This window comes from Streptomyces sp. NPDC051310, assembly GCF_044455245.1.
In the GTDB taxonomy this organism is placed as follows: Bacteria; Actinomycetota; Actinomycetes; order Streptomycetales; family Streptomycetaceae; genus Streptomyces.
The window spans coordinates 166,606-281,511 of record NZ_JBITEO010000008.1 but is presented as its reverse complement, the minus strand read 5'-3'; the positions used below and the strand labels follow the sequence as shown (position 1 = coordinate 281,511).

At 72.7% G+C, this 114,906-nt stretch carries 95 protein-coding genes, 2 pseudogenes and 1 riboswitch (1 of these 98 only partly in view); of the genes and pseudogenes, 42 read left to right on the top strand and 55 right to left on the bottom strand.

The window, feature by feature from the left end; all coding sequences use genetic code 11:
- Positions 1-1,729 carry the 5' portion of an ATP-binding protein gene (locus tag ACIA79_RS14860; RefSeq protein WP_399428628.1) on the bottom strand. Its footprint begins 182 nt before the window's first position, so the window shows 1,729 of its 1,911 coding nt (coding positions 1-1,729); the start codon lies at positions 1,727-1,729; its stop codon lies off the left edge, out of view.
- Between the two features lie 273 nt (positions 1,730-2,002).
- Positions 2,003-2,590 carry a TetR/AcrR family transcriptional regulator gene (locus ACIA79_RS14855; RefSeq protein ID WP_399428627.1) on the bottom strand — a complete coding sequence of 196 codons (588 nt, stop codon included), beginning with the start codon at positions 2,588-2,590 and terminating at the stop codon, positions 2,003-2,005.
- Positions 2,591-2,658: 68 nt separating this feature from the next.
- Between ACIA79_RS14855 and ACIA79_RS14850 the strand changes: the two genes are divergently transcribed.
- Entirely contained in the window at positions 2,659-3,144 is a 486-nt protein-coding gene (locus ACIA79_RS14850; RefSeq protein WP_399428647.1) for an SRPBCC family protein, read from the top strand.
- A gap of 246 nt (positions 3,145-3,390) precedes the next feature.
- On the opposite strand, the pseudogene ACIA79_RS14845 reads toward ACIA79_RS14850, so the two are convergent.
- From ACIA79_RS14845 to ACIA79_RS14825, 5 genes and pseudogenes are all read right to left on the bottom strand, one after another.
- Positions 3,391-3,594: pseudogene (locus ACIA79_RS14845) on the bottom strand (hypothetical protein); the annotation flags it as partial.
- Positions 3,595-3,616: 22 nt separating this feature from the next.
- Positions 3,617-5,092 (bottom strand): non-reducing end alpha-L-arabinofuranosidase family hydrolase, encoded by a 1,476-nt coding sequence (locus ACIA79_RS14840; RefSeq protein ID WP_399428626.1) that lies wholly within the window; start codon positions 5,090-5,092, stop codon positions 3,617-3,619.
- 863 nt (positions 5,093-5,955) lie between these two features.
- Complete coding sequence (locus ACIA79_RS14835) at positions 5,956-6,744, bottom strand: carbohydrate ABC transporter permease (protein WP_399428625.1); 789 nt, start codon at positions 6,742-6,744, stop codon at positions 5,956-5,958.
- Positions 6,745-6,782: 38 nt separating this feature from the next.
- Positions 6,783-7,772, bottom strand: coding sequence for a carbohydrate ABC transporter permease (locus ACIA79_RS14830; RefSeq protein ID WP_399428624.1), 990 nt, complete (start codon positions 7,770-7,772; stop codon positions 6,783-6,785).
- Positions 7,765-9,057 (bottom strand): extracellular solute-binding protein, encoded by a 1,293-nt coding sequence (locus tag ACIA79_RS14825; protein ID WP_399428623.1) that lies wholly within the window; start codon positions 9,055-9,057, stop codon positions 7,765-7,767. The genes ACIA79_RS14830 and ACIA79_RS14825 overlap by 8 nt, the downstream gene beginning before the upstream one ends.
- A gap of 233 nt (positions 9,058-9,290) precedes the next feature.
- Here ACIA79_RS14825 and ACIA79_RS14820 point away from each other — a divergent pair, with 233 nt between their 5' ends.
- The 6 genes and pseudogenes from ACIA79_RS14820 to ACIA79_RS14795 all read left to right on the top strand — a co-directional run bounded on the left by ACIA79_RS14820 (position 9,291) and on the right by ACIA79_RS14795 (position 18,689).
- Entirely contained in the window at positions 9,291-10,304 is a 1,014-nt protein-coding gene (locus ACIA79_RS14820) for a LacI family DNA-binding transcriptional regulator (RefSeq protein WP_399428622.1), read from the top strand.
- 9 nt (positions 10,305-10,313) lie between these two features.
- A complete protein-coding gene (locus tag ACIA79_RS14815; RefSeq protein ID WP_399428621.1) occupies positions 10,314-12,533 on the top strand; it encodes a glycoside hydrolase family 3 N-terminal domain-containing protein in 2,220 nt (739 codons plus the stop codon).
- Complete coding sequence (locus ACIA79_RS14810; protein WP_399428620.1) at positions 12,530-13,978, top strand: family 43 glycosylhydrolase; 1,449 nt, start codon at positions 12,530-12,532, stop codon at positions 13,976-13,978. The genes ACIA79_RS14815 and ACIA79_RS14810 overlap by 4 nt, the downstream gene beginning before the upstream one ends.
- A gap of 322 nt (positions 13,979-14,300) precedes the next feature.
- Positions 14,301-15,737, top strand: a complete 1,437-nt coding sequence (locus tag ACIA79_RS14805; RefSeq protein ID WP_399428619.1) for an endo-1,4-beta-xylanase — start codon at positions 14,301-14,303, stop codon at positions 15,735-15,737.
- A gap of 256 nt (positions 15,738-15,993) precedes the next feature.
- Positions 15,994-16,264, top strand: a pseudogene (locus ACIA79_RS14800) (endoglucanase); the annotation flags it as partial.
- A 268-nt stretch (positions 16,265-16,532) separates the two neighbouring features.
- Positions 16,533-18,689 carry a glycoside hydrolase family 9 protein gene (locus tag ACIA79_RS14795; protein ID WP_399428618.1) on the top strand — a complete coding sequence of 719 codons (2,157 nt, stop codon included), beginning with the start codon at positions 16,533-16,535 and terminating at the stop codon, positions 18,687-18,689.
- A gap of 485 nt (positions 18,690-19,174) precedes the next feature.
- Here the strand turns inward: ACIA79_RS14795 and ACIA79_RS14790 are convergent, their stop codons facing one another.
- The 3 genes from ACIA79_RS14790 to ACIA79_RS14780 form a co-directional block, all read right to left on the bottom strand.
- Positions 19,175-20,374, bottom strand: coding sequence for an MBL fold metallo-hydrolase (locus ACIA79_RS14790; protein ID WP_399428617.1), 1,200 nt, complete (start codon positions 20,372-20,374; stop codon positions 19,175-19,177).
- 346 nt (positions 20,375-20,720) lie between these two features.
- Positions 20,721-21,515 carry an SGNH/GDSL hydrolase family protein gene (locus ACIA79_RS14785; RefSeq protein ID WP_399428616.1) on the bottom strand — a complete coding sequence of 265 codons (795 nt, stop codon included), beginning with the start codon at positions 21,513-21,515 and terminating at the stop codon, positions 20,721-20,723.
- 168 nt (positions 21,516-21,683) lie between these two features.
- Positions 21,684-22,619 (bottom strand): peptidoglycan DD-metalloendopeptidase family protein, encoded by a 936-nt coding sequence (locus ACIA79_RS14780; RefSeq protein WP_399428615.1) that lies wholly within the window; start codon positions 22,617-22,619, stop codon positions 21,684-21,686.
- 4 nt (positions 22,620-22,623) lie between these two features.
- Positions 22,624-22,781, bottom strand: a riboswitch (cyclic di-AMP (ydaO/yuaA leader).
- 787 nt (positions 22,782-23,568) lie between these two features.
- Here ACIA79_RS14780 and ACIA79_RS14775 point away from each other — a divergent pair.
- Positions 23,569-24,381 (top strand): tyrosine-protein phosphatase, encoded by an 813-nt coding sequence (locus ACIA79_RS14775; RefSeq protein ID WP_399428614.1) that lies wholly within the window; start codon positions 23,569-23,571, stop codon positions 24,379-24,381.
- Positions 24,382-24,394: 13 nt separating this feature from the next.
- On the opposite strand, the gene ACIA79_RS14770 is transcribed toward ACIA79_RS14775, so the two are convergent.
- From ACIA79_RS14770 to ACIA79_RS14685, 18 genes are all read right to left on the bottom strand, one after another.
- A complete protein-coding gene (locus ACIA79_RS14770) occupies positions 24,395-24,514 on the bottom strand; it encodes a DUF6126 family protein (protein WP_399428613.1) in 120 nt (39 codons plus the stop codon).
- Positions 24,515-24,534: 20 nt separating this feature from the next.
- Positions 24,535-25,161, bottom strand: a complete 627-nt coding sequence (locus ACIA79_RS14765; RefSeq protein WP_399428612.1) for a helix-turn-helix domain-containing protein — start codon at positions 25,159-25,161, stop codon at positions 24,535-24,537.
- Between the two features lie 59 nt (positions 25,162-25,220).
- The gene (locus tag ACIA79_RS14760) at positions 25,221-26,606 is read right to left on the bottom strand and encodes an aspartate aminotransferase family protein (RefSeq protein ID WP_399428611.1); all 1,386 of its coding nucleotides are present in this window, start codon (positions 26,604-26,606) and stop codon (positions 25,221-25,223) included.
- On the bottom strand, positions 26,603-28,507 hold the full coding sequence (dxs, locus tag ACIA79_RS14755) for a 1-deoxy-D-xylulose-5-phosphate synthase (RefSeq protein ID WP_399428610.1): 1,905 nt from the start codon (positions 28,505-28,507) through the stop codon (positions 26,603-26,605). The genes ACIA79_RS14760 and dxs overlap by 4 nt, the downstream gene beginning before the upstream one ends.
- Positions 28,508-28,602: 95 nt before the next feature.
- Complete coding sequence (hpnH, locus tag ACIA79_RS14750) at positions 28,603-29,625, bottom strand: adenosyl-hopene transferase HpnH (RefSeq protein ID WP_399428609.1); 1,023 nt, start codon at positions 29,623-29,625, stop codon at positions 28,603-28,605.
- 5 nt (positions 29,626-29,630) lie between these two features.
- Positions 29,631-30,302 (bottom strand): 1-hydroxy-2-methyl-2-butenyl 4-diphosphate reductase, encoded by a 672-nt coding sequence (locus ACIA79_RS14745; RefSeq protein ID WP_399428607.1) that lies wholly within the window; start codon positions 30,300-30,302, stop codon positions 29,631-29,633.
- Entirely contained in the window at positions 30,302-32,314 is a 2,013-nt protein-coding gene (shc, locus tag ACIA79_RS14740) for a squalene--hopene cyclase (protein WP_399428606.1), read from the bottom strand. The genes ACIA79_RS14745 and shc overlap by 1 nt, the downstream gene beginning before the upstream one ends.
- 122 nt (positions 32,315-32,436) lie before the next feature.
- On the bottom strand, positions 32,437-33,495 hold the full coding sequence (locus ACIA79_RS14735; protein ID WP_399428646.1) for a polyprenyl synthetase family protein: 1,059 nt from the start codon (positions 33,493-33,495) through the stop codon (positions 32,437-32,439).
- A gap of 38 nt (positions 33,496-33,533) precedes the next feature.
- Positions 33,534-34,922 carry a hydroxysqualene dehydroxylase HpnE gene (gene hpnE, locus ACIA79_RS14730; RefSeq protein ID WP_399428605.1) on the bottom strand — a complete coding sequence of 463 codons (1,389 nt, stop codon included), beginning with the start codon at positions 34,920-34,922 and terminating at the stop codon, positions 33,534-33,536.
- 76 nt (positions 34,923-34,998) lie between these two features.
- A complete protein-coding gene (hpnD, locus tag ACIA79_RS14725) occupies positions 34,999-35,937 on the bottom strand; it encodes a presqualene diphosphate synthase HpnD (protein ID WP_399428604.1) in 939 nt (312 codons plus the stop codon).
- A gap of 8 nt (positions 35,938-35,945) precedes the next feature.
- Positions 35,946-36,857, bottom strand: coding sequence for a squalene synthase HpnC (gene hpnC / locus ACIA79_RS14720; protein ID WP_399428603.1), 912 nt, complete (start codon positions 36,855-36,857; stop codon positions 35,946-35,948).
- Between the two features lie 490 nt (positions 36,858-37,347).
- Positions 37,348-38,169, bottom strand: coding sequence for an ABC transporter ATP-binding protein (locus tag ACIA79_RS14715; protein WP_391813963.1), 822 nt, complete (start codon positions 38,167-38,169; stop codon positions 37,348-37,350).
- A gap of 13 nt (positions 38,170-38,182) precedes the next feature.
- On the bottom strand, positions 38,183-39,121 hold the full coding sequence (locus tag ACIA79_RS14710; protein WP_399428602.1) for an ABC transporter permease: 939 nt from the start codon (positions 39,119-39,121) through the stop codon (positions 38,183-38,185).
- Positions 39,122-39,219: 98 nt separating this feature from the next.
- Positions 39,220-40,092, bottom strand: coding sequence for a glycosyltransferase family 2 protein (locus tag ACIA79_RS14705; protein ID WP_399428601.1), 873 nt, complete (start codon positions 40,090-40,092; stop codon positions 39,220-39,222).
- A 5-nt stretch (positions 40,093-40,097) separates the two neighbouring features.
- The gene (locus ACIA79_RS14700) at positions 40,098-40,877 is read right to left on the bottom strand and encodes a CDP-alcohol phosphatidyltransferase family protein (RefSeq protein ID WP_399428600.1); all 780 of its coding nucleotides are present in this window, start codon (positions 40,875-40,877) and stop codon (positions 40,098-40,100) included.
- Positions 40,855-41,916 carry an iron-containing alcohol dehydrogenase family protein gene (locus tag ACIA79_RS14695; protein ID WP_399428599.1) on the bottom strand — a complete coding sequence of 354 codons (1,062 nt, stop codon included), beginning with the start codon at positions 41,914-41,916 and terminating at the stop codon, positions 40,855-40,857. The genes ACIA79_RS14700 and ACIA79_RS14695 overlap by 23 nt, the downstream gene beginning before the upstream one ends.
- Positions 41,904-42,638 (bottom strand): sugar phosphate nucleotidyltransferase, encoded by a 735-nt coding sequence (locus tag ACIA79_RS14690; RefSeq protein ID WP_399428598.1) that lies wholly within the window; start codon positions 42,636-42,638, stop codon positions 41,904-41,906. The genes ACIA79_RS14695 and ACIA79_RS14690 overlap by 13 nt, the downstream gene beginning before the upstream one ends.
- On the bottom strand, positions 42,635-44,494 hold the full coding sequence (locus tag ACIA79_RS14685; protein ID WP_399428645.1) for a DUF5941 domain-containing protein: 1,860 nt from the start codon (positions 44,492-44,494) through the stop codon (positions 42,635-42,637). The genes ACIA79_RS14690 and ACIA79_RS14685 overlap by 4 nt, the downstream gene beginning before the upstream one ends.
- Before the next feature lie 183 nt (positions 44,495-44,677).
- On the opposite strand from ACIA79_RS14685, the gene galE reads away from it, so the two are divergent.
- From galE to idi, 4 genes are all read left to right on the top strand, one after another.
- Positions 44,678-45,664: a UDP-glucose 4-epimerase GalE gene (gene galE / locus ACIA79_RS14680; RefSeq protein WP_399428597.1), complete on the top strand. Its 987-nt coding sequence runs from the start codon at positions 44,678-44,680 to the stop codon at positions 45,662-45,664.
- A gap of 149 nt (positions 45,665-45,813) precedes the next feature.
- Positions 45,814-46,755, top strand: coding sequence for a cation diffusion facilitator family transporter (locus tag ACIA79_RS14675; protein ID WP_399428596.1), 942 nt, complete (start codon positions 45,814-45,816; stop codon positions 46,753-46,755).
- A 198-nt stretch (positions 46,756-46,953) separates the two neighbouring features.
- Positions 46,954-48,210 (top strand): bifunctional class I SAM-dependent methyltransferase/N-acetyltransferase, encoded by a 1,257-nt coding sequence (locus tag ACIA79_RS14670; RefSeq protein ID WP_399428595.1) that lies wholly within the window; start codon positions 46,954-46,956, stop codon positions 48,208-48,210.
- Positions 48,211-48,329: 119 nt separating this feature from the next.
- Entirely contained in the window at positions 48,330-48,923 is a 594-nt protein-coding gene (gene idi, locus ACIA79_RS14665; RefSeq protein ID WP_399428594.1) for an isopentenyl-diphosphate Delta-isomerase, read from the top strand.
- A 40-nt stretch (positions 48,924-48,963) separates the two neighbouring features.
- Here the strand turns inward: idi and ACIA79_RS14660 are convergent, their stop codons facing one another.
- Both ACIA79_RS14660 and ACIA79_RS14655 read right to left on the bottom strand, forming a co-directional pair.
- On the bottom strand, positions 48,964-49,428 hold the full coding sequence (locus ACIA79_RS14660) for an ATP-binding protein (protein ID WP_399428644.1): 465 nt from the start codon (positions 49,426-49,428) through the stop codon (positions 48,964-48,966).
- 129 nt (positions 49,429-49,557) lie between these two features.
- Positions 49,558-50,271: an HdeD family acid-resistance protein gene (locus ACIA79_RS14655; protein WP_399428593.1), complete on the bottom strand. Its 714-nt coding sequence runs from the start codon at positions 50,269-50,271 to the stop codon at positions 49,558-49,560.
- A gap of 83 nt (positions 50,272-50,354) precedes the next feature.
- Here ACIA79_RS14655 and ACIA79_RS14650 point away from each other — a divergent pair, with 83 nt between their 5' ends.
- Positions 50,355-51,113: an enoyl-CoA hydratase/isomerase family protein gene (locus tag ACIA79_RS14650; RefSeq protein WP_399428592.1), complete on the top strand. Its 759-nt coding sequence runs from the start codon at positions 50,355-50,357 to the stop codon at positions 51,111-51,113.
- Here ACIA79_RS14650 and ACIA79_RS14645 read toward each other — a convergent pair.
- Both ACIA79_RS14645 and ACIA79_RS14640 read right to left on the bottom strand, forming a co-directional pair.
- The gene (locus ACIA79_RS14645) at positions 51,097-51,762 is read right to left on the bottom strand and encodes a DJ-1/PfpI family protein (RefSeq protein ID WP_399428591.1); all 666 of its coding nucleotides are present in this window, start codon (positions 51,760-51,762) and stop codon (positions 51,097-51,099) included. The two genes, ACIA79_RS14650 and ACIA79_RS14645, sit on opposite strands and share 17 nt — an antisense overlap.
- A 15-nt stretch (positions 51,763-51,777) precedes the next feature.
- Complete coding sequence (locus tag ACIA79_RS14640; protein ID WP_399428590.1) at positions 51,778-52,746, bottom strand: GlxA family transcriptional regulator; 969 nt, start codon at positions 52,744-52,746, stop codon at positions 51,778-51,780.
- A 113-nt stretch (positions 52,747-52,859) separates the two neighbouring features.
- On the opposite strand from ACIA79_RS14640, the gene ACIA79_RS14635 reads away from it, so the two are divergent.
- From ACIA79_RS14635 to ACIA79_RS14615, 5 genes are all read left to right on the top strand, one after another.
- Entirely contained in the window at positions 52,860-53,726 is an 867-nt protein-coding gene (locus tag ACIA79_RS14635) for a hypothetical protein (protein ID WP_399428589.1), read from the top strand.
- Between the two features lie 63 nt (positions 53,727-53,789).
- Positions 53,790-53,921, top strand: a complete 132-nt coding sequence (locus ACIA79_RS14630; protein ID WP_344362847.1) for an LPFR motif small protein — start codon at positions 53,790-53,792, stop codon at positions 53,919-53,921.
- Between the two features lie 252 nt (positions 53,922-54,173).
- Positions 54,174-54,569, top strand: coding sequence for a hypothetical protein (locus ACIA79_RS14625; protein WP_399428588.1), 396 nt, complete (start codon positions 54,174-54,176; stop codon positions 54,567-54,569).
- Positions 54,570-54,686: 117 nt separating this feature from the next.
- A complete protein-coding gene (locus ACIA79_RS14620; protein WP_399428587.1) occupies positions 54,687-57,098 on the top strand; it encodes a Tex family protein in 2,412 nt (803 codons plus the stop codon).
- Positions 57,099-57,262: 164 nt separating this feature from the next.
- On the top strand, positions 57,263-57,442 hold the full coding sequence (locus ACIA79_RS14615; protein WP_399428586.1) for a hypothetical protein: 180 nt from the start codon (positions 57,263-57,265) through the stop codon (positions 57,440-57,442).
- A 13-nt stretch (positions 57,443-57,455) separates the two neighbouring features.
- Here the strand turns inward: ACIA79_RS14615 and ACIA79_RS14610 are convergent, their stop codons facing one another.
- Together ACIA79_RS14610 and ACIA79_RS14605 are read right to left on the bottom strand one after the other, a co-directional pair.
- A complete protein-coding gene (locus tag ACIA79_RS14610) occupies positions 57,456-59,096 on the bottom strand; it encodes an ABC-F family ATP-binding cassette domain-containing protein (protein WP_399428585.1) in 1,641 nt (546 codons plus the stop codon).
- Between the two features lie 248 nt (positions 59,097-59,344).
- The gene (locus ACIA79_RS14605; protein ID WP_399428584.1) at positions 59,345-60,457 is read right to left on the bottom strand and encodes an oxidoreductase; all 1,113 of its coding nucleotides are present in this window, start codon (positions 60,455-60,457) and stop codon (positions 59,345-59,347) included.
- Positions 60,458-60,501: 44 nt separating this feature from the next.
- On the opposite strand from ACIA79_RS14605, the gene ACIA79_RS14600 reads away from it, so the two are divergent.
- Positions 60,502-61,440 carry an NAD(P)/FAD-dependent oxidoreductase gene (locus ACIA79_RS14600; protein ID WP_399428583.1) on the top strand — a complete coding sequence of 313 codons (939 nt, stop codon included), beginning with the start codon at positions 60,502-60,504 and terminating at the stop codon, positions 61,438-61,440.
- A 382-nt stretch (positions 61,441-61,822) separates the two neighbouring features.
- Here the strand turns inward: ACIA79_RS14600 and ACIA79_RS14595 are convergent, their stop codons facing one another.
- The 4 genes from ACIA79_RS14595 to ACIA79_RS14580 form a co-directional block, all read right to left on the bottom strand.
- On the bottom strand, positions 61,823-62,119 hold the full coding sequence (locus tag ACIA79_RS14595) for a hypothetical protein (RefSeq protein WP_399428582.1): 297 nt from the start codon (positions 62,117-62,119) through the stop codon (positions 61,823-61,825).
- Between the two features lie 99 nt (positions 62,120-62,218).
- On the bottom strand, positions 62,219-64,012 hold the full coding sequence (locus tag ACIA79_RS14590) for a BCCT family transporter (RefSeq protein ID WP_399428581.1): 1,794 nt from the start codon (positions 64,010-64,012) through the stop codon (positions 62,219-62,221).
- A 77-nt stretch (positions 64,013-64,089) separates the two neighbouring features.
- The gene (locus tag ACIA79_RS14585) at positions 64,090-65,379 is read right to left on the bottom strand and encodes a M14 family metallocarboxypeptidase (RefSeq protein WP_399428580.1); all 1,290 of its coding nucleotides are present in this window, start codon (positions 65,377-65,379) and stop codon (positions 64,090-64,092) included.
- Positions 65,376-67,379 carry a Xaa-Pro dipeptidyl-peptidase gene (locus ACIA79_RS14580; protein ID WP_399428579.1) on the bottom strand — a complete coding sequence of 668 codons (2,004 nt, stop codon included), beginning with the start codon at positions 67,377-67,379 and terminating at the stop codon, positions 65,376-65,378. The genes ACIA79_RS14585 and ACIA79_RS14580 overlap by 4 nt, the downstream gene beginning before the upstream one ends.
- Before the next feature lie 203 nt (positions 67,380-67,582).
- On the opposite strand from ACIA79_RS14580, the gene ACIA79_RS14575 reads away from it, so the two are divergent.
- Entirely contained in the window at positions 67,583-69,103 is a 1,521-nt protein-coding gene (locus ACIA79_RS14575; RefSeq protein WP_399428578.1) for a M1 family metallopeptidase, read from the top strand.
- 180 nt (positions 69,104-69,283) lie between these two features.
- Positions 69,284-70,339: a LacI family DNA-binding transcriptional regulator gene (locus ACIA79_RS14570; RefSeq protein ID WP_399428643.1), complete on the top strand. Its 1,056-nt coding sequence runs from the start codon at positions 69,284-69,286 to the stop codon at positions 70,337-70,339.
- Positions 70,340-70,342: 3 nt separating this feature from the next.
- On the opposite strand, the gene ACIA79_RS14565 is transcribed toward ACIA79_RS14570, so the two are convergent.
- Positions 70,343-73,108, bottom strand: a complete 2,766-nt coding sequence (locus tag ACIA79_RS14565; protein ID WP_399428577.1) for a glycosyl hydrolase — start codon at positions 73,106-73,108, stop codon at positions 70,343-70,345.
- Positions 73,109-73,358: 250 nt separating this feature from the next.
- Between ACIA79_RS14565 and ACIA79_RS14560 the strand changes: the two genes are divergently transcribed.
- The 4 genes from ACIA79_RS14560 (at position 73,359) to ACIA79_RS14545 (ending at position 78,524) form a co-directional block, all read left to right on the top strand.
- Positions 73,359-74,678 carry an ABC transporter substrate-binding protein gene (locus ACIA79_RS14560; RefSeq protein ID WP_399428576.1) on the top strand — a complete coding sequence of 440 codons (1,320 nt, stop codon included), beginning with the start codon at positions 73,359-73,361 and terminating at the stop codon, positions 74,676-74,678.
- Positions 74,679-75,298: 620 nt separating this feature from the next.
- Entirely contained in the window at positions 75,299-76,240 is a 942-nt protein-coding gene (locus ACIA79_RS14555) for a carbohydrate ABC transporter permease (RefSeq protein ID WP_399428575.1), read from the top strand.
- Positions 76,237-77,073, top strand: coding sequence for a carbohydrate ABC transporter permease (locus tag ACIA79_RS14550; RefSeq protein WP_399428573.1), 837 nt, complete (start codon positions 76,237-76,239; stop codon positions 77,071-77,073). The genes ACIA79_RS14555 and ACIA79_RS14550 overlap by 4 nt, the downstream gene beginning before the upstream one ends.
- 80 nt (positions 77,074-77,153) lie before the next feature.
- A complete protein-coding gene (locus tag ACIA79_RS14545) occupies positions 77,154-78,524 on the top strand; it encodes a GH1 family beta-glucosidase (protein WP_399428572.1) in 1,371 nt (456 codons plus the stop codon).
- Here the strand turns inward: ACIA79_RS14545 and ACIA79_RS14540 are convergent.
- Positions 78,496-79,389 carry an oxygenase MpaB family protein gene (locus ACIA79_RS14540; protein WP_399428571.1) on the bottom strand — a complete coding sequence of 298 codons (894 nt, stop codon included), beginning with the start codon at positions 79,387-79,389 and terminating at the stop codon, positions 78,496-78,498. The two genes, ACIA79_RS14545 and ACIA79_RS14540, sit on opposite strands and share 29 nt — an antisense overlap.
- Positions 79,390-79,567: 178 nt before the next feature.
- Positions 79,568-80,077, bottom strand: a complete 510-nt coding sequence (locus ACIA79_RS14535; RefSeq protein WP_399428570.1) for a hypothetical protein — start codon at positions 80,075-80,077, stop codon at positions 79,568-79,570.
- Positions 80,078-80,260: 183 nt separating this feature from the next.
- Here ACIA79_RS14535 and sph point away from each other — a divergent pair, with 183 nt between their 5' ends.
- Together sph and ACIA79_RS14525 are read left to right on the top strand one after the other, a co-directional pair.
- Complete coding sequence (gene sph, locus ACIA79_RS14530; RefSeq protein WP_399428569.1) at positions 80,261-81,265, top strand: sphingomyelin phosphodiesterase; 1,005 nt, start codon at positions 80,261-80,263, stop codon at positions 81,263-81,265.
- A 92-nt stretch (positions 81,266-81,357) separates the two neighbouring features.
- Positions 81,358-82,416: a cation diffusion facilitator family transporter gene (locus tag ACIA79_RS14525; RefSeq protein ID WP_399428568.1), complete on the top strand. Its 1,059-nt coding sequence runs from the start codon at positions 81,358-81,360 to the stop codon at positions 82,414-82,416.
- Between the two features lie 87 nt (positions 82,417-82,503).
- Here ACIA79_RS14525 and ACIA79_RS14520 read toward each other — a convergent pair whose 3' ends face one another.
- Positions 82,504-83,289, bottom strand: a complete 786-nt coding sequence (locus tag ACIA79_RS14520) for a GNAT family N-acetyltransferase (protein WP_399428567.1) — start codon at positions 83,287-83,289, stop codon at positions 82,504-82,506.
- A 111-nt stretch (positions 83,290-83,400) separates the two neighbouring features.
- Positions 83,401-83,934, bottom strand: a complete 534-nt coding sequence (locus ACIA79_RS14515) for a macro domain-containing protein (protein WP_399428566.1) — start codon at positions 83,932-83,934, stop codon at positions 83,401-83,403.
- A 110-nt stretch (positions 83,935-84,044) separates the two neighbouring features.
- Between ACIA79_RS14515 and ACIA79_RS14510 the strand changes: the two genes are divergently transcribed.
- Both ACIA79_RS14510 and ACIA79_RS14505 read left to right on the top strand, forming a co-directional pair.
- Positions 84,045-84,842, top strand: a complete 798-nt coding sequence (locus ACIA79_RS14510) for a MerR family transcriptional regulator (RefSeq protein WP_399428565.1) — start codon at positions 84,045-84,047, stop codon at positions 84,840-84,842.
- A 127-nt stretch (positions 84,843-84,969) separates the two neighbouring features.
- Complete coding sequence (locus ACIA79_RS14505; RefSeq protein ID WP_399428564.1) at positions 84,970-85,617, top strand: gamma carbonic anhydrase family protein; 648 nt, start codon at positions 84,970-84,972, stop codon at positions 85,615-85,617.
- On the opposite strand, the gene ACIA79_RS14500 is transcribed toward ACIA79_RS14505, so the two are convergent.
- The 4 genes from ACIA79_RS14500 to ACIA79_RS14485 are packed head-to-tail and all read right to left on the bottom strand — an operon-like array spanning position 85,607 to position 91,341.
- Positions 85,607-87,781, bottom strand: coding sequence for a 3-hydroxyacyl-CoA dehydrogenase NAD-binding domain-containing protein (locus tag ACIA79_RS14500; RefSeq protein WP_399428563.1), 2,175 nt, complete (start codon positions 87,779-87,781; stop codon positions 85,607-85,609). The two genes, ACIA79_RS14505 and ACIA79_RS14500, sit on opposite strands and share 11 nt — an antisense overlap.
- A 42-nt stretch (positions 87,782-87,823) precedes the next feature.
- Entirely contained in the window at positions 87,824-89,038 is a 1,215-nt protein-coding gene (locus ACIA79_RS14495; protein WP_399428562.1) for an acetyl-CoA C-acetyltransferase, read from the bottom strand.
- A 3-nt stretch (positions 89,039-89,041) separates the two neighbouring features.
- On the bottom strand, positions 89,042-90,202 hold the full coding sequence (locus tag ACIA79_RS14490) for an acyl-CoA dehydrogenase family protein (RefSeq protein ID WP_399428561.1): 1,161 nt from the start codon (positions 90,200-90,202) through the stop codon (positions 89,042-89,044).
- Positions 90,199-91,341 carry a CaiB/BaiF CoA transferase family protein gene (locus ACIA79_RS14485; protein ID WP_399428560.1) on the bottom strand — a complete coding sequence of 381 codons (1,143 nt, stop codon included), beginning with the start codon at positions 91,339-91,341 and terminating at the stop codon, positions 90,199-90,201. Before ACIA79_RS14485 ends, ACIA79_RS14490 begins: the two co-directional genes overlap by 4 nt.
- A gap of 203 nt (positions 91,342-91,544) precedes the next feature.
- Here ACIA79_RS14485 and ACIA79_RS14480 point away from each other — a divergent pair, with 203 nt between their 5' ends.
- Entirely contained in the window at positions 91,545-92,735 is a 1,191-nt protein-coding gene (locus tag ACIA79_RS14480) for a saccharopine dehydrogenase family protein (protein WP_399428559.1), read from the top strand.
- Between the two features lie 188 nt (positions 92,736-92,923).
- On the opposite strand, the gene ACIA79_RS14475 is transcribed toward ACIA79_RS14480, so the two are convergent.
- Positions 92,924-93,613: an endonuclease V gene (locus tag ACIA79_RS14475; RefSeq protein ID WP_399428558.1), complete on the bottom strand. Its 690-nt coding sequence runs from the start codon at positions 93,611-93,613 to the stop codon at positions 92,924-92,926.
- Positions 93,614-93,724: 111 nt separating this feature from the next.
- Here ACIA79_RS14475 and ACIA79_RS14470 point away from each other — a divergent pair, with 111 nt between their 5' ends.
- Entirely contained in the window at positions 93,725-94,024 is a 300-nt protein-coding gene (locus ACIA79_RS14470) for a YciI family protein (RefSeq protein WP_399428557.1), read from the top strand.
- 235 nt (positions 94,025-94,259) lie between these two features.
- Here ACIA79_RS14470 and ACIA79_RS14465 read toward each other — a convergent pair whose 3' ends face one another.
- Positions 94,260-95,432 carry a WD40/YVTN/BNR-like repeat-containing protein gene (locus tag ACIA79_RS14465; protein ID WP_399428556.1) on the bottom strand — a complete coding sequence of 391 codons (1,173 nt, stop codon included), beginning with the start codon at positions 95,430-95,432 and terminating at the stop codon, positions 94,260-94,262.
- A gap of 112 nt (positions 95,433-95,544) precedes the next feature.
- On the opposite strand from ACIA79_RS14465, the gene ACIA79_RS14460 reads away from it, so the two are divergent.
- From ACIA79_RS14460 to ACIA79_RS14445, 4 genes are all read left to right on the top strand, one after another.
- The gene (locus ACIA79_RS14460; protein ID WP_399428555.1) at positions 95,545-95,961 is read left to right on the top strand and encodes an SsgA family sporulation/cell division regulator; all 417 of its coding nucleotides are present in this window, start codon (positions 95,545-95,547) and stop codon (positions 95,959-95,961) included.
- 299 nt (positions 95,962-96,260) lie between these two features.
- Complete coding sequence (locus tag ACIA79_RS14455) at positions 96,261-97,892, top strand: ABC-F family ATP-binding cassette domain-containing protein (RefSeq protein WP_399428554.1); 1,632 nt, start codon at positions 96,261-96,263, stop codon at positions 97,890-97,892.
- 144 nt (positions 97,893-98,036) lie between these two features.
- Positions 98,037-98,813 (top strand): dimethylargininase, encoded by a 777-nt coding sequence (gene ddaH, locus ACIA79_RS14450; protein ID WP_399428553.1) that lies wholly within the window; start codon positions 98,037-98,039, stop codon positions 98,811-98,813.
- A 139-nt stretch (positions 98,814-98,952) separates the two neighbouring features.
- Positions 98,953-99,927, top strand: a complete 975-nt coding sequence (locus tag ACIA79_RS14445; protein WP_399428552.1) for an acyl-ACP desaturase — start codon at positions 98,953-98,955, stop codon at positions 99,925-99,927.
- 13 nt (positions 99,928-99,940) lie between these two features.
- On the opposite strand, the gene ACIA79_RS14440 is transcribed toward ACIA79_RS14445, so the two are convergent.
- A complete protein-coding gene (locus ACIA79_RS14440) occupies positions 99,941-101,362 on the bottom strand; it encodes an SDR family NAD(P)-dependent oxidoreductase (protein WP_399428551.1) in 1,422 nt (473 codons plus the stop codon).
- An 83-nt stretch (positions 101,363-101,445) separates the two neighbouring features.
- On the opposite strand from ACIA79_RS14440, the gene ACIA79_RS14435 reads away from it, so the two are divergent.
- The 4 genes from ACIA79_RS14435 (at position 101,446) to ACIA79_RS14420 (ending at position 104,280) form a co-directional block, all read left to right on the top strand.
- Positions 101,446-101,757 carry a hypothetical protein gene (locus ACIA79_RS14435; protein WP_399428550.1) on the top strand — a complete coding sequence of 104 codons (312 nt, stop codon included), beginning with the start codon at positions 101,446-101,448 and terminating at the stop codon, positions 101,755-101,757.
- Positions 101,750-102,976 (top strand): hypothetical protein, encoded by a 1,227-nt coding sequence (locus ACIA79_RS14430; RefSeq protein ID WP_399428549.1) that lies wholly within the window; start codon positions 101,750-101,752, stop codon positions 102,974-102,976. Before ACIA79_RS14435 ends, ACIA79_RS14430 begins: the two co-directional genes overlap by 8 nt.
- Before the next feature lie 207 nt (positions 102,977-103,183).
- On the top strand, positions 103,184-103,687 hold the full coding sequence (locus ACIA79_RS14425; RefSeq protein ID WP_399428548.1) for a hypothetical protein: 504 nt from the start codon (positions 103,184-103,186) through the stop codon (positions 103,685-103,687).
- A complete protein-coding gene (locus ACIA79_RS14420; RefSeq protein ID WP_399428547.1) occupies positions 103,684-104,280 on the top strand; it encodes a hypothetical protein in 597 nt (198 codons plus the stop codon). Before ACIA79_RS14425 ends, ACIA79_RS14420 begins: the two co-directional genes overlap by 4 nt.
- 28 nt (positions 104,281-104,308) lie before the next feature.
- On the opposite strand, the gene ACIA79_RS14415 is transcribed toward ACIA79_RS14420, so the two are convergent.
- From ACIA79_RS14415 to ACIA79_RS14405, 3 genes are all read right to left on the bottom strand, one after another.
- Positions 104,309-104,566: a WhiB family transcriptional regulator gene (locus tag ACIA79_RS14415; protein WP_399428546.1), complete on the bottom strand. Its 258-nt coding sequence runs from the start codon at positions 104,564-104,566 to the stop codon at positions 104,309-104,311.
- Positions 104,567-104,685: 119 nt separating this feature from the next.
- The gene (locus ACIA79_RS14410; protein WP_399428545.1) at positions 104,686-105,486 is read right to left on the bottom strand and encodes a VOC family protein; all 801 of its coding nucleotides are present in this window, start codon (positions 105,484-105,486) and stop codon (positions 104,686-104,688) included.
- A gap of 131 nt (positions 105,487-105,617) precedes the next feature.
- Positions 105,618-106,613 carry a multicopper oxidase domain-containing protein gene (locus tag ACIA79_RS14405; RefSeq protein WP_399428544.1) on the bottom strand — a complete coding sequence of 332 codons (996 nt, stop codon included), beginning with the start codon at positions 106,611-106,613 and terminating at the stop codon, positions 105,618-105,620.
- Positions 106,614-106,809: 196 nt separating this feature from the next.
- Between ACIA79_RS14405 and ACIA79_RS14400 the strand changes: the two genes are divergently transcribed.
- Together ACIA79_RS14400 and ACIA79_RS14395 are read left to right on the top strand one after the other, a co-directional pair.
- Positions 106,810-109,293, top strand: coding sequence for a ThuA domain-containing protein (locus ACIA79_RS14400; protein WP_399428543.1), 2,484 nt, complete (start codon positions 106,810-106,812; stop codon positions 109,291-109,293).
- A 47-nt stretch (positions 109,294-109,340) separates the two neighbouring features.
- A complete protein-coding gene (locus tag ACIA79_RS14395) occupies positions 109,341-111,500 on the top strand; it encodes an OmpL47-type beta-barrel domain-containing protein (protein WP_399428642.1) in 2,160 nt (719 codons plus the stop codon).
- Positions 111,501-111,527: 27 nt separating this feature from the next.
- Here ACIA79_RS14395 and ligD read toward each other — a convergent pair whose 3' ends face one another.
- The gene (gene ligD, locus ACIA79_RS14390; protein WP_399428542.1) at positions 111,528-112,538 is read right to left on the bottom strand and encodes a non-homologous end-joining DNA ligase; all 1,011 of its coding nucleotides are present in this window, start codon (positions 112,536-112,538) and stop codon (positions 111,528-111,530) included.
- Between the two features lie 85 nt (positions 112,539-112,623).
- Between ligD and ACIA79_RS14385 the strand changes: the two genes are divergently transcribed.
- Complete coding sequence (locus ACIA79_RS14385) at positions 112,624-113,694, top strand: ATP-dependent DNA ligase (RefSeq protein WP_399428540.1); 1,071 nt, start codon at positions 112,624-112,626, stop codon at positions 113,692-113,694.
- Here ACIA79_RS14385 and ACIA79_RS14380 read toward each other — a convergent pair.
- Entirely contained in the window at positions 113,655-114,854 is a 1,200-nt protein-coding gene (locus ACIA79_RS14380) for a lytic transglycosylase domain-containing protein (RefSeq protein WP_399428641.1), read from the bottom strand. The two genes, ACIA79_RS14385 and ACIA79_RS14380, sit on opposite strands and share 40 nt — an antisense overlap.
- Positions 114,855-114,906: the final 52 nt, after the last annotated feature.

Genomic DNA, 114,906 nt, shown 5'->3' with positions numbered 1-114,906 from the left:
CGTACACCGGCGCGGGATGGGCCGGTCGGGCGTGCGGCTGCTCGGCGGGCGCGGACTCGGCGAGCCCGATGCCGCGCCGGAAGGCCGCCATCAGTCCCGGGTCGTGGAGGGCCGGCTCGTCGTGACGGCGCTCGGCGGGCATGTCCCGCAGCTGCGGGACCAGGTGCTCCTGCGCACGCCGCTTGGGCAGCCGGGGGCGCTCGGTGTGCGCTTCCCGTACGGGCAGGGGCGCGGGCTCCGGTACGTACGAGGGCTGCTGGTGCGGCAGGGCGGGCGGGGCGGGCGGTGCGTGGACCGGCTGCCGGTGCACGGGCTCGGGGTGCGGGGGCTCCGCCGCGGTGATCTCGGCGGCGGCGGACGGCTGCGGCGGTACGGGCGCCGGGGAGGGCACGCCCGCGGGCGGCGGGGCGGGGGCGGGGACGGCCGCGGGCCGGGGGGTGGCCCCGGCCGTGGCGCCGTCCTCCGCGTCCTGCTCGTCCGCGGCGGACATCCGGTTCATCTCGGGTCCGAGCAGCCCCTGCGGCAGGACGAGGACGGCTTGCACGCCGCCGTAGATGTTGGTCTGGAGGCGGACCGCGATGCCGTGCCGGCGTGCGAGCGCGGCGACGACGAACAGGCCGATCCGGCCGTCCTGGAGGAGATGGGCGACGTTGACCTGGTCGGGGTCGGCGAGCAGGGCGTTCATCTTGTTCTGCTCACTGGCGGACATGCCCAGTCCGCGGTCCTCCACCTCGACGGCGAGCCCCGCCGTGACGAGCTGGGCGCGCAGCAGCACGGTGGTGTGCGGCGCGGAGAACAGCGTGGCGTTCTCGACGAGTTCGGCAAGGAGGTGGATGACGTCGGCGACGGCGTGACCGCGCAGGGTGCCGTCGATCGGCGGTACCAGCTTCACCCTCGGGTACTGCTCGACCTCGGCGATCGAGGAGCGCAGCACCTCCGTCATGGTGACCGGGTTGGACCACTGCCGGCGGGAGATGGCGCCGCCGAGGACGGCGAGGTTCTCGGCGTGCCGGCGGATGCGGGTGGCCAGGTGGTCGACGTGGAACAGGCCTTTGAGCAGCTCGGGGTCCTCGACCTCGTTCTCCAGCTCGTCGAGCAGCTGGATCTCGCGGTGGACGAGGGACTGGAGCCGGCGGGCCAGGTTGACGAAGACCTCGACCTTCTGTTCGTTGCCGACGCTGCTGGACAGCTGGGACGCCTGGACGACGGCGGCCACCGCGGCTTCGTGGGAGCGGGACAGCTCGGTCGCGAGCAGGTCGAACTCGTCGGCGCCGGCGGCGGGCAGCGGGGTGCCGGGCCGGGCCTGCGGGCGCTCGCCGCGGCGCAGTTGTTCGATCACCCCGCCCAGTTCGTTCTGGCCCCGGGCGGCGGTGCGGCGCAGCGCGGTGCAGCGCTCCAGTACCGAGGTGGCCACGCGGTCGGCTCCGAGCGCGGCCGCGGCGACGGCCGCGACGGCGAAGGCGGCGCACGCGGTCAGGGCGGCCCACAGGCCGGGGGTCGGCCGGGCTCCGGTGGAGCGCAGGACGAGGAGCACCGCGGCGACGCCGCCGAGGGCCACCACGAGGGACGGCAGTACGGCGGCGCGCAGGAGTTGGGGGCGTATGCGTGCGTCGGGCAAAGGGGTCGGCCGGCTCGGCCTCCCGTGGGACGGGGGGCGGGCGCCTGGCCGGCCGTGCCGCCCGCCCTCACGGCGGTCCGGCCGCGCGGCGGGTGCGCGAAGTTGAGACATCAGCGTCCTCGGTACGTGGGGCCCCAGGAATCGGCGTGTATCCACGGGCATGCTGTGGCGTACTACGGGTGTTCGACCTCGGCGCACGGCGGGCGCAACAGGCGTCCGATGAGCCCACCGTTGATCACCGGCAACACACGGTAGTCGGCATATATTCACGTCCGGTGGGCAGTTGACAAACTTCCCCGCCGAGCGTCCCGCTCTGGTATGAGGGTTCGCACGACAGCCCGATAACGCGCACCGGAACACGCCGGCGCGTGAGGGCCGTTGTCGTCAGCCCAGGCCGAGCAGCCGGGCGGCGCTCTCCTCGGCGAGGCCCTCGGCGTACGCGGGGAGCGGGGTGCCCGCCCTGAGGTGGCGGCGCACCAGCGACAGCGGCAGTTCGACCAGGGCGAGCGCGACGCGTTCGGCGTCCTGCGGCCCGTCGGCTCCGAGCGCGGCCGTGACGGAGGCGAGCGCGCCGGCCACCCGCTGATGGCCGCGGTCGGCCCGCCGGACGTGCTCCTCGGACCAGTCGGCGCGGCCGAAGTCGTCGGCGCCGTAGAGCAACAGGGAGGCTTCGCCGGTGTGGGCCCGGCTCCAGGAGACGACATGGCGGGCCGCCGCGCAGCCGGCGCGCACCGGGTCGTCGTGCGCGTCGAACGTGCGGAAGTACCCGTCCTGGAAGCGCTCCACCGTGCGCAGCCAGACCTCGGCCAGCAGGGCGGTGCGCCCGCTGAAGCGGTGGTACACCGACCCGCTGGGCGCGCCCACCTCCTTGGCCACCGCGGACATGGTCACCCCCGCGGGACCGGACGCCACCGTCAGGCGCACGGCCGCGTCCAGCATCTGGTCCAGGTCGAAGCGGGGTGGTCGGGCCATGCGGGGGAGAGTACCCTTCCCCATATTAGAGAGCTCTCTCTAATATGGGTGATGCGGAAGGGCGGACCATGGGCGTCCACAACGTGCACGAGCGTTTGCTGCCGGCGAAGGAGAGCGAGGTGGGCGCCCTGATCGACACCTTGGCGAGCGAGGGCGACCTGCTGTGGCCGCGGGCCCCGTGGCCACCGATGATCTTCGACCGGCCCCTGGCGGTGGGGGCATCCGGCGGACACGGCCCGGTCCGCTACACCGTCGAGGCGTACGCGTCCTCCCAGTGGGTGCGCTTCTCGTTCGACGGTCCGCGCGGGTTCCACGGCTTCCACGAGTACGCCGTGATCCCCGTCGGCGAGGGGCGCACCGCGCTGCGGCACACCCTGTCCATGAACGCCCGCGGCCCGGCGCGCGCCGGCTGGCCGCTGCTGTGGCGGCCGTTGCACGACGCCTGCCTGGAGGACAGCCTGGACCGGGCCGAACGGGCCCTCACCGGCACGGTCGCCCGCCCGGCGCGTCACAGCCCGTACGTGAGGACGCTGCTGCGCGCCATGGCACGCTGAGCGGCCCGCGGACCGGTGGGCCGGCGGGACCCGGCTGAGGGCGTCGGGGCCGCCGTCTCCCGGGCGCCGTCCGCCCGGTCCGGCCCCGGTCCGGCGCCGGGCTCGACCGTCGCCTCACCGGCCATGAGCGGCACCGCGGCGGACGGCCGCCCTCCGACCGCTGTCGCACCGGTCAGGAGGGCGGCGTTCTCTTGCGGGCAAGACGCCCGCTCGGACGTCACACGTGCGTCCGCTCCGGTGTCGGGATCAGGACGGGTCGCCGTACTGGAGGCCGCGTCCGTTGGTGCCGACGTACACGCGGCCGAAGGCGTCGGGGTCGCCGGCGCCGCCGAGGCCGCCTCACTGGTGGGCGTCGTCGTTGACACGGAGCCAGGTGGCGTTCTTGTCGGTGGAGCGGAAGACCCCGGTGACGTCCTCCACGGTGCCGATCAGGTACAGGGCCCGGTAGGAGGGCCGGAGCAGGCAGACGCGGTCAGCGCTGGTGCGTCAGCAGACCCGGACGGTAGGGCCACTGGCCGTAGTCGCCGCCGGAGCTGGGGTCGCGTCCCTGGTAGAGGAAGCGCAGGTTACAGGGGTCGACCGTGAAGGTCTGGTCGGCACCGGTACGTATCAGTTCACCGTGGCTGATGTCGTTGGTCCAAGTGGCACCGCTGTTGGCCTTGCCGGCGAAGGGGTTGCTCTCGGTCGCGGCCTGGGGTGTCCAGGAACCGTTCAGGCTGGTGGCCGTGAACGAGCGGAAGTACCGGCCCTGGGAGCCGATCGCTTCGACGATCATGAGGTAGCGGTCCTGGCCCTGGAGCTTGTAGACCTGCGGCGCTTCGAACAGGTTGTTCGTCGTGTCAGTCATGACCACCGTCGAGGTCTTCCCGAAGCTGCCGGGGAAGTTCCCGATCGGCATACTCGCCCGGTAGATCCTGCCGTTGTCGCCGGCGAAGAACAGGTACATGTTCGTGCCGTCACCGATGAGGGTCTGGTCGATGGGGCCCGTCCCCGAGTCGGCGATGGTTCCGGAGAAGAGCTCCTGCTCCGCCGACCAGCCGTTCGGGTTGGTGGGGTCGGTCGACGTCCGGTAGGAGAAGGCGGTCCTGCCCCACTGGTAGGCGAGCACCCAGATGTTCTTCGGCGCGAAGTGGAAGAGCGTGGGCGCGACGACGGAACTCGACATCGTGTTCTGCCCGGCCGAGGCCATCTCCGACCAGTTGGTGAACGGCGTGAAGTTCATCGAGCCCCAGCCCGCTCCCGTTCCCGCGGCGCCGTGCGTCGTCGCGTAGACGAGGTGCTTGCCATTGTAGGGGGCGACGGTGAAGTCCTTGAGCGACGCCCAGCCCGCCTTGGGCTGCGCCAGCGCGCCCGTCGACGACCAGCGGTACGTCGTGGGAAGGGCACAGGTGCCGGGGGCACCGCCGCCGGCGACCCTGACCAGCTGCCATTGCTGGTTGGCACCGCCCCAGTCGTCGTACTGGACGACGTTCGAGCCGTCAGCGGTGGAGGCGCCCTGCACTTCGAGGGCCTTGCCACTGTGGCGGGCGACGAGCCGCACGTGACCGTCCGCGCCGTCGGCCAGCCGCCACTGCTGGTTGGTGCCGTTCAGATCGGTCCACTGGACGACCGGGCCGCCGTTGGCGGTGGAAAGGTTGTGGACGTCCAGGACCTTGCCGGAGTGGCGGGACTTGACACGGTAGTAGCCGTCACCGGAGGCGACGAACTGCCACTGCTGCTGATGCTGGTCGTTCCTGGTCCACTGGGTGATGCGGGCGCCGTCGCCGGTCGCGAGGTTGTAGACGTCCAGGGCCTTGCCGCTGTTGCGGTTGACCAGCACGTACCAGGCGTTGGTGTCGATGGTCGCGGCGGCGGCGGGTGGGGCGCTGAGGAGAGTCGCCCCGAGCAGCAGGGACGACAGGACCGCGAGGACGAGGCTCAGGACCAGAGGTGGGCGGCGAAATCTCATCAGGAAAGCTCCATGGGGAGTCGGGGGTGAGGTGGCTCCGGCCAGCCGCGCGACAACCGCGTCGGGAGGACGGGGACGGAACAGGGGCGGAGAAGGCCGCACAAGCCGAAGAGCGGGTCCTCCGGGCGCTTCGGACTCGACACCTCGCCACGATCGAGGTGGGGGTCCGAGGGCCTTCTTCGGCGCCGCCAGTGGCAGCCGGTCGCGAAGGTCGCCGGCGGGCCGTCCCGCCGGCGGATCCGCCAGGCGTCAAGGAGATCGCGCTTCAGTCGGTGGGCCGTGGTGGGAACTCCCGCCGCCCGCCTGCGCGCAGAGCCAGGAATCCTTCGCGTGCCGGGCGACGGCGGCGCGCCGCCGGGGCAGCTTCGCCGGTCAGGCCGGCCGCCGCCCGGTAGGGGTCGGGATCGGCCAGTACGGCAGAGGGGGAGGTGATGACGGCGTCACCCACCTCGGGGAGTCCGCTGTTCTGCGTGAGCACACGAGGCGCAGTCCACCGGCGTGGACGAGACGGTGGATCGTTCCCGGAGTGAACCTGACGACGTCCCCAGGGCGCAGTGGCGTGTCGGCGAATCCGGAGGTGGTGAGGGTCTGGAGGCTGCCCCGGCCGCCGATGACGACGTACGCCTCGGAGCAGACGAGGTGCGTGTGGGGGGTGACGCCGCACAGCCCGTCGGCGGCCTCCCCGTCGTACACGGCCGAATCCGTCGATGGGCTGAGTCGGGCACGGAAGTCGTTGCCGGCGCGCGCGGAGCCGGCCGGGGACCGTATCGGGTCGGCGGCGGCTCGCGATGGGATCGCTGACAGCACGAGGCAGTCAGGCGTTTCACGGGATCTCCTCGGGGGTTGAGGTCACGCTGGGCGGGTCAGCCCTTGGTGGCGCCCGCAGTGAGGCCGCCGATCAGCTGCCGTTCGGCGACGGCGTAGAAGGCGAGGGCGGGGAGCATGGCGAGCACGATGTAGGCGAGGACGAGCGCGTAGTCGGTCGCGTACTGGCCCTGGAACTGCTGGACGCCGACCGGGATCGTCTGCCATTTCGGATCGTTGAACACCAGCAGCGGCAGGAAGAAGTTGTTCCAGCTCGCGACGACCGCCAGCACCGAGACGGTGCCGAGCGCCGGACGCGCCATCGGCAGCAGGATCTTCCAGAAGAAGCAGAACTTGCCGCAGCCGTCCATGGTGGCGGCCTCCTCGATCTCCGCCGGGACAGTCCGGAAGAAACCGCGCAGAATGACGATCGCCATGGGGAGCCCGAAGGCCGCCTGCGGGAGGATCACCCCGAGCGGGTTGTCGAGCAGCCCGAACGTGCGAAGCATGACGAAGAGCGGCAGGACGGCCACCGTGAACGGGAACATCAACCCGATCGTGAACAGCGTGTAGAACAGCTCCCTGCCGCGGAAGGCGTAGCGGGCCAGCACGAATGCCGCCATCGCGGAGGCCGCAACCGTGCAGCAGGTCGTGGCGATCGCGATGCCCGCGCTGTTGGCCATCTGCCGCCAGAACATGCTGTCGCCGAGAATGCCGGCGTAGTTGCCGATCCTCCACCGCTCGGGCAGCCCGAACGGGTTGGTCGTGAGTTCGCCGGTGCTCTTGAACCCGGAGACCACCGCGTAGATCAGCGGCACGACGACGAACGCGGAGATCAACCAGACCACGGCGTGCAGCGAAAAGCCGCGTGCTCTCGTCGGGACGCTCACCGGCCGCCCCCCGTGGTGACGGCCCCGCTCAGGTCACGGCGGAGCACGTAACGCTGGTAGAAGAGGGAGAAGACGAGACTGATCAGGAACAGGATCACGCTGATCGCACTGGCGTAGCCGACCTGGTACCGCTTGAACCCGAACTGGAACATCGCGATCGCCATCGTCTCGGAGGAGTGGTTGGGGCCGCCCGCGGTCATGACCCAGACCAGGTCGAAGAGCTGGATCGACCCGATGACCGACAGGAAGACGCTGATCCTGATCGTCGGGCCGAGCAGCGGCAGCGTCACGTGCCGGAAGCGCTGCCAGGCGCCGGCGCCGTCGATGGAGGCGGCCTCGAGGATCTCGGCCGGGATGCTCTGCAGCCCGGCGAGGAAGAGCATCATGTGGAAGCCGAAGTACTTCCAGATCATGACCACGAAGAGGGTCGGCATCACCGTCGACGGGTCGGCGAGCCACTTGCCCTGCAATCCCTCCAGCCCCAGGAGGCCGGCGAGCTGGTCGGCCATGCCGGAGCCGGGCAGGAAGATCATCGCGAAGAGGACCGCCGTGACCACCTCGGACAGGATGTACGGCGCGAAGAAGAGCATCCGGTAGACGGCCCGGCCGCGGAGCCTCTGGTTCAGCAGGACCGCGGTGAACAGGGCGAACGGCAGCTGGACCGTGATCGACAGGACGATCAGGTACAGCCCGCGCCCCAGATCGCCGAGGAAGACCTGGTCCTCGAAGAGCCTGGTGTAGTTCGCGAAGCCGACGAAGTCGTCCATGGGGCCGATCCCGCCCCACCTGAAGAAGCCGGTGAAGGCGGCGACGACGATCGGGGCGAGGACGAAGACGAGAAAGAGGACGAGGGCCGGGACGAGGAACCAGGCGACCGACACCCAGTCTCCCCACCCGCGCAGGCGCGACCGGGCCCGGACGGGCGGGTACGCCGGCGCGGCCTCATCCGTCCGCTCCTTCGTCGGGGTGGACAGGGTGCTAGGCACTCTTCGCAGCCTCGGTGATCGAGGCGGTGACCTGCTCGGGCGTCTTCTTGCCCGCGATGAGGTCGGCGACGCTGTCGTTGACCTCCTGGCCGACCGCCGGCGGATAGGCCTGGTCGAGGAAGAGCTGGAAGCCCGTCGCCTTGACGAGGCTGTCGGCCACTGCCTTCCTGTTGGCGTCGGTGAGCCGGCTCTCCGCTCCCTTGACCACCGGCAGGTAGCCGTTGGAGGCCAGCAGTTCGGACTCGTTCTCCAGGACGAAGAACCTCAGGAAGTCCAGCGCCTCCTTGGGGGCACCCTTGCGCAGCGCGAAGCCACCACCACCGCCGAGCACCTCGGTGGCCTGGCCGACACCGCCGTCGACCGTCGGGAAGGGGAAAAAGCCCAGGTCCGCTCCGAGGTCGGCGCCCGCGTCCTGCTGCACCGAGGGCCCCCACTGCCCCATCAACTCCATGGCGGCCTTGCCGTTGCCCATGGTCGCGGCCTGCCCTCCGGGCGTGGCGTAGCCGGCCCCCAGGAAGGCCGTCTGGAACGGCTGGAGGTCGACCAGCTCCTTGAGGTGGGCGCCTGCCTGGACGAAACCGGCGCCGGTGAAGTCCTTGGTTGTCGCGGCCTGCTGCAGCGCGGGGAGCCCTGCGACGCGCATCGCGAGGTAGGCCCAGTAGTAGTGGCCCGGCCATTTCTCCTTGCCCGCGAGGGCGATCGGGGTGGTGCCGGCCGCCTTGAGCTTCCTGACGTCTTCGAGGAGTTCGGCCCAGGTGGTCGGCGGGGCGGCGATCCCGGCCTGGGCGAAGAGCTTCTTGTTGTACCAGAAGCCGACCATGCCGATGTCGTAGGGCACCCCGTAGGTCCGACCGTCGAACTGGTACGCCTGCAGTGAGACCGGGGTGAGCTGGGACGACCAGTCGAGGAGGTCGGTGAGGTCCTCGACCAGTCCCGCGTCGACCTGCTGCCGCAGCACGCCACCGCCCCAGGTCTGGAAGACGTCGGGCAGCTTGCCCGACGAGGTGGTGGCGGTCAGCTTGGCCTTGAACGCCTCGTTCTCCAGCGAGGTCGTGTCGATCTCGACGTTCGGGTGGGCTGCCGTGAACGCCGCGGAGATCTGCGGGAAGAGGGACTTGCCGGGTTCGGTGGTCGCGATGTTCCACCACGCGAAGGACACCTTGCCGTCGTCCGCCGGGGTGCCACCGGATTCGCCGGCTCCGCAGGCCGCGGTCAGGGGGACGGACAGGGCGGTCAAGCCCGAGAGCGCCAGGAAGTTTCGTCGGCTCGGGAGGGTGCTGGCCATGGGACCTCCGGGGTGGGGAATGCCGGTTCGTGCCCGAAAATTTTTCGAAATACTCTCGAATTCCGCGCTGCCACAAACTAGGAACGTGACGCCTACCGGTCAAGACCTCGCGGCAATCCACTTACGCACAGTGGCTGTTCGCAGGGTTGACAAGCCAGTCGGGCCGCCCGGAAACTCGTCGAAAGTTTGCGATACCTATCGTCGGCCGAAGGCGTCCGCGCAGAGGAGAGAAGTTGAGCGAGCAGCGCCCGACCCTGGCCGTCATCGCCGCAGAAGCAGGGGTTTCCCAGGCCACCGTGTCCAAAGTGATCAACGGCCGCTCCGATGTCGCACCCTCGACGCGCGAGCGGATCGAGGGTCTGCTGCAGGCCCACAACTACCTCCCGCCCGGCCGGCAGGGCAGAGCCCGCAGATCGGGACTCGTCGACCTGATCATCGGCGGTCTGGACAGTGCCTGGGCGGTGGAGATACTGCGCGGCGTCGAGGCAGAGTGCGCCCAGCGGAGCGTCGGCACCGTCGTGTCCCTCGTCCCGCCGGGCGGGGCCACACCGTCCAGTTGGTCCGCGCTTCCGGCCCTGCACCACAGCGACGGCGTCATTCTCGTCACCGCCTCGGTCACCCGCGCCCAGCGTGCCCAGGTCGAGCGGACGGGGGCGGCGCTGGTCGTCATCGACCCGATCGACATGCCGGGCAACGGCGTGCCCAGTGTCGGAGCGACCAACTGGGCCGGCGGCCTCGCGGCCACCGAGCACCTGCTGGAGCTGGGGCACCGCCGGATCGCCACCATCGGCGGACGCAGGGAGATGCTCTGCAGTCAGGCCCGCATCGACGGGTACCGGACCGCCCTGGAGCGGGCCGGGATCGAGGTCGACCGCGACCTGATCCGGTTCGGGGACTTCCAGCACGAGGGCGGGTTCCGGTGCGCCCGGGAGCTGCTCGCCCTCCCCGAGCCGCCGACCGCCGTCTTCGCCGGCAGCGATCAGCAGGCGATGGGTGTCTACGAAGCCGCCCGGCAGGGCGGACTGAGCGTCCCCCAGGACCTCAGCGTGGTCGGATTCGACGACCTGCCGATGTGCGACTGGCTGTCACCGCCACTGACGACGGTACGCCAGCCGCTCGAGGAGATGGGCCGGGTCGCCGCCCGCACACTGTTCCAGCTTCTGGACGGCCAGCCCCTGGTAAGCCCTCGGATGGAGCTCTCGACCGAACTCAAGGTCCGGCTCTCCACCGCCCCGCCTCGTCTCTAGGAGAGCCCCTTGAACGAGCCCTGGTGTGACCCCCTCCTCCCCGTGTCGGTGCGCGTCGCCGATCTGCTGGGAAGGATGACCCTGGAGGAGAAGGCGGGGCAACTCGCCGGCTTCTGGGCGTTGCCCTCGGATCCGAGGGCCCCCGTCGCGCCGATGGAGGACGATTCCGGTGAGCCCGCGCCAGGTCTCGACGACATCGTCGCCCACGGCCTCGGCCAGCTCACCCGGGTCTACGGCACCGCCCCGGTCACCGCGGAAGCCGGGATGGAACGGCTCGCCTCGCTCCAGCGGCAGGTGACCGGATCCGGTCGGTTCGGGATCCCTGCGATCGCCCACGAGGAGTGCCTGACCGGATTCATGACGTTCGGCGCGACGGTCTTCCCCGGACCGCTGGCCTGGGGCGCGTCCTTCGATCCGGGGCTCGTGCGCCGGATGGCCGCCGCCATCGGCGCCGGGATGCGGCGGGTCGGCGTCCACCAAGGGCTGGCTCCGGTACTCGACGTGGTCCGCGACTACCGGTGGGGCAGGACAGAGGAGTGCATCGGCGAAGACCCCTACCTCGTCGGGGCGATCGGCACGGCCTACGTACAGGGCCTGGAAGGCGCCGGCATCGTGGCCACCCTCAAGCACTTCGCCGGTTACTCGGCCTCACGCGGCGGTCGGAACATGGCCCCCGTCGCCTCGGGGCCCCGCGAGTTCGCCGACGTGCTGGTCGAGCCCTTCGTACGGGCGCTGCGCGAGGGGGGCGCACGGTCGGTGATGAACAGCTACACCGACGTGGACGGCGTCCCGGCGGCCGCCGACGAGCGTCTGCTGACCGGCCTTCTCAGGGGCGAGCTCGGTTTCGGCGGTGTCGTCGTCGCCGACTACTACGCCGTCTCCTTCCTGGAGACCCGGCACGGTGTCACCGGGTCGCGCGGCGCGGCAGGCGCGCTGGCGTTGACCGCCGGAATCGACGTCGAGCTGCCCACCGCCCGCTGCTACGGCGAGCCGCTCGTCGAACTCGTGCGTTCAGGAAGCGTTCCTGAGGCGCTCATCGACCGGGCCGCCGAGCGGGTCCTGCTGCAGAAGGCCGAACTCGGCCTGCTCGATCCCGACTGGGAACCGGTCAAGCCGGAGCCGGTCGACCTCGATCCTCCGGAGAACCGGGAGCTGGCCAGGCTCCTGGCCGAACGGTCCACCGTGCTGCTCGCCAACGACGGCATCCTGCCGCTACGGCCGTGCCGCGTCGCGATCAGCGGACCGTACGCCGACGACCCCCGGTCCTTTCTCGGCTGCTACTCCTTCCCCAACCACGTCGCCCTGCCCGGTGATCTCGGGCTGGAGGTCCCGACGCTCGGCGAGGCGCTCACGGCCGCCGGATTCACGGTCACCGCAGACGATCCGGAGGTGAACGTGCTGGTACTCGGGGACCGGGCCGGCATGTTCGGCCGGGGCACCTCAGGAGAAGGCTGCGACGCCGAGACCCTCGACCTGCCCGGCGACCAGGCCGCCCTCGCCTCCGCCGTCCTCGACTCCGGAGTGCCGACCGTCCTGGTCGTCGTCTCCGGCCGGCCTTACGCGCTCGGCTCGCTGGCCGAACGCGCGGCGGCCGTGATCCAGGCCTTCTTCCCCGGCGAGGAGGGCGGGACGGCACTGGCCCGGATCATCAGCGGGGCCGCGGAACCCGCCGGGCGGCTCCCCGTCTCCATCCCCCGCCGCGCCGGCGGCCAGCCCGGCACCTACCTGCACTCCAGGCTCGCCGGGCACACCGACTGGAGCTCGGTGGACCCGTCCCCGCTGTTCCCCTTCGGGCACGGGCTGAGCTGGACCAGCTTCACCTGTTCGGATCTCTCGGTGGATCCCGTCGCCGCGACGGACGGTGTCGCCGCCGTCTCGGTCACCGTCCGCAACGTCGGAGAGGTGGCCGGAACGGAGGTGGTCCAGTTGTACCTCTCGGACCCCGAGGCGTCCGTCGTCCGGCCGGAGAGGTGGCTCGCCGGATTCGGCAGGGTCGAGCTGCGGCCGGGCGCGGCCGCCCGGGTCACCTTCTCCGTCCACGCCGACCGGACCTCCTTCACCGGGCTCGACCTGCGCAGAAGAGTGGAGCCCGGAGAGATCCGCGTGGCGGTCGGCCGGTCCAGCGGAGATCTCCCGCTCCAGGGCTCCTTCACTCTGCGCGGCCCCGTACGTCACCCGGCGGGCGACCGCGTGCTGTCCGTGCCGGTCGAGATCGTTCCGGTCTCGTGAGCACGTCCTTCGGCGAGCCCGTACTGCCCGGCTTCCGGCCCGACCCGTCGGTGTGCCGGGTGGGAGCGGACTACTACCTCGTGACGTCCAGCTTCGAGTGGTTCCCGGGCCTTCCCGTGTTCCACAGCCGCGATCTCGTGAACTGGCGGCGCCTCGGTTCCGCGCTCGACCGGCCGTCCCAGCTCGACCTCGACGCATGCGAGCCCTCACGAGGCTTGTTCGCGCCCACGATCCGGCACCAGGACGGTGTGTTCCATCTCGTCTGCACGTTGATGGACGGCCCCGGCCATTTCGTCGTCACGGCGACCGACCCGGCAGGGCCGTGGTCGGAGCCGCAGTGGCTGGAGGGCGAGGGTTTCGACCCGTCACTGTTCTTCGACGAGGGCGACGGCCGTGCCTGGTTCACCGCCGCCCGCGTCCTGGACGAGGCCGCCGGTCGCACCGAGATCTGGATGCGCGAGTACCTTCCCCGCGAACGGCGGCTCACGGGACCCGAGTACGTCCTGTGGTCGGGAAGCCGGCCGGGCGCCCGGTGGGCGGAGGCCCCGCACCTCTACAAGATTCATGGGACCTACCTCCTGCTCACCGCGGAGGGTGGCACCGATGTGGATCACAGCGTGGTGGCCGCCCGCGCCGACCGCGTGACCGGCCCGTACGAGGGTGCGCCCGGCAACCCTGTGCTGCCTCCCGCTGAGGGCCCGGTCACCTGCACGGGCCACGCCGACCTCGTCCAGACCCCGGACGGCGAGTGGCGGGCCGTCCTCCTGGGCGTCCGCCGAGGCTCCGCCATCGGTCGCGAGACCTTCCTCAGCAGGGTCACCTGGGGCGACGGCTGGCCGGTCTTCTCCCCTGTTGTGCACGCGAGCCCCCGCCGCCCTCTCCACGACGACTTCGCCACCCTCTCCGCCGACTGGAACACCCTGCGCACCCCTCGCACGCCGTTCTGGACCACCGGCGACGGGCTTCGCCTCAGGCTCCGGCCCGAACGTCTCGGGGAACGCGCCGTCCCGTCCCTCCTGGCCCGCCCCCAGGAACACCCCGACTGCGACGTGTCCACCGAGCTGCACTTCCTCCCCGCCGCACCGGGCGAACAGGCCGGCCTCGCCGTGGTCCTGGACGACGACGCCCACCTCCTCCTCCTTCGCGCGGCGGAAGGACTCGTCCTCCGCCACGGGCCCGACGTCCTGGCCCGAGCCGGCCTGTCGCCCGGCCCCGTGCGTCTCGGAGTCCGCATCCGCGGTTTCACCCACACCTTCACCTACGCGGCTCCCGGCGGCGCCTGGAGGGACCTGGCCACCGTCGAAGCCGCCTTCCTCAAGCCGCTGTTCACCAGCGTCCAGGTCGGCCTCTACGCCACCTCGGAAGGCCGCCCGTCCACCCGCCACGCCCGATTCACACGGTTCGACCTCTCCTATCCACATCCGCGGAATTCCTCGGGCCGGTAGCGATACCGGCAGGCGGCACGTTCGCGAGCACTTCCTCCACCGAGCACACGGGGCCACGCTCGGGTTTCGGATTCCTTCCGCATCGATAATCCTTCGGTACGGGAAATTCGAAACACTTTCGAAACTATTGACATGCTCCGGTCAAACTTTTCACACTGATTCCCGAGGCGGCTCGAATTCTTCGCCGCCGCACCACGGTGTCGGTTCAGCGTCCTTGCGTCCTGGCGGCACGCGTCCTCACCCATGGTCGCGGACGCCGCAGCCGGATATTCCTCCCGCCGTGCTCGAAGCATTCAGTAATTCTCCTCCTGGAGGTCCAGCAATGCGTGCACCCTCTCTTCTCCCGTCCAGCGTCCGCCGGAGAATCGGCGGCCTTGGCGCGGCGCTGATCGTCGGCGTTCTCGGCTCCGCCACCGTGCTGGTCGCTCCGCCGACCTCACACGCCGCCGAGAGCACGCTCGGCAGCGCGGCGGCGCAGAGCGGCCGGTACTTCGGCACCGCCGTCGCGTCGGGCAGGCTCGGCGACTCGGCCTACACGACGATCGCGAACCGCGAGTTCAACTCGGTGACCGCCGAGAACGAGATGAAGATCGACGCCACCGAGCCCCAGCAGGGCAGGTTCGACTTCACCGCCGCCGACCGCGTCTACAACTGGGCGGTGCGGAACGGCAAACAGGTGCGCGGCCACACCCTGGCCTGGCACTCCCAGCAGCCTGCCTGGATGCAGACCCTCAGCGGCAGCGCGTTGCGCCAAGCCATGACCAACCACATCAACGGCGTGATGGCCCACTACAAGGGCAAGATCGTCCAGTGGGACGTCGTGAACGAGGCCTTCGCCGACGGCACCTCGGGAGCCCGGCGCGACTCCAACCTCCAGCGCACCGGCAACGACTGGATCGAAGTCGCCTTCCGCACCGCACGCGCCGCCGACCCGGCCGCCAAGCTCTGCTACAACGACTACAACGTCGAGAACTGGACCTGGGCCAAGACCCAGGCCGTGTACGCCATGGTCCGGGACTTCAAGCAGCGCGGCGTGCCCATCGACTGCGTCGGCTTCCAGTCGCACTTCAACAATGACAGCCCCTACAACAGCAACTTCCGCACCACATTGCAGAACTTCGCCGCCCTCGGCGTCGACGTCGCCATCACCGAACTCGACATCCAGGGCGCCTCGGGCACGACCTACGCCAACGTGACCAACGACTGCCTGGCCGTTCCCCGATGCCTCGGCATCACCGTCTGGGGCGTACGCGACACCGACTCCTGGCGAGCGGAGCACACGCCGCTGCTGTTCAACGGCGACGGGAGCAAGAAGCCCGCCTACACCGCCGTCCTCAATGCGCTCAACGCCGTCTCCCCCCCTCCGGCCCCCTCCCCCGGCACCGGATCGATCAAGGGAGTCGCATCGGGCCGTTGCCTGGACGTGCCCGGAGCCGGCACGACCGACGGCACCCAGCTCCAGCTGTGGGACTGCAACAACCGCACCAACCAGCAATGGACCCACACGGCCGCGGGTGAGTTCAGGGTCTACGGCGACAAGTGCCTGGACGCCGCCGGCACCGGTAACGGCGCCAAGGTCCAGATATACAGCTGTTGGGGCGGCGACAACCAGAAGTGGCGCCTCAACTCCGACGGGTCCATCGTCGGCGTCCAGTCAGGCCTGTGTCTCGACGCCGCCGCCAGCGGCACCGCCAACGGCACCCTGATCCAGCTCTATTCCTGCTGGAACGGCAGCAACCAGCGCTGGACCCGCACCTGACCCGGTGCAGGCACGCTCGCGCCGGGGAGGGGAGCCACGATCACCCTGGCTCCCCTCGCCTTCGGCACGGTCAGTCGGAGGAGGGGTTGCCGTAGTAGTTCCTGTGCGTCCGAAAGGTGCTCGTGTCTCCCCCCACGCGCCGCCGCGCGGGGGGACCTCCTGCCACCGCACTTCCTCAGTGCGTCGCACCGCTCGGGACAAGAGCGCGCGACGCGTCCGCAATCAGGAAAACCGAGGCACAGCCAAGCGCCGCGAAATCCACGCCCTCGTCGGCAGCACTCTCCGCACTGCCGTTGGCGCTCGTCGTCGCCCCGTCCGCCCACGCGGCGGATCGCACCACCATGACCAGCGGGTTCTCCACGGACCCGGACTCCAGGTCGAAGAAGTGGGTCGCCGCCAGCCCGGGCGACGGCCGCCGAGTCCCCGCGATCAATGCCTCCCTCGCCAACACGCCCATGGCCCGCTGGTTCGGCGCCTGGAGCGGCTCGATCGGCACCACGACGGGCGCGCACGTCGGCGCGGCGGACTGAGAGAACCGACCGTGCGGCCGCCTTCCCCGCCGATGTCGGGACCGTTGACGGTGACGGTGAGCGTTACTAATCTCGGCCCCGAGATCCCCGGCTGTCGACCTCGGTCCCCTGCGGCGCCGATTGGGAGCGCTCCCATGGACTTCGCCCCACCGCATGCCACCGGCACGGCCGTACCGGCTCAGCCGAGAACTTTCGGCTCCCGCCGGCTCGTGCCACCTCCGCCACTTCCTGCTGACGCCCCCCGACATCCCGTAGGAGCCGCCACATGCCCCCCACCATGATCTCGTCACTCCGCCGCCCCCCGCGCCTCTCCGCCACCCTCCTGACGGCCGCGCTCCTCATCGGCGGTCTCACGAGCGCGCCGACCGCCTCGGCCACGACGGCGGCGACCACAGCCGTACGCGTCAACCAGGTCGGCTACCTGCCCGACGGGCCGAAGCGCGCCACCGTCGTCACCACGGCCACGCAGGCACTCGGCTGGCAGTTACGGAACGCGTCCGGGACGCTGGTCGCCTCCGGTTCGACCGTCCCGCGCGGCGCGGACATCCCCTCCGGACAGTCCGTCCAGGTGGCGGACTTCTCCTCGTACCGGGCGGCGGGCACCGGGTACGTCCTGACCGTGGACGGCAGCAGCAGCGCTCCCTTCGACATCCGCCTGGACCTCTACGACACGCTGCGCTCCGACGCGATGGCCTTCTTCCACCACCAGCGCAGCGGCATCGCGATCGACGCCTCCCTCGTCGGTTCCGCCTACGCACGCCCGGCCGGACACCTCGGCGTCGCACCCAACAAGGGCGACGTCTCCGTCCCCTGTCAAGCCGCCGTGTGCGACTACACCCAGGATGTCAGGGGTGGCTGGTACGACGCCGGCGACCACGGCAAGTACGTGGTCAACGGGGGGATCTCCGCCTGGCTGCTCGTCAACTCCTTCGAGAGGGCCGAGCGGGCGGGCAAGGAGGCGGCGCTGGGCGACTCCACCCTGCGCGTCCCCGAGCGCGGCAACGGCATACCCGACGTCCTCGACGAGGCGCGGTGGGAGCTCGACTTCCTGATGCGGATGCAGGTGCCCGACGGCAAGCCGCACGCGGGCATGGCATTTCACAAGATCCATGACGCCGCCTGGACCGGCATGCCGACGCGCCCCGAACAGGACCCGCAGCCACGCGAACTGCACCGCCCGTCCACGGCGGCCACCCTCAACCTCGCGGCGGCCGCCGCGCAGTGCGCCCGGGTCTTCCGGCCGTACGACTCCGCCTACGCCGAACGCTGTCTGTCGGCCGCCCGCCGGGCGTGGAGCGCCGCGCGGACCAGCCCGGCGATCTACGCACCGGATTCCGACAACACCGGCGGTGGGGCCTACGGAGACACGCGGGTCACCGACGAGTTCTACTGGGCCGCGGCCGAGCTGTACGCGGCGACCGGCGAGAGCGCCTACCGGGACGCGGTCACCTCCTCGTCCTGGCACACCTCCGCCGACGCCTTCAGCCCGTACGGATTCGGCTGGGCGGACACCGCCGCCCTCGGCCGGCTCGTCCTGGCCACCGTCCCGAACGGGCTGCCCGCCGCCGACACGGCCCGGGTCCGCACCTCGGTGACCGCCGCGGCCGACGGTTACCTGTCCAGGATGGCTGCCCAGGGGTACGCCGTGCCCGTCCCCGCGGACGGCTACTTCTGGGGATCGAACGGTGCGGTCGCCAACGACGCCATCGTCATGGCCGTCGCCGGGGAGCTGACGGGCGACCCGCGCTATCGCGCCGGTGCTCTGGAGACCATGGACTACCTGCTGGGGCGCAACGCCCTGGGCCTGTCCTACGTCACCGGCCACGGCGAAACGTCCTCGCAGAACCAGCATCACCGCTTCTGGGCACACCAGCTGGACGCCTCGCTGCCCCACCCGCCCGCAGGTTCGCTCGCGGGCGGGCCCAACAGCGCGCTCCAGGACCCGGTGGCCGAGGAGAGGCTGCGCGGCTGCGCCCCCGCGGCCTGCTACATCGACCACATCGACTCGTACTCGACCAACGAGGTGGCGGTCAACTGGAACGCTCCACTGGCCTGGCTCGCCGCCTACGCCGCCGAGCGGACCTCCGCCGGCGGCGAACCGCCCACCGCTTCCTGCGCGGTGACCTATGCGGTGAGCAACGTCTGGAGCACCGGCTTCACCGCGAACGTCACCGTCAAGAACACAGGTCCGACGGCCGTGGACGGATGGCAGCTGGCCTGGACCTACCCGGTCGGCCAGCGCGTCACGAGCTCGTGGAACGCCACCGTGACCCAGAGCGGTACCACCGTCAGCGCCCGCAACAAGGACTGGAACCGGACGATCGCCCCCGGCGCGACCGTGAGTTTCGGAGTCCAGGGAACCCATACCGGCTCGACTCCCTCTCCCACGGCCTTCACGCTCAACGCCAGCGTCTGTGCCTGACCCGACCGGCCGGGCCCGGACGGGCACCCCGTCCGGGTCCGGCCGACGCCCCGCCACCACAGGCCCCGCTCACGAGGAGATGTCCATGCGCCGACCCCTCGCCGGACCGGCGGCCGTGGCGGCCACCCTCGTCGGACCAACCGCAACGGCACCACCCGCGACGGCCGTCGGCCCCGCCGAGTCGGGCACCTTCAGCGGACGCTGAACAGGCTCGACGATCCAGCTGCAACCGGGTAAGCCGATGAAGGAGCCCCGCCGGCGAACCGGTGAAGCTCCTTCGGGGTGCGGGATCAGGCCTCCATGTTGCGTGTTCGGACGGCAACCGGGGACGATCCGCTCCGGTCGGCAAGGACACGAACCGTTGGGCATCCACAGCAGGCTCCCGCCGGGGCGGGCCGTCCAGAGCACCTACCGCACGGGCACGCTCCTCACTCGAGGGCGAACCAGCAGGGCCACACCCCTGGCCCGCTCGTCCTCGCTCCCCGTCACCGATCACCCGCAAGGTCGAGATCATGCCTGGGTGCCCCGGCAGGACCCTCGACCGGCTGGGGCCGGCGCCACGGGTGAGCGATCGGATGGGACACCCCGCGCCACCAGGCGTCAGAGGGCAGCTTCCCGCCTGGCTCGAACGGCTGGCCGGGACGAGGGAACGCCACCGCCTGCCCGGCCTCCTCGGCCTCGTACCTCGTCCACTCCCCTGGCTCGGCCCAGGCGTGCGGAGCCAGGTTGAAGGTGCCCCAGTGGATCGGCAGCATCACCCCGGCGGGGCTGCCGCCCTGGAGGTCGAGGTGGGCCCGCATGCCCTCGGCCGGGGTCATGTGGATGTCCGGCCAGTACGCGCTGTACGCCCCGATCTGGATCATGGTGGCGTCGAACGGGCCGTGCTCGGCGCCGATGTCCCGGAAGCCCTCGAAGTACCCGGTGTCGCCGCTGTGGTAGATGCGGTGCTCCGGTCCGGCCACCGCCCAGGACGCCCACAGCGTGTGCTGCCCGTTGCGCAGGCCGCGCCCGCAGAAGTGGCGGGCCGGCGTCGCGGTGAGCCGTATGCCGCCGACCTCCGTGGACTCGTGCCAGTCGAGCTCGCGCAGGCGGGAGGCGGGGACGCCCCAGTGCTCCAGGTGGGCGCCGACCCCGAGCGGCACCGCGAAGAGGGTGTCGGTGGAGGCCAGGGCCCGGACGGTCGGCAGGTCGAGGTGGTCGTAGTGGTCGTGGGAGATCACGACCACGTCCACCGGACCGAGCGCGGCGATCGGCAGCGGCACCGGGTGCAGCCGCTTGGGCCCGGCGAAGGGGAAGGGTGAGCACCGCTCGCCCCACACCGGGTCGAAGAGCACCCGGCGCCCGTCGATCTCGGCGAGCACGCTGGAGTGTCCGGTCCAGGTGAGCCGCAGCCCGGACGCGGGCGGACGGGCCAGGTCCGCGACCGTGGTGGGGTGGACGGGGATGGTCCCGGCGGGGGTGCGACGCCGGCGCGCCTCCCGCTCGAAGTAGGTCCGGGCGAACTCGACGGCCGAGCCGGAGGGTGTGTGCCGCGCGCTCACGGGGTTCTGGAACACCCCGTCCGCGAAGTGCGGCGAGCGGCGGATGCGCTCCATTCGCGCCCCCGTCGGGTCCGCGCCGAAGGCGGCGGGCCGCGGCGAGCGCAGCCGGGAGCGGAGCGGATGCGTGGAGTCAGCGCCGGTCACAGCACCTCCAGGGACTCGGGTCCTCCCATTATGGGCGGGGGGTCCGACAGCGCCGGAGCCGGGCCCCGCCGGGCGCGAAGCCCCGCCGAGCGTGAAGAGCCGCCGCCCGCGACGCCGTGCCGCGCCGGGAGCCCCGCCGCCCGCGAGTCGTGCCGCCCGCGACATCGTGCCGGGCAAGGCGTCGTGCCGGGCAAGGCGTCGTGCCGAACCGGGAGCTCCGGGCGGGGTCGGGGCGCCGGGCCGGGGCGACGGCGCCGCCCGAGCCGCGGGAGGGCCGTACGCGACACCCGGCGCACCGCGAGCATCCGGTCACGGCCGGCGCCGCAGCCGCACCCGCCGCCGCGGGTCAGAGCGGCAGCAGGTCCGGCCGCTTCGCCGAGATGTGGTCCCCGGAGGACTCGCCGCGCAGTCGGCGCCCGATCCACGGGACCAGGTACTCACGGGCCCAGTTGATGTCGTCGCGGCGCACCTCGAGCGTGCCCCGGGGCGGCAGGGGCGGCCACGGCTGGTCCGGGTCCGCGGGCACTGCCAGGCCCAGCACCTGGCCGGCCCGGAGGGCGACGCGGGTGTGGCCCTCGGCGGAGAGGTGCAGGCGGTCGGCGTCCCAAGCCCGCTTGTCCTGCACGGTCCTGAGGGACCACAGGTCCAGCACGGGGCAGCCGTACCGGTCGGCGACGGCGCGGACGTGACCGTTGTAGGTGGCGATCTTGCCGCGCAGATGCCGCAGCACCGGCACCCCGCGGGTGTCGAAGCCCGTGGTCACCAGAACGGTGCCGACCACCGAGGTGAGGTCGGCGACGGCGCGCTCGAAGCGCTCCGCGACGTCGTCCGGGTCGCTGCCCGGCCGGATGATGTCGTTGCCCCCCGCGCAGAAGGTCACCAGGTCGGGGGCGAGTTCCTTGGCCCGCGGCACCTGCTCCTCGACGATCTGGTCGAGGAGCCGGCCGCGTACGGCGAGGTTCGCGTACCGGAAGTCGTCCGGATCCGGAAGCCGGTCGGCGAGCAGCACCGCGAGGCGGTCGGCCCAGCCGACGTACCTCCCGTCGGGCCCGGGGTCCCCGACGCCCTCGGTGAAGCTGTCACCGATCGCCACGTACGACCCGAATGCGTCACTGTCTCTGAAAATCGAATCGTCTGCCACGGCACCACATCTTTCCTTCCGGGTGTGAGCTACGCGACCGTAAGGAGGGGTTGACGCGGGGTGAGATTCGCCACCGGTCAAGATTGGACCAACTCGGAATACACCGCCGCCCGGCACCGCGGGTGCGGTGCCGGGCGGGGGTCGTGACCGGAGGAATCCGGCGGTGCGTCAGATGGAGACGCCGTGCTGGCGCAGGTACGCGATCGGGTCGATGTCCGAGCCGTAGCTGGGGCTGGTCCGGATCTCGAAGTGCAGGTGCGGGCCGGTGGAGTTGCCCGTGGAGCCGGACAGGCCGATCTGCTGGCCGCCGCTCACGCTCTGGCCGGCGGAGACGGAGAGCGAGGAGAGGTGGGCGTACTGCGAGTAGCTGCCGTCGTCGTGCTTGATGACGACCTCGTTGCCGTAGGCGCCGCTCCAGCCGGCCGAGACGACGCTGCCCGGACCGACGGCCTTGACGGTGCTGCCGGAGGACGCCGCGAAGTCGACGCCGGTGTGGTAGCCGGAGGACCACATGGAGCCGGAGGCGCGGTAGGGAGTGGTGATGCCTGCGTCGACCGGCGCGGTGAACCCGGAGCCGGTGGTCTGCGGGGCGGCCGACTCCGGCGCCGAGGCCGGGGCCGGCGCCGGGGCCGGGGCCGGGGCCTCGGCCTTGACGACGGAGCGGGAGGCGCGGGCCTCCCCGCGGTCGGCGTCGGCCTTCGGCTTCGCCGGGGCGGCCTTGGCCGGGGCGCCCTTCGCCGGCGTGCCCTTGGCGCCGAGGGTGAGCTTCATGCCCGGGAGGATCAGCGACGGGTCGTCACCGATGACCTCGCGGTTGTCCTTGTAGAGCTTGTGCCAGCCGCCCTTGACGTTCTTGTTGTGGGCGATCTTGGCGAGGTAGTCGCCGGCGACCACGGTGTACGTGCGCGGCGCGGCCTTGGCGGTCTGCGCGGCGGCGACGACCTGCTGCGGAGCGGTTGCCGGCGCGGCGCTGCTCTCCGCGGCGTGCGCACCGGTGGCGCCGAGCAGCGGGATGGCGATGGCGGCGCCACCGGTTCCGGCAGCGACGAAACCACGCGTGATCGGGCTGGACTTGGGACGGCGGTGCTTACCCTTCGCGGGCATGGCGAATTCCTCTCCGGCGCCTGCGAGGTGAGCTGTCGGGTTCGGGCTGGAGATGCCCGGCCGCGTGGTCGACGCGACTTCACCCCGAGCCGGTCCCGTCCATCCGGGATCGGCGTACTACCTGGTTCCCCCGCTCCTGCCACGCGTGGGTGGGTGCGAATTCCGGGCCGGTGGCAGGATTCGGCGGTCCGGCCGGATTGCCGTGACCGTAGGACAGCAGGGCCGGGCCGAACAAGCCGCTGTTTTCCGCGGGCCATTCATTTCCCTGGCGCCGGGCGGAATTGCCGGTCACGTTCCGTGGATTACGGATCATGAATTTCCGCTTCCCGCAAGGAATTTGGGAACGGCGCGCGGCCACGGACCGTCACCTTTATGACGCTGCTCACGTGGCGCGGCCCATCTCCCTTGCTATCGGGGCACGTTATCCCGAACAGCTCAATACGGACACAAGCCGCCTTTCATGGATGTGCCACGAGAGGCAAACCATGGTGAATCCGGACAGAACAGCGACACGCTGTCCGATTTACCGGCATTCGTACCCACACGGAGCCGGCACCGGACCGGGGCGAGGCGGGAGCGGCACGGGGCAGAGGCCCGAGGGCGGCACAGGGTAGACACCTGAGGACTGCCCGGGGGCGCCCCGCGGGCGGCCGATACGGAACATGTCACCCAAAAAGCGTGTACGTCATGATCAGGAGCAAACGGGTCATACGCATACATCCCGTCGCGCGCCTCATGGCGTGCGGTCACCCCGCGTGCCGGGGGCCGCCGGACGGATCCGGGGAGCGGACGGGCCCGGTACCGGTCGCCCGGCGGCGGCGCGCGGGTGCCCGCACCGCGGTCGCAGCGTCCGCCGCCCACGGATCATTGCCCGGGGATACCTATGTCGTATCGTCGGATCGCGACATCGTCGGCGGCCGGCGCCGGCGTGAGACGCGGAGGAGCCCCCGTGACGCAGCAGCTGCCGCAGGTCCCGTCGACCGAGCCCGAACTGTCGGGAGTGCGCAACTTCCGCGACGTGGGTGGGCTGCCGACGGTCGACGGCCGCCGCGTCCGGCACGGCAGGCTCTACCGCAGCGGGCACCTGGCGCACGCGACGAGCGAGGACGCGGCGTTCCTGAGCTCGCTCGGGCTGCACACGATCTTCGATTTCCGCAACACCGCCGACCAGAAGCTGGAAGGCGCCGACGTCGCGCTCCCCGGTGTGCGGAACGTGAACATCCCGCTGTCCGACCCGGCCGACGGCGCCGAGTTCTGGCGCATGGTCCGCGACGGCGACATCGACCAGCTGCGCGAGATCCTCGCGGACGGCAAGGCGGCGGCGCGCATGACCGCCTCGTACCGCACGATCATCAAGCACCGCACCGCCGAGCACAGCCGGGTGCTGCACGCCCTCGCGGAGGACAGCGTGCCCGCGCTGCTGCACTGCGCGGCCGGCAAGGACCGGGCCGGGCTGTCGATAGCGGTGGCCCTGCTGGCGGTCGGCGTGGAGCGCGAGGCGATCGAGGAGGACTACCTCAAGTCCAACGAACCGCACCGGCGCTACAAGGTGCACCGCAGCGACACGTCCTCCGCCGGTATGTCGCCCGAGGTGATGGAGCTGCTCAGCCCGCTGTTCGAGGCCCGGCTCGCGTACCTGTCGGCGGCGTTCGCCACGATCGAGGAGACCTGGGGCACGACCGACCGGTACCTCGCCGAGGGCCTCGGCCTGACCGCGGCGACCCGCGAGAAGCTGCGCGAGCGCCTCCTCGACGAGGGCTGACCGGGCCCGGCCCTCAGCCGGCCCCGAGCCCGAAGAGCAGGTACAGGAACGCCGCGAAGAGGTGGCCCGCCACCAGATAGGCGAAGAGCCGGACGACGAGACCTCGGGGGAACTTCCACTCCTGGGACGACATGGCGGCCTTTCTGCACGGGGTCAGCGACGGGGTGCGGAGCCGCCGAGGCACAGGTCGGCGGCGGCGCTCTGCAGGAGGGTGTGGACGAAGAGCAGCTCGGCCCCGCGGCCCGCGGCCGCGGTGATCCGGTGCGGGGTCAGCGAGTCGAAGTGGGCGCTGTCGCCGGGATCGAGGACGTGCACCGCGTCGCCGAGGACGAGCCGCACCCGCCCCTGGAGGACGTACAGCCACTCCTCGCCCGGGTGGACGCGGACGAGGTCGTCGCCCCGGCTCGCGTACGGCACCTGGACGCGCAGGGCCTGCATGGCCCGGCCGGGGCCGCCCGCCTGGTGGTAGGTCCACCCGTCGGCCTCGACGGGCTCGGGGCGCCCGGCACGGACGATCGGGTCACGCTCCGGCGCCGCCTCGCCGAGGAGCTCGGACACGGTCGTACCGTAGATACGGGCGAGCGCGAGGAGCATCGGCAGGGACGGCTGGCGGCGCCCGGTCTCCAGCCGGGACAGATGCGCCGGCGACAGGCCCGCGCGGCGGGCGGCCGCCTCCAGGGTGAGGCCGCGGCGTCGGCGCAGCTCACGCAGCTGCGGCGCCACGTCCGGCAGTGTCTCGGGCACGAGGTCCGGGGACGGTTCCCCGGCGGAGCTGGACATGCCACCATTGCGCCAGGAATTTTCCTCCGGGGCAATTTTCTTGCCTCGGAGGCAAAAGATCAGCGGTTGGCGACGGCCTGCTTCATCAGCGTTCTGCCGAAGTCCCACAGCAGGCCGCCCCCGGCGTGGGCCTCGGCCATGACGTCCTCGAAGCCCTCCACGAACCGGGTGACCTCCCGCTCGCCGATGATCAGCGGCGGGATCAGCTTGATCACTTCGAGCCGGTCGCCGGACACCTGGGTCAGGATGCGGTGCCGCTGGAGCAGCGGGACGACGACCATCTGCGCGAAGAGCCCCTTCCGGGCCGCCTGGAGCATCGTCCAGCGGCTGCGCAGTCCGAGCGAGGACGGGCGGCCGAACTCGATGCCGATCATCAGGCCGCGCCCGCGGACCTCCCGCAGCATCTCGTAGCGGTCCACCAGCGCCGCGAGCCGGGTCTTGAGCTCCTCGCCGGTCCGCCGGGCGTTGGCCACGACCTCCTCGTCCTCCAGCACGGACAGCACGGCCAGCCCGGCCGCCATGGCCTGCGCGTTCGACCCGAAGCTGGTCGAGTGGACGACCACCCGGTCCATCGAGGAGAACACCTTCTTGAAGATCCAGTCCCTGCCGACGGTGGCGCCGACCGGTACGTAGCCGCCGGACAGTGACTTGGCCACGCAGAGCAGGTCGGGCTCGACGCCGTCCTCGTGCTGGTACGCGTAGAAGTCGCCGGTCCGGCCGAGCCCGGTCTGCACCTCGTCGGCGATCAGCAGCGCCTTGTGCCGGCGCAGCAGCTCCTGGGCGGCCCGCAGGAACCCGGGCGGCGTCTCGTGCACGCCCTTGCCCTGGATGGGCTCGACGATGAGGGCGGCCACGTCGCCGCGCTTCAGCTCCCGCTCCAGCGCCGCCAGGTCGCCGAGCGGGATCGCGGTGTCGGGCAGCAGCGGCGCGAACCCGTCCCGGAAGCAGTCCTCGCCGTTGACCGACAGGGACCCGGTGGTCAGCCCGTGGAAGGCGTGCGCGCAGTAGACGATCCTCGGTCTTCCGGTCGCGCACCGGGCGAACTTCAGCGCGGTCTCCACCGCCTCCGTACCGCTGTTGGAGAAGAACACCCGGTCCAGGTGCGGCGAGTACGACACCAGCCTCTCGGCGAGCAGCCCGGGCAGCGGCGCGCAGTCGAAGCGGGTGAGGTCGGCGAGCTCCGCGTCCAGGACGTCGTGCAGTGCCTTGCGGACGACGGGGTGGTGCCGGCCGACGCCCATCACGCCGAAACCGGCGAGCATGTCGAGGTAGTCGTTGCCGTCGGCGTCGTAGAAGTACGCGCCCTGGGCCCGCTCGTAGACCTTGTCGAAGCCGATGGTGCGGAGCATGCGCGGCAGCTGGTGGTTGACGTGCCGGGCGTGCAGCTCGTAGCGCTCGCCGCCGCGGTCGGCGAGCAGCGCCGCCAGGTCGAACTTCCTGCTCATGCCTGGTTCTCCTTGCGGGCCGGCCCGCCGTCGGCCGGTGCGACGGCGCTGATGCGCCCGGCGATCTCGACGGGGGTGAGTCCGATGTCGGCCAGGACCTCACCGCGTTTGGCGTGCGGCAGGAACTGCTCCGGGATGCCGAAGGTGCGCAGCGGTACGTCGACGCCGGCGTCACGCAGGGCCTGCCCGACCGCCGAACCGACGCCTCCGGTGCGGCAGTTGTCCTCCACGACCGCGACCAGCCGGTGGGTGGCGGCCAGCGGCGCCAGCGCCTCGTCGACCGGCTTGACCCAGCGCGGGTCGACCACGGTGCAGGGGATGCCGCGCTCGGCCAGGAGGCCGGCCACCCGCAGGCAGACCGGGGCCATGACGCCGACGGCCACCAGCAGCACGTCGGACACGGCGCCGTCCGGGCGGTGCAGCACGTCCATGCCGCCGATGCGCCCGACGGCGGGAACCGGCTCCGCGACCGCCTCCTTGGGGAAGCGGACGGCGGTGGGCGCGTCGTCGACCTCGACGGCCTCGCGCAGCTGCGCCCGGAGCTGGTCGGCGTCGCGCGGGGCGGCGATCCGCAGGCCGGGCACGACCTGGAGGATCGACATGTCCCACATGCCGTTGTGGGAGGCGCCGTCGGTGCCGGTGATCCCGGCCCGGTCCAGGACGAAGGTCACGCCGCACTTGTGCAGGGCGACGTCCATGAGGACCTGGTCGAAGGCGCGGTTGAGGAAGGTGGCGTAGACGGCGACGACCGGGTGGAGGCCGCCGGTGGCGAGCCCGGCGGCGGAGACCGCGGCGTGCTGCTCGGCGATGCCGACGTCGTACACCCGGTCGGGGAAGGCCTTGGCGAACCTGTCCAGGCCGACCGGCTGCAGCATCGCCGCCGTGATCGCCACGACGTCCGGCCGGCGCGCCCCGATGGCGGCGATCTCGTCACCGAAGACGGACGTCCAGGACGGGGCACCCGCGGGTGTGAGCGGTGCGCAGGTGAGCGGGTCCATCGCGCCCACGGCGTGGAATCGGTCCGCCTCGTCGTCGAGCGCGGGCTGGTAGCCGCGGCCCTTCTCGGTGAGGCAGTGCACCAGGACGGGGCCGTGGAAGCGCTTGGCGCGGCGGAGCGCGGACTCGACCGCCTCGATGTCGTGGCCGTCGATCGGGCCGACGTACTTCAGCCCCAGGTCCTCGAACATGCCCTGCGGGGCGATGAAGTCCTTGAAGCCCTTCTTCGCGCCGTGCAGCGAGCCGTACAGCGGCGTCCCGATGACGGGCGTGTTCCGCAGGACGTCCTTGCCCCAGGACAGGAACCGCTCGTAGCCGTCGGTGGTGCGGAGCGTCGCGAGGTGGTTGGCGAGACCGCCGATGGTGGGCGCGTAGGAGCGCTCGTTGTCGTTGACGACGATGACCAGGGGGCGGTCCTTGGCCGCGGCGATGTTGTTGAGCGCCTCCCACGCCATGCCGCCGGTGAGGGCGCCGTCGCCGATGACCGCGACGACGTGGTCGTCCCGGCCCTGCAGCTGGTTGGCCTTGGCGAGACCGTCGGCCCAGCCGAGGACGGCGGAGGCATGGCTGTTCTCGATGACGTCGTGCTCGGACTCCTCGCGGGAGGGGTAGCCGGACAGGCCGCCCTTGCCGCGCAGCTTCGAGAAGTCCTGCCGGCCGGTGAGGAGCTTGTGCACGTAGCTCTGGTGGCCGGTGTCCCACAGGATGCGGTCGGCGGGCGAGCCGAAGACCCGGTGCAGGGCGATGGTCAGCTCCACCACGCCCAGGTTGGGTCCCAGGTGCCCCCCGGTCCTGGCGACCGCCTGGATGAGGAACTGCCTGATCTCGTCCGCGAGTTCATCGAGTTCGGCGCTGTCCAGCGCCGTGAGGCCGCGCGGCCCGCGGATGGTCTCCAGCAACGTCACGCTCGGACCCCCTCTCTGATCCGGTTCGGCCGGCGGTGGTGGCGGGCCCCGGGGAAGCCCGGTGTCCGCCGTGGGCGCGGCGGTCCCCACGGCCTTCAGCCGTGGCTTCCCGAGACGGTCTCGCGCGCGGCGCGCAGGGACTCCTTCAGCGAGCCCATGGTGGCGAGGACGGCGGTCGGCTCGTAGCCGCAGTGGGCCATGCAGTTGGCGCAGCGCGGGTCCTTGCCGCGGCCGTACGCGTTCCAGTCGGTCTCCTCGATGAGCTGGCGGTACGTCGGGACGTAGCCGTCGGCCATCAGGTAGCAGGGCCGCTGCCAGCCGAAGAGCGAGTAGTTGGGGATCGCCCAGGCCGTGCACGGGAAGTCGGCCTTGCCCTCGAGGAAGTCCAGGAAGAGCGGTGAGTGGTTGAGTCTCCAGCGGCGCCGGTTGCCGCCGGCGAACGACTTCCTGAACAGCTCGCGGGTCTGCTCGACCCCCAGGAAGTGCTCCTGGTCGGGTGCCTTCTCGTAGGCGTACGCGGGCGAGATCATCATCTCGTCGACCTTCAGGTCGTCGTTGAGGAAGTTCAGCACCTCGATGACGGTCTGCGGGGTGTCCGTGTTGAAGAACGTCGAATTGGTGGTGACCCGGAAGCCGCGCCGCTTGGCCTCCTTGATGGCTTCCACCGCCTCGTCGAACACCCCCTCCTTGGCCACCGACTCGTCGTGCCGTTCCCGCAGCCCGTCGATGTGGACCGCGAAAGCGAAATACCGCGAGGGCGTGAAGTCCTGGAGCTTCTTTCGCAACAGAAGGGCATTGGTGCAGAGGAAGACGTATTTCCGCCTGGCCACCAATTGGCGCACGATTTCGTGGATCTGCGGGTGCATCAACGGTTCGCCGCCCGCGATCGACACCATGGGTGCCCCGGATTCCAGGACCGCTCCGACCGCCTGGGCGACCGGCATGCGCTGCTTCAGCACTCCGGCCGGGTGCTGGATCTTCCCGCAGCCCTCGCACTTCAGGTTGCAGGCGTAGAGCGGCTCCAGTTCGACGATGAGGGGGAACTTCTCGCGCTTGCGGAGCTTCTGTTCGAAGAGATAGGTCCCGACCCGGATGGTCTGGCGAAGCGGCATGGCCATCTGGCTCACCTCCTGGGGAGCAGCAAAGAACGGTGCCATTCAAAGAACGCGGGCAATACGGCGCGAAGAACGCGGAAAGCTGATATTCCCCCGCGGACCGTGCCGATCCGGACGAGCTCGTGCTCAGGAGCATCCACGACCACCCGGACGGCCGCAACCGGGCGGGGCCCCGCACCGAGCGCGGCCTCGAGCGTGGCCGCCGATTCCATGTCCACCGCGATGGCGCCCGTGGCCCGCAGGTCGGCCCGCTCCGGGCCCCGGACGACGTGGTCGGAGCCGGTCAGCGGGCCGGTGTGCACCGTACGCCCGGGCACGGCCCGCCCCAGCGCCCGCACCAGCAGGTCCGTGCCCGTGCACGCGGCCGGGCCGCCGGGGCCCCGGGTCTCGCCGGCGACGACCAGGTCTCCGGGGTGCATCCCCGGGGCCAGCCCGGCGCAGAAGCCGGACGCCACCACCGCGGCGTCCCGCAGCGGCTCCCCGGCGAGCGCCCGCGCCACCGCCCGCTCGGCGTTGGCCGGGCCCATGCCCGTACGCAGCAGGGTCACCGGACCGGGTGCGCCGCCGTGGCGGCGCCGGCCGCGCAGGGCGAAGCGTTCGATGCCGAGCGCACAGGCGATCAGCAGCGGCGGGGTGACGAGCCCCGCGTCGGAGTCGGGCGACTCCGGTCCGGATGCCATCACCCCTCCTTGCCGAGGTGACCGAAGGAGGGTTCGCCGTTGACGTACCGGCCGAGCGCGGTGAGGGGGAAGACCTGCCGGTACAGGTGGTAGTTGATGGAGAAGTCCCACGGGAATCCGGTGCCGGTGAAGTGGGGCTCGTCCCAGGAGCCGTCCTCGCGCTGGGTGCGGGCGAGCCAGAGGACCCCGCGCTCCACGGCGGCCGAGTCCCGCTCCCCCGCGGCCAGCAGCGCCATCAGCGCCCACGCGGTCTGCGAGGCGGTGGACACGCCGTGGCCGATCCACTTCTCCTCTCGGTAGGAGCGCAGGTCCTCGCCCCAGCCGCCGTCGTCGTTCTGGACGGACTCCAGCCAGGCGACGGCGCGCCGGACGGCGGGGTGGGAGTGCGGCAGCCCGGCCGCCGTCAGCGCCGGCACCACGGACCCGGTCCCGTAGATGTGGTTGACGCCCCAGCGTCCGAACCAGGAGCCGGAGGCCTCCTGTTCGGTCAGCAGCCACTCGATGCCCCTGCGCGTCCGCGGGTGGTGGGCCTTGCCCTCGTACGCCAGCATCTCGACCACGTGGGCGGTGACGTCGGCCGACGGCGGGTCGACGACCTCGCCGAAGTCGCAGAAGGGCAGCCGGTTGGGCAGGGTGCTGGTGTTGTCGGCGTCGAAGGCGGCCCAGGCACCGTCACGGGACTGCATGCCGAGCGTCCAGCGGGCACCGCGCTCGACGGCAGCGTCGAGCCGCTCGGGGTCGGGGTGGCGCACCCGGCGCAGCGCGAGGATCACCTCGGCCGTGTCGTCGATGTCCGGGTAGGTGTCGTTGTGGAACTCGAACGCCCAGCCGCCCGGGGTGAGCCCGGGTCTGCGCACCGCCCAGTCGCCGGGGCGGACGATCTGCTCGCCGATCATCCAGTCGGCCGCCTTGACCAGCGCGGGGTGGTCGGGGCGCAGACCCGCGTCGGCGAGCGCGATGGTCGCCAGGCAGGTGTCCCAGACGGGTGACTGGCAGGCTTCGACCATGCGGGAGCCGTCGTCGCGCCAGATGGCGAACCGGTCGAGGGATTCCAGGCCCGTCCGCATCACCGGGTGGTTCAGGTCGTAGCCGACCAGGCGCAGCGCGATGAGCGAGTAGACGGCCGGGGGCTGGATGCCGCCCCAGCAGCCGTCGTTCTCCTGCCGCTCGATGATCCAGCGGGCGGCGGTGTTCATCGCGGCTCTGCGCAGCGGGCGCGGGGCGACCTTGCGGTAGGCGTGCAGGGCCTTGTCCAGCCGCTGGAAGAGGCCGTCCCAGGTGGTCGCCGGAGCGAGCGGCCGGGGCGGGGCGGGCCGGCGCGGGTCGGTGTGCAGCTCCTCCAGGGAGAAGGGCGCCGGGCGGACGGGGCGTTTGGCCGAGACGATGGTGAGCGGCACGATGGTCTGCCGCGCCCACTGGCCGAAGTCGTAGATGTTGAGCGGGAACCACGGCGGCAGGTAGATCAGCTCGGGCGGCAGTTCCGGCAGGTCGTCCCACTTCCACCAGCCGAACAGCGCCAGCCAGATGCGGGTGAAGACCCGGCTCGCGGCGATGCCGCCCCGGCTCCTGACCCAGGCGGCGGCACGGGCCATGTGCGGTTCGTCGGGCCGGTCGCCGGCCAGCCGCAGCGCCACGTACGCCTCGATGGTGGCGGACAGTTCGCCGGGGCCGCCGTAGAAGGTGGCCCAGGTTCCGTCCTCGCGCTGCGCCCCGCGGATGTGCCGCGCCGCGGCGCGGGTGACCGTCTCGTCCGGGATCCCGAGGAACTGCCGGAGCAGGAGGTCCTCGGCGTCCATGGTGACGTTGGTCTCCAGGTCGCCCTTCCACCACCCCTCGGCGTCCTGCCGGGCGAGGAGGTGCTCGACGGAGCGCCGGACGGCCCGCTCCGCGGCCTCCCGTACGTCGCCACCGCCCGGGGCGGCGGGGCCGGCGGGGAGGGTGGTGGCTGTTTCCATGGCCGAGGGGGCCCAGGGCTCGGGGGCTCCGGTGCTTCCGTCGGTCGTCGCTGTCATGGCTTCCCCTTCGTGCAGTGGATGTGCTGCGGCTGCGGGTGGGCCGTCGGCCGGTGCGCGGGGCACCGGCCGGCGACTAGCGATTCATATGGTGTCGAAGCGGCTGCTCGTCCCGATGGCGATCATCTCTTTCGTACGACGACGAAGTCCGCGAGCGCGGTGAGCTGGGCGCGGACACGTTCCGGCACGTCGACGCGGTGCAGCGCCTCGATCGCGACGGCGTGCTGGCGCCGGGCCTCCTCGGAGGTCCACTCGCGGCCGCCCGCCTCCTCGATGAGGGCCGCGCGCATGGCGAACTCCTCCTCGGAGAAGCTGTCGAGGTCGCTGCTCTTGGCGTCGGCCGCGAGGAGCTCCGCGAGCCGCTCCGAGGCCGGGCCGCCCGCGGCGAGCGCGGCGACGACCGGCAGGGACTTCTTGCGCTGACGCAGGTCGCTCCAGGTCTGCTTGCCGGTGGCCTCGGGGTCGCCCCAGATGCCCAGCAGGTCGTCGACGGCCTGGAAGGCGAGACCGAGGTGGTAGCCGTACGCCTCCAGGGTGTCGGCGGTGCGGTCGTCCGCGCCGCCGAGGACGGCGCCGATGGAGCTGGCGCAGGCGAGCAGCGCGCCGGTCTTGTTGCCCTCCATCTCCAGGCACTCCTCGACGGTCACCCGCTCCCGGTGCTCGTAGGAGATGTCCTGGGCCTGGCCGTCGATGAGCTTGCGGCTGGCGGTGGTCAGCCGGCGGGTGGCGCGCCCGGCGTCCACGGTGCCGAGCTCCAGGAGCACCTCGTTGGCGAGCGCGAACAGGGCGTCGCCGACGAGGATGGCCTGGGCGGGGCCGTGGACCTTCCACACGGTGTCGCGGTGGCGGCGCTGCTCGTCGCCGTCCATCAGGTCGTCGTGCAGCAGCGAGAAGTTGTGGACGAGCTCCACGGCGACCGCGCCGGGGACGCCGGTTGCGGGCTCGGCGCCGGCCGCCTCGGCGGAGAGCAGGGCGAGGGCGGGGCGTACGGCCTTGCCGCTGTCGCCGTCGGCGGGCCGGCCGTGGGCGTCGATCCACCCGAAGTGGTAGGCGGCGACGGTGTCCATGGGCGGCGCGAGCCGCTTCACGGCCGCGCGCAGCACCGGGGTGGACAGGGTCCGCCCGCGCTCCAGCAGGGCGGCGACGTCCACGGTGTCGACGGCCGGATTCACCGGGGGCACAGTCGGCACGGTCTCTCCTCTTGTTCCAGTACTCAGGCTCATGCCGCCTCCTCGAGCGGATGTACATGGGGGCGGCCGAGTGCCGAGAGGGCGGCGTCCGCGGCGGTGAAGCCGCTGCGTACCGCACCTTCCATGGTGGCGGGCCAGCCGGTGGCGGTCCACGCGCCGGCCAGGTACAGGCCGGGCGCTTCGGTGGGGGCGGCGGGGCGCAGCCGGCCGACGCCGGGGGTGGGGGCGAACGTCGCCGTGCGCTCCCTGGTGACGAAGAAGTCGCGTACCTTGGCGCCGCGCGCGGCGGGCAGCAGCCGTTCCAGCTCGGGCAGGTACCGCTCGCGCAGGACGGCGACCGGCTCGTCGATCTCGGCCCGGGCGGCGGACTGGGACACCGCCAGGTACTGGCCGTCGGTGCACCCGGAGGCGTCCGTGCGGTCGAAGACCCACTGGACCGGGGAGCCGAGCACGGTGAAGAACGGCTGCCGCAGCACCCTGCGGTCGTACAGGACGTGGAGGTTGAGGATCGGCTCGGTGCCGATGTCCAGGAGCTTGCCGGGGTCGTCGAGCGCGCCGGGCGGCAGCAGGCCGTGGGCCTCGGCCGGCGGCACGGCGAGGACGACGGCGTCCGCGTGGAGCGTCTCGCCGGGCACCCGGACCTGCCAGCGGCCGCCCTCGGCGCGGGAGAGGGAGGTGGCCTTGGTGCGCAGTGCGGTGCGGACGCCGAGGGAGTCGAGGGCCTTGCGGGCGAGGGTGTCGTGGAGCTCGCCGAGGGGGACGTGCGCCCAGCCGATGTCGGCCGCGCCCGGTGCGGAGAGCAGCCCGGTCTTGAAGACCATGGCGGCCAGGCCCATGGAGGCGTGCGGGGCGGTGGCGTTGAGGGTGGCGACTCCGACGAGGTCCCAGAGGGCTTCGATCGCGCGGGGCGTCTGGCCGTGGCGGGCGAGCCAGGTGGCGAAGTCGATGCCGTCGAGGGCCGGGTCGGCCGGGTCGAGCTTCCTGAGGGCGAGCGCGGCCCGGCCGACGCTCGCGCGCTCGGCGAGCGACAGGTGCGGGTAGGTCGCGAGGCTCGCGGCGAGGTGCAGCGGTACGGGCAGGGCGGTGCGCCGCAGCCGGCCGAGGCGGGGGCCGCGCGGGTGGGCGACGTCGAGGACGGGGACGTCGAGCCGGCGCTGGAGGGGCGCGAGGTGGGCGCCGTCGACGCGGTCGAGGAACCACCGGTAGGCGGTGCAGCAGCGCAGATAGACGTGCTGGCCGTTGTCGACGGTGAGGTCGCCGCGCCGGAAGGAGAAGGCGAGGCCGCCGAGGCGGGGCCGGCCTTCGAGGAGCGTGACGCCCAGTCCGGCCTCGGCGAGGCGCAGGGCGGCGGTGATGCCGGCCAGTCCGCCGCCGACGACCACGGCGTGCGGGCCCGGTGTCAGGCAGTCGTCGGTCATGCGCCCTCCCCCCTGCCTCGTGCGGCCGCCGCCGTCAGGGACGCGGGAAGCGGGGCGCGGGTTGCTCCACGGGCCATCAGGCACGCCTCCTGAGGGTCTGCCGGGACATGGTCCGGGCGTCGAGGCCGGACAGGCCGCGCACGGCGACGTACGCCTTCTCCCGGCCGGGCAGGGAGACCCTGCCGCGGAGGACGGCCTGCGGGTCGCGTTCGATGCGGTCGAGGAGGCGGCGGTAGATGCCCGCCATCGCGGCGACGCAGGCGCCGCTGCGGCGGTCGAGCAGGGGCAGCAGCCGGTAGCCCTCGGCGAACAGCGCGCGGGCGCGCCGCACTTCGAAGTGCACCAGGCCCGGGAAGTCCGCGCCGGCCGGCGGGGTGGCGGTGCGGAAGCCGTCGCCGCAGCCGAACTTGGCGAGGTCGTCGGCGGGCAGGTAGGTGCGGCCGCTGCTGGCGTCCTCGCGAACGTCCCTGAGGATGTTGGTGAGTTGGAGGGCGAGGCCGAGCGTGTCGGCGTACTCGGCGGCCCGTTCGGTGCCGGGTGCGCCGTTCGTGGTGCCGAAGATGGCGAGCGAGAGCCTGCCGATGGCGCCCGCGACGCAGCGGCAGTACACCTTGAGGTCGTCCCAGGTCTCGTACGTCTCGCCGCGCACGTCCATCAGGACGCCGTCGATGAGCTCGTCGAGAGCGCCGAGCGGCAGCGGGAAGCGGCGGGCGGTGTCGCACAGGGCGACGGCGACCGGGTCGGTGTCGTCCTCGTCGACGGCGTCCTTGCGGATGCGGTCGAGCAGCTGCCGGGTGGCGTCGAGGCGCTCCTCCTTGGCCGCGGCCTCCAGCCGGCCGTCGCCGATGTCGTCGACCCGCCGCGAGAAGGCGTACAGCGCCGACATGGCCTGCCGCTTCTCGGTGGGCAGCAGGCGGATGCCGTAGGCGAAGTTGCGGGCCTGCTGTCCGGTGACGGCCTCGCAGTAGCTGTACGCGGCCTGCACCGGCGCCGACATCTGTGTCCGTCCTTCCATGGTCCCGCTCACCCCTCTCCACGCGCTCTTCGCAAGACGGCTCCCACCCGGCGCAGCAGTTGTGGCCTGGTGGCCCTGGGCGGTCCCTGGAGTACGTCGTGTCCGGCGGCCGCGATCGCGTCGAGGGAGGCGTGGCCGCCGGCGACGAACCCGGCGAGCAGCAGCCGGAGCCTGCCGTGGACGCTGCCGACCAGGGGCATGCCTTCGTCCAGGAGCGCGCGGGTGCGGTCCGCCTCGGACGCGATCAGGGCGCGGACCGCCGCACCGGCGGTGGGGCGGGCCAGGTCGGCCTCGGTGACGCCGAACCGTTTCATGTGCTCGGCGGGCAGGTAGACGCGGTCGCGGGCGAGGTCCTCGGCGACGTCCTGGAGGTGCTCGACGATCTGCAGGGCGGTGCAGACGGCGTCGGAGCGGCGCAGACGCTCGGGGCTGGTGGTGCCGGTGATGCCCAGGACGAGACGGCCGACGGTGTTGGCGGACAGTTCGCAGTACGCGACGAGGTCGTCGTACGTCTCGTAGCGGCGTACGAGCTGGTCCTGGCGGTTGGCCTCGATGAGGCCGAGGAACGGTTCGGGGCTCAGGGCGTGGCGCCGCACGGTGGGCTGGAGGGCGCGCAGCAGCGGGTGGGCGGGGACGCCGTCGAAGACGCGGCGCAGGTCCGCCTCGAACGCGTCGAGGAGGGCGAGCCGGTCGTCGGCGAGGTGCGGGGGGACGCCGAGCAGGCGGGCGTCCGCGCCGCCGGGCGCCAGGTCGCCGTCGCCGATGTCGTCGACGAGCCGGGCGTAGCCGTACACCGCCATCAGGTCGTCGCGCCAGGCCCGGGGCAGGAAGAAGGGGGCCACGGGGAAGTTCTCGTGGGCGGCCTTGTCGAGCGTGGCGCGCACGGAGGCGTCGGGGCACGCCTGCCGGGTACCTGTCACCGCGGACTGCCCGGCGCGGGGACGGCCGGATCCTCGCGGAGCTGGAGATTCACCGTCATTGCCGTCACGTCTCCCGTTCTACACTGCCGACCCAAAACATCCTATTTCGGACACGCCGCCGGTCCTCCGGACTGGCGGGCCGGAGTGGCGGGGCCGCCCGGCGGGCTCAGGGGCCCCGGGCGCTCACCCCCGGGGGTATCGCCCCACTTGCCGCGAATCAGCACCGGTACAGCTTACGTTGTACAACGCGAGCGCTCCTGTCGGGGTGTTACGCGCTCGGGGAACACGCACACGAAGAAGTTCGCATATGCCACCAACCGTCCTCGTACCCGCGGGACTTGACCCGCCGGGGCGGCGGGCGGCGCCCGGGTGCCGGCGGAGGGGCCCGGGTCCGCGCGCCCCCGCGGCGCCGTCGGTGGCACCGGCGGCCGCGGGCGCCCGTGCCCGGACGGGGTGTCCCCCCGCCGGGCCCGGGAGCGGCGGCACCGGGTCAGGGCTTGCCGGTTTCCTTCTCGTAGGCCTTGAGGACCTCGTCCGTCGGACCGTCCATCAGCAGCTCGCCCTTCTCCAGCCAGAGCACACGGTCGCAGGTGTCCCTGATCGACTTGTTGCTGTGGCTGACGAGGAAGACGGTGCCCGCCTCCTTGCGCAGCTCGCGGATGCGCTGCTCGGAGCGGATCTGGAACTTGCGGTCGCCGGTCGCCAGCGCCTCGTCGATCATGAGGACGTCGTGGTCCTTGGCGGCGGCGATGGCGAAGCGCAGCCGGGCGCCCATGCCGGAGGAGTACGTCCGCATGGGCAGCGTGATGAAGTCGCCCTTCTCGTTGATGCCGGAGAAGTCGACGATGTCCTGGTAGCGCTCGCGGATCTCCTCGCGCGACATGCCCATGGCCAGACCGCCGAGGATGACGTTGCGCTCACCGGTCAGGTCGCCCATCAGCGCCGCGTTGACACCGAGGAGCGAGGGCTGCCCGTCGGTGTAGACCCGGCCGCTCTCGCACGGCAGCAGGCCGGCGATGGCGCGCAGCAGGGTCGACTTGCCCGAGCCGTTGGTGCCGATGAGACCGATGGCCTCGCCGCGGTACGCGGTGAAGGAGACGCCGCGCACGGCGTGGACCTTGCGCACACCGCGCGACTCGCCCCGGTCGCGCCGGATTATCCGGTTCAGCGCCGCGGTGGCGCTGCCCTTGCCCGCGGTACCTCCGCCGTTGACGCGGTACACGATGTGCACGTCGTCGGCGATGACGGTGGGGATGCGGGCGCCGTCCGCGGTGACGGTCGGGGGCGCGTCCTCGGCGTCCCCGGCGGTGATGTCCTTGATGTCCTCAGCCACGGCCGTACCGGTCCTCTGCCTTCCAGAAGTACACGAAACCGGCGGCGCCGACGAGGACCGCCCACACCAGGCCGGCGAGCCAGACGTGCGAGGGGAGGTTCTCGGAGCCGTAACCGTCGATCAGCGCGAAGCGGATGAGGTCCATGTAGATGGCGGCCGGGTTGTACATCAGGACGTCGGCGATCCAGGCCGGCTTGTCCTGGAGCATCACCGGGATCGAGAACATCACGCCGGAGGCGTACATCCACGTCCGCAGGATGAAGGGCATCAGCTGGGCGAGGTCCGGGGTCTTGCTGCCCAGCCGGGCCATGACCAGGGCGAGCCCGGTGTTGAACACGAACTGCATCGTCAGCGCCGGCAGGATCAGCAGCCAGCTCGCCGACGGGTAGCTGCCGAACGCCGCGACGATCGCGAACAGCACGATCATCGAGTACATCAGCTGCTGGAGCTGCTGGAGCGCGAAGGAGATGGGCAGCGAGGCGCGGGGGAAGTGCAGCGCCCGCACCAGCCCGAGGTTGCCGGCGATGGACCGCACGCCGGACATCACCGAGGTCTGGGTGAAGGTGAAGACGAACACGCCCGTCACCAGGAACGGGATGTACACCTCCTTCGGCATGCCCTTCCCGGCGTTCAGGATCAGCCCGAAGATCAGGAAGTAGACCGCCGCGTTCAGCAGCGGGGTCGCCACCTGCCACAGCTGGCCGAGCTTGGCCTGGCTGTACTGGGCCGTCAGCTTCGCGCGCGAGAAGGTCAGGATGAAGTGGCGACGGCCCCACAGCTGCCGGACGTACTCGGGCAGGTTCGGCCGGGCACCGCTCACCGACAGACCGTACTTGGCCGCCAGCTCCGCCGGGGACAGGCCGTCGTCGGGGGATGGCGGGGCGGGGGCCGCGGTCACGGCGATCGCTCCGTCATGGATTGTCTCACTCACCAGTTGGCACTTTCGTGTTCAAGATGCGCGGCGGGAAGGGCGCGGGTCAGGTGGCGGCCAGGTCCCGGGTACGCCCGGTGCTTGTCGGTACGAGCTTGTCAGATGACAGGAGGACGGCCCAGTCTCGTCAGCCGCCACACGGTACGCCACTTCATCGGGCGCCGGGGACCGCAGGGGCTCGTCCAGCCCTCCCGGAACCCGCCGAACCACGCCTTGAGCGCGGGCACCGAGGGGCGGCGGGCGAGGGTGAGCAGCAGCCAGACGCCGAGGTAGAGGGGCACCAGCGGGGCCGGCAGGTTGCGGCGGGCCAGCCAGACGCGGTTGCGGGCGACCATCCGGTGGTAGACGGCGTGCCGGGACGGCGCGGTCGTCGGGTGGTGGAGCACCATGTCGGAGCGGTAGTCGATCAGCCAGCCGGCGTCGAGGGCCCGCCAGGCCAGGTCGGTCTCCTCGTGGGCGTAGAAGAACTCGCCGGGCAGCGCGCCCACCTCGGCGAAGACCTTCGTCCGGACGGCGTTCGCGCCGCCGAGGAAGGTCGTCACGCGCGAGGAGCGCATCGGGTCGGAGGCCCGCAGCCGCGGTACGTGGCGGCGCTGGGTGACGCCGGTGTCCGGGTCGGCGATCCGGAAGCTGATGATGCCCAGCTCCGGGTCCTCGGTGAACGCCCGGCGGACGAGCTCGGCGGTGTCCGTGTTCGGCAGCAGGCCGTCGTCGTCCAGGAAGAGCAGGGCGTCCACGTCGCCGCCGTGGGGCCCGAAGGCCTCGATGCCGACGTTGCGGCCGCCGGGGATGCCCAGGTTCTCCGGGAGGTCGACGGTGCGCACGCCGTCGGGGACACCCGTGACGGGGGCGCCGTTGCCGACGACGACGACCTCGACGGGGTCGCCGTCCTGCTTGCGGACGGACTCGATCAGGGCGCGCAGGTCGTCGGGGCGGTTGCCCATGGTGATGATGACGGCACCGAGTTTCATGCGCGTCACCTCAGCCTGCTGGATGCGAGGACGGACACCAGGTGCAGCACCGTCTGGAGCAGCGCGATGCCGGCCAGCACGGCGACGCCGAGGCGCGAGAAGAACAGGTCGCCCCGGACCTGGTCCGCGACCGCGAGCACCAGGATGAGCAGGGACGCCTCGATGCCGAGGATCAGCCGGTGGAACTTGAGCGCGGCGGCGGCCCGGCGGGCGAGCGCCACGCCGGACGAGCGCGGCTCCGCGGCCGCTTCCTTGACCGGCGGCAGCCCGCCCTGGTGCCGGGCGACGCCGACCAGGTCGGTCTCCGCCTTGATCAGGATCGCGCCCAGCGCGGCCAGGGTGCCGAGGAAGGCCCACAGCCAGTCGATCCGGCCCGTGCCCCACAGGTCCGCGGCGCGCAGGCCGAAGCCGACGAGCACCGCCGCGTCGCACAGGTAGGCACCGACCCGGTCCAGGTAGACGCCGGAGAGCGAGAACTGCTTCTTCCAGCGCGCCACCTCGCCGTCGACGCAGTCGAGCAGCAGGTAGAGCTGGACCGCCACCACGCCGAGGACGGCACCCCAGACGCCCGGCACGAGCAGCGCCGGGGCGGCGAGGACGCCGCAGAGGGTCATCACGTAGGTCAGCTGGTTGGGCGTGACCTTGGTGGTGACCAGCAGGCGGGTGATGCGCAGCGAGATCTCCCGCATGTAGAGGCGGCCGCCCCAGTGCTCACCGCTGCGCCGGTCCTTCACTCCCGCCGGATGGACGACCGGGCGGAGTTCAGCTACGGATGGTCTTGGCATAGTCGGCGTACGCGTCCCTGATCTGGTCGGTGGACAGGTCGAGGTGCTCGAGGACGGTGAAGCGTCCGGGGCGGGTCTGCGGTGCGTACTCCACGGCCCGGACGAACTCCTCGGGGGAGAATCCGATCTCCTCGGGCAGCACCGGCAGCCCGTGCCGGCGGAGCACCTCGGCGAAGAGCTTTGACTCCTCGCGGGCGCCGCGCAGGTGCATCGCGAAGGCGGCGCCCAGTCCGACCTGCTCCCCGTGGAGCGCGGCGCGCGCCGGGTACAGCAGGTCGAAGGCGTGGGAGATCTCGTGGCAGGCGCCCGACGAGGGGCGGGAGTCGCCGCTGATCGACATGGCGATGCCGCCGAGCACGAGTGCCTCGGCGAGCACGATGAGGAACTCGTCGTCGCCGGCGCCGCCGGGGTGGCGCAGGACGGACTCGCCCGCCGTCCGGGCCATGGCGGCGGCGAGGCCGTCGACCTGCTCACCGGTGTGGCGGTGCGACAGCTCCCAGTCGGCGATCGCGGAGAGGTTGGAGACGGCCTCGCCGATGCCGGAGCGCACGAAGCGCGCCGGGGCGTCACGGATGACGTCCAGGTCGATGACCATGGCGATCGGCGAGGGGACGCCGTACGAGCCGCGGCCGTTGTCGTTGTCGAGGGTCGCGATGGGCGAGCAGATGCCGTCGTGGGAGAGGTTCGTCGCGACGGCGACCATGGGCAGGCCCACGCGCGCGGCGGCGTACTTCGTCACGTCGATGATCTTGCCGCCGCCGAGGCCGACCACGGCGTCGTACCGCTTGCCGCGGATGGCGTCGGCGAGCCGGACGGCCGCGTCGATGCTGCCGTCGGCGACGTGGTACCAGTCGGCGTCGGGCAGCAGCGGCGCGAGCTTCTCGCGCAGCGCCTGGCCGGAGCCGTTGCTGATCGCCATGGCGAGCTTGCCGGAGGCGGAGATCCGCTGGTCGGCGAGGAGGCCGGCCAGGTCGTCCATCGCCCCGCTGCGGATGTCGACGACGACGGGTGAGGGGATGAGCCGGGTCAGTACAGGCACGCGATCTCACGGCCCTTCGCGAGGTCGTCGTGGTTGTCGATCTCGACCCACCTGACGTCGCCGATGGACTCCACGTCGATCTGGAAGCCGCGGTTGACCAGCTCCTGGTAGCCGTCCTCGTAGTAGAGGTCCGGGTCGCGCTCGAAGGTGGCCTTCAGGGCGTCCGCGAGGGGCTCGGCGGCCTCGGGCTCGATGAGGGTCACGCCGATGTACTCGCCGCTCGCGGTGGCCGGGTCCATGAGCTTGGTGATGCGGCGCACGCCCCCGCCGTCGACGACGACCTTCATCTCCTCGTCGGCGAGCTTCTTCACCGTGTCGAGGGCGAGGATGATCCTCCGGCCCTCGCCCCGGGCGGCCAGCAGGTTCTGCTCGACGGAGACCGGGTGCACGGTGTCGCCGTTGGCGAGGATGACGCCTTCCTTCAGGACGTCACGGGCGCACCACAGGGAGTAGGCGTTGTTCCACTCCTCGGCCTTGTCGTTGTCGATGAGGGTGAGCTTCAGGCCGTACGCGGCCTGAAGGGCGGCCTTGCGCTCGTACACGGCCTCCTTGCGGTAGCCGACGACGACGGCGGCCTCGGTGAGGCCGACGGCGGCGAAGTTGGCGAGGGTCATGTCGAGGACCGTCCGGTCGCCGTCGACGGGCACGAGGGCCTTCGGGAGCGTGTCGGTGTAGGGGCGCAGACGCCGTCCGGCACCGGCTGCCAGTACGAGGCCGATCATGCGGGTTCTCCTTCGTCGTGTACTGCGGGTGCTCCGGAGGACACCCAGAAGCGGATGGACTCCACGAGCACGACCAGCGCGACGGCCACCGCGAGAGCGGTGAGCGCGACGGTGAAGTGGTCGCCTGCCGTCAGGGCCGCGGCGAGGACCGCGACCACGAGCGTGCGGCCCTCGTGGCCGCCGATCGTCCGCACCAGCCAGGCGGGCGGCGCGCCGGTGCCGCCGCGAATGCGGTAGACCGTGTCGTAGTGATGGTAGGCGACGGCCGCGACCAGGCCGAATGCCGCGGGGAGGGCCCCCGGGGCGTCGGAGCGGGCGGCGAGGACGAGGACCGTGAGGTACTCGGCGGCCCGGAAGAAGGGCGGGACGAGCCAGTCGAGGGCGCCCTTGAGGGGGCGGGCGACGGCCATGCCCGAGGCGCAGGCGTAGCCGAGGGCGGCGACCGCCGGCCAGGGCCCGCCGGCCGGCGCGAGGGCCGCGGTGGCCACGACGGCGGCGGCGCCGGTCAGGGCCGCGACGGGGGGCGCGAAGGAGGGCAGGGCGCGGGCGACGCCGCGGAAGGCGGCGGCGAAGCCCTGCGCGAGGGGGCCGGAGTCGGCCAGGTCGGCGAGGGCCCGGGCGGCGCGGTCGGTGCGGCGGGCCCTGCGGGTGAGCGACCGCAGGAGGCGGCCGGCGGTGGTGTAGCAGGCGGCGAAGGCGCAGCCGGCGAGCAGGGCGTAGAAGACGACGCGGGGTGTGGTGACCGCCGTGAGCACGGCGATCATGGCCCATCGTTCACCGATGGGCAGGACTATCATCCGGCGCGCCCACACGGTCCAGCCGCGGCTGTCGAGCTTGTCGGAGAGCGCGGCGGTGGGGCTGGTGTTGGCCGTGGCGTCGTGGTTCGCCTCGTTGAAGGAGAAGTCCACGACGTGGCGGCCGGTCTGCAGGATCATCGCGCCGAGCGCGAGCGCCCACACGTCGTCCCCGCCGCGGGCGGCGCCCAGGGCGAGGCCCGCGTAGTAGGCGTACTCCTTGGCCCGGTCGAAGGTGGCGTCGAGCCACGCGCCCATCGCCGAGTACTGCAGCGAGTAGCGGGCGAGCTGCCCGTCGGTGCAGTCCAGGACGAAGGAGAGGAGCAGCAGGACGCCGGCCGCCACGAACCCGCCGCGGGTGCCGGTCGCCGCGCACCCCGCCGCGATCAGGGCGGTGAGCAGCGACGCGGTGGTGACCTGGTTCGGGGTGAGGCCCCGGCGGGCGCACCAGCGGGCGATGTAGCGCGAGTACGGGCTGATGAAGAAGGTGGTGAAGAACCCGTCGCGGGCCTTCACGGCCGAGCGCAGCCGTACGGCCTCGTCGTCGACGGCTGCTACGGCGTCCCGCGTCTCCTTGCGGCTCTGCGGGTCGGCCGGCACGGCGGCGACCAGGGTCCCGAACTCGGGCCGGTGCACGTCGACGCCCTCGTCGCCGAGCGCCTCGGCGATCAGGTCGGGCAGCGTCACGACGGCGGTGCGGGTGTCCGCGGCGGACCCCGCGCCGGTGCCGTCACCCCCGGCGGGGGCGGTCGCAGCGGCCCCGGGGGGCAGCGAGGCCAGTGCCCGGGTCAGGGCGGTACGGGCGGCCGGCTGCGCCGTCAGCGCGCCGGGGGCCGCGGCCGCCGGGAACCGGGGGTCCGTGAGGGCGAGGCGCAGGGCGTGGACGTGGCCGACGAAGCGGGGGTCCACGACGGCGACGCGCTCGGCGGCCGGGACGGCGTCGAGCAGTGCGGCGGTCTCCCGCGCGTCCGCGGCGGTGCGGACGTCGAAGCCCAGCGACCGCAGATCGCCCTCGAGCGGCGATCCGGGTACCGGAGGACCGGTGAGGATGGCGGTCGACAGACGAACTCACTCCTTGGAGCCGGACAGGGACGGGGGGCGCGACGGCACGCCGGCTGAGGCTATCGGATGAACGGAAGCCGAAGTTCACCGAGGCTTCCGGGGGGTACGGGCGGCCGAGATCATCATTGTCGATCCACACCTCGGCCCACAAACCGCCGGCCCCCAGGGCATAGGCTGACCGTCATGACTTGGCTGATCACAGGCGGAGCGGGATACATCGGCGCCCATGTGGCGCACGCCATGGCGGAGGCCGGCGAGCGCGTCGTCGTGCTCGACGAGATGTCCTCCGGCGTTCCCGGACGGCTGCCCGCCGCGATACCCGTGGTGCGCGGGTCGATCGCGGACCGTGAGCTGGTCGACCGGACGCTCGCCGAGCACGCCGTCACCGGTGTGGTGCACCTCGCGGCGAAGAAGCAGGTCGGGGAGTCGGTGGAGCGGCCGCTCCACTACTACCGGGAGAACGTGCACGGACTGACCCTGCTGCTGGAGGCCGTGGTCGCCGCCGGGGTGAAGCGGTTCCTCTTCTCCTCGTCCGCGGCGGTGTACGGCGTTCCGGACGCCGAGCTGATCGGGGAGACCGCGCCGACCGCGCCGATCAACCCCTACGGCGAGACGAAGCTCGCGGGCGAGTGGCTGGTCCGGGCGGCGGGCCGGGCCCACGGCATGGCCACGGCCTGTCTGCGCTACTTCAACGTGGCGGGGGCCGCGCGGCCGGAGCTGGCCGACACGGGCGTGTTCAACATCATCCCGATGTTCTTCGACCGGATCACCCGCGGCGAGGCCCCGCGGATCTTCGGCGCCGACTACCCGACGCCGGACGGCACCTGCGTCCGCGACTACATCCACGTCGCCGACGTCGCGGACGCGCACCTGGCCGTCGCGCGCCGGCTGGCCGGCCAGGACGGCCCCGGCGATCTGACGGTGAACATCGGCCGCGGCGAGGGCGTCTCCGTGCGGGAGCTCGCCGCGCTCGTCGCGGAGGTGACCGGCGCCACCGCCGAGCCGGTGGTCGAGGCGCGCCGGCCGGGCGACGCCGCCAAGGCGGTCGCGTCCGTCGAGCTGATCACCAAGGAGCTGGGCTGGACGGCGTCGTACGGCGTGCGCGAGATGGTCGAGTCGGCGTGGGAGGGCTGGTGCCTGCGCCACCCCGGGGCGCGCCCCGCCCGCTGACCGCCACGCCGGGCCCGGCGCTCTGACCTGCGGGCATCACCGCAGGTCAGAGCATATGACAACGGTGTTCAGTCCCGGCTTGCACATACCCCCCACCCGTAGTTCACTGGCCGCTCGGACGAGGTGTTGTCGAGCGCTGGAGGCATCGCATGGGGGCTGGGCACGACCACGGGCATACGCACGGGGGCCCGCCGCCGACGGGCACCGCGGCCGCCGCGTACAAGGGCCGGCTGCGGATCGCGCTCACGATCACGCTCTGCGTCATGGTGGCCGAGATCGTCGGCGGCGTCATGGCCGACTCCCTGGCGCTGATCGCGGACGCCACCCACATGGCGACCGACGCGGTCGGTCTGGCGATGGCCCTGATGGCGATCCACTTCGCCGGCCGCCCCGCCACCGCGAAGCGCACCTTCGGGTACGCCCGGGCCGAGATACTCGCCGCGCTGGCGAACTGCCTCCTGCTGCTCGGCGCCGGCGGCTTCCTCCTCTTCGAGGCGGTGCAGCGGTTCATCACGCCGGCCGCGACGAAGGGGGGCCTGGCGATCGCGTTCGCGCTGTTCGGCCTGGTCGCCAACATGATCTCCCTCTCCCTGCTGGTGCGGGGGCAGCGGGAGAGCCTCAATGTGCGCGGCGCCTACCTGGAGGTGCTGGCCGACGCGCTCGGCTCGGTCACGGTGCTGATCGCGGCGGGCGTCATCCTCACCACCGGCTGGCAGGCCGCCGACCCGATCGCCTCGCTGGTGATCGGCCTGATGATCGTGCCGCGTACGGTGAAGCTGCTGCGCGAGACCCTCGACGTGCTGCTGGAGGCGGCGCCCAAGGGCGTGGACATGGCGGAGGTACGGGCCCATATGCTGGCGCTGCCGGGCGTGGAGGACGTCCACGACCTGCACGCGTGGACGATCACGTCGGGGATGCCGGTCCTGTCGGCGCACGTGGTCGTCGATCCGGCCGCGCTGGACGCGGTGGGGCACGAGAAGATACTGCACGACCTCCAGCACTGCCTCGGCGACCACTTCGACGTCGAGCACTGCACCTTCCAGCTGGAGCCGAGCGGTCACGCCGAGCACGAGGCGCGGCTCTGCCACTGATAGGGTTTCCGGGTCCGTGCCTGTGAGAGGAGCTGAGGTTGATGACTGTCGCGGTGACCTTCCCGCTCGACCTCGAACATCAGCTTCGGGTGCTCGGCTGACCTGATCTCGGAAAGACCCCCGGTCCTCGCTCCCCGAGCGAGGACCGGCGGCTGCCGTACGTCGGCCGGGGCCCGCCTCACACCAAGGGTTTCCACGTTGTCCGACAACGCTCTGCACGACGCCTTCTTCTCCCTGCACCACGGTCTGCCGCGGCAGGGTCCCGGTTCCGACGGCACCACCCGCCGGCTGCTCGCCCTCGCCGCTGCCGCCGGTACGCTGCCGGCGCGTCCGCGCGTGCTCGACCTCGGCTGCGGTCCCGGCCGGGCCGCCCTGCTGCTGGCCGCCGAGGCCGGTGCGCGAGTGACGGCCGTCGACCTGCACGAACCGTTCCTGGCCGAGTTGCGGCGAGCGGCCGCCGACCGCGGGCTCGCAGAGTCCGTCCGCACGGTCGCGGCCGACATGGCCGAGCTGCCGTACCCCGACGGGTCCTTCGATCTCGTCTGGGCGGAGAGCTCGGCGTACGCGATCGGCTTCGACCGCGCGCTGCGCTCCTGGCGGCGGCTGCTCGCCCCGGGCGGCGCGCTCGTCGTCACCGAGTGCGAGTGGACGGCCGACGAGCCGTCCGCCGCGGCGCGGGCGTTCTGGGACGCCCACTACCCGCTGCGTACCGGCGCCGCGAACACCGCGGCGGCGGTCGAGGCCGGTTACCACGTCCTCGGCACGTACCTGCAGCCCGAGAGCGACTGGGAGGAGTACTACGGGCCGCTCGGCGCCCGCGCCGATGCCGCCGATCCGTCGGCGCCGGGCATGGCCGAGGCCCTCGCCGCCACCCGCGCGGAGATCGCCCTGCGCCGCGAGCACGGCACCGAGTACGGCTACCGGGGCTACGCCCTGCGGCCCGCCGACGCCCGCTGGCGCACGCGGCCGGAGACGGACGCCGACCGGGCCGCCGTACGGGCGGTCACGGCGGCGGCCTTCACCACCGGGGCGGAGGCCGATCTGGTCGACGCGCTGCGCGAGGACCGGGCCGCATGGCTGCCGGGCCTGTCGTACGTCGCCCAGGCGCCGGACGGCACGGTGGCGGCGCACGCCCTGGTCACCCGCTGCCGGGTCGGCGGCGCTCCGGCTGCGGCGCTCGCGCCGGTCTCGGTGGCGCCCGCGTACCAGCGGCAGGGCGCGGGGCAGGCGGTGGTGCGGGCGGTACTGGACGCGGCCCGGCTGGGCGGGGAGCGGCTGGTGCTGGTTCTCGGCCATCCGGAGTACTACCCGCGCTTCGGATTCGTCCCGGCTTCCCGGTACGGGATCGAGGCGCCCTTCGAGGTGCCGGACGAGGCGATGATGGCCCTGGTCATGGACTCTTCGGGACCCGTTCCGCGGGGCAGGATCCACTATCCGCCGGCGTTCGGCGTCTGACCTCCCGTCACTCCGGTGGCTCAGACCTCACGGGCGCGGGCCGACGTGTGCCGACAAGCGGCTTTTGTGCGGCAGACTGAGACTGCCCACAGGGCCGGGAACCGAAGCGAAGGATGGTCATGCCGATCACACCAGCCACCGCGGCGAACAACTCGTCGAACGGAGTCAAGCCATCGATCATGCTCGAACTGGTCGACGAGAACGGCACCACCATCGGCACCGCGGAGAAGCTCGCCGCCCACCAGGCACCCGGGCAGCTCCACCGGGCCTTTTCGGTGTTCCTCTTCGACGAGGCGGGCCGGCTGCTGCTGCAGCGGCGGGCGCTGGGGAAGTACCACTCCCCCGGTGTGTGGTCGAACACGTGCTGCGGGCACCCCTATCCGGGTGAGGCGCCGTTCGCGGCGGCGTCCCGGCGGGTGCACGAGGAGCTGGGTGTGTCGCCGTCGCTGCTCGCCGAGGCGGGCACGGTCCGCTACAACCACCCGGACCCGGCGTCGGGCCTGGTGGAGCAGGAGTACAACCACCTCTTCGTCGGGATGGTGCAGGCTCCGCTGCGGCCCGATCCGCAGGAGGTGGAGGAGACGGCGTTCGTGACGGCGCAGGAGCTGGACGACCGGCACGCGTCGGCGCCGTTCTCGGCCTGGTTCATGACGGTGCTGGACGCGGCGCGTCCGGCGATCAAGGAACTGACCGGGGAGAGCGGCGGCTGGTGAGCCGTGCGCCAGGCCGTGCCCTGGGCTCCGGTGACGGGGTTCAGGGCTCGGCCGGGCCCGGTCTGAGCGGCAACGCCGCCCAGACGATCTTGCCGCCGCTCGCCGTGTGCTCGACGTCGCACACACCGCCGGCCTCGCGCGTGATCTCCCGGACCAGCAGCAGTCCGCGCCCGCCCGTGCGGGCGGCGTCCGACTCCAGCGCCTTGGGGCGGTAGGGGTGGTTGTCCTCGACGGACACCCGGATCCACTCGGTGCCGATCCCCACCTCGACCGCGACCTCGGGTGACAGCAGCGCCGCGTGCCGCACGGCGTTGGTCACCAGCTCGGAGACGATCAGCAGCAGTCCCTGTACGACGTCGTCGTGGACGGGGACGCCTTGACGTTTCAGCAGATCCCTGACGGCGTGCCGGGCCTGGGGTACGGAGAGGTCGACGGCGGGAGCGGTGAAGCGCCAGACCCCTTCGTACGTCGGTGGCCGTGCCGGGGTCTCCCCACGGCTCTCGATGGTCCGGCTCTCACCCTCGTGCTCGATTGTCGCCACGCATCGAGTGTTGGGAGTGCGTCGCGTCCGACCTGCCTGTTGACCAGAAGTCAACGAGTATCGGCGGATTCTGACCAGGTGGGTATGCCGGAGTCAGGTGTTCGATCGCTCGGGATTGTCTTCTGACATCTTTGTCGACACCAGGGAAACGATCCTGCGGCCGCCGACCCCGATCGCGACCAGGCCCAGCCCGTCGAACAGCAGCGCCAGCGAGAAGAACGTCCCGAGGACGTACAGGCTGCTGTCCGGCCAGTCGAACAGCACCAGCAGCCCCAGCAGGACACCGAAGGCGCCCTGCAGCAAGGTCCAGCCGAACTGCGGGCCGCGCACCACCACACTGCCCACCAGCCGGAACACCCCGCCGGTCAGGAAGAGCAGCGCGGCGAACATGGTGAACGCCTCCGCCGACTCGGCCGGGTGCCGCACGACGACGAACCCGGCGGCGATGTTCAGCGCCGCGACCACCACGGCGAGCCAGAAGTAGCCCTCGCGGCGCGACTGCACCGCGTGGACGAGACCGACCGCACCGCCGATCAGCAGCAGCCAGCCGAAGAGCAGCATCGACGTGAGGGTGGCGACGGCGGTGTGGACGAGTCCGACCGCACCGCCGATCACCAGGACCACGCCGAGCAGCACCAGCACACCGAAGCTGCGGCTGAGCCGCCTCCCCTCCCGCCGCACCGCGTCGGGCCCGGGTTCCCCCTCCCGGACCCGGCCGGGGGACGGGCCGGGTCCGGGAGAGGGGATGGGATCCGGAGCGGGATCGGGGGTGGGAGTGGGGTCGGGCGGCGGAGTCGTACCGGCCATCGCGCGCCTCCTTGCCTGTCGCTCGTCCGGACGGCGCCCCCTTCTTGATCGTACGATCGGGCCCGCCGGATAGCATCCGGCGCATGGAGCGCACGGAGCAGCAGCCGCAGCTGGAGCACAGCGTCACGGACGGCGTCGCCACGGTCGTCATCAGCAACCCCGCCAAGCGCAACGCGATGACGGCCGCCATGTGGCGGGCCCTGCCCGGCCTCCTCGCGGAGCTGGCCGCCGACCGCGACGTCCGGGTGCTGGTGCTCACCGGCGCGGGCACCACCTTCTGCGCCGGCGCGGACATCGCCTCGCTGCGCGAACCGGGCGACGAGCAGCAGGCCCTCGCGGTGCGTGCCGAGGAGGCGCTCGCCGCCTTCCCCAAGCCGGCGCTCGCCGCCGTGCGCGGCTACTGCGTGGGCGGCGGCAGCCAGCTCGCGGCCGCCTGCGACCTGCGCTTCGCCGAGGAGGGCGCGCTGTTCGGCGTGACCCCGGCGAAGCTCGGCATCGTCTACCCGGCGTCCTCCACCCGGCGGCTGGTCTCCCTGGTGGGTCCGTCGGCCGCCAAGTACCTGCTCTTCTCCGGCGAGTTGATCGACACCGACCGGGCGCTGCGCACCGGTCTGGTGGACGAGGTGCTGCCGGCCGGGCAACTCGGCAAGCGGGTGGCGGAGTTCACCAGGATCCTCGCCTCCCGCTCCCAGCTGACCCAGGCGGCGGCGAAGGAGTTCGCGGCCGGGCGCACCGACCGGGACGCCCACTGGGCGGACCAGGCCCGCGGCAGCGACGACACCGCCGAGGGCATCGCCGCCTTCCTGGAGCGGCGGGCGCCGCGGTTCACGTACGGGGTGTGAGGCGGCGCCCGCGGGGCTCCGGGGCCTGTGCGGTCCGGTCGCGCCAGAAGGCGACGATGTCCGCCGGGGCCTTGGCCGGGGAGCCCGCGTCGTAGGGGGGCCGGGGGTCGTACTCGGTGATGAGCTGGACGACCTGGGCGTGCCGGTCGCCCGCGATCCGGCCCAGCAGGTACAGGCCCATGTCGATGCCTGCGGAGACACCGGCGGCCGTGACGTACTTGCCCTCGGGGACGACCCGCTCCTCCGTCGGCTCGGCCCCGTACGCCTTCAGCTCGTCCAGCGCGAGCCAGTGGGTGGTCGCGCGGCGGCCTTGGAGGAGGCCGGCGGCGCCGAGAATCAGCGAGCCGGTGCACACGGAGGTGGTCCAGGTGCTGGTCGCGTCGGCGGTGCGGAGCCAGTCGAGGGTCTCCTGGTCGCGGAGGACGGGTCCCCAGTCGCCGGTGCCCGGGACGAGGACGATGTCCGGGCGGGTGACCTCCGCGAGGGAGCGGTCGGCGACGAGGGCCAGGTTGCCCTGGTCGTTGCGGACCGGGCCGGCCTCCTTGGCGACGAGGACGGTCTCGGCGCCGGGCAGGTGGCTGATCATCTCGAAGGGGCCGATGGCGTCGAGCGCGGTGAAGCCGTCGTAGAGGAGGATGGCGATCTGCATGCGGAGGCTGTCCTTTCAACGGGTGGGCAAGGGAGCGTGGAAGCGCCGCCGGTACTCGGCCGGCGGGGTGCCCAGCGCCTTGACGAAGGCGCGGCGCATGGCCTCCGGCGTTCCGTAGCCGGAGGCGCGCGCCACTTCCTGGACGCCGTCGGCGGTCTCCTCCAGGAGGCGGCGGGCGTGTTCGAGACGGACGCGGTCGACGTACCGGCCGGGTGTCGTGCCGGTCTCCGCGTGGAAGGCGCGGGCGAAGTGCCGCGGTGAGAGGCGGGCCCGGGAGGCCAGGGCCTCCACCGAGAGGTCGGCGGCCGGGTGCTCGGTGATGAACTGCTGCAGGTCGCGCAGGGGTTGGCGGCGGGCGGTCTGCGCGGCGAGCTGGGCGCTGAACTGCGCCTGGTTGCCGGGGCGGCGCAGGAAGACGACGAGGTGGCGGGCGACGGTGAGCGCCGCTTCGCGGCCGAGGTCCTCCTCGACGAGGGCCAGGGCGAGGTCGATGCCCGCGGTGACACCGGCGGAGGTCGCCAGCTTCCCGTCCCGGACGAAGATCGGGTCGGGGTCGACCCGGACCTCGGGGTGGTCGCGGGCGAGGCGGCCGCAGAAGGCCCAGTGCGTGGTGGCGCGGTGTCCGTCGAGGAGGCCGGCCCCGGCGAGCAGCAGCGCGCCGGTGCAGACGGAGACCAGGCGCTCGGCGCGCGGGGCGTGCACGCGCAGCCAGTCGACCAGCCGCGGGTCGGGGCTGAGCGAGCCCTCGCCGCCGGGCACCAGCAGGGTGTGCGGTGCTTCGGCGTCGGCGAGGGAGGTGTCGGCGACCAGGCGCAGGCCGCTCTGGGTACGCACGGGCTCACCGTCGAGCGAGGCGGTGCGCAGGGGGTAGGCGCCGCCGGCGGGCCCGAAGTGGGCCGCTCCGGCGAACACCTCGACCGGTCCGGTGACGTCCAGGCTCTGCACGCCGTCGAAGAGGACGACGAGCACGGGGCGCTTGGTCATGCGTCCCATCCTTCGGGGCCGGGCGGTACGGCCGCAAGGACGAGGACCCCACCTTTCCTGCCATCGGCTTCCCGGCCGTGACCCACGTACCAACCAGTCGGTAACCTGGCGCCATGACGACGACTCTGCCGCCGCGCGCCGGGCGCCGGTGCCACAACGCCCTGAACCCGCTCCACTCGACGGTCTACTTCTCCCCCGACTTTGCCGAGGAGCTCGCCGGGCTCGGCATCGAGGACTCCCGCGCCGCGTACTTCGCCGGCCGGGCCGCCGCCATGGGAGCCGTGGGCCCCGGCACCGTCGCAGCCACCTTCTACAACTTCAGCCACGAGCTGATCGCCCAGCACCTCCCGGCCGTCTGGGACGTCGCCCCGCCCGCGGCCGTGCTCGCCGCGCGGCTGCGGGCCGCCGACGCCACCCTGCGCCGGCTGCTCGGGGACGACGTGATCGCCTCGGAGGCGATGGCCGAGGCGGCCGGGCTCGCGCTGCGCGCCGCGGAAGGCTGTACCCGGCACGCCCGGCCGCTGTACGCGGCGCACGCCGACCTGCCCGTGCCCGAGGAGCCGCACCTCGCCTACTGGCACGCGGCGACGCTGCTGCGCGAGCACCGCGGGGACGCCCATCTCGCCGTCCTGCTCTCCGCCGGGCTCGACCCGCTGGAGGCGCTGGTCAGCCACACGGCGACCGGCAAGGGCATGGCGCCCCGCTGGATCCTCGCCACCCGAGGCTGGCGACGCGCCGAGTGGGACGCGGCGGCCGGGCGGCTGCGCGAGCGCGGGCTGCTGGACGAGCAGGGCGAACTGACCGAAGCGGGCAGCGCGCTGCGCGCGGAGCTGGAGGACCACACCGACCGCCTGGACGCGGCTCCGTACGAGCACCTCGGCGCGGCGGGCGTAGAGCGGCTGACGGAGCTGGGGCGGGGCTTCCTGGGCGCCGCCGCGGCGGCGGGCGCGTTCCCGCAGGACCTGGTCGGCAAGGGCTGACGTTTCGGCGGACACCCGGCGGCAACCCGCACGAGGCAACCCGAGAGCACACGGAGGTGCCCCTTGCGTACGATCGCCGACTTCTTCCGCATGATCGGCTCCGCGGTCGCCACGGTGGTGACCCTGCCCTTCCGGCTGCTGGCCCGGCTCTTCGGTGGGGCGTCGCACGGCGGCGGCAGGGCGCGCCGGGCCTGAGACCGCACCCGGTACGGACCGGCGCGCGCCACGGCCCCGGCGCGTTCACGAACCGCCGCCCCGCGTCCCGGGGCGGCGTTCGTGTGCGCCGCCCGCCCCGGAAGGCCCCACCGTCCGCCCTCCGTTCCGCCGGCCCCGCCGTTCCCCGTTCCCCCGGGGCCGGTTGCTCCCCGGAACGGCCTGAGGCCACGTCCCGCAGCACCCGCTCACGCGTGATCAACGGCGGGCGGGCGCTTGCTGCCTTCCTCCGTCATGCGATCACATGAGTACGACCGGGACTTCCGCGACCGGGCCGCGCGGACACGGGGCTGGGGGGCGGCGCTGCTGGCGGTGGCGGCCCTGCTGTGGACGTGGTGCGCCCTGCTGCTGATCACCCCGTACGAGGTGGACGACAGGCCGGGTGATCGCCATCCCGAGGAGTGCGAGGCGCGCCTGTTCACCGATGCGGGGACGGCCAACGACGGTGTGTGGCGCGGCGACCGGTGCGCGGACGAGCGGGACTGGCCCGAGGCACTGGCCGTGCTGGGGCTCTCGGTGCCCCTCGCCGTCGCCGGATCGGTCCTCCTCACCGTGGGCGCCGTCAGCCTGCGGATGAGCGCCCACGCCGAGGCGATGCGGGTGCTCGACGACCTCTCCGACCGGCCGTAGACCGCCGCGCCGGCGGGAACGCGCCGCGCCCCGGCGCCGGGGCGCGCGACACGTCGCACGGTGACCCGGCAGAATGCAACGGCAAGCTGGAGGCACGAGAAGGCGAGTCGGGACACCGTGACGACGTCCATCGAAGGCAGGATCGCCGAGGAGCTCGGCGTACGGGAGCGGCAGGTGAGGGCGGCCGTCGAGCTGCTCGACGGCGGGTCGACCGTGCCGTTCATCGCGCGCTACCGCAAGGAAGCGACCGAGATGCTCGACGACGCGCAGCTGCGCACGCTCGAGGAGCGGCTGCGCTACCTGCGGGAGCTGGAGGAGCGGCGGAGCGCGATCCTCGACTCCGTACGCGAGCAGGGCAAGCTCACCGAGGAGCTGCGGGAGCGGATCCTCGCGGCCGACACAAAGGCGCGGCTGGAGGACATCTACCTGCCGTTCAAGCCGAAGCGGCGCACCAAGGCGCAGATCGCCCGGGAGGCCGGGCTGGAGCCGCTGGCGGACGGACTGCTCGGCGATCCGTCGGTGGAGCCGCTCGCCGCGGCCGCCGCGTTCGTCGACGCCGGCAAGGGCGTCGCGGACCCGGCCGCCGCCCTGGAGGGCGCGCGCGCCATCCTGACCGAGCGGTTCGCGGAGGACGCCGACCTGATCGGCGAACTGCGCGAGCGGATGTGGACGCGCGGGCGGCTCGTGTCGAAGGTCCGGGAGGGCAAGGGCGACGCCGCGGAGGGGCCGGGCGCCAAGTTCGCCGACTACTTCGACTTCGCCGAGCCCTTCACCGCGCTGCCCTCCCACCGCGTGCTGGCGATGCTGCGCGGTGAGAAGGAGGAGGTCCTCGACCTGGTGCTGGAGCCGGAGGAACCGGTGGAGGGGCCTTCGTCGTACGAAGGGATCATCGCCTCCCGGTTCGGGATCTCCCAGCAGGGCCGGCCGGGCGACAAGTGGCTCGGCGATACCGTCCGCTGGGCGTGGCGGACCCGGATCCTCGTGCACCTCGGGATCGACCTGCGACTGCGGCTGCGCACGGCGGCCGAGGACGAAGCGGTGCGGGTCTTCGCCGCGAACCTGCGCGACCTGCTGCTCGCGGCCCCGGCCGGGACGCGGGCGACGCTCGGGCTCGACCCGGGTTTCCGTACGGGTGTGAAGGTCGCCGTCGTGGACGCGACCGGCAAGGTCGTCGCCACCGACACCATCTACCCGCACGTACCGGCCAACAAGTGGGACCAGTCGCTGGCGACCCTGGCGCGGCTCGCGAAGGAGCACGCGGTCGAGCTGGTCGCCATCGGCAACGGCACCGCGTCGCGCGAGACCGACAAGCTGGCGGCCGACCTGATCGCCAGGCACCCGGAGCTGAAGCTCACCAAGGTGATGGTGTCGGAGGCGGGCGCCTCGGTCTACTCGGCGTCCGCGTTCGCCTCGCAGGAACTGCCGGACCTCGACGTGTCGCTGCGCGGCGCCGTGTCGATCGCGCGGCGGCTGCAGGACCCGCTCGCCGAGCTGGTGAAGATCGACCCGAAGTCGATCGGGGTCGGACAGTACCAGCACGACCTGTCCGAGGTGAAGCTGTCCCGGTCGCTCGACGCGGTGGTCGAGGACTGTGTGAACGGTGTCGGCGTCGACGTCAACACCGCCTCGGCGCCGCTGCTTTCGCGGGTGTCCGGGATCGGGGCGGGCCTGGCGGAGAACATCGTGGCCCACCGGGACGCCAACGGCCCCTTCCGCTCCCGCAAGGCTCTCAAGGACGTCCCGCGGCTCGGCCCCAAGGCTTACGAGCAGTGCGCGGGCTTCCTGCGGATCCGCGGCGGCGACGACCCGCTGGACGCGTCCAGCGTGCACCCGGAGGCGTACCCGGTGGTGCGGCGGATGGTGAAGACCACGGGCGGCGAGGTCGCGTCGCTGATCGGCAACACCTCGGTGCTGCGGTCGCTGCGGCCGGACGACTTCGTCGACGAGACGTTCGGTCTGCCGACCGTCACGGACATCCTGCGCGAACTGGAGAAGCCGGGGCGCGACCCGCGGCCCGCGTTCCGCACGGCCACCTTCAAGGAGGGCGTCGAGAAGATCGGCGACCTGGAGTCCGGGATGGTGCTGGAGGGCGTCGTCACGAACGTGGCCGCGTTCGGTGCCTTCGTGGACGTCGGTGTGCACCAGGACGGGCTCGTCCACGTGTCGGCCATGTCCCGGAACTTCGTCAAGGACCCGCGCGAGGTGGTGAAGCCGGGTGACGTGGTGAAGGTGAAGGTGCTGGACGTCGACATCCCGCGCAAGCGGATCTCGCTGACGCTGCGCCTGGACGACGGGACCACCGCCTCCGACGGCGCTCCGGCGCCGAAGCGGGAGCGGGAGCGGGGCGGCCGGCCCCCGCAGCAGCGCAAGGGCGGCGGGGGCAGCGGCCGGGGCGGGGCCGGCGGCGGCAAGGGCGGGGCCGGCGGGCGTGCGTCCCAGGCCCCGGCGCCCGCCAACAGCGCCATGGCGGACGCCCTGCGCAAGGCGGGGCTGCTCGGCGGCGGAGGCGGCGGCAAGGGCCGCCGCTGACCTCCCCGGCCCGCCCGTCGGGGGCGTGCCGTCCCGGCCGACTGTGACCGTGGGGCGGGCAGGTGTTCCTGCCCGCCCCTCGACGTGCGGGCGGCGGCGGGCTGTGTGACCCTGACCGCGTCACGAGGTCGTCCGACGACCACAGGCGCCCGACGGAGGCGGTCATGAACCAGTTCGGAGACAAGCCCGAGGAAGTCCGCAAGCACCTGGAGGAGGAGAAGCGGGAGGCGCGGCACAAGGAGCGCAGGCCCGCGGAGGCGGACCGGCCGGACCGCGCCGGGCGCCCACGCCCCGGCGAGGACGCGTACGAGGACACCTACGAGGAGCCCGAGGACCGCCCGTAGGGGCGGCGGCGCGTCAGAGTTCGGTGACCTTGCCGTCCGCCACCTCGACCCGGCGGGTCGTACGGACCGCGTCGAGCATGCGGCGGTCGTGGGTGACCAGCAGCAGCGTGCCGGTGTACGTGTCGAGGGCCGTCTCCAGCTGCTCGATGGCCGGCAGGTCGAGGTGGTTGGTCGGCTCGTCCAGCACCAGCAGGTTCACGCCCCTGCCCTGGAGCAGGGCGAGCGCGGCGCGGGTGCGTTCGCCCGGTGACAGGGAGGCCGCGGGGCGCAGCACGTGCTGGGCCTTGAGGCCGAACTTCGCCAGCAGGGTGCGCACGTCGGCCGGTTCGGTGTCGGGGACGGCCGCGCAGAACGCGTCCAGCAGGGACTGCGTGCCGTGGAAGAGGCGGCGCGCCTGGTCGACCTCCCCCACGACGACCCCGGACCCGAGGGCGGAGTGCCCCGCGTCCAGCGGGAGCCGTCCGAGGAGCGCGGCGAGCAGGGTGGACTTGCCGGCGCCGTTGGCCCCCGTGATCGCGACCCGGTCGGCCCAGTCGACCTGGAGCGTGGCCGGGCCGAAGCGGAAGCCGCCGCGCCGCACCTCCGCGTCCCGCAGGGTCGCCACGACCGCGCCGGAGCGCGGGGCGGTGGCGATCTCCATCCGCAGCTCCCACTCCTTGCGTGGCTCCTCGACCACGTCGAGGCGCTCGATCATGCGCTGCGTCTGGCGGGCCTTGGCGGCCTGCTTCTCGCTGGCCTCGCTGCGGAACTTGCGGCCGATCTTGTCGTTGTCGCCGCCCGCCTTGCGGCGCGCGTTCTTGACGCCCTTGTCCATCCAGGAGCGCTGCATCTGTGCGCGGTCCTCGAGGGCGGCCTTCTTGTCGGCGTACTCGTCGTAGTCCTCGCGGGCGTGGCGGCGGGAGGTCTCGCGCTCCTCCAGGTATGCCTCGTAGCCGCCGCCGTAGAGGGTGATCCGCTGCTGGGCGAGGTCCAGTTCGAGGACCTTGGTGACGGTGCGGGCGAGGAACTCGCGGTCGTGGCTGATGACGACGGTCCCGGCGCGCAGACCGGTGACGAAGCGCTCCAGGCGCTCCAGGCCGTCCAGGTCGAGGTCGTTGGTCGGCTCGTCGAGCAGGAACACGTCGTAGCGGGACAGCAGGAGCGAGGCGAGACCGGCGCGGGCGGCCTGGCCGCCGGAGAGCGCGGTCATCGGCCGGTCGAGGCCGACGGTCAGGCCGAGTGAGCCGGCGACCTCCTCGGCGCGCTCGTCGAGGTCCGCGCCACCGAGGCCGAGCCAGCGTTCCAGAGCCGTGGCGTACGCGTCGTCGGCGCCCGGGGCACCGTCGACGAGAGCCTGGGTGGCCTCGTCCATCGCGGTTTGCGCGGCGGCGACGCCGGTACGGCGGGCGAGGAAGTCGCGTACGGTCTCGCCCTCGCGCCGCTCCGGCTCCTGCGGGAGGTGGCCGACCGTGGCGGTGGGCGGCGACAGGCGCAGCTGCCCCTGCTCGGGCGTGTCGAGCCCGGCGAGGAGCCGCAGCAGGGTCGACTTGCCGGCGCCGTTGGCGCCCACGAGGCCGATCACGTCGCCGGGAGCGACGACGAGGTCCAGGCCGGAGAAGAGGGAGCGTTCGCCGTGGCCGGCGGCGAGGTCCTTGGCGACGAGGGTGGCAGTCATCAGGTGGTCGATCCTAAGGGGTGCCTGGTGGAGCGTGCCGGGCTCGGCCCGCTCCGCGGGACCCGTCCCGAGGGGTGCCGGCCATGCAGCGCCGTCCGCCCGCCCGGTGAGGGGCCCCGCGGCCGCCCGGCCTTGGACCCGTACCCGGACCCGGACCCGGACCCGGACCCGGCGGGAGCGTGCGGGCTCGGTGGCCGGCGGGGCGTGCGGGCTCGGTGCTCCGCGGCGACGGCGTCCGCGCGAGGACCTCAGGCCGTCGCCGGTGCGACCAGCACGCTGTCCATGGTGCGCGCGACCAGGTACGACCTGCCCCTGATGGCCCGCGCACCCAGCGGGATGCGGTGGCTGCCCGGTTCCAGGACGCCGTCGAAGAGCTCGTGGGTGCGCGTGCGGTGGAGCCGGTCGAGGCGGTACGCGACGAGCTCGACCCGGCAGGCGGAGGTGACCTCCACGACCGCCTCGCCGTCGGCCGCGGCCAGGCCGGTCAGGCGTCGCCTCGGTAAGGGGGTGCGGTCCAGGGCGTGCTCGATCTGCGCGACGAGCAGCGGGACGACGGGGGCCAGCCCCTCGACGTACGCGATGTCCGCGCCCGCCCGGCGGAAGGCGTCCCGCACGGCGGCGCGCCGCTCCTCGCCGACCGCCCGGCCGAACGCCACCACGTCGTAGGCGCGCAGTTCCCCGGGCGGCACGTCCGTGGCGTCCTCCGCGATGTCGGCGCCGACACCGATGCCGCGCAGGGCGGCGGCGAGGCGGGCGAGGACCGCGACGCGCGCCCCGATCAGCAGGGCGCGGCGGCGCACCGGGGCGGCGGTCCCGTCGGCGCAGCCGGGAAAGCCCCGGTACGCCGGGTCGCCGGAGTCGCCCTGCCTGCGGGGACCATCGGTCAGGAGCCGCTCCAGCTCGGTGCGGTACTCCTCGCCGCGGAAGCGGAAGGGGCCGATGCCGTGGTAGCCGTCGCGTTCCAGGTCGGCCGTCTCGTCGGTCTGCCAGGCGAAGTCGCGCCACACGACGTCATCGCCGTCCCGCTCGATCACGGCGGTGACGGCGCCGCAGCCGAGGTCCGCGCACTCGGGGCATCCGTAGATGACGTACCGCCCCTCGGGAAGGGGAGCATCCGCCTCCAGGAGCAGCCGGCGCACGTGGCCGGTGAAGATGGCGGGCGGTACGTCGGAGGCGAGCGGGGACACGGCGTCGAGGTCGGAGAGCCGGTGGAGCAGCGGGTGCCCGTCGACGATGAAGTCCATGAAGTCGCGGTGCACGCGGTAGCCACCGCCGGCCATGACGGCACCGGCCCGGATCGCCGGGGCCAGGGCGAAGGAGGCGTGGGCAGGCGTGAGCTCGTGCTCGTGCGCGGCAGGCATGCCGGGAGTATGCCCGCGGTGGAGGGGTCGGCTACCGTCCCGGCATGAGCGGTGAGGTGATCGTCGTGGGCGGCGGTGTGATCGGCCTGACGACCGCCGTCGTCCTGGCGGAGCGGGGCCGGCGGGTGCGGGTGTGGACGCGCGACGCACCGCAGGCCACGACATCGGCGGTGGCGGGTGCCCTGTGGTGGCCCTACCGCATCGAGCCGGCGGAACGGGTGGGTGCCTGGGCCGTGGCGACGCTGCGGACGTACGAGGAGCTCGCTGCGGACCCTGCGGCGACGGGCGTACGGATGGCCGCGGGCATCCATGCGGACACCGCCCTCTCGGGTCTCGGCCCGTGGGCGGGCGAGGTCGCCGGGCTGCGGCAACTGGCCTCCGGCGCGCTGGCGGCCCGGCTGCCGCTGATCGACATGCCGGTGCACCTGGCGTGGCTGCGCTCGCGGCTGGAGGCGGCGGGCGGGACCGTCGAGAGGCGCGGGGTGACGTCCTTCGCACCGGCGGCGTCACGGGCGCCCGTGGTGGTCAACTGCACGGGCCTCGGCGCCCGTGAGCTGGTGCCGGACCCGTCGCTGCGGCCGGTGCGGGGGCAGTTGGTCCTGGTGGAGAACCCGGGGATCGAGGAGTGGTTCACCGCGGCGGACGCCGCGCACAGTGCGACGACGTACTTCTTCCCGCAGCCGGGGCGGCTTGTGCTGGGCGGCACGGCCGAGGACGGCGACGGGAGTACGGAGCCCGACGCGGGGACGGCCGCGGCGATCGTCGCCCGGTGCGCGCGCATCCACCCGGACATCGCGCACGCCCGCGTCCTCGGGCACCGGGTGGGGCTGCGCCCGGTACGGGCGGGCGGGGTACGGCTCGACGCGGAGCCCCTGGCCGGCGGCGGGGTGCTGGTGCACAACTACGGCCACGGCGGGGCGGGCGTGACGGTGGCGTGGGGCTGCGCACAGGAGGCGGCGTCGCTGGCGCTCCGCCACGGCTGACACCCGGCGCGGCCCGCGGGACCCGCGGCCGCGGCTGTGCCCCTCGGCACCTGCACCTACCTGCACCTGCGACACCTGTACCCGCCGCGCCGCACCGCGCCCCGTGCCCGGCGCGCCGCCACCCGCACCTGCGACACCCGCGCCGGCCCCCGGTACCCGTGCTGCGGCTGTCCCTCTCGCCACCCGTGCCCGCCGCATCCGCCCGCCGTGCGCCCGTACGCCCGTGCATGCCGAAAGGGCCGCCGGTGGCGGCCCTTTCGGGGGTCCGGGCGGCTCGTCCGGGGACGGGCCGGCCGGGCCGGGGAGGATGCACCCCGTCGGACGGGGCCGGTGGCACGCGCCGAGCGCGCGTCACCGGCGGGCCGTCCGGGGAGCGGAGGGCTCAGCCCGGGAAGGGCTTGCTCATCTCCTCCTCGGCCTTGATGCAGGCCTTCATCCGCTTCTCGATGGCGGTGGCCTCGGCGCGGACGCGGGCCGCCTCACGCGGGGCGCCGTCGCGCTCCAGGCGCTTCGCCCGGTCCCGCTTCTCCTTGATCTCCGCCTGCATCTGCCGGACGTTGCAGGTGCTGTGACCCGCCGTGATCTCCAGCGACGGCTGCTGCGCGGCCGGGGTGCCGCCGAGGAGCAGACCGCCGGCGATCAGCGCGCCGACGGCGAGCGCGGGAACACGTACACGCATAGGGAACTCCAACTTCCGGGCATGACATGCCCGTTGTGGGGGGTGATCATTACCGATCGGTAACCCTAGCGTACGTGTTGCGGGCGTTCGAACCGCCGGTCAGCGGCCCGGTGACGGGCCGTCGGCACCTGGTTCCGGACCGGCGCCGGACTCCCCCGCACCGGCGCCGGACTCCCCCGGACCGGGTTTCCCGGTGTGCTCAGGACCCGGACCGATGCGGATCTCGAAGTCACCCGCGTACTTCTCGTGCCCCGCGATCACGGCCTCCTCCACGGCCTCCTCGGCGAGCTGGCCGCGCACGATCAGCGGGTCCTTGCGCAGGTCGCGCATCAGCGACCAGCACATGCCGATCATCACCAGGACGAACGGGGCCGCGACGAGGATCGTCAGGTGCTGGAGGCCGGCGAGCGCGTCGCCCTTGCCCTCGCCGACGAGCAGCATCACCGCCGCCACACCGCCGGTCACCACTCCCCAGAAGACGACCACGTACCGGGCCGGTTCGAAGGTGCCCTGCTGGGAGAGCGTGCCCATGACGATGGAGGCGGCGTCCGCGCCGGAGATGAAGAAGATCCCCACCAGGATCATGACCACCAGGCTCATCACGCCGGCGATCGGGAACTCCTGCAGCACGCCGAAGAGCTGCCCCTCGGGCGTCGTCTCGTCGCCGAGCCGGTCGCGCTCCTGCAGCCTCATCGCCGTACCGCCGAAGACGGCGAACCAGATCAGGCTGACGGTGCTCGGGACGAGGATGACGCCGCCGATGAACTGGCGGATCGTCCGACCGCGGCTGATGCGGGCGATGAACATGCCGACGAACGGCGTCCAGGAGATCCACCACGCCCAGTAGAAGACGGTCCAGGTGCTCAGCCAGTCGGCGACGCCGCCGCCCCCGGTCGCCGCCTCCGTGCGCCCGGCGAGCTGCGCCAGGTCGCCGACGTAGGCGGCGAGCGAGGTCGGGACGAGGTCGAGGACGAGAATCGTCGGCCCGGCGACGAAGACGAACAGGGCGAGGACGACGGCGAGCACCATGTTGGTGTTGGACAGCCACTGGATGCCCCGCTCCACCCCGGACACGGCGGAGAGCACGAAGCCCACCGTCAGCACGGCGATGATGGTGACGAGCAGCCCGACCCCGGCCCGCTCCAGCCACCCCAGTTCCCGGAAGCCGCTGCCGATCTGCAGGGCGCCGAGGCCGAGCGAGGTCGCCGACCCGAAGAGCGTGGCGAAGATCGCCAGGATGTCGATCACGCGGCCGGCCGCCCCCGAGGCGTGCTTCCGGCCGATCAGCGGCTCGAACACGGCACTGATGGTCTGCCGCCGGCGGCGGCGGAAGGTGCTGTACGCGATGGCGAGACCGACCACGGCGTAGATGGCCCAGGGGTGGAGGGTCCAGTGGAACAGTGTGGTGGCCAGGGCCGTCTGCATGCGGTCCGCCGAGTCCGCCGGGTTCGTGCCGGGCGGCGGCGTGGTGTAGTGCGCGAGCGGCTCGCTGACACCGTAGAACATCAGCCCGATGCCCATGCCCGCGCTGAACATCATCGCGACCCACGAGACGGTGCGGAACTCCGGCTGCTCGTGCTCCTGGCCGAGCTCGATCCGGCCGTAGCGGCTGACGGCGAGCCAGAGGGCGAAGACGACGAAGCCCGAGGCGGCCAGGACGAACGCCCAGCCGCCGTTGTGCATCAGGCCGCTCAGCATCGTGTCGGAGACGGATTCCAGCGACTTCGTGGCGGTGGATCCCCAGACGACGAAGGCGAGGGTGAGGACGGCCGTCACGCCGAACACCACCCGGTCCGTCACCGGCGGCTTGTCCTCGTGCGGGTGACGGCCCGGGAGGGCCGCCCTCACCGGCAGCCGCAGCCGTTGGCCCGGTTTCCGTTCGTCGTGCGACACAGGCGGCACCTTTCACGCATTCCTCGGGAATTCGCTTCTCGGTACCCCCTACCACACCGGCCCCATGCTAACCGGGATCAACAGGCGTCGACGGGCTCCCCCTCGGTGAGGTGGTACGCGGCACGGGCGTCGAGGAGCAGCGCCACCAGGGCGCGCCGGGACTGCCGCAGCGGTACGAACGCGGAGCCGTCGGCCCGCGGCCGCGCGCGCACGCCGTGCAGGGCGAGCTCGTCGCGGACGCCGGCGTACTGGGCCGCGGTCAGGCGGTAGCCGCAGGGCGGGTCCGGCAGGATGTCCGCCGGTCCGGCGGGGTCGTTGTCGGCGCCGCCGAGGTACACCGGGCCGCGGTCGGCGGGCCCGGCCAGCCGGGCGGCCGTGGTGGCGGCCTCGATGGCGCCGCGGCGCTCGGTGACGTACGCGAAGGCGCCGTCGAGGGCGGTGAGGTGCGTGGTGACGCGGCGTCTGTTGTTGACGGCCGTGTCCTGCTTCTCCTCCTCCGTGAGGGGGGTGGTGCGGGTCTCGACGAGCAGGCCGACGGAGTGCTTGAGGCCGGCCGTGTTGCGCAGGATGCGCTCCTGGCCGTCCCCGGCGACCTGCTTGAGCGGCTCGCCGGTGACCGGGTCGGTCCAGATGCCGTAGACACCGCTGCTGTGTCCGGCGCGCTCGGCGGCGGGGCGGACGTACGTCTCCGAGAGGGTACGGGCCTCGTCGTGCACGCGCGCGTGGGTGTTGAGGTTGCGCGGCCACAGGGAGAGCAGTGCCTTGTCGTAGTACGGCGGGGTGGCGTCGTACTCGTGCAGGTCGTGGACGACGTCGGGGCGGTGGTCGCGCTGCACGGCGGCGAGGGCGCGGCCCTCGGCGGTCTCCAGGGCGATGTGGTCGCGGTTGATGTCGATGCCGTCGGCGTTGGTGCGGGTGTTCGCGGCCCGCCCGTCGGGGTTGGCGGTCGGTACGACGAGGACGGTCGTGCGGGACAGGAAGCGGATCGTTTCCGCGTCCTCGGCGAGGGCGAGGTCGCGCACGGTGGTCAGGCAGGCTTCGCGGCCTGCCGGTTCGTCGCCGTGCTGGCTGCAGATGAGCAGCAGCGTGGTGGCGGTGCGGCCGGTGCCGACGGTGACGAGCCGGAGGGGCCGGCCCTGCCCGGTGGTGCCGATCCGGGTCACGGACACGCGGTCGCTCGCCCGGTCGACAGCGGCGAGGAAGCGCTGCTCCTCGGCCTCGCCGGTCCAGCGGGCGCCGCCGCTCCGTTCGAAGCCCGTGCGGGGCGGCGCACCGGCCGACGCCCGTGACTCCGGGGCGGCGACGAACGGCAGGGCGAGGACCGCGGCGGTCACGGACAGTACGGCGGCGCGGAGACGGGCGCTCATCGGATACCGCCTGCCGGGCCGGGGACGCGGGTCACGGCGGGCCGCTCGGCGACGCCGTCGAGCGGGGCCGTGCGCGGCGACGGACGGGGCGCCGGGTGCGGGACGCCGGACGTGGCGCGCAGATAGGCCCGGGGGCCGCCGACGACCGGGAGTTTCGCCGTGGTGCGGGCCAGGTCGAGGGTGAGCGTGGGGGCCGTCGGGGCGGGCGGAGGGTCGATGAGCCCGGCGTCGGTGCCGCCGATGATCAGCGCGAGGCGGTGTCCGGCCGGGACGACGTGGTCCGCGGCGGCGAGGTCGAGGGTGATGGTGTGGGCCCTGCCGGGGGTGAGCGGGCGGCCCTTCTTCGCGTCGGCCCAGGTGCCGAGGTCCGCCCAGCCTCGGCTGAAGACGGTGAAGCCGACGTCGGCCGTCTTCGCCCTGGTCTCCTTGAAGCAGGCGCTGTCGCCGGTAATACTCGCGCCCCAGCAGGTGCGTTCGGCCAGCGTGGTGATGCCTTCGCCACGGGCGGTGTAGTCGCGGATGGTGTCGGGGCCGACGTCGACGAGCACCGCCGAGAGGTGGGCGCTCGTGGTGTCGGGGGTGGCGGTGACGGTGACCCTGGAGGGGCCGGAGAGGCGCAGGTCCCGGCTGAGGGGTGGGGACAGGAAGCCCGCCTTGGAGGGGGTGGAGGAATCGACGTGGGCCGCCCAGTCGAGCTCGCCGAGGGCGGGGGCGTCGGTGAAGGTCTCCGTCGTGCCGGGCCGGGACGGGAGGAGGCCGAGCGTGCCGACGCCGGGGGCCGCTCCGGGGCCGGGGCGCAGGGTGGTGGCGGTGGTCGCGCGCGGCGGCCAGACGCGGTCGGTGGACCACTGGTCGGGGGCGCGCTCGATGTCGGCCATCGGCTCGCGGTCGATCCCGTTGTCGTACCCGAGCAGGTAGTGGTCGAACCAGCGGTGCAGCGTGCGCACCCACTCGGCGCGGCGGAAGTCGAAGGGATCGACGTGCCCGGTGCCGGAGAGCCAGATCTTGCGTTCGACGCCCTGCGCGGCGAGGGCGTCCCACCACTGGCCGAAGTGCTTGGCGCGGACGTTGAGGTCCTGCTGGCCGTGGACGACGAAGACGCTGGCCTTCACCTTGCGCGCGTCCGGGACGTGGTCGCGCTCGCTCCACAGGGGGGTCCAGTCGCCGGTGCGGGGGGCGCCGTCGACCAGGGCCCGCTGGACGTGGCCGCAGCGGGCGCGGGCGTCGGGGCTGTTGACGTGGTCGGACAGCCACTCGGGGCCCGAGTCGTACAGCGGGGCGCCCTGGGCGAAGTAGTAGTCGTACCAGGAGGAGATGGCACCGATCGGAACGATGGTCCTCAGGCCCTCGACACCGGTGGCGGCGACACCGTTGGCTATGGTGCCGTCCCAGCTCTTGCCGATCATGCCGGTGTCGCCGGTGGACCAGCCGGTGGCGCGGGCCCGCTCGGAGCCGGTGCGGGTGGTGTAGGCGCGGCCGCGGCCGTTCAGCCAGTCGACGACGGCCTTGGCGGACCGGACGTCGGAGCGTCCGCCGACGTCGTCGCAGCCGTCGGAGCGGTTGGTACCGGCCAGGTCCACGGCGACGAAGGCGTACCCGCGGGGGACGAAGTAGTTGTCGTAGAACAGCGGGAACTGGACGGGGTTGCCCTGGGCGTCGTACGTCTTCCGCTGGCTCTCGTTGCCGCGCCCGCAGCAGGAGTAGTACGGGCTGGCGTCCATGATCACGGGGACCTTCCGGCCCCGCCGGTCCGCCTCGCGCGGCCGGATGATGTCGGCGGCGACGCGGTCGGTCCTCCCGTCGCGGTCGCCGTCGAGCCCGGTGTCGACCCACACGGACTCGCGGATGGCATCGTCGTACGAGTACACGGGCGCCGACTCGCGGGGCGGGGCGCCGTGCGCGCTCGCGGCCGGGGCGGGGACGACGGACAGCAGTGCGGCCGCTGCCGCCACGGCCAGGGATCTCCTCGCCGGGCGGCTGCCGCGTATGTGTAGAGGCATGGGCGGGAACGTACACGCGTCGTCCGCCGGGGGACAGAGGGCCGGAACACCACCAAAGGGGTGGAGAGGGCGGGGTGGGTGATGACCGTTCATGTCGGCCGAATGGCGATCGTGTGACGGGTGGGGCCATGGACATGGCGAGGTACGGGACGGCTGAATAGCCTTCAGGAGATCTTCCGACCATACGACTTGGAGTGTCTGACGTGCACCGCAGACTGATCGTCCCGAGCGCACTCGCGGCCTCGCTGCTGCTGGCGATCCCGGCATCGGCCGCCGACTACACCCCGGGAGCCGCGGGCATCGGCGACCCCTACTACCCGACGAGCGGCAACGGCGGGTACGACGTGTCGCACTACGACCTGCGCCTGAAGTACCAGCCGGCGACCGACCTGCTGGAGGGTACGGCGACGATCCTCGCCACCACCCGGCAGAACCTCTCCCGCTTCAACCTGGACCTCGGGCTGAAGGTCAGCGAGGTGCGGGTGAACGGCACCCGGGCCAAGTTCGCCGCGTCCGGCGACCACGAGTTGGTCGTCACCCCTGCCGCCCCGCTGGAGAAGGGCCGCGCGGTCACGGTCGTCGTGCGGTACGCGGGCAAGCCGTCGGAGGTGCGGATCGGCGGCTGGACGGCCTGGCACCGCACGCCGGACGGCGCGGTCGCCGCGGACGAGCCGGACTCGGCCGTGTGGTGGTTCCCGTCCAACGACCACCCGCTGGACAAGGCGACGTTCGACGTCTCGGTCTCGGTGCCGGACGGGACGCAGGCCATCAGCAACGGCGTCCTGCAGTCGCAGTCCTCGCGTCTCGGCTGGACGCGCTTCAACTGGCGCTCCGACAAGCCGCAGGCGACCTACCTCGCCACGCTCGCCGTCGGCAAGTTCGACATCACCACCGACAAGACGGACAAGGGCCTGCCGGTCCTCAACGCGTACAGCAAGGACCTCGGCGCCAACGCGGGCGCGGCGCGCGCCAGCATCGAGCGCACGAAGGAGGTCGCCGAGTGGCTGGAGGAGGTCTACGGGCCGTACCCCTTCAACGCGCTCGGCGGGTACGTCCCCAACGTGACCACGGGGTACGCCCTGGAGACCCAGACCCGGCCGTTCTACAGCCCGCGCCAGTTCGCCAACGGCGCGAACGTCTCGGTGGTGGTGCACGAGCTGGCGCACCAGTGGTACGGCGACAGCGTGTCGGTGGACGGCTGGAAGGACATCTGGATCAACGAGGGCTTCGCCCGCTACAGCCAGTGGCTGTGGTCCGAGAAGGAGGGCGAGGGCACGGCGCAGGAGCTGGCGGACTGGGTGTACGCCACGCGCGCCGCCGACGACCCGTTCTGGACCGTCAAGCCGGGCGACCCGGGCCCGGAGAACCAGTTCGACATCGCCGTCTACGACCGGGGCGCGCTCGCGGTGCACGCACTGCGCAACGCGATAGGTGACGAGGACTTCTTCGCCGTCCTCAAGGGCTGGCCGGCCGAGCGGGCGTACGGCAACGCCAAGGTGAGCGACTTCGTGTCGTACGCCGAGCGGATCTCGGGCAAGCCCCTCGCCGGGCTCTTCGACACCTGGCTGTACCAGCCGTCGAAGCCGGCGGCGCCGACGGCGGCCGGGATCGCGGCGCGGTCGCGGACGGCCGCGCCGCTCGCCCCGCCCGCGTCGTGGAAGAAGATCGCCGAGACGAACTCGGTCCACGACCACGGGCGCGACCACCGGCACGACGACCACTGATCACCGCGGAGCCGCCGCCCCTCAGGGGTGGGGCGGCGGCTCCCGCCGGGCACCGCAGCCCCGCCTCGCGTCCCACCACGTGAGAGCGCTCTCACACAGTCGCCGCCACCGGCTACGCTGCTCCTGTACGTACTGCCCGCGTACGGTCCGCCGCGCAGCCGAGGAGCACCCTTGCCCGCCTTGCCCGAGCCCACCCCCGGGGCCCGTCCCACCCTGGAAGCCGTCGCGGCCCGCGCCGGGGTTTCCCGGGCGACGGTCTCGCGCGTCGTGAACGGCGCCGCCGGGGTCCGCACGCCCCTGGCGGAGAAGGTCCGCCGGGCGGTCGAGGAGCTCGGATACATCCCCAACCACGCCGCCCGCACCCTGGTGACACGCCGCACCGGCGCGGTGGCAGTGATCATCGCAGAGCCGGAGTTCCGCATCTTCTCCGACCCCTTCTTCGAGCAGCAGGTGCGCGGCATCAGCCGTGAGCTGACCGTCCACGACTCCCAACTGGTGCTGCTGTGGGTGGAGGGTCCGGGCGACTACGACCGGATCGGCCGCTACCTCGGCGGGGGCCACGTCGACGGTGCGCTCGCCTTCTCCGTGCACGACGACGACGAGCTGCCGGGGGTGATCCGCCGCGTGCAGGTCCCGTCCGTGTTCGGCGGGCGGCCGGGCTGGGCCGGGGCGACCGGGGACCTCGCCGTGCCGTACGTGGACGCGGACAACCGCGGCGGCGCCCGGGAGGCCGTGCGGCACCTGCTCTCGCTGGGCCGCCGGCGCGTCGCGCACATCGCCGGGCCGCGCGACCAGACGTCCGCGGTGGACCGGCTCGACGGCTACCGTGACGTCCTGCTGGACGCCGGGCCCGGGCTGATCGCGCAGGGTGACTTCACCGAGGAGAGCGGGGCGCGGGCGATGGCGGAGCTGCTGGCGCGCCGGCCCGACCTGGACGGGGTGTTCGCCGCCAACGACCTGATGGCGTCCGGGGCGCTGCGGGTGCTGCGCGAACGCGGGCTGCGGGTGCCCGAGGACGTGGCGCTGGTCGGCTTCGACGACATGTCGTCCATCGCGGAGGCCACCGACCCGCCCCTGACGACGGTCCGCCAGGACGTCGAGGGCATGGGGCGGCTCATGGTCCGGTTGCTGATGCGCGTCCTGAACCGGGCGGAGAACGGGGACGAGCCCGGGGCGGGCAGCGCCCCGGGCTCGGTCATCACGCCGACGGAACTGGTCCGGCGGGCATCTGCCTGACCGCTACTGGTAGGGGATCACGAGCACGGACCCGTCGGTGCCGGTCCGGAGCTTCGCGGTGCCGTTGCCGATGGCGTGCCACACCTCCAGCCGCACGGTGCCGCCCTTGAGGTCGCCCAGCGCTCCGGTCGCCGACTTCAGGCCGCGGGTCTGGCCGTACTCCTCCCAGCCGGCCACCGGGTCGGTGGCGAAGTAGTGGTACGTCTCCGTCCGCTCGAAGGTGCCGTCGCCGGTCAGGTCGTAGCTGACCCGTGCCTGCTGCCCGAGCCCGACCGTGGTGCCGGCGTCGACCTGGAGCCGGAAGGCCGTGGCGCCCCCCGCCTTCAGGGTGCCGTTGACGCCCCGGGCCTCGTACACCAGCGGCTGGTACGGCGTGCCGTCGTGGTTGGCGCCGCCCGCCGAGGCGATGGTGTCGCTGCCCGCCGTACCGCCGGTGGCGGTCGTCAGGGTGCCGCCGGAGCGGAGCTGGAAGGTGTCCCCGGTGGACGGGCCGGGGTCGGTGCCGCCGGTGCCGGTGCCCGTGGCGGTCGACCGGGCGGGGACGACGAGCTTCGCGCCGTCGGAGAAGGTCACGGTGCGGGCGGTGGAACCGTGGTTGTGCGCCGCGTACGTCCGGACGGTGCCCTTGGTGAAGACGGCCGAGGTGGGGATGTCACCGGTGACGGCCGTGTCGGGTGCGCCGAGCGTGTCCAGGGTGGTGATCCAGTGGTAGGTGTGCGCCTTGGACTCCCCCGCCTCCGGGGTGTACGCGGCGTGGCCCGCGTCCCACTTGGCCTTCGCGGCGGCGGGGTCGGCGAGGGCCTGGAACTCCCAGAGGATGTCGCGCCACTCGACGGCCGGGCCGCCGTTCTCGCGCTCCATCTCGGCGATGTTGCGGCGGATGGCCTCCTTCTCGCCGCCCAGGTGCAGGGAACCGCCGGTCACCGGCAGGACGTTGATGCCGTGGATCTCCTCGGGGTTCGCGGTCCACCAGGTCGCGTAGGCGGCGCCGCTGCCCCAGACCATGCCGGCCGTGTCGTGGCCGAAGGAGGCCGGGAAGACCTGCTGGTCGGCGTCGAACCAGTACTGGGCGATGGCCTCGGACTCGGTGGTCAGCAGGTAGACGCCGAGGTCCCGGAGGGCGGTGTCACCGGTCGCAGAGCCCCACAGCACCAGCCCGGCGCTGAGGTTGGTGGACTCCGACGACGACTCCTGGTTGTTGCCGGCGGCGAAGCCCTGGTGGCCGGAGGCCCAGCTGTGGCCCGCGTACACGTCGAAGCCGCGCAGGAAGGGGAAGGCGCTGTCGGTGCGGCTGGGGTTGGCGGCGTCGCGCACGAGCGTCTTCACCATGCCGCCCCACGCGGAGTCGGCGGCCCAGGCGGGGTCGTACTGGGCGACGACCGCCGCCGCGTAGACGTAGTACGAGTAGTGGAAGTGGTGGTCGTTGAGCTCGGTGTCACTGCCGTACGAGGCGGGGTAGCCGATCAGCGTCTTCCATGTCCTGTCGTACGAGAACTCGTTCGGCCCGCCGGCGGTGAACCAGTCCTGGAGGCGGCCCTTGATCAGCCCGAGCAGCTTGTCGCGGACCGCGGTGTCGCCGGTCTGCTCCGCGAGCGGCACGAGCTGGGCGAGCCGGCCGAGGGCCTTGCCCGTCCAGTAGGTGTCGGTGGCGCCGGCGAACGGGTCGGCCGCGTTGGCGGCCTCGTTCAGGTAGCCGCGCAGCCGGGCCGGGTCGGTGCCGGACGACTTGGGCAGCCCGGGCAGCACGGCGGCGGCCCGCTGGCTCGTGGTGAAGGACAGCCCCTCGCGGACCTTCATGGTGCCGCGCGGGGAGACGTACGTGTACGGCGTCAGCGGGTCGGTCGTGTGCAGCCACTGGTGGCGGTAGAGGGCCTGCAGGGTGCCCGTCTCGGTGCCTTCCTGCGGCTGCGTGGTCAGGGTGTAGGTGGCCCTGACCGTGCCGCCGCCTTGGCTCCAGACGGCCTTCGACCCGGTCACGAAGCTGAAGGCGTACTTCTTGTACAGGGCGAGCGCGTCCGTCGAGGGCAGGACGGCGAGCGAGAAGTAGTCCTTGCCGCCGAGGGGCGCCGTGAGCGTGGAGCCGGAGACGGTCCAGTCGGTGCCGGTGGGTGCGAACAGGGCGTAGTGGTGGCCGGCGACGGTGATGCCGAGGACATTGCCCTGGTCGGCGAAGACGGCCGGGGCGGTGGCGGTGGTGATGCGGGCGCTTCCGCCGGTGCCCTTGGCGTACACGAAAGGCAGACCGTGCCCGATGGTCGTCCGCAGCGTGCGGGTGCCGTCGGACCAGTAGGGCGTGACCGTCCAGTCGGACCAGGCGTCGGCCTTGGTGTCCGGTGAGTTCAGGCCGGTCAGGCCGAGGGTGAGGTCACGCTGGTGGGCGTACTCGTACTGGCGCCCGTCACCGACGATCGCGGGGGTGGTCGGGTAACCGATGTCCAGGCCGGCGGCGGTGGCCCGGTAGGTGAGGGGGTGGCCGTACATGGGGGTCGACCAGGGGTTGTCACCGTAGCGCTGGAAGGCGAGCGAGGACCACCAGTCGTTGGTGGGGACCGGCTTGCCCTGGGCGGCCGCGGTCAGTTTGGGGGTGACCGGAGTGCCGGTGTTGGTGGTGGGGCCGGAGGTTCCGGCGGGGCGGGTGTCGGAGTAACCGCCCGCTCCGACCGGGACGGTGGCTGCGGCGGCCGGAGCGGCGGCGGGACCGCCCAGGCCGAGCGTCGCCAAGGCCGTGGCCAGGAGCAATGCGGCTGATCGGGTGCGCGGGGATGGCATGGACAGCACCTCGGGTATGGGGGGCGAACGCTTGAGAGCGCTCTCATGTGCCGAGGAACGTAAAACTCCTGAAACATGACTGTCAATACGTGCGGCACTCGCGGGAGTTGGCCCGGTGACCGCAGCCGTTACGCGTTCGAGTCTTGACGCCGGGGGGCCGCACCGGGCACGCTCCGACGCAGTTTGGTGAGAGCGCTCTCAAGGGAGTCTCTCGGCATCTCCGCTCCTCCGAAGCCAAGGGAGGCTTCCCATGTCCATCGCCCGAGCCGCCAGTAGGGCCACGAGAACGGCCGTGACCAGGACCGCCGTCCGGCTCGGCGCGGTCACGCTCGCCGGGGCACTGCTCGCCGCCTGCGGGTCCGGGTCCTCGGACGAGGCGTCCGACGGCACGGTCACGGTCACCGTCGACCTCTTCGGCTCCTTCGGCTACAAGGAGGCCGGGCTGTACGCCGAATACGAGAAGCTGCACCCCGGCATCAAGATCAAGCAGACCGACACCGAGGACGAGCAGGACTACTGGAAGTCCCTGCAGACGCGGCTCGCCGGCGGCGGCGGGCTCGCCGACGTCCAGGGCATCGAGGTCGGCCGCATCGCCTCGGTCACCCAGCAGCAGGCGGACAAGTTCGAGGACCTGACCAAGTACGGCGCGGACAAGCTCAAGGACCAGTTCGCGGAGGCGAAGTGGTCCGCGGCCACCACGAAGGACGGCCGCGTCCTGGGCCTCGGCACCGACGTCGGGCCGGAGGCGATGTGCTACCGCACCGACCTCCTCGAGAAGGCGGGCCTGCCGACGGACCGCACCGAGCTGGCGAAGCGGTGGTCCACCTGGGACGGCTACGTGGAGCTCGGCAAGCAGTACAAGGCCAAGGCCCCCGCCAAGAGCGCCTGGCTCGACAGCGTCGGCAGCCTCTACACGATCATGATCGGGCAGGAGGAGGAGCGGTACTACAACGCCTCCGGCGAGCTCATCTACGAGTCCAACCCCGCCGTCAAGGCCGCGTGGGACACCGCGGCCGAGGCCGCGGCGGCGGGCCTCAGCGCCAAGCTCGACCAGTGGTCGCCGCAGTGGAACCAGGCGTTCGCCGCCGGATCGTTCGCGACGATCCCGTGCCCCGCGTGGATGCTCGGCTACATCAAGGGCCAGGCCGGCGAGGCGGGCAAGGGCAAGTGGGACATCGCGAAGCTGCCGGGAGGCGCGGGGAACTGGGGCGGCTCGTACTTGAGCGTGCCGCGCGCGGCGAAGCACAAGAAGGAGGCGTACCAGCTGATCCAGTGGCTCACGGCCCCGGAGCAGCAGGCCAAGCTCTTCCGCGCGCAGGGCAACTTCCCGTCGTCGACGGGCGCGATCGCGACGATCGCGGACGCCACGGACCCGTACTTCTCGGGCGCCCCCATCGGCCGCATCTTCGGCGACGCGGCGAAGGCCGCGCCGGTACAGGTGCTGGGGGTCCACGACAAGAACGTCGCCGACCAGATCACGAACGCTCTGAGCGAGGTGGAGCGGAAGGGCACGCCGCCGGACGAGGCGTGGTCCACCGCGAAGAAGGGCGTCGCCAACGCGACGGGCTGACTCGTACCGGGGGCGTCGCCCCCGGTACCCCCTGGACGTGGGCCTGCACGGCCCCGGGGCCCTCGGAGACCGGCGCGGCGTCACCTGCCGACGGGCTGCGGCCTCCACCGGCCCCCGGGGCGGGCCCTGCGCTCGGAGTCGGGGTCGGGGGCCGCTCCGGGGATCGTGTCCCCCTTTCCCGGACACATGCCACGACGCCGGGCGCGACCACCGGCGCAAGGGGGCCGACCCCGGGGCACGACCACGCGCGTGAGGGGGACGGGGTCGGAGCGTGGGGGGCCGGACGTAGAACGACCGAACTCGCGCGAAGCGCGGTGAACGAGAGTCCGCCACCCCCCGACCGGAGGCCCCGGCACCCGCCCGGCACCACGGCGCCGGCCACCGACGAGCGGCCCCGCCGGAGCCCCCGGCGCCAGCCCCGCACCACGGCGCCGGCCCCCGACGAGCGGCCCCGCACCCAGCCCCGTAAAGCCCGCGCACAGAGCGCCCAGGCCCCGTAAAGCCCGCGCACTCGGGGTCCGCGGAGCCACCGCAGCCCCGGCACCCGAGCTGCCCCGCGCGAGCGGATGCCGCCGCCGCATTGTTCGTGTTCGTATCGACTCGTTTGAAGGGCCCGTACCGTGACCCTCCCCGCTCCACCCGTCGCCGCCCCCCGCGGCACGAGGTTCCGGCGCGCATGGCAGGCGGCCTCGCCGTACGCGTACATCGCTCCGTTCTTCACCCTCTTCGCCGCCTTCGGGGTCTTCCCGCTGCTCTACACCGCCTTCGTCTCGCTGTACCGCGTCGAGCTCCAGACGCCCGGCGACATGCAGTGGCGCGGCCTGGGCAACTACACCGCCCTCTTCACGGACGACTTCTTCTGGATCTCGCTCCGCAACACGTTCACGATCGGCGTCATCTCGACGGTCCCGCAACTGGTCATGGCCCTGGGGCTAGCGCACCTGCTGAACTACAGGCTGCGCGGCCGGACGTTCTTCCGAACGGCGATGCTGCTGCCGTACGCGACGTCCGTCGCCGCCGCGACGCTCGTGTTCGCGCAGCTCTTCGGGCGGGACTTCGGTCTGGTCAACTACGTGCTGGGGCTGGTCGGGTTCGGCCCGGTCGACTGGCAGACCGGCACCGTCGCCTCGCAGATCGCGGTGTCGACGATCGTCATCTGGCGCTGGACCGGCTACAACGCCCTGATCTACCTCGCCGGCATGCAGTCCATCCCGACCGAGCTGTACGAGGCCGCGGAGATGGACGGTGCCTCGCGCTGGCGGCAGTTCCTGCACGTCACGCTGCCGGGGCTGCGCCCGACGATCGTGTTCACCACCATCGTGTCGACGATCGGCGCCACGCAGCTCTTCGGTGAGCCGCTGCTGTTCGAGGGCAGCATCTCCGGCGGCATCTCGCACCAGTACCAGACGCTCGGGCTCTACCTGTACGAGCAGGGCTGGGGCTTCTTCCACCTGGGCAGGGCCGCCGCCGTCGCCTGGGTGATGTTCCTGTTGATCCTGGTGCTCGTCGGGGTCAACGCCCTGATGGTGCGCCGCCGCGCCCGCAAGGAGGCCACCCGATGACCGCGCGCGCCGGGCGCACGATGCACGGCGGGAAGATCGCGTACGCGGTCCTCATCCTGGCCGTGCTCGTCTCCGCCTTCCCGTTCTACTGGACGATCGTCGCCGCGAGCCGTTCGAACGCGGATCTGGCGCAGGTGCCGCCGGCCCTGCTCCCGGGGCCGAACCTGATGCGGAACATGGAAGCGGTCCTGGAGGAGGCGGACATCGGCACGGCGCTGCTGAACTCCTTCATCGTGTCCGGTTCCATCACCGTCGGTACGGTGCTGTGCTGCACGCTCGCGGGGTTCGCCTTCGCCAAGCTGCGTTTCCGCGGCCGGGGGGCGCTGCTGGCGGTGACCGTGGGCACGATGATGATCCCGCCGCAGCTGGGTGTGATCCCGCTGTTCATGCTGATCGCGAAGCTGGAGTGGGTCAACCAGCTCCAGTCGGTGATCCTGCCGGGTCTGGTGTCGGCGTTCGGGGTGTTCTTCATGCGCCAGTTCCTGGTGCAGTCGCTGCCGGACGAGCTCATCGAGGCGGCGCGGGTGGACGGCGCGTCGAACGCCCGCATCTTCTGGTCGATCGTCGTCCCCGTGGCCCGCCCCGGAATGGCGGTGCTGGGCATGCTGACGTTCATGGCGGCCTGGAACGACTTCTTCTGGCCGATCGTCGCGCTGTCCTCGCAGAACCCGACCGTGCAGGTCGCGCTGCGCCAGCTGGGGGGCGGCTATGTGCACGACCAGTCCGTGATCATGGCCGGCACGCTCCTCGGCACCCTGCCCGTACTGCTGGTCTTCGGACTGCTGGGCCGCCAGATCGTCGGCGGCATCATGCAGGGCGCCGTCAAGGGCTGACCCCCTCCCCCGTTCACCTCATCTCCGGTTCCCCATCTCCGATTCCCTATCTCCGTTACCTCACCTCCGTTGGGAGTCTCATGACCGCGCTCGACTTCCCGGCCGGTTTCCGCTGGGGCACGGCCACCGCCGCGTACCAGATCGAGGGTGCCGCCGACGAGGACGGCAGGACGCCGTCCATCTGGGACACCTTCAGCCGTACGCCGGGCAACGTCCGCAACGGCGACACCGGTGACATCGCCGCCGACCACTACCACCGCATGCGGGAGGACGTGGCGCTGCTGAAGGACCTGGGGGTGTCGGACTACCGGTTCTCGGTCGCCTGGCCCCGCGTCCAGCCGACCGGCCGCGGCCCGGCGGTGCAGAAGGGCCTGGACTTCTACCGCCGGCTCGTCGACGAGCTGCGGTCGGCGGACATCCGGCCGGTCGCGACGCTCTACCACTGGGACCTCCCGCAGGAGCTGGAGGACGCCGGCGGCTGGCCGCACCGGGAGACGGCGGAGCGGTTCGCCGAGTACGCCTCGCTCGTGGCCGGTGCGCTGGGCGACGGGGTCTCCACCTGGACGACGCTGAACGAGCCGTGGTGCGCGGCGTTCCTCGGGTACGCGGCGGGTGTGCACGCCCCGGGGCGTACGGACCCGGTCGCGTCCCTGCGTGCGGCGCACCACCTCAATCTGGCGCACGGGCGTGCCGTGCAGGCGCTCCGGGCCGTCCTCCCGCCTTCCGCGGAGGTCTCGCTGACGCTGAACCTCCATGCGGTGCGGGCGCTGTCGGAATCCGCCGCGGACGTGGACGCGGCCCGCCGCGTCGACGCCCTGGGCAACCGGATCTTCCTGGACCCGGTCTTCCGCGGGCGGCTGCCGGCCGACCTGGTGGCGGACACGGCCCTGCTGACGGACTGGTCGTTCGTGCGGGACGGCGACCTGGAGGTGACGTCCGCGCGGGTCGACTCGCTCGGGATCAACTACTACTCCCCCACGGTCGTCGGGGCGGGCACCACCGAGTCGCCCTCCCCGTGGCCGGGGGCCGAGCAGCACGTCCGCTTCGTACCGGCGCCGGGTCCGCGCACGGCGATGGACTGGCCGGTGGACGCCGACGGCCTGTACGAGCTGCTGGTCCGGCTCCGGGACGAGCTGCCCGGCGTCCCGCTGCTGGTGACGGAGAACGGCGCTGCGTACGACGACTACGCCGACCCGTCGGGTGACGTGCACGATCCGGAGCGGGTGGCGTACCTGCACGCCCACCTGGCCGCCGTGCACCGTGCGCTGGCGGACGGCGCGGACGTGCGGGGCTACTTCCTGTGGTCGCTGATGGACAACTTCGAGTGGGCGTACGGCTACGGCAAGCGGTTCGGCATCGTGCACGTGGACTTCGCGTCCCAGCGCCGTACGCCGAAGGACAGCGCGCGGTGGTACGCGGACGTCATCGCACGAGGCGGGCTGCGCGGCTGAGCCGGTGCCGGCGGCGCGCCTCCCGTGCGAGCGGGAGGTAGCGCAGCCGCTCGGGCAGGGCGGGCACCACGGCCCGTACGACCCGGCCGAAGCGGCGCAGCGTGCGTTCCTGCGCGTCGGTCCACTCCAGGCCGATCGCCGCGCGTGCGTCCGGCGGCATGAGTCCGATGGTGACGAAGCGGCGGAAGCGGGCGAGCGGCGGGAGCAGCAGCGGCCACAGGAGGCGCAACAGGAGCCGCAACGGCAGCGGTCCGCGGTCGGGCGGCGGCACCGGGGTGTCGGTGGCGACGAGTTCCCGTACGACGGCGGTGGCCTCGATCTCCTCGGCGAGCACCTTGCGGTAGTACGGCCAGAATTCCTCGATCGTCTGCGGCATGTCGCGGTCATGAATGCCGAGGACGCGGCCGACGCGGAGCCACTCGGCGTAGAGGGTGCGTTCCTGGGCTTCGGTCATCGGCCGGACCAGGTAGCGGGCGGCGTGCTGGTACACGGGGAACCCGGTGGCGTGCACCCACGCGTAGTTCGCCGGGGTGAGGGCGTGGTAGCGGCGGCCGCGGGTGTCGGTGCCCTGGATGGTGCGGTGGAGCCGTCGCAGCCGGCGCCCCTCCTCGGCGGCGGCCTCGCCTCCGTACACCCACAGCTGGAGGGAGCGCAGGGAGCGCTCGCCGCGGCCCCAGGGGTCGGTGCGGAAGACGGAGTGCTCGTCGACACCGGCGCCGACGGCGGGGTGCGCGACCTGCAGGGTGAGCGCCGCGGGCAGCATGAGCAGGCCGCGTATGTCTCCGGCGAGGCTCCACAGCACCCCTCCGGGGGGCGGTGGCGCCGGTTCGGCTGCGCTGCCGGCAGCCTGGGGTGAGGTGCTCATCGGTGGGGCCCGGGGCGGGGGGGCGTGGGGGGGGGGGGGGGGGGGGGGGGGTGACCCCTGGGGGGGGGGGGGGGGTGGGGGTCGTGTCGGTCGTGCGGACCGCCGCGGTCCGCACCACCAGTATCGATCACCCGTCCGCCGGACGACCCGGGGCCCGGCCCGGTGGGCGGAGTGCCGGTCAGCCGCGGTCGGCGGGGCGGACGGCGACGGGTTCGCCGATGATCCGCTCCGCGAGGGTGCGGGCCCACGCCTCCACGTCCTCGCCCAGCCGGGACTCGGCCGCGGCGCGCTCCTCCTCGATACGGGCGCGGCCGGTGGCGAGGATCCGGTCGCGCTCCCGTGCGCCCTCCTCGCGCGCGGCGGCGATGGCGGCCGCGCCCTGCTCGTGCGCCTCGGCGCGGATGCGGGCGGCCTCGTGGCGGGCCGCCGCGAGCTCGGCCTCGTACGCGGCATGGAGCCGGGCAGCCTCTTCGCGCAGGTCCTCGGCGCGGTCGGTTCCGCCCTCGATGGCGTCCTGTCGCTGCTGGAGGGAGCGGTTGATCCGCGGCAGGATCACCTTGGCGAGGATGAGGAAGGTCGCCCCGAACAGCACGAGGCCCACGACCAGTTCGGCCAGCACGGGGTTGAGCGGCCCGAGGTCGAGGGGGAGCAGTTCGGCGTTCCGGGCGAGAGTCACCGTCGAAGTCATGCCCGGATCCTACCGACTCGTCACGATGTCTCCTCGCCGCCACGGAGGAGAGTTGGCGCACCGGCCCCGGGCCCGCAAGATTCCCGGCATCCGACGGCTACCGGAAAGTAACTGTGGCTGATTTGATGTGCCCCGCCATGTTCATGGCGACGTCCAACCCCCCACCGCCGTCAGGAGTTTGTCGTGCCGCGCTCCCTGAACCGCCGCGCCTCGCGCCGTGCCGCGAGCACCACCCTGTCCGCCGCCGTCACGGTGGTGCTCACCGCCACCACTCTGGCCGCGACCGCCCCCTCGGCGTCCGCCGCCGGGACGCCGCGCCTGAAAGTCCTCTCGTACAACGTGTTCCTCTTCAGCAGGAATCTGTACCCGAATTGGGGACAGGACCACCGGGCGGCGGCCATCCCGAAGGCGCCCTTCTACCAGGGCAACGACGTCGTCGTACTCCAGGAGGCGTTCGACAACGCCTCCTCCGACGCGCTGCTGCGCAACTCCGCGGCGCAGTACCCGTACCGGACACCGGTGATGGGGCGCAGCAAGGACGGCTGGGACGCGACCGGCGGCGCCTACTCCTCCACGACCCCGGAGGACGGCGGCGTGGCCGTGCTCAGCAAGTGGCCCATCGTGCGCAAGGAGCAGTACGTCTACCAGGACGCGTGCGGCGCGGACTGGTACTCCAACAAGGGCTTCGTCTACGTGGTGCTGAACGTCGGCGGCGCCCGCGTCCACGTGGTCGGCACGCACGCCCAGTCGACGGACCCCGGCTGCGCGGCGGGCGAGGCGGCGCAGATGCGCAGCCGCCAGTTCAAGGCGATGGACGCCTTCCTGGACGCGAAGAACATCCCGGCGTCCGAGCAGGTGCTGGTGGCGGGTGACCTCAACGTCGACTCGCGCAGTGCCGAGTACGCCACCATGCTCGGGGACGCGGGACTGGCGGACGCGGACGCGCGCACCGGGCACCCGTACTCCTTCGACACCGAGCAGAACTCGATCGCCGCGGAGCGCTATCCCGACGACCCGCGCGAGGACCTCGACCACGTGCTCCACCGCGCCGGGCACGTCCGGCCCGCCGGCTGGACGAACGAGGTGATCAAGGAGCAGAGCGCACCGTGGACGGTCTCCAGTTGGGGCCGGCCGTACACGTACACGAACCTGTCCGACCACTACCCCGTCACGGCGTCCGGGCAGTAGGCACGGACTCGTAGTCGCAAGCGCTTCGCAGCTGGTCAGCGGCCGTATCTCGACAGTGGCCGCAAGGCTGTCCGGCTGTCATGGTGGTGTCCATGACCGGTCTTGGACACGCGCACGGACACAGGCACGGGCAAGGACACGGGCACGGACACGGACACGGACACGGACACCACCATCATCACCATCACGAGCGGATGGACGCCGCGCTGGAAGGGTCGGCGGAGGGGTTGCGGACGCTGTGGTTCTCGTTCGCCGTGCTGGCCGCCACGACCGTCGTCCAGGCGGTGGTCGCGGTGCTGTCGGGGTCGGTGGCCCTCCTCGGTGACACCGTGCACAACGCCACCGACGCGCTGACCGCCGTGCCCCTGGCTCTCGCCTTCGTCGTCGGCCGGCGGGCCGCGACCCGCCGCTACACGTACGGCTTCGGCCGCGCCGAGGACCTGGCGGGGGTGTTCGTGGTGCTGGTGATCGCCGCGTCCGCGGCGTTCGCCGGGTACGAGGCGGTGCGGCGGCTGCTGGAGCCCCACGGGGTCGGCCATCTGCCGGCGGTCGCGGCGGCCGGCCTGGTGGGCTTCGCGGGCAACGAGTGGGTGGCGCGCGCCCGGATCCGGACCGGTCGGCGCATCGGGTCGGCCGCGCTGGTCGCCGACGGACTGCACGCCCGCACGGACGGTTTCACGTCGCTCGCCGTGCTGCTGGGCGCGGGCGGCGCGGCGCTGGGGTGGTGGTGGGCCGACCCGCTGATCGGGCTCGCCATCACGGCCGCGATCCTGCTGGTCCTGCGGGGAGCGGCACGGGAGGTGTGGCACCGGCTGATGGACGCGGTGGATCCCGCGCTGGTGGACCGTGCCGAGCAGGTGCTCTCCCATGTCGAAGGGGTCCGGGCGGTCGGGGCCGTGCGGATGAGGTGGCTGGGCCATGCGCTGCGCGGCGAGGCGTCCGTCGTGGTCGATCCGTCGCTGACGGTCGTCCAGGCGCACGCGGTGGCGGTGGCGGCGGAGCACGCCCTGCTGCACGGCGTGCCCCGGCTGTCCGCGGTCACCGTCCACGTCGATCACGGACGCACGGCCGGCCCCGATCCCCACCAGGCGCTGGCCCACCACTTTCCCGCCCTCGGCGGCCCGGGGGTGGCGCCCGGTTCCCGGGCGTGAGCGCGCCCGGCCCGTGCCCGGTTGCCGCACGGACCGGCCCCGCCCCGGGGCTCGGGGGCTCCTGCCGGGCCCAGCGGGCCGCGGGTGTCACGGCGCGTGGACGTACGGCGTGGTCGTGGATACCTGCGCGAAGCCGAGGCGGGCCAGGATGGGGCGGCTCATGTCGGACGCGTCGACCTGGAGCCAGCGGTAGCCGCGCTCGGCGGCGATGCGAGCGCGGTGGGCCACCAGGGCGCGGTACACGCCCCTCCCCCGCCACTCCTCCACCGTGCCGCCACCCCAGAGGCCGGCGAAGCGCGTACCGGGCTGGAGCTCCAGCCGTGCCGAGCTCACCGGGCGGTCGCCGTCGAGTGCGACGACGGCGGCGACCGTGTCCGGCTGGGCGGCCAGGCGGTCGAGCAGCTGCCGCCGCAGGGCCGACGCGTCGGTGCCGAATGCCCGCTCATGGACCTCCGTCACCAGCGCCACACCGGCCTCGTCCGTGACCGGACGCACCACGATGCCCTCCGGCAGCCGGGCGGCCGGGCCGGTCCGCGCGTGGTCCTCGGCGCCGGCGACCATCAGGGCCTCCTCCGGCTCCGCCGTGAACCCGGCCGCCCGGAGCCGTGCGCCGAGGTCCCGGGGTTCGTCGTGCGCGTACAGCTTCCACTCGAACGCGAGGCCGCGCGCGGTGAAGTGCCGCACCTGTCCGGCGATCGCCGCGTCCGCACGCGCCGCGTCCAGGCCGGACCAGAGCACGCCGTTCCAGGCGTGCGCCGGCCCGGTCTGCCGCACCACGTCCCCCACCCGCTCCACCGTGCAACCGGGCGCGTCGGGACGGGTGTCCCGCCGCATCTCCCGGTCGAATTGCGTGCGTACCGCGATCGGATCCATGGCGGCAGCCCAGCACCGCACCGGCAGGGACCGCAACCGGGTTTCGCCGCCCGGAGGCCCCGGCCGGAGCAGCGGCCTGCCGTGCGGCGGCCCATGCGCGGACGTCCGCGCTCATCCGGCGTGGTCGTACACCGTCACCGGTACGCCCCGGGCCAGCAGCCGCTCGGCTATCAGCGGCTCCACGCGGGACCACTTGCCGCCCGCGAGGCCGCAGCCGATCCTCGGCATGTGGACCGAGGCGCCGAGCTCCGCGGCCTTGGCGGCGAGCTTCTCCAGGGCGGCATCGATCGCCTCGTACCGCACGGGAACCCCGTTGCTGCCCGTGCGGATCCCCCGCTGCCCGACCATGTTGGCCACCCACAGGTACGGCCCGACCTGGACGAACTGCACGGCGCCCAGACGGAAGTCGTTGCCCGCGCGCCCGCGGTGCCAGCGCCGGTAGGCGGCTTCCGGCTCCGGCCAGCGGCGCGAGAGCGCCAGGACGAACCCCTTGCCCCAGCCGCCCAGGTCGTTGCAAACATGCGCGATGATCTTGACGCCCTTGCCGGCCGGCACGGTGGCGTCCCCTCGTACGTACACGACCTGCGCGGCCTCGGTCGTGCCCGGCGGCCCCGGCGTCCGCGTCTTCCCCGTCTTCCCCGTCATACGAACCACCGTACGAGGCGCCACTGACAATCGGCCGGTCTTTCACATCGATGGTGCGACAGCAATACTGTTGCACCGATGCACCGCACCACCGGAAGTGAGGCCCCGCCATGGCGAGCGAGACCGAGGCCGAGGCGCAGCAGCCGACGTTCACCGTCGACGAACTGGCCGCCCGGGCGGGTGTCACCGTGCGCACCATCCGGTTCTACGGCACGCGGGGCCTGCTGCCTCCGCCGGTGATCGGCCCTCGCCGGGTCGGCCACTACGGCCCCGCGCACCTCTCGCGGCTCGCGCTCATCGAGGAGTTGCAGCACCAGGGCATGACGCTGGCCGCGATCGAGCGGTACCTGGAGCAGTTGCCGCCGGACCTCAGCGCCCAGGACCTGGCCGTCCACCGCGCTCTGGTGGCGACCTGGGCCCCGGACTCCCCGGAGGACATGCCCCGGGAGGAGCTGGAGCGGCGGGCCGGCCGGACGCTGACCGACGAGGACCTCGACCGGCTCGCCGCCATGGACGTGCTGGCGCGGAAGGCCGACGGCGGGCAGGGCGACGGCGGCCAGGGCAATGGCGGGGAGGATGACGGCGGCAAGGCCGCGGAAACGTTCCGCGTGGATCCCGGGCTGCTCCGCCTGGGCGTGCAGCTGCTGGACGTGCCCATCCCGCACGAGACCATCCTGGCCTCCCGCACGGTCCTGGTGGAGCACACCCGTTCGGCGGCGCAGGAGCTGACCCGGCTGTTCCGGGACGAGGTGTGGGGACCGTACCGGGAGCGCGAGTCGGACCCGGAGCACGTGGCGGCGATGAAGTCGCTGTCCGCCCATATGCAGCCGCTGGTGGTGCAGGCGCTGGTCACGGCGTTCCAGCGGTCGCTGAAGGAGGAACTGCGCGCCGCCTTCCGGGCGGACTGATCTCCTCCGGGCGCGGACCGAGCCCCGTCCGGGCACATCGGGGCCCAGTGCGGGGCGCGTGGGCGCCCGGCCGGCAGGGTGGGGCGCCGTGCGGGCGGGGCGGCCCCCGGGGTGGCACGATGCGGTCATGGCCATGCTGTTCGAGCACCAGGGGCACACACCCGAGGTCGACCCCACCGCCTATGTCGCGCCGAACGCCACCCTGAGCGGCGCCGTCCGGGTCGGGCCCGGCTGCCGGATCCTCTTCGGCGCGGCCCTGACCGCCGAGGGCGGGCCCGTCGAGCTGGGCGAGGGCTGCATCGTGATGGAGAACGCGGTGCTGCGCGGCACGCGCCAGGACCCGCTGCGCCTGGGGCGCCACGTCCTGGTCGGCCCGCAGGCCTACCTGGTCGGGTGCCGGGCCGACGACGACGTCTTCCTGGCCTCGGGCTGCCGGGTCTTCAACGGAGCGCGCGTCGGGGCCCGTTCCGAGGTCCGTATCAACGCCGTCGTCCATCTGCGGACGGTCCTGCCCGAGGAGACGACGGTGCCGATCGGCTGGGTCGCCGTCGGTGACCCGGGGCAGCTCTTCCCGCCGGACGACCACGGTGAGATCTGGGCGGTCCAGCGGGAGCTGGACTTCCCCGGTTACGTCTTCGGCCTCGCCCGGCCGGCCGAGGGGGACTCCCTGATGCCGGAAATCTCCCAACGCTTCGGCCGGGCGCTCGGCCGTCACCGGGACGACCGTCCGGTCGAGGAGGGCCGGCCCGGCGACAGCCCGGGGCTCAGTCGCTGAAGGTTTCGCCCCGCTCCGCCTTCTCCACCAGCAGCGCGGGCGGCCGGAACCGGTCGCCGTACCGCTCGGCGAGCTGCCGCGCGCGGGCCACGAAGCCGGGCAGGCCGCCCTCGTAGCCGTTGATGTACTGGAGCACACCGCCGGTCCAGGCGGGGAAGCCGATGCCCATGACGGAGCCGATGTTCGCGTCGGCCACCGAGGTGAGCACGCCCTCCTCCAGGCAGCGGACCGTGTCCAGCGCCTCCGCGAAGAGCATCCGCTCCTTCATGTCCTCGAAGGGGACGGCCGGAGCGGCGGAGGTGCCGAAGTGCTCCCGCAGCCCGGGCCACAGACCGGTGCGCTTGCCCTCCTCGTCGTAGTCGTAGAAGCCCGCGCCGCCGCTGCGGCCGGTGCGGCCGAACTCGTCGACCAGCCGGTCGATCACCGTGTCCGCCGGGTGCTCCGTCCAGGTGCCGCCCTCCTCCTCGACGGCCCGCCGCGTCTCGTTGCGGATCTTGCGCGGCAGGGTGAGGGTGAGCTCGTCCATCAGGGACAGCACCTTGGCCGGGTAGCCGGCCTGCGCCGCGGCCTGCTCGACGGAGGCCGGGTCGATGCCCTCCCCGACCATCGCCACCCCCTCGTTGATGAACCGGCCGATGACGCGCGAGGTGAAGAAGCCGCGCGAGTCGTTGACGACGATCGGCGTCTTGTTGATCGCGCGTACCAGGTCGAAGGCGCGCGCCAGCGCCTCGTCACCGGTCCGCTCACCCTTGATGATCTCGACGAGCGGCATCTTGTCGACCGGGGAGAAGAAGTGCAGCCCGATGAAGTCGGCGGGGCGCTCGACGCCCTCCGCGAGCGTCGTGATCGGCAGCGTGGAGGTGTTGGAGCACAGCAGGGCGTCCGGGGCGACGATGTCCTGGATCTCCTGGAACACCTTGTGCTTGAGCGCCGTGTCCTCGAAGACTGCCTCGATGACGGCGTCGCAGCCCGCCAGGTCGGCCGGTTCGGCGGTGGGGGTGATCCGGGCGAGGAGCTCGTCCCGCTTCGCCTCGGTCGTACGTCCGCGGGCGAGTGCCTTGTCGAGGAGCTTGACCGAGTACGCCTTGCCCTTCTCCGCCGCGTCGGCCGACACGTCCTTCAGGACGACGTCGATGCCCGCCTTGGCGCAGGCGTACGCGATGCCCGCGCCCATCATCCCGGCGCCGAGCACCGCGACCTTGCGGACGGTGCGCGGCTCGATGCCCTGCGGGCGGCTCCTGCCGGCGTTGACCGCCTGGAGGTCGAAGAAGAACGCCTGGATCATGTTCTTGGCGGTCTGCCCGGTGACCAGCTCGGTGAAGTACCGCGCCTCGATCGTCAGCGCGGTCTCGAAGTCGACCTGGGAGCCCTCGACGGCGGCCGCGAGGATGTTGCGCGGTGCCGGGTAGGGGGCGCCGGCGAGCTGCTTCTTGAGGTTGGCCGGGAAGGCGGGGAGGTTGGCGGCGAACTTGGGGTGCGCCGGCGTCCCGCCGGGGATCCGGTAGCCGGGCGCGTCCCAGGGCTGCTGCGACTCGGGGTGGGCGTCGATGAACGCCCGGGCCTTGGCGAGCATCTCCTCCGGCGTGGCGGCCACTTCGTGCACCAGGCCGTTCTCCAGGGCGCGCTGCGGCGGGTACTGCGTGCCCTGCAGCAGCACCTTCAGCAGCGCGTCCGCGATGCCCATCAGCCGCACGGTGCGGGCGACGCCGCCGCCTCCGGGCAGCAGGCCGAGGGTGACCTCGGGCAGGCCGATCCGCGACCCGGGCGCGTCGAGCGCGACGCGGTGGTGGGAGGCGAGGGCGATCTCGTAGCCGCCGCCCAGCGCCGCGCCGTTGATGGCGGCGACGACCGGCTTGCCGAGGGTCTCGATGCGGCGCAGCGACCGCTTGATCTCCGTGGCGGTGTCGAAGATCTGCTGGGCGTCCTGCGGCCCGGCCTTCATCATGTCCTTGAGGTCGCCGCCGGCGAAGAACGTCTTCTTCGCCGAGGTGTAGATGATCCCGCGGATCGAGTCCTTCTCGGCCTCCGCGCGGTCGGCGATCGCCGCGATGGAGGTCCGGAAGGCCTGGTTCATGGTGTTGGCGGACTGGTCGGGGTCGTCGAGGACGAGGGTGACGACGCCGGTCTCGTCCTGTTCCCAGCGGATGGTGGTGGACTCACTCATGGTTCGGGCTGCTTTCGTAAGGCCGTACGGGACAGGACGGGGTCAGACGCGCTCGACGACGGTGGCGACGCCCATGCCGCCGCCGACGCAGAGCGTGGCGAGGCCGTAGCGCTTGTCCTGGCGCTCCAGTTCGTCGACGAGGGTGCCGAGGATCATCGCGCCGGTCGCGCCGAGCGGGTGGCCCAGGGCGATGGCGCCGCCGTTGACGTTGACCTTGTCCAGCGTCAGGCCCATGTCCTCGACGAAGCGCAGCACGACCGCCGCGAACGCCTCGTTGATCTCGACCAGGTCGATGTCGTCGATGGTGAGCCCGGCCTTGGCGAGTGCTTTGCGGGAGGCGGGCGCGGGACCGGTGAGCATGATGGTCGGCTCGGAGCCGGAGACGGCCACGGACACGATGCGCGCGCGGGGCGTCAGCCCGTACCGCTCGCCGACCTCCTTGCTGCCGACGGCGACGAGTGCCGCGCCGTCGACGATGCCCGAGGAGTTGCCGGCGTGGTGCACGTGGTCGATCTTCTCGACCCAGTGGTACTTCTGCAGTGCCACGGCGTCGAAGCCGCCCATCTCGCCGATGGCCGCGAACGACGGCTTGAGGCCGGCGAGCGAGTCGGCGGTGGTGCCGGGCCGCATGTGCTCGTCGTGGTCGAGGACGACGAGGCCGCTGCGGTCCTTGACGGGTACGACGGACCGGTCGAAGCGGCCCTCCTTCCAGGCGGTGGCGGCCCGCTCCTGGGAGAGCGCGGCGTACTCGTCGACGTCCCGCCGGGAGTAGCCCCCGATGGTGGCGATCAGGTCGGCGCCCACGCCCTGGGGGACGAAGTTGGTGTCCCAGTTGGTCATCGGGTCGTTGAACCACGCTCCGCCGTCCGAGGCCATCGGGACGCGTGACATCGACTCGACACCGCCGGCCAGGACGAGGTCCTCCCAGCCGGAGCGGACCTTCATCGCCGCCATGTTGACGGCTTCCAGGCCGGAGGCACAGAAGCGGTTCTCCTGGACGCCGGCGACGGTGTCGGGCAATCCCGCGGCGATGGCGGCGATCCGCGCGATGTCGGAGCCCTGGTCGCCGACGGGGCCGACGACCCCGAGGACGATGTCGTCGACGGCGGCCGGGTCCAGGCCGGGGAAGCGGCCGCGGAGCTCGTGGATGAGCCCGACCACCAGGTCGATCGGCTTGGTGCCGTGCAGGGCGCCATTGGCCTTGCCGCGCCCGCGCGGGGTGCGGATCGCGTCGTACACGTACGCTTCGGTGCTCACTGGTCAGGCCTTTCGGGAGGGTTGGTCGAGCAGGGAACGGCCGATGATCTCCTTCATGATCTCGGTCGTGCCGCCGTAGATGGTCTGGATGCGGCCGTCCGTGAAGGCCCTGGCGACCGGGTACTCGGCCATGTAGCCGTAGCCGCCGTGGAGCTGCAGGCAGCGGTCGGCGACCCGCTTCTGCAGTTCGGTCGCCCACCACTTGGCCATCGAGGCGTGGACGGCGTCCAGCTCGCCGTCGGAGTGGTCGGTGATGCAGCGGTCGATAAAGGTGCGGGTGACGGCGCACTCGGTGGCCAACTCCGCGATCTCGAAGCGGATGTGCTGGAGCTTCGCCAGCGGCCGCCCGAACGCCTCGCGCTCCTTGACGTACGCGGTGGTGATCTCCAGCAGGTGCTCGGCGCCGGCGATGCCCGCGACGGCTATGGCCATCCGCTCCTGGGCGAGGTTGGTCATCAGGTGGACGAAGGCGCCGTTCAGCTCACCGAGGAGGTTCTCCTTGGGGACGCGGACGTCGTGGAAGAACAGCTCGGCGGTGTCCTGGGACTTCTGGCCGATCTTGTCGAGGTTGCGGCCGCGGTCGAAGCCCTCCATGCCCCGCTCGACGACCAGCAGGGACAGCCCGTGCGCGCCGCCCTCGGGGGTCGTCCGCGCGACGACGATCACCAGGTCGGCGAGGATGCCGTTGGAGATGAAGGTCTTGGAGCCGTTGAGGAGCCAGTGGTCGCCCCTGTCCTCGGCGGTGGTGCGGATGCCCTGGAGGTCGGATCCCGCGCCCGGTTCGGTCATGGCGATGGCGGTGATCGTCTCACCGGTGCAGAAGCCTGGCAGCCAGCGGCGCTTCTGCTCGTCGGTGGCGAGTCCGGTGAGGTACGGGCCGATGATGTCGTTGTGCAGCCCGACCGCGAAGCCCGGGGTGCCGGCGCGGGTGAACTCCTCGGCGAGGACGGCGCTGTAGCGGAAGTCGGTGGTGCCGCCGCCTCCGTACTCCTCGGGAACGGCGAGCCCCAGCAGGCCCTGCCGGCCGGCCGCGAGCCAGGCGTCGCGCGTGACGACGCCGTCCTTTTCCCACTGCTCGTAGTGCGGAAGGACCTCCTTGGTGAGGAAGGTGCGGACGGTCTCGCGGAAGGCGTCGTGCTCGGCGCTGTAGATCCGGCGTTTCACCCGGTCCCCCTGGTCTCGTCGGTACGGATGCCCGGTACGCCCCAGTCGCGGGCGACCTCGTCGGTGTGGGCGCCCGGCTGCGCGGGCGGGCGGTGCACGGCGCCCGGGGTGGCGGAGAAGCGGGGCGCGGGGGCGGGCTGGGTGATGCCGCCGTGGTCGGTGAAGGTGCCGCGGGCGGCGAGGTGCGGGTGCGCGGGTGCCTCACGCAGCGAGAGCACGGGGGCGACGCAGGCGTCGGAGTCCTCGAAGACGGCCGTCCATTCGGCGCGGCTGCGCTCCTTGAACCGCCGCGCCACCGCCGCGCGCAGCTCGCCCCAGCGGGCGAAGTCCTTGCGGGCGGGTGCGGTGTCCCGGATGCCGAGCAGCTCGATGAACTCGTCGTAGAACTGCCGCTCCAGCGCGCCGACCGCCATGTACTCGCCGTCGGCTGTCTCGTAGGTGCCGTAGAAGGGGCAGCCGCCGTCCAGGAGGTTGGCGCCGCGCCGGTCCTGCCAGCCGCCGGCGGCCATCATGCCGTGGATCATGGTGGCGAGGTGGGCGGCTCCGTCGGTGATGGCGGCGTCGACGACCTGGCCGCTGCCGCCCTCGGCGCGCGCGTGATGGAGCGCGGCGAGGACGCCGACGACGAGGTAGAGCGAGCCGCCGGCGTAGTCGCCGACGAGATTGGCCGGGACGACCGGCGGCCCGTCCGCGGGGCCGATCATGGAGAGGGTGCCGGTGACGGCGATGTACGCGATGTCGTGCCCGGCGCGCTGCGCGAGCGGGCCTTCCTGGCCCCAGCCGGTCATCCTGCCGTACACGAGTCGGGGATTGCGGGCGAGGCACGGTTCGGGCCCGACGCCGAGGCGTTCGGCGACGCCGGGCCGGTACGCCTCGATGAGGATGTCGGCGCGCTCGACGAGGTCGAGCACCTGCTCCGGTCCGCCGTCCGCCTTGAGGTCGATGAGGACGGAGCGTTTGTTGCGGTTGGTGAGGTCGTACGCGGGGTCGATCGCGAGCCCGGCGCCGCCGGGCCGGTCGACGCGGACCACGTCGGCGCCGAGGTCGGCCAGGAGCATGGCGGCGAAGGGGCCGGGCCCGATGCCCGCCAGCTCGACCACGCGCACCCCGGCGAGCGGGCCGTTTCCTGTCCCTGCCATCGAACCCCCAGCATGATGTGACACAACTGCTGTAACAGTGACGATGCTAAGAACGTGTTCCACTCCGCACAAGCCCTGTGGACGAGGGACCGCCCGGAGGAGCACCCGGACGACCGGGCCTCACCTCGCACGCTAGCCTCTGCCTCCGACAACAGCGCGCTGCGCACTGTACGTATGGGACTCCTGGGACGGCGGAGGGCTGGATGGACAAGCGGGACGGCACGGAACGGGCATATGACGTCGTACTCTTCGGGGCCACCGGGTTCGTCGGGGAGCTGACCGCCCGGTACCTCGCCGCGCACGCCCCCGCGAGCTGCCGCTGGGCGATCGCCGGGCGCAGCCGGGACAAGCTGGAGGCACTGCGCGAACGGCTCGCCGACCTGGCGCCGGCGTGTGCCGGGCTGCCGCTGCTGTGCGCCGACGCCTCGGACCCCGGTGCGATGCGCGAGCTCGCCGAGTCCGCGCGGGTCGTGGTGACCACCGTCGGCCCGTACGTCTGGTACGGCGAGGCCCTGGTGGCCGCCTGCGCCGAGGCGGGCACGGACTACCTGGACCTGACGGGTGAGGCGGAGTTCGTGGACCGGACGTACGTCCGCCATGACGCGCGAGCCCGGGAGACCGGGGCGCGGCTGGTGCACGCGTGCGGATTCGACTCGGTCCCGCACGACCTGGGCGTGTACTTCACGGTCCAGCAGCTGCCGGAGGGCGTGCCGCTGCGCGTGGACGGCTTCGTCCGCACCAACGCCCTCTTCTCCGGGGGCACCCTGGCTTCGGCGCTGACCGCCATGGGCCGCGGGACGCATCTGCTGCGGGCGGCGCGGGAGCGGCGGCTGCACGAGCCGCGGCTGGTGGGCCGGCGGGCGCGGGCGCCGCTCGGCGGGCCGCGGTTCAGCCGCGAGACGGGAGCCTGGGCGCTGCCCCTGCCCACGGTGGACCCGCGGATCGTGCAGCGTTCGGCGGCGGCCCTGCCCCGCTACGGGCCGGACTTCCGCTACCGCCACTACGCGGCCGTCCGGACCCTGCCGATGGCGCTGGGCGGGGTGGCGGCCGCCGGGGCGGGCGTCGCGCTGGCCCAGGTGCCCACGGTGCGGCGGTGGCTGATGGAGCGTTACGAGCCGGGCCGGGGTCCCGACGCGGAGCGCCGGGCCCGCAGCTGGTTCTCGGTGCGGTTCGTCGGCGAAGGCGGCGGCCGGCGGGTGTTCACGGAGGTCTCGGGAGGGGACCCCGGCTACGACGAGACGGCGAAGATGCTCGCCGAGTCGGCGCTGTGCCTCGCCTTCGACCCGCTGGCGCCGACGTCCGGGCAGGTCACGACCGCGGTGGCGATGGGCGATGCGCTGCTGGAGCGGTTGCGGGCGGCGGGCGTCGTCTTCCGGGTGGCCGACGCGCGCTGAGCGCGGCGGCCCGCCGCCTCCGGGGACCCACCGGGCAGGGGCCGGGCGGGGGCCGGAGCGGCCGGGTCCCGGTCAGGCCGTCGCCTCGGCCAGCGCCACCGCCCTGCGCGCGGCGGGCGGCTTCGCCCCGGGTACCGGCACCGGCACGCCCGCCCGCCCGCTGTCACCCGACCAGGCCGAGGCCCCCGTCAGGCCGTCGCCTCCTTCAGGGCGCGCCGGCACAGCGCGTCGGCGCGGCGGGTGGATTCGGGGATGCGGTAGTGCGGCGTCAGGTGAAGGGTGTACGCGCAGGCGTCGGCCGAGGTCACGCGGTGGCCGGCCGAGACGAACACCGGCTTGACGCCGTCCTGGGTGCGCAGCGCCCGGCCGACCTCCTCGCCGTCCGCCAGCAGCGGGCTGGAGGCGCCGCGCTCCGGGGCGGGCTGCTCGTACGTGAAGGTGAACGGGTTCTTGGCCACGCCGATGACGGGCAGCCCGGTGAGGACGCCGAGGTGGCTGGCCAGTCCGAAACGGCGCGGGTGGGCCTGCCCGTAGCCGTCGCACACCACCACGCCGGGCGCGGTGGTCAGGGCGCCGAGGGCCGCCAGGACAGCCGGGATCTCCCGGAAGGCGAGCAGGCCGGGGACGTACGGGAAGGAGACCCGCCCGACCGCGGTGGCCTCCTCGACGACGGCGAGGGTCCGGGCGTCGAGGACGACGGCCGCGGCGGCGACGAGGTCGCGCTCGTCGTCGTAGGCGACGTCGACGCCGGTGATGGGGACGGTGCCGGGGGGCGGGGCCGGCTCGTCCAGGACGACCCGGCCCCGCAGCTCGTCCTGGACGGCCAGGGCTCCGGCCTCGTCGGTCGGCCAGCCGTCGGGCGTGTGGATGATCGTCATGGTGACGCCACCCTAAGGCCGCGGCGGCGGCGCCCCGGGGGGCGGCCCCGGGAAGGCCCCGGGAAGACCTCCACCGGGGCGTCGATTTCCGGCCCCTATAGCCTTGCGCGCATGTTCGTACTGGAATTGACCTATACCGGGCCGATCGAGCGCGTCGACGCGCTCCTGGAGGCCCATGTCGCCTGGCTCGACGAGCACTACGCGTCGGGCACCTTCATCGCCTCCGGCCGCAAGAACCCGCGGGACGGGGGCGTGATCCTCGCCGTCGGGGACGACCGCGCGCGGATCGAGAAGATCACGTCGACCGACCCCTTCGTGGCGGGCGAGGTGTGCGAGTACCGGATCACGGAGTTCGTCGCGACGAGGACGGCGCCCGAGCTGTCCGCGTACCGCCAGCAGCCGCTCGTCTGAGCCCGCGGCCGGCGGGCGGCCACGTCCCGCGCAGCACGCGCCCGTGCCCGGGCCGCCGCCCCGGGACAGCGGTCCGCCCGGGCCGGGCCCTCGACCCATGACGTCGGCGCAGGGTCTCGGCCCAGGACAGCGACCCGGGCCCTCGGCCCGTGACGTCTGCCCGGGCGCTCTTCATCCCACGACAGCGACGGGGCCCTCGGCCCAGGGCTGGGCCCGCCCGGGGCGGGGAGGCCGGCTACCCGGCCGTCTTTCCCGGGTCGCCGGGCCGGCCGCCGGCGCCGGGGCGCTCCAGGCGTGCCACCCGGCCCTTCTCCCCCGCCGCCCAGCACCCGGCTCCGGGGGCGCAATCGATCGTGTCGTAGGAACCGGAGTCCACCGTCCGCCAGGTGCGTCCGCCGTCCGTGGTCAGGTCCGTGCCGGTCGGGCCGACGGCAAGTGCGGCGGACCGGGTGTGCGGCAGCCAGGCGACGCCCGAACGGTAGGCGGGCGGCGGTGTGTGCGCCTGCCGCCAGGTGCGTCCGCCGTCCCGGCTGACCGCGGCGGCCCGCGGTGACGGCTGTCCCGTCCGGTAGTCGCCGCCGACGGCGATGCCGTGCCGCCGGTCGCGGAAGGCGAGGGCGAACACCCCGCGGGCCGGGTCCCCGGCCGGGAGCGTGGAGTCGGTGACGGTCCAGTTCAGGCCACGGTCCGAGGAGTGCAGCACGCGCGCGGTGGCTCCTCCGCCGGTGGCCAGCCAGACGTCCTTCGGGCCGGAGCCGGCCAGGCACTGGCCGCTCGCGGCGAAAGCCGCTTCCCCGGGGAGCGCGGCGGGCATGCCGGCGTCCGGCAGGACGTGCCAGGAGCGTCCGCCGTCCCGGGTGGACAGGATGCGGTACTTGCCGTCCACCGGATCGCTCAGGGCGAGCCCGTGCCGCCGGTCGAGGAAGGTGACGCAGTCGTAGAAGGCGCGCGGGTCGGAGTTGCGGAAGGCCTCCGTCCAGGTCGCGCCGCCGTCCTCGGTGCGCAGGATCCGCGACGCCTCCCCCTCGCCGATGGCGAGCACGACCGCGCGGTCCTCTCCGAACGCCTCGATGTCGCGGAACTCCAGGGTCTCGGCGCCCGGCGGCGACACGTTCCGCCACCTGCGGCCGCCGTCCTCCGTGCGCAGCACCGTGCCTCGGGACCCGGCCACCCACGCGCCGGTCCGGCTGACCGCCGCCAGCCCCCGGAAGCGCGCATCGGTACCGGTGGGCCTCAGCACCCAGCCGGGGGCCGGGACGGGTTCCGCGGCCGGGGACTTCAGTACCCCGCCGGGGGCTCGGGCGGGCTCCGCGGCCGCCCGGGCCGGAACGGAGCCCAGTGTGGCCGCCAGTGCCGCGCCGCTCAGTAACAGCGCCACCGTTCGTCTCGTGTTCCCCATGGACGTCATGGCGCCGGACGGTGACACAGGTCACGTCACCCGTCAATGCACGCCATGGCCGAAATCATCGTCCTCCCCTGTGAAGAACGACGGACCCAAGCCGCGCGTGAGGGAGCAGGCCTTGTCCACTGTCATCGAGCAGGCCGTGGAGGCCCGGTTGGTCGCGTCCGCGCCCCGCATGGAGACCGTTCCGGCCACCCTGCGCTACGACCGCCGGGATCCGTTCGCCGTACGGATGGCCTTCCCGGCCCCCGCCACCCTGGAGGGCGTCGAGGTGTCCTGGGTCTTCGCGCGGGAGCTGCTGGCGGCGGGCGTCGACGCTCCGGCCGGGTGCGGGGACGTCCGCGTCCGCCCGTTCGGTGACGACCGCACGGTCGTGGAGTTCCACGCGCCGGAGGGCGTCGCGATGGTGCACGTGCCCACCTCCGAGGTGCGCCGCTTCCTGCAGCGGGCGCGGCAGGCGGTGCCGGACGGCTGCGAGCACCGGTTCCTGGACATCGACCACGACCTGCGGGAGCTGCTGCGCGACGCCTGCTGACGTCGCCCGCGAGCGGCGCGGCTCCTCGCGCACGCCGCGGGAGCACCCTCGCGATAAATGCGTTGTCGACGGAGGCGTACGCGCCGTAACGTCGTTCCCGGCCCTTGTTGTCGTCGATCGGAGCAGGACGTTGCTCGTCTGAGGTCTTGAGACACCGTGTCGCACAGCCGCGTTCGGCGGAGTTGTGCGCGCTGATGTGTACGACCTCGGCATACGAGCCGTCCCGCGACAGCGGCAGCAACCGCCCGCGGTGTCTCACCCGTTGCACACCACCCCTTCCACGCAACAGGGAGACCCGTATGTCTTCTTCCCCCACCTTCATCACCTGCACCGACCTCGCGTTCTCCTGGCCGGACGGCACCGAGGTCCTCGACGGTTTCCAGCTCGCCGTCGGACCCGGCAGGACCGGACTGATCGGCCGGAACGGCTCCGGCAAGTCGACCCTGCTGAGACTGATCGCCGGGGAGCTCGCGCCGTCCCACGGGACGGTCCGCATCGCGGGCGACGTGGGGTACCTGCCGCAGAACGCCACCCTCGACACCGCGCTCAGGGTCGACCAGGCGCTCGGCATCGCGGCCGCCCGCGCCGCGCTGCACGCCATCGAGGCGGGTGACGCGAGCGAGGAGAACTTCACGGCCGTCGGCGACGACTGGGACGTGGAGGAACGGGCACGTGCCCAGCTCGACCAGCTCGGGCTCGGGCACATCGGCCTGGACCGCACCATCGGCGAGGTGTCGGGCGGCGAGTGCGTGCTGCTGCGGCTGGCGGCCCTCCTGCTGGCCCGGCCGGACGTCCTGCTGCTCGACGAGCCGACGAACAATTTGGACCTGTACGCGCGCCGCCGGCTGTACGCGGCCGTCAGCGCCTGGTCCGGCGTCCTCGTCGTCGTCAGCCACGACCGTGACCTGCTCGAACTGGTCGACCGGATCGCCGACCTGCGTGACGGCGAGGTGGCCTGGTACGGCGGCGGCTACTCGGACTACGAGGAGGCGCTCGCCGCCGAGCAGGAGGCGGCCGAGCGGATGGTGCGCGTGGCCGAGGCCGACGTACAGCGCCAGAAGCGGGAACTCGCCGACGCGCACGTGAAGCTGGCTCGGCGCAAGCGGTACGGCCAGAAGATGTTCGACACCAAGCGCGAGCCGAAGATCGTGATGAACGCGCGCAAGCGGGCCGCCCAGGAGTCGGCCGGAAAGCACCGCATCATGCACACCCAGAAGCTCGCCGAGGCGAAGGAGCGGCTCGACGAGGCGGTGGAGGCGGTACGGGACGACGACGAGATCCGCGTCGAACTGCCGTACACCACGGTCCCGCCGGGCCGGAGCGTCCTGCGGCTGTGCGACCTGGAGCTGCGGTACGGGGCCCGGGTCGCCGGCGAGTGGGAGCTGCGCGGCCCGGAACGGATCGCGCTGGTCGGGCGCAACGGCGCGGGCAAGACGACGCTGCTGCGGACGATCGCCGGGGAGCTGGAACCGGTGGCCGGTGAGGCGGTGGCGCACGTTCCGCTGCGCTTCCTGCCGCAGCGGCTCGACGTCCTCGACGACCGGCTGAGCGTGGTGGAGAACGTCGCCCGGTACGCGCCGGAGGCGACCGGCAACCACATCCGGGCCCGGCTCGCGCGCTTCCTGTTCCGCGGGGCGCGCGCCGACCAGCCGGCCGGCACGCTGTCGGGCGGCGAGCGGTTCCGTGCGGCACTGGCCGCGCTGCTGCTGGCCGAGCCGGCACCGCAGCTGCTGATGCTGGACGAGCCGACGAACAACCTGGACATGGCGAGCGTGCGGAAGCTCACGGCGGCGCTGGACGCGTACGAGGGCGCGCTGATCGTGGCCAGCCACGACGTGGCGTTCCTGGAGTCGATCGGCATCACGCGGTGGCTGCTGCTGGACGGCGAGTTGCTCCCGACGACGGCGGAGGAGGTGCTCACGGAGCGCTGACCGGCCGCGGCGCACGGCGGGGTCGGCCGGGGGGCCGGGGCGGCCGGCCACCGGGGGGGGCGCCGGGGCAGCCGGCCGGGCAGGTCGCGTAGGAAGGCGCGGACGGGGTAGGGGTCGGCGGTCAGCGACTCCTGGAGGCCCGCCATGCCCAGCACGAGAGCCCTGGTCCGCCGCCCGAGCCCGCGCCTCGCCGAGGGCCTGGTCACCTTTGGGGAGCGCACGCCCGTGGACCCCGTCCGGGCACTGGCGCAGTGGGAGGAGTACGTCGGCGCGCTGCGCGAGCACGGCTGGGAGACCGTCGAGGTGGAGCCGGCCGACGACTGCCCGGACGGGGTGTTCGTCGAGGACACGGTGGTGATGTTCCGCAACGTCGCGCTGATCACCCGTCCCGGCGCCGCGTCCCGGCGTCCGGAGACGGCGGCCGTCGAGGAGACCGTGGCGCGGCTGGGCTGCTCGGTGAACTGGGTGTGGGAGCCCGGCACGCTCGACGGCGGCGACGTGCTGAAGATCGGCGACACCGTGTACGTGGGGCGGGGCGGCCGCACGAACGGAGCGGGCGTGCAGCAGCTGCGGGCGGCCTTCGAGCCGCTGGGCGCCCGGGTCGTCACCGTCCCGGTCAGCACGGTGCTGCACCTGAAATCGGCGGTGACGGCGCTGCCCGACGGCACGGTCGTCGGGTACGAGCCGCTGGTCGAGGAACCGTCCCTCTTCCCGCGCTTCCTGCCGGTGCCGGAGGAGGCGGGCGGGCACGTGGTGCTGCTGGGCGGCGGGCGGCTGCTGATGGCGGCGAGCGCGCCGAAGTCGGCGGAGCTGTTCGCCGATCTGGGGTATACGCCCGTGGTCGTCGACATCAGTGAGTTCGAGAAGCTCGAAGGGTGCGTGACCTGCCTGTCCGTCCGCCTGCGCGACCTGTACGCATAACCCGACGTAACCACACATCCCGCACGCGGGCTTGGCTGAGCCTTACGACGCGCTTAACCTACGGTCTCGTAACCTACGAAGCCGTAGGTACCACACCGGCAATTCCGCTTTCCCAGCCCCGTCCCCCAGGAGCAACCGTATGACCCTCACCTCTCCCCATCTCGGCAGCTCGGACGCGTGGACCGACGCCCGGCTGCTGTACGCCCTGGAGGAGGTGGTCGAGAAGGAGCTCAACCGCCACCTGAAGGTCGTCAAGGACTGGATGCCGCACGAGTACGTCCCGTGGTCGGACGGCCGGAACTTCCCCGGCGTCTTCGAGGACGGCGAAGCCTGGCAGCCCGAGCAGTCCAAGGTGTCCGACGTCGGCAGGATCGCGCTGGTCGTGAACCTGCTCACCGAGGACAACCTGCCCAGCTACCACCACGAGATCGCCACCCTCTTCGGGCGCGACGGCGCGTGGGGCACCTGGGTGCACCGCTGGACCGCCGAGGAGGGCCGCCACGGCATCGTCATGCGCGACTACCTGCTCGCCTCGCGGGCGGTGGACCCGGACAAGCTGGAGCAGTTCCGGATGGCGCACATGAGCGAGGGCTTCGAGTCGGACAACCGGCACTCGATGCTGCACTCCGTCGCCTACGTCGCCTTCCAGGAGCTCGCGACCCGCATCTCGCACCGCAACACCGGCCACCAGTCCGGGGACCCGGTCTGCGACCGGATGCTGGCGCGCATCGCGACCGACGAGAACCTGCACATGGTCTTCTACCGGAACCTGCTGGGCGCCGCGTTCGAGCTCGCCCCCGACCTGACCATGCAGGCCGTCCGGGACGTGGTCGTGAACTTCCGGATGCCCGGCCACGGCATGCCGGGCTTCGAGCGGGCGGCCGCGCAGATGGCGATCGGCGAGATCTACAACATGCGCATCCACCACGACGACGTGCTGCAGCCGGTCCTGCGCTTCCTGAAGGTCCTGGAGATCGACGGGCTGGGCCCGGAGGGCCTGAAGGCGCAGGAGGAGCTGGGCCTGTACATGGGCGGCCTGGACGCGGAGGCGCGGAAGTTCGACGAGAAGCTCGCGGCGCGCAAGGCGCGGCTGGCGGCACGCGCGGCCGGCTGACCGGCCGCACACCTCACCAGGCCGCCGGCCGGTAGTCCTTGAGGAACACCCCGGCGACCGGCGCGCCCGCCTCGCCCCGCACGATCGGGTCGTAGACGCGGGCCGCGCCGTCCACCACGTCCAGCGGCGTGCGCGTGCCTGTGGCGGCGATCCGCGCCTTGCGGGGCGCGGGGTTCTCATCGGTGATCCACCCGGTGTCGACGCTGCACATGTGCACGCCCTGGGTGGCGAGCTCCTCGGCGCTGGTGCGCGTGAGCATGTTGAGCGCGGCCTTGGCCATGTTGGTGTGCGGGTGTCCCGCCGTCTTGTTGCGCACGGCGAACCGGCCCTCCACCGCGGTGACGTTGACGACGTAGCGGCGGGGGTGCGGCGAGGCGAGCAGCAGGGGCAGCAGACGGTCGCAGAGCAGCGCCGGCGCGAGGGCGTTGACGAGCTGGGTCTCCAGCAGCTCGGCGGGGTCCAGCTCCCCGAGCCGTACGGACCAGGAGTTGCGCGGTGCGGGGTCCGGCAGCAGCCCGGCTTCGTCCGTCGCGCCGTGCGCGCCGCTGTCACCGTACTGGCCGATCAGGCCGTTCCCGCCGCTGCCGCCGTTCCCGCCCCTCTCGCCGTTCTCGCCGTCGAGTACGAGGGCGAGGGCGCCGCCCGTCGTGGCCGGCAGAGCCGGGGCGTATCCGGGAGCGGTGATGACGGCGCCCGGGAGCTCGCCGCGCTCCCCCGCGCGGAGGGCGGCGTACGACTCGGGTGGCCTGCGTATCGTCTGGGCGGCGTTGTTGACGAGGATGTCCAGCGGACGGCCGTCGGCGAGCAGCCGCTCGCACAGGCCGAGCACCTGGCGGGGGTCGCGCAGGTCGATGGCGACGACCGTGAGCCGGTCGAGCCACTGCGCGCTGCCCTCGGCGGCGCGGAACCTGCGCAGGGTGTCGTGCGGGAAGCGGCTGGTGACGAGGAGCTCGGCGCCGTCCCGGAGCATCATCAGGGCGAGCTGGAACCCTATCTTCACGCGGCCGCCGGTGAGCAGCGCCCGGCGCCCCGTGAGGTCGGTGGTGAGGGCGCGGCGGGCGGCGTTGTCGGCGGCGCAGCCCGGGCACAGGCGGTGGTAGAACGCGTCGGCCTGCTGGTACTTCGTCTTGCAGACGTAGCAGTACCGCGGTATCGCGAACTCGCCTACGGTGCCGCGCCGCGTCGGCAGCGGCGCGTCCTCGCGCCGGTCGGCCGCGCCGGTGGCGGTGGCGGCGGAGAGCGCGGCGTCGGCCGCGGACCGGGCGTGCCGCCGGGCCTTGCGGCGCTTGTTGCGGCTCTCGCGGGCGAAGGTGGCGGCGAGCTCCTCGCCCCGTCTGCGGATGGGGTCGTCCAGGGGGAGGGCGCGCAGACCCTCCACCGTCCGGCCGAACGCGGCCAGCTCGTCCTCGCCGACTGTGCACTGATGCTGCTCCATGCGCACGTGATCCTAACGATCACCACTCGTGAGTGGTACGGCATTTTCTGTGCTTTGCCCCCGGTCTGCCAGGGTGGTCGGCCATGGACTCTGCTCTTCCGGATCTCCGTGTGGACCTCGACCAGCTGGGCCGCTTCTCCCGCGCGCTGGGGGAATCGCTCACCTCCCTCGGGGAGGCCAGACAGGCGCTGGAGCACGTACGGGCGGACCAGCTCGGCACCGAGGAGCTGGACGAGGCGTGCGACGGCTTCCAGGACCGCTGGAGGTACGGGGCGGAGCAGCTGGACGCCCGGATCAAGGCGGTCCACGAGGGCGTGCGGCTGAGCCACCAGGGGTACGCCCAGCTCGAGCGCGCGATCGAGGCGGCGTTCCGGGCGGTGGGGCGCCGTGGCTGACACGCCGTTCCCCCACCTGGGCTGGAACCCCGCGCCGGGCAGCCCCGCGGAGATCGCCGCGCTCCGGTCGAAGCTGACGGCCTCCGCGTCCGCGCTGGGCACGGCCCACCGCCTGGTCGACCAGCTGCTGAACGAGAGCTCCTACTGGAAGGGCGAGGCCGCGGACGCCTTCCGCGCGGCCCTGGCGGGCGACCTCCCGCGCTACCTGCACAACGCCCACCGCTCCCTGACCAAGGCCGCGGGCCGGCTGGGCTCGTGGCACGACGACCTGGTCGCCTACCAGGCGACGGCCCGCGGCTACGAGGCCCGGGCGGGGCTCCACGCGCAGGCCCTGCGCGCCGCGGAATCGGCCCACGCCTCGACGACGGCCCGCGCGGACGCCTCGGCGTCCGAACTCACCTCCGCGACGACCGCCCTCACGCGGGCCAGGGAGGCCCTCTCCGACGTACGCCGCCTCGCCCGCGAACTGGAGGAGACCCACCGCACGGAAGCGAGCCGCATCGCCAAGGCCCTCGACGAGGCGACGGACAAGCTGGCCCCGAAGGAGCCGGGTCTCCTGGACCGGGCGCTGGGGTGGGTGGACCGGAACCTGGGGGACGGCCTCAGCACGCTGTCCGCGCTGGCGGGCCTCATCGCCGTCTTCGCGACCGGTACCGCGCTGGTTCCGCTGCTGTTCGTCGCCGCGGGGCTGAGCCTGGCTGCGCTGGTCACTCATGCGAGTGACCCGAAGATCCGGAAGGCGCTGGCCGCGGGCTTCACCGAGGGGAGATGCGACGCCACGTTCTGGAGTGCGGCGGTGACCCTCGGGGGTGACGCTCTGGGCAGCCTGCCCGGAGTGGGTGCGGTGGCCAAGGGAGCGAAGGGCGCGGTGGCTGCGGCGCGGCAGGGTACGGCAGCGGGCAGAGGCGCGTCCGAAAGCGCCAGGGAGGCGGCCCAGGTCATGCGTGCCGATTCAGCGGTGGCGATGCAGCACATCAACGACGCACCCAAACCGCTGGTGGAGTGGGCCGCACGTCACACCAGGCCCACAGCCGCGCGGCCCATCACTGCCGGCCTGGCCGGTACGGGTCTCGCCGCGGCGGGCGTGGACCTCACGCCCGCCGGTGACGACGAGACGGTCAAGGGAACCGCGACCGCCGTCGACGGGGCTCGCCTCGCAGGTGCCGAAACACCCAACGCTGTCAGCGCCGCCCGAGCCTGGGCACGGTTCACCCCCTGACGAAAGGACACCGGAATGGCCCCGGTACAACCCACCACGGACGCGGCGGGCGGGGACTGCTGGTTCCGCCTGCCACCCGGTTTCACCGATGTCGCTCTCGACGAGCTGGAGGAGCTGGGGGAACGGCTGCGCGGCGGGCCACCGCCCGTCGCTTCGGCAGCGGGCGCCTGGGATCGGCGGCTCGACGAGACGGGGACCCTGCTCCGGATGCTCGACGACGCACGGCTCAACGGCGTCATGCACGCCTCGTTCGGCGTGCATGCGGACGACGAAGAGGCCCCGAGCATTTCCTTCCTGACGCTCTCCGACATCGACAGCGGTGCGCCGACTCCTGCCCTTGCCGTCGCTCAGTGCGGCCTCCGTATGGCCGGTCCGGCCCTCGGCCGGGTTCGGGCGGCCCGGTTCCTCACCCTCCCCTGTGAACGGCCGGCTGCTCTGACGACCTGCGTGCTGCCGGCGCCACCGCAGTGGGTGACCGACATCGCGGGCCTCCCTTCCGGAGGCGCCGTTGTGTTCCAGGCCCGCGTGGCCATCGCCCGGCCGCAGGGATCCCGTGTGGTGATCGTCGATCTGACCACCACCGCTGTGGCGATGGCGGATGAATACACCGAGATCGTCCTGGGCGTGGCCGGGACCGTGAGTTTCGTCGACCCCGACCCGCGCCCACGAGCGGACGTGCGTCCGAGCCGGCTTCTGGAGGCCCTGCTGTGACCGGCTCCGCCCCCGGCGTCCTGCTGGCCAAGACCGCATGGGAGCACCCACCGACGGAGGCCGGTTACCGCCGTTTGGTCAGACGGCGGGCGCTCGGGTTCCTGAGCACGCTCGTTCTGCCCGCCGTTGCCATCGCTCTGTCGACATGGTTCCTGGACGGCGACGATGCCATCGGGCTCACGGTGATGAGCTTCCTCGGGGGACTGGTCACCGCCCTGTTCCTGGGCCTGGCTCTTCCCGGCGTGGCTCGCACCGGCCGGATCCTGCGGTGCTACGGCTGGCGCGCCTATCCCTGCACGTATGTTCCCCGGAGCCGGGAGGACCTCATGGTGATCTCGTTCGGCGCCGGGGCGGATGTCGTCATGTTCCCCGCTCCGTTCCGTTGCGACCTCAGAGCCAAGCGGAACGAGCACCCGGGCGTCATCTGGTTCGCGGGGGACCCCCGGTGCGGCGGCGTGGTGTCACCGGTCGGGGGGCATTACCCGCAGCGCGTCCTCACCAAGGACAGCCCGCCGCCGGCCGCCGTCGCCCCACCCGTGGCGGAGCGAGCGGGGCTGGCAAGGCGCGGGCGGTATCTGCGCCGCTGGTGCTGACGACGCGTCGGGCGGCCACGCGGCCCCTTCAGCGGCCGCCCCGCTTCAACTCGTTCCGCTCCTTCTCCGACAGCCCGCCCCACACCCCGAACCGCTCGTCATGAGCGAGGGCGTACTCGAGGCACGCCTCGCGGCCCTCGCAGGCGGCGCAGAGGCGTTTGGCCTCGCGGGTGGAGGAGCCGGGGTCCGGGAAGAAGAACTCCGGGCCCGTCTGGGCGCACAGGGCCGTCTCCTGCCAGGAGAGCTCGCGGGGGGTCGACGTCAGGACGGTGGTGTTGATCGGCATGCCGACCACGCTGCCCCGGAGGGATAAACAGTTCCTCAACGAAGGATCAACACGGCGCGCCGCGTGTCCTCGTACCGCTCTTCGTCAGCATGGGGCTCCACGCCGTGATCGGCAAGGGGTCAGTCCCCCGGCGCGGCGCTGTGGATGACGGCGAAGCGGGCGCCGTGCGGGTCGGTCAGGTGCGCGAGGCGGCCGACGCCGTGGAGGTCCGCCGGGGGCAGGCGTACCGTGCCGCCGAGGCGTGCGGTGCGGGCCGCGGTGGCGTCCGGGTCGGGGACCTCGACGTACGGCGTCCAGTGCGGACCCGTCCCGGAGGGGTCCGCGGCGAGCGGTACGACTCCGCCGAAGGAGGTGTCGTCGGCCGGCCCGGGCGGGGTGAGCAGCAGGTAGGTGCCGGTGCCGCCGGGGAGCGGAACGGTGGCGGAGTCGACGCCGATGACCGCTCGGTAGAAGGCCATGGCGGAGGGGATGTCGGCGGTGCGGAGCTCGGTCCAGCACAGCGCTCCGGGCGCGTTGACCAGGCCGAAGCCCTGCCCGGTGCCGGGTTGCCGGACGGCGAACCGGGCGCCCGCGGGGTCGGTGAAGAGGGCCGCCCGGCCGGGTCCGGGCAGGTCGGCCGGCTCCTGGTCGACGGTCCCGCCGCCCGCCCGCACCGCCCGGGCGGCGGCGTCGGCGTCGCGGGTGTGGAAGTAGAGGGTCCATACGGACGCCGCCGCGGGCGGGACCGTCCTGGCGCCCGCGACGGCCTTGCCGTCGCGCCGGAACACGCCGTACTCCCCGGCCCCGGGGCCCTGGGATGTTCCCTGGGATGTCAGCGTCCAGCCGAACAGGCCACCGTAGAAGGACTCCGCGCCCGCGAGGTCGGGCGTGGCGAGGTCCAGCCAGGTGGGAGCACCGTCGAGGTCACGGGTGGTCAGCATGGGCCGAGTCTGCAGCGGGCGGCGCGGCGGCGCACCGGGACACGCCCACCCGTGGGGGGACGTCGGCGGAACCGGTCGTACGTCACCGCCTGGTGCGGCCGGACGGGAGGGCTCCTTCCGCCGGCGCGGCGTCAGTGGGCGTGGCCCTGCCGGGGGGCGGGCGGCGGCGTCGGATGGTGCGGTTCGTAGCCCGGGATCGTGCCGTCCGGTTTGGCGACCAGGAACAGGCCGGCCATCCCCATGTCGGAGTGGCTCTGTACGTGGCAGTGGTACATCCAGGCGCCCGCGCCGACCCCTTCGCCCGCGATGATCTGGAAGCCGAAGGAGTCGGCGGGCCCGGTGATCTTGTTGTCGACGACGGGGCTGGGGTCGTCGGGTCCGGTGAGCATGCCGGTGCGGTTGTCCGCCCAGCGGTGACCGTGCATGTGGAAGGTGTGGTAGTACTCGCCGTGCGTGATCATGATGATTTCGACCCGGTCCCCCACGGTGGCACGGAAGTCGGGGCTCCGGTGGCCGGGCCGGTTGTTGATCGTCATGTCGTTGAAGACGATCGTGAACTGCTTGTCGGGGAGGACGTCCCCCTGGCGCCGCACGACGACCGGCCCGTACAGGCCCTTGCGGATGCCGCCGGTGCCGTGGTCCGTGCCGACGACATGGTCGTGGTAGTGCCAGTAGCCCGCGCTGCCGGCCCTCCAGGTGCCGTCCTTGCGGCGGCCGGGGGCGTGGGTGCGCCAGGTGTACGTACGGGTCGCGCCGGGCTCGACGTGGCTGCGGTTCAGCTTCGTACCGTCGCTGGCGGTGTCGTAGTCGACGCCGTGGACGTGCAGGCTGACCGGGACGTCCATGGTGTTCTCGAACTCGATGTGGAGGGTGTCCCCTTCGTTGAGCTCGATGAGCGGCCCGGGGATGGTGGCCTTGCCCTTCTCCAGGCCGTATCCCATCTGACCGTCCGCCAGCTTCTCGGCGTAGAGCTTGAGGTGCCGCACCTGGCCTCCCGCCGGGGCGGTCCGCGGGGGCGTCGCGGCGGACGCGGCACCCGGCACGGAAGCGAGGGACAACGATGTCACACCGGTCGCGGCGGCCGCCCCCGATGCCATCAGCCGCCGGTTGAAGCTCCGTCTGTCCATGCCGAACTCCCCAGTACGGTGCGGAGACTGACGGGGCGCAGGAGTCCCCGGGAACGGCCTCACCGTAGCCCCGGGGGATTCGTTTTTCCACAGCCAGGACAAAGTTCGCACGATTGATGCCAGGCTATTGGCGTGCCACGGAAAGAGGTCTAGCTTCGTCGTCGTTTGCTGTGACCACAGAGGGGTGGGTGAGCACATGCACCGTGCACCACATCACTGGTCGACATCCCGCCGCGGTGCGGCCGCGGCTCTGGCCGCGGCCGCCCTGGCGGCCTCACTGCTCGGCGGTACGGCCGCCACTGCGGACCCCCGTCCGGGCGCGCCGCGGACAACGTTGTCGGTGCCTTCGCCGCCAGGCGGGTCCGCCGTCCGCGTGCTGGTGTTCCACGCGTCGGCCGGCGCCGAACCCCCGACCGTCGACGCCGGTATCGCGGCCATCGAGGCCATCGGGCAGTCGGGGCCCGAGGCCCAGCGCTTCCGCACCGAGGCGACGGACGACGCCTCGGTCTTCACCGACGCCCGCCGGCTCGGCCGGTACAACGCGATCGCGTTCCTGACGGGCGGCGGCGATGTGCTCGACCCGGAGCAGGAGGCGGGCCTGGAGGCCTACATGGAGGCGGGCGGCGGCTTCCTCGGCATCCATGGCGCGGCCCGCGCGGAACCGTACTCGGACTGGTTCACCGGCCTGGTCGGGGCGCGGCCCGCCGCCGGGAGCCCCACGGCCGTCCAGCGCGCGACCGTCGAGGTCGGCGACCGGCAGCACCCCGCGACGCGGCAGCTCCCGCTGCACTGGAAGCGTCCCGACACGTGGCTGAACTGGGCGGTCAACCCCTCCGGCACCGTGCACACGGTGGCGCGCGTCCGGGAGAGCACGTACCGGCCGGGGACGAGCGCCAACGGGTGGGACCATCCGGTCTCGTGGTGCCGTGACTACGACGGCGGCCGCTCCTTCTACACCGGCATGGGCGGTACGGCCGCCTCGTTCGCCGAGACCGACTTCCGCGAGCACCTGCGCGGCGCGCTGCTGTGGACGACGCGGCTGTCGCGCGCGGACTGCAAGGCGACCATCGACGCCCACTACACCGCGGAGCGGCTCACCCGGCCCAACCAGCCGGGGCAGAACGACCAGATCGGTGAGCCGCACGGCCTGGTCGCCGCCCCGGACGGCCGCATCCTGTACATCGGGCGCGGCGGCGCCGACTCCTCCCGGCCGGTGGTCACCGACTGGAACGATCCGGACATCGGCAAGGGCCGCGGCGAGATCCACGTCTACGACCCGAAGACGAAGAAGGTGCACCTCGCGGGCGCACTGACGGTCTTCGGCAACAAGGGCGGCGGTGACGAGCTGACCAAGAACGAGGAGGGGCTCCTCGGTATCGAGGTCGATCCGGACTTCCTGTCCAACGGCTGGGTGTACCTGCACTACACGCCCCACTCCCGGATCAACCGCGACACCCGCATGGCCGAGCGGTACGTCTCCCGCTTCACCCTCGACCCGGCCACCGGCAAGCTGGATCCGGCCAGCGAGAAGGTGCTGCTGAAGTGGCCGGTGCAGATCCACAGCTGCTGCCACGCGGGCGGCGGCATGGCCTGGGACTCCACGGGCAACCTGTACATCGCCACGGGGGACAACAACTCCAGCGGCTTCACCTCCGGTTACTCCGGCAACAACCCGGAGCCGGACTTCAAGGGCGTCTCCTTCGCCGACGCCCGCCGCACGTCCGGCAACACCAACAACCTCAACGGCAAGATCCTGCGCATCCACCCCGAGGACGACGGGACGTACACCCTCCCGGAGGGCAACCTGTTCACCGGCAGGGAGACGGACGAGGGCGGCGGCAAGACGCGCGGCGAGATCTACGTGATGGGCGTGCGCAACCCGGCGCGGATCTTCGTCGACCGCACGACGGACATCCTGTACGCGGGGTGGGTCGGCCCGGACGCCGGTGCGCCGTCGACCACATGGGGACCGGCCAAGTACGACACGTTCGCCGCCATCACCGAGGCGGGCAATCACGGCTGGCCGTACTGCATGGGCAACAACCAGCCCTACCGGGACCGCAACCTGCCCGACCCGGCGGAGCCGCTCGGGTGGTACGACTGCGCCGCGCCGAAGAACGAGTCGCCGAACAACGACGGGCTGGTGAACCTGCCGCCCGTCACACCGAACTCCATCTGGTACTCGCCCCAGGGCGGCGGTGTGGACTACCCCCGCGACGCGCGGGGCGTGCCCAGCTACCGCACGGAGGAGCAGAAGCTGCTCCTGCCGTGGCTCAGGGGCGGCGGCCAGGCGACCATGAACGGCCCGGTGTACCGGTACGACGCGGCCTCCGCCAGCACGGTCAAGTGGCCGGCGTACTGGGACGGCAAGTGGTTCGTGGGCGACTTCTACGACGGCGACCAGCCGCGCCACGCGGTCCTGATGGACCCGAGGACGATCGGCAGGGGCGGCCTGCCCGTCCACGCCGAGTCGCTGAAGAAGATCATCCCGGTCGGGGCGAACGGCATCCGCAACCTGATGGACTGGAAGTTCGCCCCCGACGGTTCGCTGTACGTCCTCGACTACGGCCGCGGGTTCTTCACCTCCGACTCCAGGTCCGCGCTGTGGCGCGTGACCTACACGGGTGGCGGGCCGACACCCGCCGATGACGATCTCGCGCGGAAGGCGGCGGCACAGTGAGACACCGCTCACCCACACTGTGGACGGCCCTGCTCGCCTCCCTGCTGATGGTGCTGGGGCTGACCTCCACGGCCGCGTACGGCCGCCCGGACCCCGGCGCGGCGGCCGCGGCCGAGCAGGTGCTGACCTGGACCGCCGGGGACCCCATCGACCGCTACCTGACCTTCCCGGCCACCGCGGTGGCGGGACCGGCGACGATCGTCTTCGAGAACAGCGCGGCCACCGGCAACACCACCGGCATGCCGCACACCCTGACGTTCGACGTCTCCGACCCCGAGTACAACAACGACGTCCAGCTGAACATCCTGGCCAACCCCAACGATGACCGGGGCGGCAAGCACACCGCCCAGGTCACCCTGACGCCCGGCCGGTACCGCTTCCACTGCACGATCCCGGGGCACGGCGCCATGCAGGGCATCCTCACCGTCACCGACCCGGGCGGCGGCGAGGACACCACCCCGCCCGAGACCTCGGCGAAGGTCGAGGGCGAGCGCGACGGCGACGGCGCGTACATCGGCCATGCCAGTGTCACCGTCTCGGCGGCGGACACCGGCTCGGGCGTGGCGCGGACCGAGTACGCGATCGGGGCCGACGGCCCCTGGCAGGCGTACACCGCGCCGGTCATGGTCCACGAGGTCGGCAGCCACACGATCCGCTACCGGGCAACCGACACGGCGGGGAACACGTCAGCGGTGAAGTCGGTGGACTTCCGCGTGGTGGCGCCCCCGACCGACGACACGACCCCGCCGGAGACCTCGGCGACGGTGAGCGGCGAAAAGGACGACCAGGGCCGCTACCTGGGGATGGCGACGGTCACCGTCACCGCGTCCGACACCGGCTCGGGGGTCAATGGCATCGAGTACGCGATCGGGGCCGGCGGCGCCTGGCAGGCGTACACCGCGCCGGTCATGGTCCACGAGGCGGGCACGCACACCGTGCGCTACCGGGCCACCGACCGGGCGGGGAACGCGGCGGCGGAGAAGTCCGTGCAGTTCACCGTGGTGACACCGCCGACGCAGGACAGGACGCCGCCCACGACGGCGGCCGGCGTGACGGGCGGGAGGAACACCGACGGCGCGTACATCACCAGCGCCACGGTGACGGTCACGGCGACCGACTCCGGCGGCTCGGGGGTGGACCGGATCGAGTACTCCCTGGACGGCGGCCCGTACCTGGCGTACACGGTGCCGGTCGTCGTCGACCGGGTCGGCCACCACACGGTGCTGCACCGGGCCACGGACAAGGCCGGCAACACGTCGGCGGCCCAGCGGGTGAGCTTCGACGTGGCGGAGGGAGGCGGGGTCCCGGCGCCCGCCTGCCCCGAGTACGACGAGCGGCTGACCGTCATCGTCGGCACGGTCGACTCGGGTGTGCCGAACCGGATGACCCGCAGCCGGTGCACGGTCAACGAGCTCATCGAGGACGAGAAGGACTGGTCCTCGCACGCGCTGTTCCTGAAGCACGTGGACACCGTGCTCGACAGGCTGCTGGCCGAGGGGGTGATCGACGCGCGGGAGCACCGTACGGTGTACCGGGCGGCCGGGGAGTCCGGCATCGGGAAGCCGGGCCACACCCACGGCTACCGCACGCTCTTCGACGGCTCGGCGGAGAGCTTCTCCGCCTGGCAGCACGTGGGCGGCGGCGCGTTCGCCCTGAACGGCGACGGCACGATGACCAGCAGCACCACGGTCCCGGGCATGGGCATGCTGTGGTTCCCGCGGCGGCAGTACGGGGACTTCTCGCTGAAGCTCCAGTGGCGGGACGACGCCCCGGGCACGGGCAACGCCAACTCCGGTGTCTTCGTGCGCTTCCCGTACGTCCACGAGCACCCGGAGGAGGCGCGGCCCGAGTGGGTCGCCATCAAGTTCGGGCACGAGGTGCAGATCCTGGACCGGCCGGACGGCGACCTGTACAAGACGGGTTCGGTCTACGGGTTCGACCGGGTGGGGCTCGGCGGCGCGGGTGTCACCCCCAAGGGGACGTGGAACGACTACGAGATCCGGGTGGAGGGCCAGCACTACAGGGTCTTCCGCAACGGCGTGCTGATCAACGAGTTCGACAACACCGGCGGACAGGAGTTCCGGCCCCCGCGGGACGGTGACCCGGGCACGGACGGCCGGCGGTACGCCACCGGCTACATCGGGCTCCAGGTCCACGGCACGACGGACGTGGTGTCGTACCGCGACATCCGGATCAAGGAGCTGTGATGACCGGCCGGTGAATCCCGCCCCGGGTCAGTCCGCCCTCTTGGCGCGGCTCGGCTGTACCCGCTTGGGCTCGCCCGGCATCTTCGGGTAGTCCGGCGGGTACGGCAGATCGGACAGCCCGTGGTCGCGCTCGTCCTTGGCGGCCAGTTCCAGCAGGCTGTCCAGGGTGAAGGCGTGGTCGTCCATGTCCGCGTGGACGTCGCCGTGGTCGGCGTACCGCACGGGCATGGTGGCCAGGTCGAAGTCGCGCGGGTCGATGTCGTCGAGCTCATCCCAGCGCAGGGGGGCGGAGACCGGGGCGTGGGGCTTGGGGCGGATCGAGTACGCGGAGGCGATGGTCCGGTCGCGCGCCGTCTGGTTGTAGTCGAAGAAGATCTTCTCGCCGCGCTCCTCCTTCCACCACGCCGTGGTGACCCGGCCCGGCATCCGCCGCTCCAGTTCGCGGCCGAGCGCGATGGCGGCGCGGCGCACGCCGGTGAACTCCCAGCGCGGCTCGATCGGCACGAAGACATGCAGGCCCCGGCCGCCGGAGGTCTTGGGCCAGCCGCGCAGCCCGTGCTCCTCCAGCAGGGCGCGCAGCTCGTGCGCGGCCGCCTGCGCCTCGGGGAACCCGGTGCCGGGCTGCGGGTCCAGGTCGATGCGCAGCTCGTCGGGGTGGTCGGTGCGGTCGCCGCGGACCGGCCAGGGGTGGAAGGTGAGCGTGCCCAGGTTGGCGGCCCAGATGACGGTGGCGATCTCGGTGGGGCGGATCTCGTCGGCGTAGCGGCCGCTGGGGAAGGTGATGTGGGCGGTGGGGATCCACTCGGGGAGGTTCTTGGGGGCGCGTTTCTGGAAGAAGGACTCGCCCTCGACGCCGTCGACGAAGCGCTCCAGCGTGGTGGGCCGGTCGCGCAGGGCCCGCACCACACCCTCGCGCACGGCGAGGAAGTAGCGCGCCACGTCGAGCTTGGTGAAACCGCGCTCCGGAAAGTAGATCTTGTCCGGGTTGGACAGGCGCACCGTGCGCCCGCCGGCCTCCAGCTCCACCGCGTTTCCCATAGCCGCCACCCTAGGATGCCGATAGATACCTCGCATATCGGATCCTTCGCAGGCACTCATGGATGAAGCAGGGCAGAATCGGGCCATGGATCTGCCGGTGATGCCACCCGTGAAGCCGATGCTGGCCAAGTCCGTCAAGAAGATCCCGCCCGGCATGCACTACGAGGCCAAGTGGGACGGCTTCCGTGCCATCGTCCACCGGGACGGTGACGAGCTGGTGATCGGCAGCCGCACCGGCAAGCCGCTGACCCGCTACTTCCCCGAGCTGGTCACCGCGCTCCTGGAGCGCCTCCCGGACCGCTGTGTCATCGACGGCGAGATCGTGATCGCCCACGAGGGCCGGCTGGACTTCGACCGGCTCACCGAGCGCATCCACCCGGCCGCCTCACGGGTGAGGATGCTCGCCGAGCGCACACCTGCCCGCTTCATCGCCTTCGACGTGCTGGCCCTCGGCGACGAGTCCCTGCTGGACACGCCCCTGGCGGCACGCCGGGCACGGCTCGACGAGGCCCTGGCCGGCGTGGACGCCCCGGTCCACCTGGCCCCCTCCACGACCGACCTCGACACGGCGCGGCACTGGTTCGAGCAGTACGAGGGGGCCGGGCTCGACGGGGTGGTCGCCAAGCCGCTGGACCTGCCGTACCGGCCCGACGCCCGGCTCATGTACAAGGTCAAGCACGAACGGACGGCCGACGTCGTGGTCGCCGGCTACCGCTTCCACAAGACGGGGCAGGTCGTCGGCTCGCTGCTGCTCGGCCTGTACGACGAACGCGGCGCCCTCCAGCACGTGGGGGTCTGCGCCGCGTTCACCGCCAAGCGGCGCGCGGAACTGGTCGACGAGCTGGAGCCGCTGCGCATGGACTCCCCCGACGACCATCCCTGGGCGGCCTGGACGGACGAGACCGCCCACGAGACCGCCCGGCTCCCCGGGGCGCCGAGCCGCTGGTCCGGCAAGAAGGACCTGTCCTGGGTGCCGCTGCGGCCCGAGTGGGTGTGCGAGGTGGGGTACGACCACATGGAGGGCACGCGCTTCCGGCACACGGCCCAGTTCCGCCGCTGGCGGCCGGACCGCACGCCGGAGAGCTGCGGGTACGCACAGCTGGAGGAGCCCGTCTCCTACGACCTGGCCGAGGTGCTGTCGGGGGGCGGAGGCTGAGCGGACGGGCCGGCGGGGCTGGTGGAGGTGGGCTCCGTCGCGGTCGGGCTCGGCGTCGGGCTCGGGGCGGGGCTCGGAGGCGGTGTGGGCGTCGGTGCCGGTGTCGTGGGGGCCGGGGACGGGCTCGGGGTCGGTGTCGTGGGGGCCGGGGACGGGCTCGGGGTCGGGGGCGGGGTCGGGGTGGACGGGCTGGGGGTTCCCGGCGTACCGGGTGACGGGACCGGGCGGCCGGGCGGGCGCGGGGAGGGGGTCGGGCGACCCGAGGGCCGGGGTCCCACCACGATCCCGCCCCCGGGGCGGGGCGCCCCCGGTTTCGTACCCGTACCCGCGCCCGTGCCCTTGCCCGATCCGGCGCTTCCGCGTCCCGGGCCGGGTGTCACGGGCAGCACACCCGTCCCGTCCGGCACCGGGTGCGCGCCCCGCCGGTAGAAGGCGAGCCACGCCAGCACGGTGCGCCGGTACGCGTCCGAGTGGTTGTACGCGAGGATCGCCCGGTCCAGGTCGGCCTCGACCGTGAGGTTCCGGTCCCCGGCACAGAGGTAGTGCCCGGCGGCCAGCGCCGCGTCGTGGACGTTGTGCGGGTCGCGGCGCCCGTCGCCGTTGCCGTCGGCGCCCCAGCGCGCCCACGTGGAGGGGATGAACTGCAGGGGGCCGACAGCGCGGTCGTACGTCCGGTCCCCGTCGTACGCGCCGCCGTCGGTGTCCGTGATCCTGGCGAAGCCCGCGCCGTCGAGCACCGGGCCCAGGATCGGCGCGAGCGTGGTGCCCCGGGCGTCCAGGCGACCGCCCCGCGCCTGCCCCGACTCGACCTTGCCGATGGCGGCGAGCACCTGCCAGGACAGCCGGCACCGCGGATCGGTGCGGCCGAGGGACGCCTCGGCGCGCCGGTAGGCGGCGAGCACGGACGCGGGGATCCCGGCCTCGGCCCACCGCACGACCGCCGGCTGCCGGGCGCGGGCCGCGGCCGGGGCAGCGGCGGGCAGGGCGGCTCCTCGCGGCCCGGCGGGCACCCGCGGTACGGACAGCGGCGGGAGCTCGGTGTGGTAGGCGTCGTCCTGGGGCGGGACAGCCGTGAGGGGACGCGCCGCCGCGGGTGGTCCGGCGGCGGGCCGACCGAGCGGCACGAAGCCGGGCGCCTGGGAGGCGGTGAGCGCCGCCATGGCGGCGACGGCCGCGGCCGTCCCGGTCACCGCGCGCCGTACCCGCCGTCCC

Coding starts and splice junctions, on each gene's coding strand:
- ACIA79_RS14400 (WP_399428543.1), top strand. CDS start 106,810: ATGCACCGTGCACCACATCACTGGTCGACATCCCGCCGCGGTGCGGCC.
- ligD (WP_399428542.1), bottom strand. CDS start 112,538: ATGGGAAACGCGGTGGAGCTGGAGGCCGGCGGGCGCACGGTGCGCCTG.
- ACIA79_RS14585 (WP_399428580.1), bottom strand. CDS start 65,379: ATGAGCGCCCGTCTCCGCGCCGCCGTACTGTCCGTGACCGCCGCGGTC.
- ACIA79_RS14395 (WP_399428642.1), top strand. CDS start 109,341: ATGGTGCTGGGGCTGACCTCCACGGCCGCGTACGGCCGCCCGGACCCC.
- ACIA79_RS14690 (WP_399428598.1), bottom strand. CDS start 42,638: ATGATCGGCCTCGTACTGGCAGCCGGTGCCGGACGGCGTCTGCGCCCC.
- ACIA79_RS14435 (WP_399428550.1), top strand. CDS start 101,446: ATGGACTCTGCTCTTCCGGATCTCCGTGTGGACCTCGACCAGCTGGGC.
- ACIA79_RS14545 (WP_399428572.1), top strand. CDS start 77,154: ATGACCGCGCTCGACTTCCCGGCCGGTTTCCGCTGGGGCACGGCCACC.
- ACIA79_RS14535 (WP_399428570.1), bottom strand. CDS start 80,077: ATGACTTCGACGGTGACTCTCGCCCGGAACGCCGAACTGCTCCCCCTC.
- ACIA79_RS14645 (WP_399428591.1), bottom strand. CDS start 51,762: ATGCAGATCGCCATCCTCCTCTACGACGGCTTCACCGCGCTCGACGCC.
- ACIA79_RS14605 (WP_399428584.1), bottom strand. CDS start 60,457: ATGCCTGCCGCGCACGAGCACGAGCTCACGCCTGCCCACGCCTCCTTC.
- ACIA79_RS14600 (WP_399428583.1), top strand. CDS start 60,502: ATGAGCGGTGAGGTGATCGTCGTGGGCGGCGGTGTGATCGGCCTGACG.
- ACIA79_RS14455 (WP_399428554.1), top strand. CDS start 96,261: ATGTCTTCTTCCCCCACCTTCATCACCTGCACCGACCTCGCGTTCTCC.
- ACIA79_RS14440 (WP_399428551.1), bottom strand. CDS start 101,362: ATGGAGCAGCATCAGTGCACAGTCGGCGAGGACGAGCTGGCCGCGTTC.
- hpnD (WP_399428604.1), bottom strand. CDS start 35,937: ATGGAAGGACGGACACAGATGTCGGCGCCGGTGCAGGCCGCGTACAGC.
- ACIA79_RS14825 (WP_399428623.1), bottom strand. CDS start 9,057: ATGGCCAGCACCCTCCCGAGCCGACGAAACTTCCTGGCGCTCTCGGGC.
- ACIA79_RS14520 (WP_399428567.1), bottom strand. CDS start 83,289: ATGGATCCGATCGCGGTACGCACGCAATTCGACCGGGAGATGCGGCGG.
- ACIA79_RS14565 (WP_399428577.1), bottom strand. CDS start 73,108: ATGCCATCCCCGCGCACCCGATCAGCCGCATTGCTCCTGGCCACGGCC.
- ACIA79_RS14505 (WP_399428564.1), top strand. CDS start 84,970: ATGGCCATGCTGTTCGAGCACCAGGGGCACACACCCGAGGTCGACCCC.
- ACIA79_RS14485 (WP_399428560.1), bottom strand. CDS start 91,341: ATGGCAGGGACAGGAAACGGCCCGCTCGCCGGGGTGCGCGTGGTCGAG.
- ACIA79_RS14425 (WP_399428548.1), top strand. CDS start 103,184: ATGCTCGACGACGCACGGCTCAACGGCGTCATGCACGCCTCGTTCGGC.
- ACIA79_RS14550 (WP_399428573.1), top strand. CDS start 76,237: ATGACCGCGCGCGCCGGGCGCACGATGCACGGCGGGAAGATCGCGTAC.
- ACIA79_RS14780 (WP_399428615.1), bottom strand. CDS start 22,619: ATGCCCGCGAAGGGTAAGCACCGCCGTCCCAAGTCCAGCCCGATCACG.
- ACIA79_RS14595 (WP_399428582.1), bottom strand. CDS start 62,119: ATGCGTGTACGTGTTCCCGCGCTCGCCGTCGGCGCGCTGATCGCCGGC.
- ACIA79_RS14760 (WP_399428611.1), bottom strand. CDS start 26,606: ATGAGCAGGAAGTTCGACCTGGCGGCGCTGCTCGCCGACCGCGGCGGC.
- ACIA79_RS14850 (WP_399428647.1), top strand. CDS start 2,659: ATGGGCGTCCACAACGTGCACGAGCGTTTGCTGCCGGCGAAGGAGAGC.
- ACIA79_RS14560 (WP_399428576.1), top strand. CDS start 73,359: ATGTCCATCGCCCGAGCCGCCAGTAGGGCCACGAGAACGGCCGTGACC.
- ACIA79_RS14675 (WP_399428596.1), top strand. CDS start 45,814: ATGGGGGCTGGGCACGACCACGGGCATACGCACGGGGGCCCGCCGCCG.
- ACIA79_RS14525 (WP_399428568.1), top strand. CDS start 81,358: ATGACCGGTCTTGGACACGCGCACGGACACAGGCACGGGCAAGGACAC.
- hpnE (WP_399428605.1), bottom strand. CDS start 34,922: ATGACCGACGACTGCCTGACACCGGGCCCGCACGCCGTGGTCGTCGGC.
- galE (WP_399428597.1), top strand. CDS start 44,678: ATGACTTGGCTGATCACAGGCGGAGCGGGATACATCGGCGCCCATGTG.
- ACIA79_RS14480 (WP_399428559.1), top strand. CDS start 91,545: ATGGACAAGCGGGACGGCACGGAACGGGCATATGACGTCGTACTCTTC.
- ACIA79_RS14510 (WP_399428565.1), top strand. CDS start 84,045: ATGGCGAGCGAGACCGAGGCCGAGGCGCAGCAGCCGACGTTCACCGTC.
- ACIA79_RS14610 (WP_399428585.1), bottom strand. CDS start 59,096: ATGACTGCCACCCTCGTCGCCAAGGACCTCGCCGCCGGCCACGGCGAA.
- ACIA79_RS14795 (WP_399428618.1), top strand. CDS start 16,533: ATGCCCCCCACCATGATCTCGTCACTCCGCCGCCCCCCGCGCCTCTCC.
- ACIA79_RS14625 (WP_399428588.1), top strand. CDS start 54,174: ATGCGATCACATGAGTACGACCGGGACTTCCGCGACCGGGCCGCGCGG.
- ACIA79_RS14855 (WP_399428627.1), bottom strand. CDS start 2,590: ATGGCCCGACCACCCCGCTTCGACCTGGACCAGATGCTGGACGCGGCC.
- ACIA79_RS14465 (WP_399428556.1), bottom strand. CDS start 95,432: ATGACGTCCATGGGGAACACGAGACGAACGGTGGCGCTGTTACTGAGC.
- ACIA79_RS14650 (WP_399428592.1), top strand. CDS start 50,355: ATGGAGCGCACGGAGCAGCAGCCGCAGCTGGAGCACAGCGTCACGGAC.
- ACIA79_RS14410 (WP_399428545.1), bottom strand. CDS start 105,486: ATGCTGACCACCCGTGACCTCGACGGTGCTCCCACCTGGCTGGACCTC.
- ACIA79_RS14840 (WP_399428626.1), bottom strand. CDS start 5,092: ATGAGATTTCGCCGCCCACCTCTGGTCCTGAGCCTCGTCCTCGCGGTC.
- ACIA79_RS14640 (WP_399428590.1), bottom strand. CDS start 52,746: ATGACCAAGCGCCCCGTGCTCGTCGTCCTCTTCGACGGCGTGCAGAGC.
- ACIA79_RS14615 (WP_399428586.1), top strand. CDS start 57,263: ATGAACCAGTTCGGAGACAAGCCCGAGGAAGTCCGCAAGCACCTGGAG.
- ACIA79_RS14805 (WP_399428619.1), top strand. CDS start 14,301: ATGCGTGCACCCTCTCTTCTCCCGTCCAGCGTCCGCCGGAGAATCGGC.
- ACIA79_RS14705 (WP_399428601.1), bottom strand. CDS start 40,092: ATGAAACTCGGTGCCGTCATCATCACCATGGGCAACCGCCCCGACGAC.
- ACIA79_RS14475 (WP_399428558.1), bottom strand. CDS start 93,613: ATGACGATCATCCACACGCCCGACGGCTGGCCGACCGACGAGGCCGGA.
- ACIA79_RS14770 (WP_399428613.1), bottom strand. CDS start 24,514: ATGTCGTCCCAGGAGTGGAAGTTCCCCCGAGGTCTCGTCGTCCGGCTC.
- ACIA79_RS14415 (WP_399428546.1), bottom strand. CDS start 104,566: ATGCCGATCAACACCACCGTCCTGACGTCGACCCCCCGCGAGCTCTCC.
- ACIA79_RS14655 (WP_399428593.1), bottom strand. CDS start 50,271: ATGGCCGGTACGACTCCGCCGCCCGACCCCACTCCCACCCCCGATCCC.
- ACIA79_RS14580 (WP_399428579.1), bottom strand. CDS start 67,379: ATGCCTCTACACATACGCGGCAGCCGCCCGGCGAGGAGATCCCTGGCC.
- ACIA79_RS14500 (WP_399428563.1), bottom strand. CDS start 87,781: ATGAGTGAGTCCACCACCATCCGCTGGGAACAGGACGAGACCGGCGTC.
- idi (WP_399428594.1), top strand. CDS start 48,330: ATGCCGATCACACCAGCCACCGCGGCGAACAACTCGTCGAACGGAGTC.
- ACIA79_RS14405 (WP_399428544.1), bottom strand. CDS start 106,613: ATGGACAGACGGAGCTTCAACCGGCGGCTGATGGCATCGGGGGCGGCC.
- hpnH (WP_399428609.1), bottom strand. CDS start 29,625: ATGGCCATGCCGCTTCGCCAGACCATCCGGGTCGGGACCTATCTCTTC.
- ACIA79_RS14445 (WP_399428552.1), top strand. CDS start 98,953: ATGACCCTCACCTCTCCCCATCTCGGCAGCTCGGACGCGTGGACCGAC.
- ACIA79_RS14765 (WP_399428612.1), bottom strand. CDS start 25,161: ATGTCCAGCTCCGCCGGGGAACCGTCCCCGGACCTCGTGCCCGAGACA.
- ACIA79_RS14515 (WP_399428566.1), bottom strand. CDS start 83,934: ATGACGGGGAAGACGGGGAAGACGCGGACGCCGGGGCCGCCGGGCACG.
- ACIA79_RS14745 (WP_399428607.1), bottom strand. CDS start 30,302: ATGGCATCCGGACCGGAGTCGCCCGACTCCGACGCGGGGCTCGTCACC.
- ACIA79_RS14540 (WP_399428571.1), bottom strand. CDS start 79,389: ATGAGCACCTCACCCCAGGCTGCCGGCAGCGCAGCCGAACCGGCGCCA.
- ACIA79_RS14470 (WP_399428557.1), top strand. CDS start 93,725: ATGTTCGTACTGGAATTGACCTATACCGGGCCGATCGAGCGCGTCGAC.
- ACIA79_RS14635 (WP_399428589.1), top strand. CDS start 52,860: ATGACGACGACTCTGCCGCCGCGCGCCGGGCGCCGGTGCCACAACGCC.
- ACIA79_RS14380 (WP_399428641.1), bottom strand. CDS start 114,854: ATGGCGGCGCTCACCGCCTCCCAGGCGCCCGGCTTCGTGCCGCTCGGT.
- shc (WP_399428606.1), bottom strand. CDS start 32,314: ATGACAGCGACGACCGACGGAAGCACCGGAGCCCCCGAGCCCTGGGCC.
- ACIA79_RS14385 (WP_399428540.1), top strand. CDS start 112,624: ATGGATCTGCCGGTGATGCCACCCGTGAAGCCGATGCTGGCCAAGTCC.
- ddaH (WP_399428553.1), top strand. CDS start 98,037: ATGCCCAGCACGAGAGCCCTGGTCCGCCGCCCGAGCCCGCGCCTCGCC.
- ACIA79_RS14700 (WP_399428600.1), bottom strand. CDS start 40,877: ATGCCAAGACCATCCGTAGCTGAACTCCGCCCGGTCGTCCATCCGGCG.